The sequence below is a fragment of the Haloimpatiens massiliensis genome, from assembly GCF_900184255.1.
Taxonomy (GTDB): Bacteria; Bacillota; Clostridia; order Clostridiales; family Clostridiaceae; genus Haloimpatiens; species Haloimpatiens massiliensis.
Map to the genome: position 1 here is coordinate 57672 of NZ_LT854636.1, position 115343 is coordinate 173014.

93 protein-coding genes, 2 pseudogenes and 1 other annotated feature (2 of these 96 cut by a window edge) are annotated in these 115343 nt (G+C 29.7%); of the genes and pseudogenes, 16 read left to right on the plus strand and 79 right to left on the minus strand.

Features of this window, described 5'->3' with window-relative positions; genetic code table 11:
• A protein-coding gene (locus tag C1715_RS01410; RefSeq protein ID WP_102398900.1) for a peptide chain release factor 3 crosses the window boundary here: on the minus strand, positions 1 to 930 show its 5' portion. It extends 663 nt beyond the left edge of the window; 930 of the gene's 1593 nt are visible here — the first part of the coding sequence; the start codon lies at positions 928 to 930; its stop codon lies off the left edge, out of view.
• A gap of 285 nt (positions 931 to 1215) precedes the next feature.
• Between C1715_RS01410 and C1715_RS19220 the strand changes: the two genes are divergently transcribed.
• Positions 1216 to 1374 (plus strand): DUF5670 family protein, encoded by a 159-nt coding sequence (locus tag C1715_RS19220; protein ID WP_180963957.1) that lies wholly within the window; start codon positions 1216 to 1218, stop codon positions 1372 to 1374.
• 90 nt (positions 1375 to 1464) lie between these two features.
• Here the strand turns inward: C1715_RS19220 and yidA are convergent, their stop codons facing one another.
• The 34 genes from yidA to C1715_RS01580 all read right to left on the minus strand — a co-directional run bounded on the left by yidA (position 1465) and on the right by C1715_RS01580 (position 38519).
• On the minus strand, positions 1465 to 2295 hold the full coding sequence (gene yidA, locus C1715_RS01415; protein ID WP_102398901.1) for a sugar-phosphatase: 831 nt from the start codon (positions 2293 to 2295) through the stop codon (positions 1465 to 1467).
• Positions 2296 to 2906: 611 nt separating this feature from the next.
• Complete coding sequence (locus C1715_RS01420) at positions 2907 to 4223, minus strand: hemolysin family protein (protein ID WP_102398902.1); 1317 nt, start codon at positions 4221 to 4223, stop codon at positions 2907 to 2909.
• A 1362-nt stretch (positions 4224 to 5585) separates the two neighbouring features.
• Positions 5586 to 6572: a phospholipase D-like domain-containing protein gene (locus C1715_RS01425; RefSeq protein ID WP_102398903.1), complete on the minus strand. Its 987-nt coding sequence runs from the start codon at positions 6570 to 6572 to the stop codon at positions 5586 to 5588.
• Positions 6573 to 6670: 98 nt separating this feature from the next.
• Entirely contained in the window at positions 6671 to 7393 is a 723-nt protein-coding gene (locus C1715_RS01430) for a M48 family metalloprotease (RefSeq protein ID WP_102398904.1), read from the minus strand.
• A 101-nt stretch (positions 7394 to 7494) separates the two neighbouring features.
• Positions 7495 to 8406, minus strand: a complete 912-nt coding sequence (locus C1715_RS01435) for a hypothetical protein (RefSeq protein ID WP_102398905.1) — start codon at positions 8404 to 8406, stop codon at positions 7495 to 7497.
• Positions 8407 to 8536: 130 nt separating this feature from the next.
• On the minus strand, positions 8537 to 10423 hold the full coding sequence (locus C1715_RS01440) for a TnsD family Tn7-like transposition protein (protein WP_102398906.1): 1887 nt from the start codon (positions 10421 to 10423) through the stop codon (positions 8537 to 8539).
• On the minus strand, positions 10423 to 12081 hold the full coding sequence (locus C1715_RS01445) for an ATP-binding protein (RefSeq protein ID WP_102398907.1): 1659 nt from the start codon (positions 12079 to 12081) through the stop codon (positions 10423 to 10425). Before C1715_RS01445 ends, C1715_RS01440 begins: the two co-directional genes overlap by 1 nt.
• Complete coding sequence (locus C1715_RS01450) at positions 12074 to 14077, minus strand: Mu transposase C-terminal domain-containing protein (protein WP_242971864.1); 2004 nt, start codon at positions 14075 to 14077, stop codon at positions 12074 to 12076. Before C1715_RS01450 ends, C1715_RS01445 begins: the two co-directional genes overlap by 8 nt.
• A 360-nt stretch (positions 14078 to 14437) precedes the next feature.
• Positions 14438 to 15256 (minus strand): TnsA endonuclease C-terminal domain-containing protein, encoded by an 819-nt coding sequence (locus tag C1715_RS01455; RefSeq protein WP_102398909.1) that lies wholly within the window; start codon positions 15254 to 15256, stop codon positions 14438 to 14440.
• Positions 15257 to 15295: 39 nt separating this feature from the next.
• Positions 15296 to 15571 carry a hypothetical protein gene (locus tag C1715_RS01460; RefSeq protein WP_102398910.1) on the minus strand — a complete coding sequence of 92 codons (276 nt, stop codon included), beginning with the start codon at positions 15569 to 15571 and terminating at the stop codon, positions 15296 to 15298.
• Positions 15572 to 15804: 233 nt separating this feature from the next.
• Positions 15805 to 16257 carry a hypothetical protein gene (locus C1715_RS01465; protein ID WP_102398911.1) on the minus strand — a complete coding sequence of 151 codons (453 nt, stop codon included), beginning with the start codon at positions 16255 to 16257 and terminating at the stop codon, positions 15805 to 15807.
• 197 nt (positions 16258 to 16454) lie between these two features.
• On the minus strand, positions 16455 to 17753 hold the full coding sequence (locus tag C1715_RS01470) for a hypothetical protein (protein ID WP_102398912.1): 1299 nt from the start codon (positions 17751 to 17753) through the stop codon (positions 16455 to 16457).
• A gap of 193 nt (positions 17754 to 17946) precedes the next feature.
• Positions 17947 to 19281 carry a hypothetical protein gene (locus C1715_RS01475; RefSeq protein ID WP_102398913.1) on the minus strand — a complete coding sequence of 445 codons (1335 nt, stop codon included), beginning with the start codon at positions 19279 to 19281 and terminating at the stop codon, positions 17947 to 17949.
• Positions 19282 to 19401: 120 nt separating this feature from the next.
• On the minus strand, positions 19402 to 19566 hold the full coding sequence (locus tag C1715_RS19670; RefSeq protein ID WP_242971865.1) for a hypothetical protein: 165 nt from the start codon (positions 19564 to 19566) through the stop codon (positions 19402 to 19404).
• Positions 19567 to 19803: 237 nt separating this feature from the next.
• Complete coding sequence (locus C1715_RS01485) at positions 19804 to 21138, minus strand: DNA sulfur modification protein DndB (protein WP_102398914.1); 1335 nt, start codon at positions 21136 to 21138, stop codon at positions 19804 to 19806.
• Between the two features lie 200 nt (positions 21139 to 21338).
• Entirely contained in the window at positions 21339 to 21950 is a 612-nt protein-coding gene (locus C1715_RS01490) for a recombinase family protein (protein WP_102398915.1), read from the minus strand.
• Positions 21951 to 22463: 513 nt separating this feature from the next.
• Positions 22464 to 23045: an L-2-amino-thiazoline-4-carboxylic acid hydrolase gene (locus tag C1715_RS01495; RefSeq protein ID WP_102398916.1), complete on the minus strand. Its 582-nt coding sequence runs from the start codon at positions 23043 to 23045 to the stop codon at positions 22464 to 22466.
• A 209-nt stretch (positions 23046 to 23254) separates the two neighbouring features.
• The gene (locus C1715_RS01500) at positions 23255 to 23761 is read right to left on the minus strand and encodes a hypothetical protein (protein WP_102398917.1); all 507 of its coding nucleotides are present in this window, start codon (positions 23759 to 23761) and stop codon (positions 23255 to 23257) included.
• Positions 23762 to 23838: 77 nt separating this feature from the next.
• On the minus strand, positions 23839 to 24432 hold the full coding sequence (locus C1715_RS01505; RefSeq protein WP_102398918.1) for a methyltransferase family protein: 594 nt from the start codon (positions 24430 to 24432) through the stop codon (positions 23839 to 23841).
• The gene (locus C1715_RS01510) at positions 24429 to 24860 is read right to left on the minus strand and encodes an L-2-amino-thiazoline-4-carboxylic acid hydrolase (RefSeq protein WP_102398919.1); all 432 of its coding nucleotides are present in this window, start codon (positions 24858 to 24860) and stop codon (positions 24429 to 24431) included. Before C1715_RS01510 ends, C1715_RS01505 begins: the two co-directional genes overlap by 4 nt.
• A complete protein-coding gene (locus C1715_RS01515) occupies positions 24811 to 25035 on the minus strand; it encodes a hypothetical protein (protein WP_102398920.1) in 225 nt (74 codons plus the stop codon). Before C1715_RS01515 ends, C1715_RS01510 begins: the two co-directional genes overlap by 50 nt.
• Before the next feature lie 346 nt (positions 25036 to 25381).
• Positions 25382 to 26170 (minus strand): MerR family transcriptional regulator, encoded by a 789-nt coding sequence (locus C1715_RS01520; RefSeq protein ID WP_102398921.1) that lies wholly within the window; start codon positions 26168 to 26170, stop codon positions 25382 to 25384.
• 5 nt (positions 26171 to 26175) lie between these two features.
• Positions 26176 to 27009: a creatininase family protein gene (locus C1715_RS01525; RefSeq protein ID WP_102398922.1), complete on the minus strand. Its 834-nt coding sequence runs from the start codon at positions 27007 to 27009 to the stop codon at positions 26176 to 26178.
• 149 nt (positions 27010 to 27158) lie between these two features.
• Positions 27159 to 27734 carry a hypothetical protein gene (locus C1715_RS01530; RefSeq protein WP_102398923.1) on the minus strand — a complete coding sequence of 192 codons (576 nt, stop codon included), beginning with the start codon at positions 27732 to 27734 and terminating at the stop codon, positions 27159 to 27161.
• Between the two features lie 1093 nt (positions 27735 to 28827).
• The gene (locus C1715_RS01535; protein ID WP_102398924.1) at positions 28828 to 29214 is read right to left on the minus strand and encodes a hypothetical protein; all 387 of its coding nucleotides are present in this window, start codon (positions 29212 to 29214) and stop codon (positions 28828 to 28830) included.
• A 161-nt stretch (positions 29215 to 29375) separates the two neighbouring features.
• Complete coding sequence (locus C1715_RS01540; RefSeq protein WP_146005353.1) at positions 29376 to 29897, minus strand: hypothetical protein; 522 nt, start codon at positions 29895 to 29897, stop codon at positions 29376 to 29378.
• Positions 29898 to 29961: 64 nt separating this feature from the next.
• Positions 29962 to 30129, minus strand: coding sequence for a hypothetical protein (locus C1715_RS19225; RefSeq protein ID WP_180963959.1), 168 nt, complete (start codon positions 30127 to 30129; stop codon positions 29962 to 29964).
• A 491-nt stretch (positions 30130 to 30620) separates the two neighbouring features.
• The gene (locus tag C1715_RS01550) at positions 30621 to 33212 is read right to left on the minus strand and encodes a S8 family peptidase (protein WP_102398927.1); all 2592 of its coding nucleotides are present in this window, start codon (positions 33210 to 33212) and stop codon (positions 30621 to 30623) included.
• Between the two features lie 13 nt (positions 33213 to 33225).
• Positions 33226 to 34230, minus strand: a complete 1005-nt coding sequence (locus tag C1715_RS01555; protein ID WP_102398928.1) for an AAA family ATPase — start codon at positions 34228 to 34230, stop codon at positions 33226 to 33228.
• A 116-nt stretch (positions 34231 to 34346) separates the two neighbouring features.
• A complete protein-coding gene (locus C1715_RS01560) occupies positions 34347 to 34610 on the minus strand; it encodes a hypothetical protein (protein ID WP_102398929.1) in 264 nt (87 codons plus the stop codon).
• A gap of 538 nt (positions 34611 to 35148) precedes the next feature.
• Positions 35149 to 36081: a DUF5677 domain-containing protein gene (locus tag C1715_RS01565; RefSeq protein ID WP_102398930.1), complete on the minus strand. Its 933-nt coding sequence runs from the start codon at positions 36079 to 36081 to the stop codon at positions 35149 to 35151.
• Between the two features lie 49 nt (positions 36082 to 36130).
• On the minus strand, positions 36131 to 37834 hold the full coding sequence (locus tag C1715_RS01570; RefSeq protein WP_102398931.1) for a hypothetical protein: 1704 nt from the start codon (positions 37832 to 37834) through the stop codon (positions 36131 to 36133).
• 101 nt (positions 37835 to 37935) lie between these two features.
• Positions 37936 to 38127: a hypothetical protein gene (locus C1715_RS19605; protein ID WP_102398932.1), complete on the minus strand. Its 192-nt coding sequence runs from the start codon at positions 38125 to 38127 to the stop codon at positions 37936 to 37938.
• 200 nt (positions 38128 to 38327) lie between these two features.
• Entirely contained in the window at positions 38328 to 38519 is a 192-nt protein-coding gene (locus C1715_RS01580) for a hypothetical protein (RefSeq protein ID WP_102398933.1), read from the minus strand.
• A gap of 350 nt (positions 38520 to 38869) precedes the next feature.
• Between C1715_RS01580 and C1715_RS01585 the strand changes: the two genes are divergently transcribed.
• On the plus strand, positions 38870 to 40096 hold the full coding sequence (locus C1715_RS01585) for an IS701 family transposase (protein WP_102398934.1): 1227 nt from the start codon (positions 38870 to 38872) through the stop codon (positions 40094 to 40096).
• A 49-nt stretch (positions 40097 to 40145) separates the two neighbouring features.
• Here C1715_RS01585 and C1715_RS01590 read toward each other — a convergent pair.
• The 4 genes and pseudogenes from C1715_RS01590 to C1715_RS01600 form a co-directional block, all read right to left on the minus strand.
• Positions 40146 to 40388 (minus strand): annotated as a pseudogene (locus C1715_RS01590) (hypothetical protein); the annotation flags it as partial.
• 15 nt (positions 40389 to 40403) lie between these two features.
• Complete coding sequence (locus C1715_RS19945) at positions 40404 to 40526, minus strand: hypothetical protein (RefSeq protein ID WP_278320074.1); 123 nt, start codon at positions 40524 to 40526, stop codon at positions 40404 to 40406.
• 710 nt (positions 40527 to 41236) lie between these two features.
• The gene (trpS, locus tag C1715_RS01595) at positions 41237 to 42238 is read right to left on the minus strand and encodes a tryptophan--tRNA ligase (RefSeq protein WP_102398936.1); all 1002 of its coding nucleotides are present in this window, start codon (positions 42236 to 42238) and stop codon (positions 41237 to 41239) included.
• Between the two features lie 573 nt (positions 42239 to 42811).
• Positions 42812 to 43048, minus strand: a binding site (T-box leader).
• 81 nt (positions 43049 to 43129) lie between these two features.
• The gene (locus tag C1715_RS01600) at positions 43130 to 43513 is read right to left on the minus strand and encodes a desulfoferrodoxin (RefSeq protein WP_102398937.1); all 384 of its coding nucleotides are present in this window, start codon (positions 43511 to 43513) and stop codon (positions 43130 to 43132) included.
• Between the two features lie 291 nt (positions 43514 to 43804).
• Here C1715_RS01600 and C1715_RS01605 point away from each other — a divergent pair, with 291 nt between their 5' ends.
• Positions 43805 to 43999, plus strand: a complete 195-nt coding sequence (locus tag C1715_RS01605; protein ID WP_102398938.1) for a hypothetical protein — start codon at positions 43805 to 43807, stop codon at positions 43997 to 43999.
• Between the two features lie 145 nt (positions 44000 to 44144).
• On the opposite strand, the gene C1715_RS01610 is transcribed toward C1715_RS01605, so the two are convergent.
• Entirely contained in the window at positions 44145 to 52745 is an 8601-nt protein-coding gene (locus tag C1715_RS01610) for a glycoside hydrolase family 94 protein (protein ID WP_102398939.1), read from the minus strand.
• Positions 52746 to 53423: 678 nt separating this feature from the next.
• On the opposite strand from C1715_RS01610, the gene mtnN reads away from it, so the two are divergent.
• On the plus strand, positions 53424 to 54134 hold the full coding sequence (gene mtnN, locus C1715_RS01615; RefSeq protein WP_102398940.1) for a 5'-methylthioadenosine/S-adenosylhomocysteine nucleosidase: 711 nt from the start codon (positions 53424 to 53426) through the stop codon (positions 54132 to 54134).
• A 196-nt stretch (positions 54135 to 54330) separates the two neighbouring features.
• On the plus strand, positions 54331 to 55101 hold the full coding sequence (locus C1715_RS01620) for a nucleotidyltransferase domain-containing protein (RefSeq protein WP_102398941.1): 771 nt from the start codon (positions 54331 to 54333) through the stop codon (positions 55099 to 55101).
• A 552-nt stretch (positions 55102 to 55653) separates the two neighbouring features.
• Here C1715_RS01620 and C1715_RS01625 read toward each other — a convergent pair.
• The gene (locus tag C1715_RS01625) at positions 55654 to 56955 is read right to left on the minus strand and encodes a M18 family aminopeptidase (protein ID WP_102398942.1); all 1302 of its coding nucleotides are present in this window, start codon (positions 56953 to 56955) and stop codon (positions 55654 to 55656) included.
• A gap of 176 nt (positions 56956 to 57131) precedes the next feature.
• Between C1715_RS01625 and C1715_RS01630 the strand changes: the two genes are divergently transcribed.
• Entirely contained in the window at positions 57132 to 58268 is a 1137-nt protein-coding gene (locus C1715_RS01630; protein ID WP_102398943.1) for a PRK06851 family protein, read from the plus strand.
• Positions 58269 to 58506: 238 nt separating this feature from the next.
• Here the strand turns inward: C1715_RS01630 and C1715_RS01635 are convergent, their stop codons facing one another.
• From C1715_RS01635 to cbiM, 3 genes are all read right to left on the minus strand, one after another.
• Entirely contained in the window at positions 58507 to 59232 is a 726-nt protein-coding gene (locus C1715_RS01635; RefSeq protein WP_102398944.1) for an energy-coupling factor ABC transporter ATP-binding protein, read from the minus strand.
• 48 nt (positions 59233 to 59280) lie between these two features.
• Positions 59281 to 60081 (minus strand): energy-coupling factor transporter transmembrane component T family protein, encoded by an 801-nt coding sequence (locus C1715_RS01640; RefSeq protein ID WP_242971866.1) that lies wholly within the window; start codon positions 60079 to 60081, stop codon positions 59281 to 59283.
• 170 nt (positions 60082 to 60251) lie between these two features.
• Complete coding sequence (cbiM, locus tag C1715_RS01645; RefSeq protein WP_102398945.1) at positions 60252 to 61247, minus strand: cobalt transporter CbiM; 996 nt, start codon at positions 61245 to 61247, stop codon at positions 60252 to 60254.
• A gap of 277 nt (positions 61248 to 61524) precedes the next feature.
• Here cbiM and C1715_RS01650 point away from each other — a divergent pair, with 277 nt between their 5' ends.
• Positions 61525 to 62712: a cation diffusion facilitator family transporter gene (locus C1715_RS01650; RefSeq protein WP_102398946.1), complete on the plus strand. Its 1188-nt coding sequence runs from the start codon at positions 61525 to 61527 to the stop codon at positions 62710 to 62712.
• Positions 62713 to 62781: 69 nt separating this feature from the next.
• Here the strand turns inward: C1715_RS01650 and C1715_RS01655 are convergent, their stop codons facing one another.
• From C1715_RS01655 to C1715_RS01775, 25 genes are all read right to left on the minus strand, one after another.
• A complete protein-coding gene (locus tag C1715_RS01655; protein ID WP_102398947.1) occupies positions 62782 to 63186 on the minus strand; it encodes a DUF3842 family protein in 405 nt (134 codons plus the stop codon).
• A gap of 85 nt (positions 63187 to 63271) precedes the next feature.
• On the minus strand, positions 63272 to 64132 hold the full coding sequence (locus tag C1715_RS01660) for a formate/nitrite transporter family protein (protein WP_102398948.1): 861 nt from the start codon (positions 64130 to 64132) through the stop codon (positions 63272 to 63274).
• A 156-nt stretch (positions 64133 to 64288) separates the two neighbouring features.
• Positions 64289 to 64921: a DUF3786 domain-containing protein gene (locus tag C1715_RS01665; RefSeq protein WP_102398949.1), complete on the minus strand. Its 633-nt coding sequence runs from the start codon at positions 64919 to 64921 to the stop codon at positions 64289 to 64291.
• 29 nt (positions 64922 to 64950) lie between these two features.
• The gene (locus C1715_RS01670; protein WP_242971867.1) at positions 64951 to 65337 is read right to left on the minus strand and encodes a DUF8180 domain-containing protein; all 387 of its coding nucleotides are present in this window, start codon (positions 65335 to 65337) and stop codon (positions 64951 to 64953) included.
• A 181-nt stretch (positions 65338 to 65518) separates the two neighbouring features.
• The gene (locus tag C1715_RS01675) at positions 65519 to 65710 is read right to left on the minus strand and encodes a CooT family nickel-binding protein (protein WP_102398951.1); all 192 of its coding nucleotides are present in this window, start codon (positions 65708 to 65710) and stop codon (positions 65519 to 65521) included.
• A 23-nt stretch (positions 65711 to 65733) separates the two neighbouring features.
• Positions 65734 to 67662: a corrinoid activation/regeneration protein AcsV gene (gene acsV / locus C1715_RS01680; RefSeq protein WP_102398952.1), complete on the minus strand. Its 1929-nt coding sequence runs from the start codon at positions 67660 to 67662 to the stop codon at positions 65734 to 65736.
• A gap of 55 nt (positions 67663 to 67717) precedes the next feature.
• Complete coding sequence (gene gcvH, locus C1715_RS01685; protein ID WP_102398953.1) at positions 67718 to 68092, minus strand: glycine cleavage system protein GcvH; 375 nt, start codon at positions 68090 to 68092, stop codon at positions 67718 to 67720.
• Positions 68093 to 68437: 345 nt separating this feature from the next.
• Positions 68438 to 70564, minus strand: a complete 2127-nt coding sequence (gene acsB / locus C1715_RS01690; RefSeq protein WP_102398954.1) for an acetyl-CoA decarbonylase/synthase complex subunit alpha/beta — start codon at positions 70562 to 70564, stop codon at positions 68438 to 68440.
• A gap of 16 nt (positions 70565 to 70580) precedes the next feature.
• Positions 70581 to 71366, minus strand: coding sequence for a carbon monoxide dehydrogenase/acetyl-CoA synthase methytransferase subunit (gene acsE, locus C1715_RS01695; protein ID WP_102398955.1), 786 nt, complete (start codon positions 71364 to 71366; stop codon positions 70581 to 70583).
• A 79-nt stretch (positions 71367 to 71445) separates the two neighbouring features.
• Complete coding sequence (gene acsC, locus C1715_RS01700) at positions 71446 to 72792, minus strand: acetyl-CoA decarbonylase/synthase complex subunit gamma (protein ID WP_102398956.1); 1347 nt, start codon at positions 72790 to 72792, stop codon at positions 71446 to 71448.
• A gap of 123 nt (positions 72793 to 72915) precedes the next feature.
• The gene (gene acsD, locus C1715_RS01705) at positions 72916 to 73860 is read right to left on the minus strand and encodes an acetyl-CoA decarbonylase/synthase complex subunit delta (RefSeq protein ID WP_102398957.1); all 945 of its coding nucleotides are present in this window, start codon (positions 73858 to 73860) and stop codon (positions 72916 to 72918) included.
• A 20-nt stretch (positions 73861 to 73880) separates the two neighbouring features.
• On the minus strand, positions 73881 to 74654 hold the full coding sequence (locus tag C1715_RS01710; RefSeq protein ID WP_102398958.1) for an ATP-binding protein: 774 nt from the start codon (positions 74652 to 74654) through the stop codon (positions 73881 to 73883).
• A gap of 47 nt (positions 74655 to 74701) precedes the next feature.
• A complete protein-coding gene (lpdA, locus tag C1715_RS01715) occupies positions 74702 to 76075 on the minus strand; it encodes a dihydrolipoyl dehydrogenase (protein ID WP_102398959.1) in 1374 nt (457 codons plus the stop codon).
• A gap of 103 nt (positions 76076 to 76178) precedes the next feature.
• Positions 76179 to 77054 (minus strand): methylenetetrahydrofolate reductase, encoded by an 876-nt coding sequence (locus C1715_RS01720; protein ID WP_102398960.1) that lies wholly within the window; start codon positions 77052 to 77054, stop codon positions 76179 to 76181.
• 19 nt (positions 77055 to 77073) lie between these two features.
• Positions 77074 to 77724 carry a methylenetetrahydrofolate reductase C-terminal domain-containing protein gene (locus C1715_RS01725; protein ID WP_102398961.1) on the minus strand — a complete coding sequence of 217 codons (651 nt, stop codon included), beginning with the start codon at positions 77722 to 77724 and terminating at the stop codon, positions 77074 to 77076.
• A 42-nt stretch (positions 77725 to 77766) separates the two neighbouring features.
• The gene (locus C1715_RS01730) at positions 77767 to 78621 is read right to left on the minus strand and encodes a bifunctional 5,10-methylenetetrahydrofolate dehydrogenase/5,10-methenyltetrahydrofolate cyclohydrolase (RefSeq protein WP_102398962.1); all 855 of its coding nucleotides are present in this window, start codon (positions 78619 to 78621) and stop codon (positions 77767 to 77769) included.
• 159 nt (positions 78622 to 78780) lie between these two features.
• Entirely contained in the window at positions 78781 to 79413 is a 633-nt protein-coding gene (locus C1715_RS01735; RefSeq protein ID WP_102398963.1) for a cyclodeaminase/cyclohydrolase family protein, read from the minus strand.
• Between the two features lie 21 nt (positions 79414 to 79434).
• Positions 79435 to 81114, minus strand: a complete 1680-nt coding sequence (locus C1715_RS01740; RefSeq protein WP_102398964.1) for a formate--tetrahydrofolate ligase — start codon at positions 81112 to 81114, stop codon at positions 79435 to 79437.
• Between the two features lie 2 nt (positions 81115 to 81116).
• Positions 81117 to 81887 carry an ATP-binding protein gene (locus C1715_RS01745; RefSeq protein WP_180963973.1) on the minus strand — a complete coding sequence of 257 codons (771 nt, stop codon included), beginning with the start codon at positions 81885 to 81887 and terminating at the stop codon, positions 81117 to 81119.
• A 150-nt stretch (positions 81888 to 82037) separates the two neighbouring features.
• Positions 82038 to 83930 (minus strand): anaerobic carbon-monoxide dehydrogenase catalytic subunit, encoded by a 1893-nt coding sequence (gene cooS, locus C1715_RS01750; RefSeq protein WP_102398965.1) that lies wholly within the window; start codon positions 83928 to 83930, stop codon positions 82038 to 82040.
• Positions 83931 to 84399: 469 nt separating this feature from the next.
• On the minus strand, positions 84400 to 86502 hold the full coding sequence (locus tag C1715_RS01755) for a HelD family protein (protein ID WP_102399209.1): 2103 nt from the start codon (positions 86500 to 86502) through the stop codon (positions 84400 to 84402).
• A gap of 362 nt (positions 86503 to 86864) precedes the next feature.
• Positions 86865 to 88715 carry an ATP-dependent zinc metalloprotease FtsH gene (gene ftsH, locus C1715_RS01760; RefSeq protein WP_102398966.1) on the minus strand — a complete coding sequence of 617 codons (1851 nt, stop codon included), beginning with the start codon at positions 88713 to 88715 and terminating at the stop codon, positions 86865 to 86867.
• Between the two features lie 190 nt (positions 88716 to 88905).
• The gene (gene pepV / locus C1715_RS01765; RefSeq protein ID WP_102398967.1) at positions 88906 to 90297 is read right to left on the minus strand and encodes a dipeptidase PepV; all 1392 of its coding nucleotides are present in this window, start codon (positions 90295 to 90297) and stop codon (positions 88906 to 88908) included.
• A gap of 20 nt (positions 90298 to 90317) precedes the next feature.
• Positions 90318 to 90722, minus strand: coding sequence for a PqqD family peptide modification chaperone (locus C1715_RS01770; protein ID WP_242971868.1), 405 nt, complete (start codon positions 90720 to 90722; stop codon positions 90318 to 90320).
• 281 nt (positions 90723 to 91003) lie between these two features.
• Positions 91004 to 92959, minus strand: coding sequence for an OPT family oligopeptide transporter (locus tag C1715_RS01775; protein WP_102398968.1), 1956 nt, complete (start codon positions 92957 to 92959; stop codon positions 91004 to 91006).
• A 753-nt stretch (positions 92960 to 93712) separates the two neighbouring features.
• On the opposite strand from C1715_RS01775, the gene C1715_RS01780 reads away from it, so the two are divergent.
• Together C1715_RS01780 and C1715_RS01785 are read left to right on the plus strand one after the other, a co-directional pair.
• Entirely contained in the window at positions 93713 to 94981 is a 1269-nt protein-coding gene (locus C1715_RS01780; RefSeq protein ID WP_102398969.1) for a 2-hydroxyacyl-CoA dehydratase subunit D, read from the plus strand.
• Between the two features lie 14 nt (positions 94982 to 94995).
• Positions 94996 to 96813, plus strand: coding sequence for an acyl-CoA dehydratase activase (locus C1715_RS01785; RefSeq protein ID WP_102398970.1), 1818 nt, complete (start codon positions 94996 to 94998; stop codon positions 96811 to 96813).
• Positions 96814 to 97034: 221 nt separating this feature from the next.
• Here the strand turns inward: C1715_RS01785 and lepB are convergent, their stop codons facing one another.
• The 8 genes from lepB to C1715_RS01825 form a co-directional block, all read right to left on the minus strand.
• Entirely contained in the window at positions 97035 to 97544 is a 510-nt protein-coding gene (gene lepB, locus C1715_RS01790) for a signal peptidase I (RefSeq protein WP_102398971.1), read from the minus strand.
• A gap of 295 nt (positions 97545 to 97839) precedes the next feature.
• Complete coding sequence (locus C1715_RS01795) at positions 97840 to 98403, minus strand: TetR/AcrR family transcriptional regulator (RefSeq protein ID WP_102398972.1); 564 nt, start codon at positions 98401 to 98403, stop codon at positions 97840 to 97842.
• Positions 98404 to 98560: 157 nt separating this feature from the next.
• Positions 98561 to 99220, minus strand: coding sequence for a LysE family translocator (locus C1715_RS01800; protein WP_102398973.1), 660 nt, complete (start codon positions 99218 to 99220; stop codon positions 98561 to 98563).
• 263 nt (positions 99221 to 99483) lie between these two features.
• Positions 99484 to 100590 carry an anaerobic sulfatase maturase gene (locus C1715_RS01805; protein ID WP_102398974.1) on the minus strand — a complete coding sequence of 369 codons (1107 nt, stop codon included), beginning with the start codon at positions 100588 to 100590 and terminating at the stop codon, positions 99484 to 99486.
• A 12-nt stretch (positions 100591 to 100602) separates the two neighbouring features.
• Positions 100603 to 101394, minus strand: a complete 792-nt coding sequence (locus C1715_RS01810; protein ID WP_102398975.1) for a sulfite exporter TauE/SafE family protein — start codon at positions 101392 to 101394, stop codon at positions 100603 to 100605.
• Between the two features lie 75 nt (positions 101395 to 101469).
• Positions 101470 to 102831, minus strand: coding sequence for a sulfatase family protein (locus C1715_RS01815; RefSeq protein ID WP_102398976.1), 1362 nt, complete (start codon positions 102829 to 102831; stop codon positions 101470 to 101472).
• 11 nt (positions 102832 to 102842) lie between these two features.
• Positions 102843 to 103313, minus strand: a complete 471-nt coding sequence (locus tag C1715_RS01820; RefSeq protein ID WP_035292181.1) for a PTS sugar transporter subunit IIA — start codon at positions 103311 to 103313, stop codon at positions 102843 to 102845.
• A gap of 36 nt (positions 103314 to 103349) precedes the next feature.
• Positions 103350 to 104789 (minus strand): PTS transporter subunit EIIC, encoded by a 1440-nt coding sequence (locus tag C1715_RS01825; RefSeq protein ID WP_102398977.1) that lies wholly within the window; start codon positions 104787 to 104789, stop codon positions 103350 to 103352.
• A 173-nt stretch (positions 104790 to 104962) separates the two neighbouring features.
• On the opposite strand from C1715_RS01825, the gene C1715_RS01830 reads away from it, so the two are divergent.
• The gene (locus C1715_RS01830) at positions 104963 to 106402 is read left to right on the plus strand and encodes a DDE-type integrase/transposase/recombinase (RefSeq protein WP_102398978.1); all 1440 of its coding nucleotides are present in this window, start codon (positions 104963 to 104965) and stop codon (positions 106400 to 106402) included.
• 245 nt (positions 106403 to 106647) lie between these two features.
• On the opposite strand, the gene C1715_RS01835 is transcribed toward C1715_RS01830, so the two are convergent.
• Positions 106648 to 108192 carry a PHP domain-containing protein gene (locus C1715_RS01835; protein ID WP_035292183.1) on the minus strand — a complete coding sequence of 515 codons (1545 nt, stop codon included), beginning with the start codon at positions 108190 to 108192 and terminating at the stop codon, positions 106648 to 106650.
• A 396-nt stretch (positions 108193 to 108588) separates the two neighbouring features.
• On the opposite strand from C1715_RS01835, the gene C1715_RS01840 reads away from it, so the two are divergent.
• The 6 genes from C1715_RS01840 (at position 108589) to C1715_RS01865 (ending at position 114948) form a co-directional block, all read left to right on the plus strand.
• A complete protein-coding gene (locus C1715_RS01840; RefSeq protein ID WP_102398979.1) occupies positions 108589 to 109311 on the plus strand; it encodes a GntR family transcriptional regulator in 723 nt (240 codons plus the stop codon).
• Between the two features lie 297 nt (positions 109312 to 109608).
• The gene (gene murA, locus C1715_RS01845; protein ID WP_102398980.1) at positions 109609 to 110907 is read left to right on the plus strand and encodes a UDP-N-acetylglucosamine 1-carboxyvinyltransferase; all 1299 of its coding nucleotides are present in this window, start codon (positions 109609 to 109611) and stop codon (positions 110905 to 110907) included.
• Positions 110908 to 111441: 534 nt separating this feature from the next.
• Positions 111442 to 112419, plus strand: coding sequence for an ABC transporter ATP-binding protein (locus C1715_RS01850; protein WP_102398981.1), 978 nt, complete (start codon positions 111442 to 111444; stop codon positions 112417 to 112419).
• Positions 112416 to 113261, plus strand: coding sequence for an ABC transporter permease (locus C1715_RS01855; protein WP_242971869.1), 846 nt, complete (start codon positions 112416 to 112418; stop codon positions 113259 to 113261). Before C1715_RS01850 ends, C1715_RS01855 begins: the two co-directional genes overlap by 4 nt.
• A 3-nt stretch (positions 113262 to 113264) precedes the next feature.
• Positions 113265 to 114047 (plus strand): ABC transporter permease, encoded by a 783-nt coding sequence (locus C1715_RS01860; protein ID WP_102398982.1) that lies wholly within the window; start codon positions 113265 to 113267, stop codon positions 114045 to 114047.
• 115 nt (positions 114048 to 114162) lie between these two features.
• The gene (locus C1715_RS01865) at positions 114163 to 114948 is read left to right on the plus strand and encodes a DUF3298 and DUF4163 domain-containing protein (protein ID WP_102398983.1); all 786 of its coding nucleotides are present in this window, start codon (positions 114163 to 114165) and stop codon (positions 114946 to 114948) included.
• A gap of 85 nt (positions 114949 to 115033) precedes the next feature.
• On the opposite strand, the pseudogene C1715_RS20170 reads toward C1715_RS01865, so the two are convergent.
• Positions 115034 to 115343 (minus strand): annotated as a pseudogene (locus tag C1715_RS20170) (DMT family transporter) (its annotated part continues 545 nt past the right edge of the window); the annotation flags it as partial.

Sequence of the window (115343 nt, forward strand, 5' to 3'; positions counted from 1 at the left end):
CCTGTGAGCTTTATTCATATTAGCTTGTATTTTAAATACAAAAGCTGAGAATTCTTTATCAAATGCATCTATTTCACCCACATCTGACATTCTTGAAAGTGGTGGTGTAGTTATATTTAGGAAGTCCTCTAAAAAAGTCTGTACTCCAAAATTTGTAATAGCACTTCCGAAAAATACTGGAGTAAGAGAACCTTTTTTTACTTTCTCCATATCAAAATCTTCTCCGGCCATATCTAAAAGCTCTATATCTTCCATTAACTTATTATATAAATCCTCTCCTATAAATTCCTTTGTAGCCTCATCCTCTAAGTACATTTCACTTATCTCTGCTTTACTTTGACCGTGGTTTCCACCTTTAAATACCTTTATTACTCTTTTTTCTCTGTCATATATACCTTTAAAGTTTAAACCACATCCTATTGGCCAGTTCATTGGATAAGATTTTATTCCTAATTCATTTTCTAATTCATCCATTAATTCAAAAGGATCCTTAGTTTCTCTATCCATCTTATTTACAAAAGTAAATATAGGAATTTCTCTTATACTACATACATGAAATAACTTTCTTGTTTGTGCCTCTACACCTTTAGCTCCGTCTAAAACCATTACTGCATTATCTGCTGCCATTAATGTTCTATATGTATCCTCACTAAAATCTTGGTGGCCTGGAGTATCTAGTATGTTTATACAATTTCCTTCGTAATTAAATTGCATTACTGATGAAGTTACAGAAATACCTCTTTGTTTTTCTATTTCCATCCAATCAGAAACAGCATGTTTAGATGTTTTTCTAGCTTTTACTGAACCGGCCATTCTTATAGCTCCGCCGTATAACAATAATTTTTCTGTCAGTGTTGTTTTTCCTGCATCTGGGTGAGATATTATAGCAAAAGTTCTTCTTCTCTCTATTTCTTTTCTTAAATCTGGCAATATTCTCTCCTCTTTCTTTGTATATATTCTAATTAAAAAGGTCTGTAAATACAGACCTTAATGCTATTTACTATTATTTATTATTCTTTAAACTCTAAATGTGCTTTTTAAGTAACAACTTATATTATATCAAATAAGAAAGAAGTTTTTCAATAGCATAAATAGAGTTCTTTGGTTTTAAATGGTTCTTTAGCCCTATATTATTGAATAAATATATTATATTTGCAAATAATAATTCTGTGTAGTATTAGAACTTAAAACTTTATTTATATGGAGGAATGAAAGTTGAATTTTTTACGCTGGTTAGGCAGTATAATACTCTTATTTTGGATAATAGCTTTAATATTTAAGATTGGTGGGTACTTAATAAATTTACTCTTAGCTTTAGCTATAGTAATTTTTATATTAGATGCTCTATTGAATAGAAAAAAATCATATAAATAAACTGCTAGTGTCAATATATATACTAGCAGTTATTAGGACATATATATTTATTAGCTTCTTTACTAATTATTCATTAAAAAAATCACCTATTTATTTTAAAAATTCAGGGATTTCTACTTTATTTAATATAAATTTCTCTATAACGTGTGCTACTCCATTTTCTTCATTTGTTAAAGTTATGTAGTTAGCTCTTCTTTTTACCTCTATCATAGCATTTTCCATTGCCACTCCAAGTCCTGCAAATTCAATCATATGAATGTCATTGCCCGCATCTCCTATACATATAACCTCTTCTCTTTTTATCCCAAACCTTTCAGCTAACCTTTTAACCCCTTGTCCTTTATTAACTTCTTTATTTAAAAATTCTAAAAAGTAGGGCTCACTTCTTAAAACACTATATTTTTCGTATACTTCATCTGGAAGTTGCTCTACTGCTTTAGAAAGGATTTCTTCCTTATCTATCATCATTATCTTTACTATGTTAGTATCAGAATCTAAACTGTCAAAGTCAACTACCTTTAATGGAATCTTATTAATTTCTGCTTCAAGTAGTGAATATTCACTAATTTTTGGAGTTATACATTCATTTGGAGTTAACGCATGTATGTTTACCCCTAACTCCCTACTTAATTTATATAAATATTTAATATCTTCTATTTTCATATTTTGCTCATATATAAGTTTTCCGGTTTTATTAAGTTGAACTGCTGCTCCATTAAAAGCAACGGAACAATCATCTTCATCTAATAAATCTAATTTTTCTATGTATCTACCAATTCCTTTTATGGGTCTTCCTGTAGCCAAAACTACCTTCACACCCTTTTGTCTAGCACGTTGAATTGCTTCATATGTAACCTTTGATATGGTCTTATCATTTTTTAATAAAGTTCCATCTAAATCTATTGCCAATAATTTAAACATAGTAAATTGTTTCCTCCCAAAAATTTAATAAATAACCGTAAACATTATATCATATAAAATAATATTGGCGTAAATTAATTTCATATGTATACATTTTCATTTATATTTTTTTAAATATTTTAAAATCTCCATATTATGGACCTTAATATGGAGATTTATTGATATAACCTGATATTTAATTTACACTGCAATTTAAGGCACATTCAAATAAATAATAAGTCAGTATACTAGCCTATTTTACGTCATACTGCATCAACAAAATTCATTTATTCTAAAAATACTATAAACTGATTTATGTATTTATATGATTAACCCACAATAAGGTACAATGTGGTGGAATTATGAAATTTCTCCTCCATGACTTGCATAAAAGCTCGGAACAATAAATTTAATTTAAGAAATTCTAATCTTTTATCCATATAAAATTATCTAACGCTCACATTCAGCGTCCTGCCTCAGGTTCGCTAGCCTGGCGTCCTTGCCAGGCTTACGATAATTTTATCTGTCTAAAAGAAGAATTTCTTAAATTAAATTTAAACAGTTCCTTCGCTTCTTATGCAAGTCATTCCAGAGAAATTTCATAATTCAAGTAATATAATGTTTTTTGTGGGTTAATCATTTATATACATTTTTAGTATTTCTATTCTCTTTTCATCTACTTTTTCTACCTTAAATACTATATTTTCAAATTCTACTGTTCTTTCTTCATTATCCGTGGGAATGTACCCCAATAAATCTATTACAAAACCACCTATTGTATCTGAATTATTAGATTTTAAATTTAAATCTAAATATTCATTTACCTCATCTATAGAAAGTAATCCATCTACTAAATAAGTATTTGTATCTATTTTCTTTATTGCTGGCTCTCTATCATCATATTCATCCAATATATTACCCATAACTTCTTCTATTAAATCCTCCATGGTAACTATGCCTGAAAACCCCCCGTATTCATCAATTAAAATAGCCATATGGTTTTTTGTACTCTGCAGTTCTTTAAATAAAAGGTCTATATTTTTTGTTTCCGGTACAAAATAAGCAGGTCTCAATATACCTACTATATACTCCACAGTTATTTTTTCATTTTTATTTATATAAGCAAACAAATCTTTGGTGTAAAGAATCCCTATAATATTATCTGTATCTTCCTCATAAACTGGAACTCTAGAATATTTTTCTTCTACTATTTTCTGTATACTTTCCTGCATAGAAGCATTCAAATTTATAGAAAACACCTCTGTTCTAGGTGTCATTATTTCCTTAGCTAATTTATCATCAAATCCAAATATACCGTTTATCATCTCTTTTTCTGTACTATTTATTACCCCATGCTCTTCACCCACATCTATTAAAGATTTAATTTCTTCTATAGATACCTTTTCTTCTAAATTTTCTGTGCTAAACCCAAATAACCTCACTAAGGCATTAGTAGAGCTAGACAACAGCTTTACAAAAGGAGAAGTTATTTTAGATATAAATATAATAGGTTTTACCGCAAACATAGCGATAACCTGTGACTTTTGAAGAGCAATTCTTTTAGGAATCAATTCTCCAAATACTAAAGTAATATATGATAATATAATAGTAACTACTATAATACTAATTTGAGAACTATATGAGATATTAAATTGTCTTAAAAAATACGCCAATCTTAAAGATATGCCAGTAGCCGCAGAAGCACTAGCAAAAAATCCTGCTAAAGTAATTCCCACTTGAATTGTAGCTAGGAATTTACTAGGTTCTTCCGTAAGCCTCTTTAAAAGCACTGCTTTTTCGTCTCCTTCTTCTGCCAGCATATTAACTTTATTTTTATTTAAAGACACAATAGCCATTTCTGCCGCAGCAAAAAAAGCATTAATCAAAACTAATATTAATATAATAAATATCTTTAAAAATAAGTTATCTGCAGAAGAATTCACGGATATTTCCCCCTTAAAAATAAGTCTCTACAATTATTATTATCCCATTATTTTATTTTTTCATGCTAACCATAAGAAAATTATGACTTTGTCATAATTTTCAGTAGACCCAAATTAGTGTGCCAGAGGACTAGTGGGCTAGTGGGCTAGTTAAGTATAATTTTTCTTCATTGCATTACTAAAAATTTTACAATTTAAAAAAGATAACATAATTTCACGTTGTGGAATTATGTTATCTTTTTGGACTTAACTTAAATCTTTTTTGGCGGTAGCCAGCCTAAATATTAAAGCTAAAATTTATAGAAACTATTGCCTTACGGCAAGATATATTAAATTTTATACAATATTTTATTTTAATAATTGGTTATTCACCAGTCTAATCAAAGATAATAATTATATCTCATAATTAGTGAAAATATTATGAGCACTTTTTATTATATAAATCAATTATTTCCAATATCAAGAGCTCAGTACCTAAAAATTAAGATTTTCCGTAACGTAGTGGAGCAAAATCCTCCTTTAGTAGGCCGTCTCCCACCCACGAAGCAATTACTCTGTAACTGAAAAAACTGCCTTTAATGGAGTGATAAAATTGAAATTTAGGGCTATTGAACTAGCTTTAGAACTTCTTATGTTTTGAAATTTAAAGACCCGTTAAGAAGCTTTCATGTTTGAACGAGGAACGAGTGAGTTTGAAAGCTTTAGGGAATTTAAATTTCAAAACATTTAGAAGTTCTTAGCTTATTGTTCACAGTCCAAAATTTCAATTTTATCACGGAATTAAAGGCAGTTTTTTCCTACGGAACTTACTTGAAATTTATGCTTCTGGATGTTGATATATAAAAAAGTCTTTCCCTGTCACCTTCCTTAATCACTTGAAAACACTACACACTATTTTCTTCCAAATAAAAAAGTCTTTCCACAACCACTCCACAAAACCATTAAAATTATCCACATATTATCCATATGTTTTTCCATTTTAAATAATAAAGTCTTTCCGTATTAGGCTCAAGGATTAAGTGAAAAGGATTAAGAATTGGTCTATTTTTTCTTCTATTTAATCTTCTATTTTCTTTTTTCTATTCTCTTCTAAAGCCTTATTTTATAAAGGTTTGCGTGGGGGTGTCTAATTGAAAATCTGTTAAGAAATCTGATTAGAAATATAGATTTCTATTTATAGTTCTATATGAAAATCTAAAAAAAGCCGTAGGCTTTGGGGCAATTTTATGCTCCAGCCTACGGCTTTTGGAATGACTTTTTTATTCTTGGAATGTGTTTTTATTATTTAGACATATTTAGAATGTAGTTTATAAATACACAGGTAATAATGATTATTTAATTATTTCTAATTCTCTTATGATAAAGCAACTACCTTATAACTCTATTAATAAAATTCTTCAAATTCGTTAAGTTTTCATTCTTTTCCTTATCCTGTAGATACTCATATATACTTTGATCTCTTCTCCAAGTATTTTCATATTTCTTAAATAATTCTACTCTATATAAATTTAACTGCTTTAAATCTAATTTTATATCTTCTATTCTAGGATTAATCATATTAAGATCTCTCTTTGTTATAAAGATATTATCATTTTGTTTTTTCTTTTCATACTCTCTATCTAACTTCCAATATACCTCTTCTAATTTATTTTTAATAATATCAATCTTTTTTATTATTGGACATGTTTCTACTATTAATCCCCTAACTTCCGCTCCTATATGTTGATAACAATCATTTACTCTATAAAGTGATTTCTTTAAAGAATGCATATTATTTAATACATTATAAAATTCTTGTTTATTAACCATCCAATTATCTAACTCATATATTATTATATTATTTAAAATTTGCTGTTCTTCTTTTAGTTTTTCCAATGCTGCAAATCCAATAGTTTCGTTATTCACAAATTTTAATATTTCATCTTTCCAATATTGATAATAACCACTCCTATTGTACATAAAATGAGAGTTCTCTACATTATCTTCAATACCACCTGAAGTAAGATTATTTGAACCAACAAAACAATCTTTATCTGTAATCATATACTTTGCATGATTAACTGAATTAATAATAACTGTAGTCCCTGAACATATAATGTACTCAATTTTCTTTAACTCATTTATTATCCGTTTGTTAATCATCTTTTTTGCATCTCTATATTCATACTCATAAGGTATTATAACTAATTTAGGACATTGCAATTTATTAAACCTATTCCATAAACTCGGTGGAAGAAAAAAAGAAAAACTACTAGCAATGATAAATTTTGGATTATTATCTAATATTCTTTCAAAATATGCATTATAATTATCATTTCTATCTTTAACACTTATAATTTCATTTATAGATTTCATTCTATCACCCTCAGTAAATACTTTAGTAATACTTATGTAATTACATTTATTTATATTCCCAGGGTATGAAATGATTTTATAAAAGTCTTACTCTTAATTCAATAAATAAATTTTTCATCTTTATTATGTTTATGGTTTTTTATTAAATATTGTATCCTATCATCATTTGATGGATGACTATATTTATACTTTGTAGTTTTGTCATTTTTCAATAATCCTATAGCATCTATAGCAAAATCTAATCCAACAAGATTAGTAGCCACTAAATCTGCTGCATATTCCCTCTGCCAATTTGCCTTATTAAAATTTCTTCTATGCAATGTATACCATACATTAAAGATGATAACAATGATTACAAGTAATACTGCCTCAATAACTCCTTTAAACTTACTAATAATCTCATAATCAATTGAATATACAAATACTTTCGATGCAAGTATAGTTATCATAAATATACAAGTAATAAAAAGCATATTGTTAGTAACCTCTCTATGTTTTAATTTAATATGTGCTAATTCATGCCCAATAACAAACTTAATATTATTCTCACTCCATTGCCCATGAAGTACAATGAGAACATCATTTTTATAAACTGCAACATCAGCATTTGGATTTTTTGCTTTTCTATTTATTGAAACTAACACATTATTTGTAATACCTAACTTTTGTTTTACTTCTTCTACAAATTCATTAATCCATTCATCACATAGATCATACCTATTAAATCTTTTTAACATTGCAAAAGAAGTAACCTTGTCCCATGTTATTCCAAGCATCATAATAAATATTATAATGCCTATCAATAAAAAAATATCTCTCATTAATAACACTCCATCCTAACTCAATATTTATATCGCACAAATTCTTATTATCAATAAATTAAATATTTCCATTCGTAATCAATTGCAAAAATTTCATTTTACTACTTTAGTGCTTTCCTAAAAATTTTTCCATCTATAGTATAACCATTCTTGGTATAAAATCGCTTCCGTGCTTCACTATCTGTATCTGAACTCAAATCACCACTGCATCCATAAATATATTTAATATGATAGAGTTCAATATCTTCTTCTTCGCTTTTAGGTTCACTATTAAATTTATCAATTTGCCTATTTAATTTAGGAATTATCACTTCCTCAAGCCACTTTAATGTAAATGAACCTAAGCCTGTACATTTTTCCTTTGTTCTAATATCAATTGCCTTTATTTCTATGCTAGGGTGGCAACTAACTATACCAACTCCCAATTGCATAAATCCTTTTCCGTGATAATAATCTTTTTTTTGATGGAACTTACCATAGAATATATCAACTTCAAGATGTCTAATTTCAGTAATTTTTTGTTTACCAAAGTCACACAATAAACAAAAAAGGTCATTGTTTTTGTTTATTCCAAACTTTATTATACTATTAGTAGAAACAGGTTTTTCCTGTTCTTCCATGTAACATCTGATATCTTCAATAACATCATTATATTGAGATATTTTTTTACAATATTGAGAGATATAACTAACTATATTATTAAATTTATTGATATTTTCTTTGCATAATGTATCTACTTCGCCAATATCTCTAAAATTAGTTGAATAACCAATTGAATTTTCATCTATTTTTTCAGTAAGCCTCCATGGAATTGAACCAAAATCAGTATTAATATTTAATATTCCATTTAGTTTTGTGCAATTTAACAGTTCATTTTTCAAGCGATTGTTTAGTCGATATAACTCTGACTTATGCATATCGGCATCTTGTATTAAATTACTAATATTCTCTAAAAATTTATCTTTCTTTATTTTTGCTACTTTATTATTTATAATATCTCCTATCATTCCCATATTCTCTACCTCTCTTCTACTAGTTATAATACTAAAGTATATTCCAAACAAATAATAATAGAAGAATTATAGTAAAAAGGTTAGTTGCAGTATGAATACAACTAACCTTTTTACTAAATATTTATTTCTATTAATCTCTAATTTCCATCAATGATAATATTTCATCCTTATATTCCTTCAAAAATTCCTCATGCAAAGAAGCCTTTTTGTACACCTTCCAGAACTTTAACTCTTCACCCTCTTTTTCTAATTCTCTTATTGCCCATTTAGCCTTTCTAATCTGAAACTCTTTGCTGCTTTCTGTTACCAAATTAATGTATTCTTTAGTTTTTGGCATCTTATCTAAATGTGAAGATAATAGTGATTTTAAACCTAACCTCCTACCTATTAAACTAACCGTTATCTTAATAGGTTTTATTTCTTCATTTAATAATTCATCAGTAACATTTTTTACTTTACTTAATATTTCTTCATCTCTTGAATTCCAATTTACTCTTTTACTTGATACTTTATATTTTTTTCTCTTAGGTAAATTTTCTTGAAACCATTCATTATCTAACTTTCGTAACCATTCATAAAGATTAATATCCTTAAACCTTAATTCAGTTATACCCATCCTGGGATTTTCTCCAAGTAATTTTACCCATTCTTCTCTCTTTTCATTTATTTGATAAATATCTATTTCTTTTTCAACTTTCTCTTTTAAAGTAGGTATTACCTCGCATCTTTCTTTTATATAATCCTCAAAGCCTAATTTAATAGCATATTTTTTTAATGTTTCACTATATGAATTTGTTCTTTTTTCTATTTCTTTTAAACTGAACCCCTTAGATAATAACTCCTTTAAATTTCTTTCCCATACCTCACCAAACTCTTTTATAAATCCAACTTTAAATCTATCTTCATTGCTTTTATCTGGCCCTTTTCTTACATATGTAAAACCGCAAGAACATCTAAAAGTGCCTATTGGACTATTATATTTGCTATTATGCTTTATATCAATTTCTGTAACTACAGGCTTCATATAGTTCTTACATACATAGTTCAAACATGGCCAAGGAGCATGTCCAAAAGGTTTGTATTCAATCTTATCATTGAATAATTGATTTATATCAATATCCAAGAAATTACTTAATAAAATGTGTCTTATTGGCTGTTTTGCTATTCCTCTTGCTCTAACCATATCTTTTAACCAATTTGTTTTTTCTTCTATACTTAAATTAGCATCGAGTGCATCCAATATATTTTCCCCATAATAATTTTTAAATTCTTCTATAAAGGCTCTCATATTAACTACACCATTAATGGTTGCTAACCCTTTTTGCATTAATTTATTCTTATATTGTCCTATAAACCACTCTAAGTTTCTATTTATAAACCTGTTATTTAAAACTTCTTCAACTCTTTTTGATATTTTTAATAATAACGCTAGTTCCTTATCTGAAAAAGTTTTTTTCACTGCCCTTGGCAAACATACTTCACTATTTGGTACTACATATTCTTTTTTATGATAATAACTAATTGGAAATTTACTTTCTTGCAATAATTCATTATGCTTAGTACATATATAAACTCCTTTTATTTGATGAACCCTATGCCAATATGCTTCTCCATACTTAAACATATCTTCTTTTAGACACTGTGAACAAAACTTAAAATACTTCTGTTTTAATGTTCCTATATTAGCCCCTGTTTTTAAATAAATCCCCGTTCCTTCGCTTGATCTCATTAAGTTATAAATTAATTCTGCACGTTCTTTAGATAAAAAGGCTGAATAATAAGGATATAAAGTATTATTATAAGTAAAATCTTCTACTTTATATTTGCTATTTACAGGCATGTTTTCTATAAGTTTATCTAAATTAGTAGATAACTCAAATGAGGCTGTGGAATTGCTTGTACCAAATAGATCTTTAATTGTTTCTGTAAAACTTATATTACCACTTTTAATATGATATCTACTAAAAACACTATATAATAATTCATCCTCATAAGGATTTGGAAAAAATGTAATCATTATTCCACTCCATCTACAATAAAATCTAACTCTAGATTTTTAATATATCCGCTTTGATTTAATGCTTCATATGCTGAAATATTCTTATTTAAACCTTTCTCAACTATAACTCTCACATCATAATTATTTTCTTTATTAGTGGCTTTGATTTTTCTTTTATTTGAAGAGTTATCCTTAGAGATTTTTTGTAGTGTTTTAAATATTATTTCTTTAACTGCTAATTTTTCACCATGTTCTTTCATAATATTATCAACATGTATTTTAGCAGTTTTAGGCTCAATATCTAATTCTAAAAGTTTAATTATGGCCTCTTCCTTTTTAGATGTATTTACATTCTGTTGCTTTTCTTTTTTTAAACTCTGTAATTCCTTAATCCTATTATTTAAGTCTGAGTTTTGTTTTTCAGTAGTAAAAAACTCTTCAAAATCTACAGCACAAATATCTTCATATTTCGCTATTTTTCTAACATCTCCAGATTTCAGTGCATTTAACATTGGTTTCACCAATTTCAGATTTTCACTTGCAACCGACTTTATAAGGTCTACTGTAACTTCCTCCTTACCAGACATAATTGCCCGAATTTGTGACATAGCATATAACTTAACTGCTATATCTATAATTCCCTGACTCTCTTCATATAAAGCATTATTAATTTCCTCACTAAAAGCAGTCTCTTTTTTAGTCCATTGATAATCCCATAGTCCTTCCATCAATAAACTCCAATTATCATCCTTTTTCATTCTTTCCCAGATCATGTCCCCTTGTCCACTTCCTCTTCTGGCCTGACGAAATTCTGACTGTAACACTGAAATTGCTTTAGTTGTACCAATCAAAATAACTGGCACTCCTATAGTATTCACAAGCGTAACAAAGAAATTTAGCATTCTATGAGATCCTCCACTCTTGGCCTCACTTAAATGTTGAATTTCATCTATGACTAATACGCCAAGCCCAATACTTCTAGCAATTTGAGACATAGCAGCCAATAATGTATCTACTGTCCTCTTTGAAGAACCATATTTCATATAATAATTTGTACCTAACAAACTATCTACCTTACTGAAGAATTCTACACAAAGACCTTTTATTGAGCCATCAAAAGGACAATCCAATTTTAACCAAATAAGTTGATACATACTAAAATTAATCCCTTTATAATTGCAATGAATTATTATTTGTGGCATTATTGATAATACTCTGTTAATAGCAGTAGTTTTACCCATTCCAGATACTCCTATTATGGTAAAACCAGATGCTGTAGTCCTAAACAATTTATTACTAGATAAATCCTTATTAACATTTTGTATCATGTCATACCCTTCATTTAAACTACTAACAAACTCTGGCTTAAACGGGTTTCTTGCTAAATAACCTTGACGTATAACTCTAGAAATCCTACTCTCTAGATCTATATGTATACCTAGTGGCTGAAAACATTGAAATAATCGCTGCACTACGTGAACTCTATAATGAGGTTCTAGCAGTTTTTCTTTTGAACTATACGGTGGATAAAGTAATAATTTTTCTATAACCTCTTCTTTACTTAATATATGAGGTAGTGCTTCAATCAAAGGGTTTCCCCTATAGTCCATTATCATTTGTTCCTTATATTCTGCTTCAACCGCCTCTCCACCATATGGAATTAATATATCACTCATATCTTTTTTTCATCCCCTCTCTTAATTTTTTTCTCAATAAATCTATATCATTAATCTCTTCCTTTTCTTTCAATTCAATTTCCTTATTTCCTTCTATTGACACTACTCTATCTGTCTTATTAATTCCTAATTCAAAGGCTTCACTTTCTCTATTAATCATTTTTTCTATTTTTCTATTTTCCTTTATACCTTTTATTCTTTTTCTATCGCTATAAGTAGTATCTAATTCTTCATCCGAATTCCTCTCTGCTTCTTTAACTATATTTTCAATTTCACTTATAAAATCAATCTTGGACTGAAGTTCAACATGTGACGAACTCTCAGCATCTATTTTTTCTTTTTCTATTAAATATTCAATCTCCTCAAGGCTTTTATCCTTATGACTATTTTGATATTCAAGTAAATAACACTTTTCAAATTCTTCTCCATATAAATTTTTAATATATATATAATTTAAATTACGTGGATCATAACAAATATTAATCTTCCAAGTCCCTTTATTTCTTGCCTTCTCAAACCATCTCTCTTTTAATGATGATTTAGAACCATAATATAAATTTTTAAATTTAATACCTTTTGCAGTTACTAACGCACTATCTGAAGGCATCAAATGCAATTTAACTATATCCTCATGGATATATCTGAGTTTACCTGCTCTGTTACTTATGCCCCAGTTCCATAAATTAATTGGTATACACTTAATATCATCTGATATCATCATTTCATCTTTAATGTAATTTTTTAAGTAATGATGATTATTATGATAAAGTACACATTTTATAATTATTTGAGTGAACTGATAAATGTCTAACTTAGCATTTAACCTATAATCCTTATCCCCTCTCTCCATATGTTCAAAATTAACTGCACCTGGAGCAAATGGTTTAACTCTAAGATTTGTCACTCTAAAATGCTGTTCTACTATACCTTTCCAATCTGCTCGATACGGAGGTGTATTGGAAACTTTAACCTGTAATCCATTTATTAAGTTTTCAATTCCTTTTCCCTCAAGTTCTCCCCTATCAGCAAGAATAGTTTCTGGTAAATGATGTACTGGCCAATCACTTTCATTAATATGAATTCCGTATTCTTTACAAAACTCAACTTTTTTACATGCAGTATTAGCAAGTGCCGACATTGCCCCAAGCATTGATGGCCCTTCTAATCCAACATAAATTCCTACAACCATTCTAGAGAAAACATCTATAACTGCATATATAACTGGTCTACCTATTATCCAATTTCTATTAAACCTTGAAACTAAATATACATCGCCAACAGTTGCATCAATTTGATATATCGAACCTGGCCCAATTGCCTCCATTGTTGAGTTTCCAAGAATAGGTCTATGTTTTTGTTCATATTTTTTAGAACTCATTCTTTCTATAATTTCTTTTTTTATATCCCTTTCTTTTTCAAACCAATATTTAAATTGTGTAAAAGTTGGAATTTCACCAGCAGATTTTATTATTGGTATCTTAACTCCATTTTCAATTTTATAATTCTCACTAAAATATTCTTTTAGCATTAATTGATATGTAAGCATTAAAGAGTTTTGAGTGCTTGTATTATAAAATTTATTTATAGAAACTCTAAATATTTTCTTTATATCTTCATCAATATTTATACCTGCCCCAACATACTCTACATTTTTTCTTGGTCTCCCTCTCTTAGTAGCGTTCACCGCCTTTTCTTTCCCTCTACCTCCACACAAATAGAAATCTGGTAATAATGCATTTTTTGTTTTTCCTCTTTTCCAATACCTTTTTAAATAATTCAATACTGTTTTTTCACTTATCATATACTTTGATGCTACTTTTTCTATTAATACTTTTCTTTCCTTTGAGAAGAATATTTGTGGTTCTAAACCTACAATATCCCTTATAACCTCCCATGCAGCATCTCGTTTTTCTCTATCTATTTTAGAAAAATTTTCTTCTCCCTCTATCCTAATGTAAGCATCTTTATCCTCAAGTACCACCATCCCTTCAATCATTTGATTTTTTATATCTTCTATACTTCTTACATAAGGTATAGAGTTTGAACTAATATCAATAACATAAGCGTAATCTTCATATGCTCCTATCCAAAGAATTCTTTCAGTACACTTTATTACTTCATCCTGTCTCCATGATATTAAATTATTAACTCAACTTTCGCACATAAAATTTAAGGCGGAAGCCTTTAAAATAAACATATAAAGCAAAGAAACATTCCTTTTGGTATAATAGAATCATGACAAACATCACACCAAGGAAAGGAATGTTTCTTATGAATACTATTATATCAAATGATACTACTGATAAACAACTTAATTTTANTAACTACTAACAAATATCCTCACCTTCCTAGAAATTTAAAACTTTATTACTCTTACAATATCTAAGGTTTCATTAATATTTATTGGCTTATCCATATCTACTTCTATAATCTTTAACGCAATTAAATATTTAAAAATGAATAATCCTGTACCAGCCTCAAGATTATAGTTTTTATCAAATACCATTGCAAAATCTCTTATCGTAACCTTATTATCCTGTAATCCATCAATAAAATTGTTGCTCATATACAAAATATCGTCTTGTGTCAATCCCATATCTTTATAAGAATTTAAAGAAGGATATATCCATTCAATATTTTTAGCCTTAACAACTGATATTTCTTTATCAGTTACAATCCCCCAATCTATTCCCTTGCTCTCCCAATATCTTCGCTCTATCTCAAACCTCTCAAGTGTAACTTTTTTAGAAAGTTCACTTGATGTTTTAATACTTCTCGCATAGTAATTTCTTTTATTCCCCTCACCTTTTGTAGTTATTAGAAATGTTGTTGATAAAACATATTGAGTATCTGTTTTTTTATTTTTAAATATATCAAAATTTAAATCTGTTTTATTGTCTAAAACCTTATCTATATCTAAAAGTGGATATTGCTCTCTTATATCTATTACACTATCATTCCACTCTAATAAGTAAAAATATCGTATTTCTAAGTCGGTAAAAAAATGATGCATCCTCTGTGTTTTAACTCCAAATACTCTAGTGGCTCTGCCTAATGACGGAAAATCCTGAATTGTAAGCCACGGCTTATAATTCGCTCCTTCTCCTTTTCCTCTACCTTCTTTGATAAGCCGCTCTTTCTTTGCTTCATCAAACGTTAAATTATATTTTGCCATACTCCATCCTCCTTACAATTTCCCTTCAATTACAATTATTCATTTTTTATTTTTCATAATCTTAATAACTTCAATTATTATGCTACTACCATAGATAAAAGAAATAATTAGATTTAAATACGGAGTAAATAACAGTACAAATATAGTTATAATTAACATTGTTCCTTGAATTGGATCAGATGTATTAACAGAAATTTTTATTTTTCTTTTTTCATTATCATCTTTAAATATTTGTGGAAATTTATTTTCAATTATTACACATAACAATATAGTCGCTATTGCTGATGGGGTTGTTGCTAAATAAAATTCATTCATTTATTCTAGCCTCCTTTCATGCTTTGAAGTAAAAAAATAAGAGCCGTTTGTCCATAGGCAAACATCTAATTTTTTTTTAGATATTGCCTATAGCAATGGCTCTTTGTTTAACATTAATTATTAATATTTTATAACTTTATTATAATTTATATCTGTTTGACCTTCAATAAAATGAAATACCTTTTTAATAAAAAAGTCATGTCATATGAAATATTAATCCTTTTCCCTTAAACCTAATTTCTCTCTACCTTATCGAAACTTGCTAAAAACCTATAATATTCACTTATTTCTCCAATATCCAATGTATCATATACTTCTTTTAAAGCCTCTATAAAAACTTTATATTGTTCCATATCATCTTTCGCAATTTTAAAATTAAGTAGTAAACATTCTACAGTTTCTATACCATATTTGAATATTAAGAACTCTGCTACAGTAATATTTAAAGTAACTTCTCCTTCTTTGCCGTCATTTACTCTAATTAATTTATCTGATATTTGTTCCATCCTTTTAATATCATCTTTTAAATTGAAGTTGTTAGTCTCAGGCAATTCTTTATTTAAAAACTTTGTAAAAATTTCTACTCCAAGTAGCACAGTATCAATAATATCTTTCCTAATAATAATGTCTACTTTTTCCTCAATAAATTTATTATAAACCTTGTTCCTTTTTACAAAACTAAACATAATCAATACCTCCAATAATCTGATATAATATATTTCAGATAATATAAGGCAAAGTCTATGATTAATTCAAGTATATTTAACATTAGGAATGGTTATTTTTGAAAGACTTCATTGTTTACTCCGAAAAACTATAAAACCCTACAACAAATGGGCTTCTACTGATAAAGAGTAAACCAATCACTAGTGTTATCTTCTTTCTATTTATTGAACACTTTATCCTGTATAATTACCCCCAAAACAAACAAAACAACTAATGGAAAAGTAATATATTTTGTTACTATTATTATAACTCCAGAAAATAAACTTGATGTAACTGTTACAATAATAATTAATATTAGAATTATTTTGTTTATATACTCCATTTTAACTTTACTAGTTGCTACTTTAAAATTCTTAATTGTATCCTTAATTGTTAAGCATAAAATCACAAGAGATAATATTATAAAAAATACTACACTTGCCAATTTTTTGTTACCTTTAAAAAGATAAATCCATATATTCACTGCATTATTCATTAACATATTCATAAAATCACTGACTTGCTTTTCATTAAAAAGCATATAAATTAAAGGTATTTCAAGTATTGAAACATATAAAATAGTCTTTATTATCTTTATCTTATTTCCGCCATTCCACTGGTTCTTAATAATACCAAAGCCTTGTAATATCTCATTTTTTTCATTCTCGATAGCATGTACATATTTTTTATAACTATAATCTGTCTTCAACGTTTCCATTATTGCATCTATTTTATCTCCATGTATTTCATATGCTAATTCATATAAATATCTTGTCTTATCAGCGATTGTGGTCATAACAAAAGCAAAACTCAGTATTAAAATTAATAGATTTAATACCTGATCTCTATTAAGATTACTACTAAGATAAATACTGTACTGGTAAATATTTAAAACTAAAAAACCTAAGAATATAATAAACCATATACAGAATTGACTTAAATATCTATCTAATTTATCGGATTGTGACTCACTATAAAGTAAAATACTAATAAAAAACGTTATAATGAATATTAATCCTGCTACACTTATATATTTGTTAGTATCTAAGGATATTGAAGAAAGTATTAATACAGATGCTGCAAATAGAATAACTGGCATAATCAATGTATAAATAATAGATTGTTTCAATTTCTTCATTGGTTTTATCATAAAGGTAAGAAAATACAATTTCAAAAACCATCTAGAAAGCCTAAAATCCTCATTTTTATAGTTGGAAATTATTATCCAAAATAAAATAATAAATATGAAAATAGGCATAATCATTAAGTTTAGAAGAGTTACATATTTCATCCCAAAAATCGCACCTAAAGCCATTATTACTATAATTCCTAATAATACTCCAAAAATAATTGAAAATACTATTGCATATAGTATCTGAATAACACCTCTTTTAATATTGGAGTTTTTTTCATTTTCAGAAAAAATACTTTCAAAAAATGCTGTCAACATAATAAACAAATCACCAAAAATATACATTTGAATTCCTCCTGCTTCAATTTATATTCCTCTAAGTTTAAATGGTATAGTTCCGAATTTAATTCAACGTTATTATAAATCCTTTCTAACAATTTTGATGGAATACTGTTTTTCATTTTAATTCTTCCACGTTTTATACTAATAACCCACGTTTTATAATTCAAACCATTTGTGCTTATAATCTTTACAAATATTACTCAAATTCCTTTTCTACTAATTCTGTGTGTTTTAAAATATTATGAAAATCATTCTTTTTGCCTAAGAGTTCATCTTCCCTTGATACTAATGGATCAAACCAATCTGCCTTATCTCTAATCCATTTTATCCATGATACTATTTCTGTTTTCTCATTACTATCAATGGATCCAGTAATATTTTTTTCTAAACGGTCTGCGAATTCTCGCATTTTCCGTGCTTTATCCCAATCAGCAATCATATCTTCTAATCCAGCAATTTTTACTAATTCTGCTTTTTTCATTTCTTCTAAACATCTTTCTCTTTTCTCTTCTTCCCATCTTCTATTGAATTCTCTGTCCGCTAGTTCTTCCAGAATATCTAATTTATTAGATATAGCAAACAAATCAAAAATTATCTTTGATAATTGTGTCTCAAGAGGATCTATCTCTAAATCCCTGTACTCAAAACTTTTATTTAATTCTTGACCATATGAACTCTTAACTGAAAAAATAAAAATAATCGTTCCTGTTTCTTCACTATTCTCTTTTTCATCCTTTTTCTTCTTTTTGCTCTTTTTATTCTCTTCTTTTACTTTAAACTCATAAAAGTGTCTACCTACTCTAATATCAGCCACATCTTTTCCCAAATAACCTTGTACTAATATAGAAGCATCTAATTCCTCAAGTGCCTTGAATAATGTATTTAGGAAGCAATATACTCTTTTTATATTATTAGCAGAAACATGAATTGGAAGAGATGATTTAAAGTTCTTATATAACACTTCTTCACTAGAGTATCTATTTATAAAAAATCTACTTTCTCTTAACTCCTTTTCTTTTTGCTTTCTAACCATCATTTCTTCCTGATGATCTAATATAAGTTGGTGTGGGTTTCTTAATTGGTTTTTAACTACAATATTATCACATTTCTTTTTTATAAGTATTTTTGTTTCATCCGTTAAAAGACTTAATTCTTCGTCTTTCAATATTAATAACCTTTCATCATTCAATTCATTAGCATTATACTTATATTTAATAATACTCTTGCGAACAGTTTGAACATATTTACCAAAAATCTTTGATAATGCTGGCTTTTTAATTTCTTTTCCAGACTTTATTTTTTGCCAGTATCCTTTAGGCGGAAGTGGTATATCTAATTTATTGCATCGTTTTCTTAATGTTGCTTCAGATATTTCATATCGCTTAGCAATGTTTACTAATGGTTCTTCCCAAACTTCATTATATAATTTTTCCCTTTGTTCTACAGTAAAAGTTTCGTACCTCATTATTACCCTTTCTAAAATACTAATACTCTCATAATAATCTTCTTTGTATTTAGTATTTCTATACATTTATTTGATTTCCTTCATAAGTAAAACAAAAGCAGACGAAGTAAATTCTTCACCTGCTCTCAACTAAAAATTTAATATACAAATGTTTTATTTTTCAGAATAACCTCTTTATAATATATTTCAATTTTCTATCTTAATATATTCTGATACCCTACTTTTAAGCAATTCGATCAACTCTTCATCCATAAAGGCATAATCATCAGATATATCGAGACATATTATCTTTTTATTATAGAGCATATCTCCAAACCTATCCCTAATCCTTCTTAAATGTTTCTTTTCCATTACAAAAATTATATCAGCCCATCCGATATGTCCACTTACTACCTTAATACGAGCATTTACTTCTGTTCCTCCTGACTGACCTTACATCATATCCATTTACTCCATTGAATATTTTTTCTGCTGTAAGACTGCTCCATTTATTTCTACTACATATAAACAATAATTTTATATAAATCACCTTCCAAACAATATAGGAAATCTTTGTCCTCTTATTCCTCGAACGTTGAATCAAAAGTATTATTCCTTCTCTACTTTATTATTAGATACTGGAATATTTAAATATTTAATTAATTTTTCAGTTGTTGCATTAATTGAATTTCTATTATTAGATATTTGTCCATTTTCATTCAAAACTCCCCCAATAAATAGAGAATTCAATGTACCTTCATCCGTTTGTCTTTTCCAATCTAATTCCGATAAGGCTAAAGCCACTTTTCTCATATCAAGATTTTGCTCCCTAGCAATATATCCAATCTTAGCAATAACATATAAACCAGCACCAGTTAAAGAAATATATTCATTCCTTAATTTAGGTATTTTATTCAACTCGCCTTTAATCTCCTTAAATGGCCCAACATATTCAAAAATTGTTTTTAAATATGCCGATGTTTGTCTTAATAATCTAGAATATCCTGTTTTATTAATTGCAAACTTATCTGCAAATGGTTTATCTGCATCTCCAACCCCTAATGCAATGTATGATATCATGTTTTTTAACATATTAAAAGAAATCGTAGCCTTAGAATTTGGGCCTATGTTATCTAACGGTGAAAATCCAATATAATGTAAATCTTGATGATATAACTGACTAACCATATATGTTTTTTTAGTTAAACCTACTAAATCTTTCGTTGCTAAAGATAATGGATCTCTCCCTTTTAATAAAGTATATATAGATCTATCTATTGGCGTTTGATTATTTAAATCAACAAAAATATCTCTAATTTTATCTTTATTTTTTTCAACATAAAAATCAACCCCTATATAAAACCCTGGATTATCTTCACCTAATATTTTATATAATTCATGAATAGCATAAGTTCTATGATTTCCATCGCCAGTTTCAAACAATATTTTTTCATCTTCATGAACTGTTGTATTAAAAGGAATAATAATTTCTCCAAATAAAACTCCATTAAATAGTTCAATTACATCAAATATCTTATATCTTAAAGACTTAACATCAAATTCTTGTCCAAAAACTTTTTTTATCTCATTTATTGAGGGATATATTGGTATAAACTCAAATTCTTCTTTTGCCATTACAGTTAATGAAGGCAAAATAAAATCTTCTTCATTTTCCTGTATATATTTCATAATATCTTTTGCTTTTTTAGGCATAAGATATCTGTTAGTGATACTCTCAATATCTGCTAATAATAATTCATGATTATCAGGTTTAGGTTTTGTGTGCGTTAAATGACGTTTTACATCTCCAAAACTCATTACAGCACGATATACACATCTTTTGCCTTGTCTGTAAATTTGAACAGGCAATCTATATCCATTGACATCCTTTTTAATAGTAGTTCTCTCTTCTTTTGTGAAATCATATTTTTTTGTTTTATTCATTTGTATCCTCCATTACAATTATTTGTAATTATATAATACAGTACATACAATCCCTTTGCAATACATTTTTATGTGTACACAAAAAATATGTGTACTAATGTTTTGTGTGCCTATTCAATTCTGATTAAGTGAAAGGAAAGTAAAATATTACTTTCCTTTGAATTATTATTCGTTCTAATTAGCAAAATGTAATATAACAGTTATTCTATATATACCTCAAATTCATTAACCCTTCTATAAAAAGTATTTCTTTTCATCTCACACATCTCCATTGCTTGTGCTGCTGTTATGCTACCTTCCTTCCACAATTTATATGCCTTTTCAAATTTTGCAGTGATATTTTGCTTAGGCCTACCAAACTTAACGCCTTTTGATAAGGCTACATCAATACCTTCTCTCTGCCGCTTCTTAATATTTTTTCTTTCTTCTTCCGCTAACCATGAAAGTATTTGTAAAACAAGATTTGTTACTAACTCACCAACTCCACCTAAATCACTATATTTCCTAGTATCTAACAAAGGCATATCCAAAACTACAACATTTATTTTATTATCCATTAGCCATTGCCATTCACTTAAAATCATGGCTTTATTTCTTCCAAACCTATCTAACGACTTTATGAATAGTGTATCTCCTGATCTAATGCTTCTTTTTAATGCTTGATATTCTGGTCTATCAAAATCTTTTCCTGATTGCCTATCTATATAAATATCTCTTTCATCAATATTTAAATCCTTTATTGCCTCTAACTGACGATCTATATTTTGTTCTTTACTTGAAACTCTTATATATGCATAAGATCTTTGACTCATATCCTACAGTTCCCCCTTAGTTTTATTTCAAAAAGTATATACTTATAATGAAATATTTCAAAAATAAATCTTAAACTTATTGAAACATAAAAATTTATATCATTTTTAGTGTTTCTAAAAGTACACTATTTGAAATATCACCTACATCAATTCGCCTACTAAAATAACCAGTTTAATCTAATCACATCCCTTCATCATTCCCTCCACTCAATTTAACTTATTTATAAACGCTAATTTCAAGTAAATATTATTAGATCCATTATTTCAGCAATATTTTAATTTCCTATTATCTAACTTCATTTCTCTCCCCTTATACTTAAACAGTTACTGATTAATAAATTAACCCATACTTAAAGTAATAAGTATAGGTCTTATATATAAAAAACATACCCAGGCTAATATAAAGTATTACATTTATATGGGTATGTGTTTTCTAGTATATTTTTTATTTGGCTATGTTAGATTAAATTGTTGCTATTAACCTAAATAGAATGAATTAATATGTCTATTGGGTTACTTTTCGATTATTTTCCTCTTATTTAAAAAGCAAAAATCACAGCATTTATTCCCTGTGCCCAAAGTTCCTGTACGAATGAATTTTATTTTTTTCATTGAACTATAAATTATATGATCTGTATCGCAGAAAATTTTGCAAAGTTCAGGACAATCATTTTCCTTACATGCATCATACCAGAGACATTTTGTTATGTTATATTTCACTGATGTATTGTCATTTTTCACCACTTCAGTTATCCAATTATCACTCTTATTAATTGTGGAAATCATTATTTTTCTAAATATATAAAAAAATCCAGGAATAAACTCAAATGCTGAATATTGCTTATTAATTTTCTGACCTACAATAGTAAACATATACTTTTCAACCAAACTATATGCTTTTTTCTGTTCACCTAATTCCATTTCTAATACCTTATACAATGCAATCCTTGGAAGAATTGTTTTTTCAAGTGTTCTCAACTGACTATTACTTTTTCCTACGGTTAATCCAAGTATTGTTTGTAATTTTCTCTGTTGCATATTATAAATCTTATTACCTAAACTATCACCAAATTCATTTAATAAAAATTGCTTCATAACACTTCTCCATTTCTCAATTTATAATACAGATAGGACACTTTATAAGAATAATCCCCATCCTATTTTTCTTATTCAAAAAATGTCTCTTGTAAAACTCTAAAATAGCAATCATCTGTTAAAATTTTCTTCTTTCTTGAACACTAGAAAATTTGATATGTTCACACTACAAACAAGTTACAAAAAAAATTCATTTGTTTTTTTCTCTCTTACCAAATTAAATACTTCAAAACTGAAAAGCATATCCCTGCAATAACAATAGAACTAATTGCCGATATTACACTCCCCTTTAAGAAACCGATAAAATGGAATTTATAATCTTTGTATGCTTTATTTCCTTCACTACCTGGAAGTACAATAAACTTCGGTTGCCAAGTACAGAAAATAAGCCAGTCCATCACGATTAAATCAAATATGTTCCAACACATAGCCACAATTAGTATATGACAAAATATTACCCAATAACTTACTGGAATTGTTGTATATGCATGTATCGCACTCCAAAATATAAAAACTATGATTAAAAACATTGCTATTGTCTCAAATACATATGCATATTTTTTATTTGTAAATGGAGGAAGATTAATAACCTCCTGTAATTCTTTTGGGTAATCATGAAGAAATAAATGGGGCCACTTTATTTCAGTGAATGTAACCGTACTCCCCCACATAATTGCCCAAATTAATCCATGCACTAATGCTATTTCTAAATTCATTAATATCCCCCCCTTTAATTATGAATAGAGACATTATGAGAATTGTTGCAATCAAATAATCCTCATGATCTATCTATTTACTTTGTCCCAAAATATCTACATGTTTTTTCCCTGTAAGATAAATACTCATTTCCAAAAACAACTGGAAGAGACTTTTCTTCCTCCAATATTTGAAGATGAAGCATTAGTATTGAAACACAAGCAAATATTATATTAAATACATTTGAAAATATAAGTGCTTCTCCAATATAAAACAGATCAAATCCAACAAATGCAGGATTTCTGCTGTATTTATATATCTCTACGGTAATAATTTTTGTTTTTTGGGTATTATCAATTCCTGCTCTCCAACTATCATGCATTGTGGCCATTGCTGTAATAAACACTACAATACCTAATGAGGAAATAATAATTCCAATATCTCTAACTAGACTATTTTGTATGAGTAATGATAGTTTATCAATAAATAAAATACTTACGAATTGAATGATTGCCATTAAAAATGTTATTATTTTTAATATAAGTTCAATAGTAAAAGTTCTTATAGTCTTACTACCACGAGCCATTCGATCAGTCTTAATGCCACTTTTGCTTTGTATTAACATCTTTACAAAATAACTTCCATAAAAAGCAAACAAAATCATTACCCCTATGTTAGTATATATGTTCACCTACTTCCCCTCCTTTTCTTACGAAAAACATAATCACAAACCTTTCCTCCACGGCAAATTGTCTGTGTATATTCAAATGCAATCCCAGGAAGGTCTCCACATAAAATATCATCAACATGACAGAATACAGGCCCTAACTCTTCTACATGATATAATGAAAAAATCTGTGCATATATACATTTGTTCGTAGTGAAAGCAAATTCATCTTTCTGACATTTTGGATATGTGATATCCCACCCTACCCCATTAGTTTTTGCTACCTTCAGTGGGAATGACCATTTTATCAACTTTATAAATTCAGGCAACCTTGCAACTTTCTGAAACCTTTTCTTTTGAGGTTCAATAAATTCATACATCGCATTTTCAAGAACATCTAAACTATCTTCCTTTGATTTTCCGTTTTGCTGAAGTATACAATAAAATGCTATGGGAAAAAAATATTACATAGATGTCCGTATTTTTTTTATCTGTATAAGAGGACTCCTTTATAAGATTATCTATTTTTCCCAACATCTCTTTTTTTATTTTTTCATCACAGCAATCAAATAATTTTATAAATCTACTTTTTTTCACCATAGATAAAGACTCATATTTTTTTGTCATAAAAATGTCCTCCCTTTCTAATACAAAGTTTTACATTGATTTATCATATTACTTGCCTATGCTATAAATATTGTGAAGTTTCTGCTATTATAGCAACCCCAACATCTGCATAAACCGCTTCTAATTTTGTTATAATTCAAATTGTTACCAATGCTAAAAAACATCATATATGATTATATGTTCATATATATTTTATTGTTATTTTTATCCAAAATCAATGTTTTTTTGATACTTAACTATGGAATATAATATTTTTTTATTTGTAGAAAAAGGCTGTGCAGCAATGATTGCAAAACCCTTCATTGGCTGCTCAGCCTTAACTAAACCTTATTCTTAAATGAAAACTTTATTTAATAGGATAATATACATCTATTTTAAACTTTCCATTATCATATGTAATGTTATACTGTTCTAATGGTTCACCAACGACCTCATAGTTATTTAACTGTATCCAATCTATTACCATAGCATGTATATCACCTTTTTCACTTATTGAACTAGAAGATGCTATAGCATACCTACCAGCAGGTATATAATTAAATTTAATCTTGCTTTCTTTTCTCCTCTCAACTGGTATAGATACTTCTATATCTGCATTATCAGGATCATATTCTAAATCATAATATTTTATAATATGTCCTCCTGTTATTCTTAATCCATTCTTATTTATTTCTTCGTATAATATTCCAATTGTTTCTCCTACATTTCTAATGTTAATTCTTACCCTTTTACTAATTACACATAATTCATCCTTCATAACAATCTTAATACTGCTTTGATCCCATGAATGCTGTTTGTTTTCAGTTTTATCTTCTTTTAAAAGTATGCCTAAATTATCTTTCATAGTTATCAACTTTTGAATTTCTTCTTCAATTGACATTAACCTTTTTTCAATTGTTTCTTTAAAATTATTACTATCTTTATTAAATATAATATCCTTTATTTCATCAAGTGTTAATCCAGACTCTTTTAATTTTATAATATATTTAGCACTATTAATTTGCTCTTTTTCATAATATCTATAGTTATTTTCTTTACTAACGAAACTCGGATTTAAAAGTCCAATTTCATCATAGTGTCTAAGTGTCCTAGTTGAAACTTTTAATATAAGGGAAAACTGACCAATAGAATACATAATAATTACCTCCACTCAATATGGTTCATCGCTGCTTTTATTACAGATGATATTTCAGGAATTGCCTCACCTTTTAGAAATTTTAATATTAAAGTACCTGTTTGAGTAATCATATCCTGAAATTGTTTTTCTCCATACTCAAATGTAGCATTTCCTGGCGAACCAATATATCCCTCAATTATGCCATTCTCTCTAAAGCATTTTTCACCAGACATAATAAATTTTTTCATATCTAAATAAACTGGTTCCAAATCTTTATAACAATCCTTAACTAATTGAGGATGTTTGTATAACATAAAGGATGTTTCTCTTATATCAGCATGAATTTCCCTTTGATTGTCCTCTTCCTTTTGGATACTATCTTTATGATTTTCATCTGAATAAATCATTCTACTTGCAACTTCTAAAAGTTTAATATTAAACTTATCTAAAAGATGCTCTCTTGCATTCTCAATGGCTTTAATATGTCCTAAATCTAAATGATGATTTATAATTACCATTTTATTTATTCCACTTCTAGAAATAGATGCTCCAAAATCAATTAGTAAATTTTCAATTGTTATGGTTCTATAAAACATAGTACCTGGAAAATTAATTATACTTTCATTATAACCTATTGGAAATGGTGGATGTAAAATATAATTAAATTTACTATTCCTTTTCTCTAAATACTTAACTACTTCTGATAAGCAGTCATTTGCAGCAATAAAATCAGTACCTAAAGGCAGATGTGGGCCGTGTTCCTCAATAGGACTTAACCCTACTATTACTACTGTCTTATCTTTATCTAACCTCTCAAATTCTTTCCAAGTCATTTCTTCCATCTTTTTAATAGACATAAAATCACCCTTCCTATTTTAATTAATATCAAGTGATTTTTAGTATAATGTTTTACGCTACGTTAAAGTCAACATTAAAAAGATAAAGTTAATGCTCTTTTTTCTTGTTATTTTCTTTAATTTTTCTACAATAATAATACCGATTGAGGCTAATTATACTTATTATTATTATTGATCCCTTCAATTACTCTACTTAATAAATTAGGATGAAACTTCTTAATTTGCTCTAAGATTATATCCCCTCGCATTTTTGACCAAACAACTGCTCTTTCAACTAAATCTTCATCATCATTTGGAATTTCATCTATTTTATCTGGATACTTAACTATAAGTAACATTCCCTGCACTTCAAGTTCTTCTAAATATTTTTTTGCATCATTTATTTTAATTTCTTCAATTGGCTCAACCGCAACTGTTGATACTACCTCTTCACTCCAATGTGTTTTTCCCTTTATAAATGTATCTCCTGGTAAAACATATATTGATCCAAATTTAAGATTATATCTTAAATCAAATGCTCCTTGAAATCTCTCACAAATATAAGGCTTTCCTGTATCTTTGTCTCTTCCAACACAACATGTGAAATCTCCACCAAAACCGCTTAAAAACACTGCGGACATAACTAAATCTTTTGTACCATAAACATATTCTACTCCATGTGTGCTTTTAACAGGATTTAGTATCTTTAGATTTTGAATTATTGAACTATGATATACTCTTTTCATTTTTGCTTCCCCTTTAAAAAACTTATTTCTCCAATATTATATTAATTTCTCTTACTAAAAAACATTTATGTATCTATTTTAAATCACTATCCATATTATAACATATTCCACAAATTACTTGTATTATTGTAGCATCATTAGACAAATAAATTTGCTGCAATTATTCTCATTAGTGAATAAACTTTTGAAAATAATCTCTTATCTCACTTCATTTCCCTGTCCGTGTATTTAAACAGTTACTGCTTAATGAATTTTCCTATACCTAAAGTAATATATTTACTAGATACTAAAAAGACATACTCATTCTAATATAATATACTAACATGGGTATGACTTTTACCTAAATTATATTTTATATTAAATTTTTAGTAATAATCATTATTCTTATACCACTACACTTTAAATACTATACCAAAACTTTTGGTTACTTATCATACTACTTCTACCTGCTAAGCATAAGCAAGTACATGCTTAGTTTTTTTGAAAAAATAAAAATATTTTTTCTTCTCATATACTCAAGTAATATTAGATTAAGGCATTACATAGAAGACACTAATATTTTGTATTAGTAATTTAACTACACCATACAGTTACCTAATATAACTACTTTACTGATACGAATATAAGTTTTTGTTTATTATTAAACATATCAATATGCCTCTACACTATAAATTATTATAGTATAGAAAATTGCTTCATAATAATAAAATATAGGCTTTTATTTTCCTTCTTGTACTGAAGTAATTATAAATTAAGGTTTACCTTATAAGGATACCTATATTTAATATTAATAAATCTCTCTACTAATATATAAGTACAAATATATTAATTACCGCTATTGCATATACCTTTTTACTAGTAGTTTTATTACTGTCATCATTATATTGATTGCCTGTTGTCAATTATATCAATATTGTACTAGGTATAGGAATATAATTACATCCTTAACTTAATAGTGAGTATCAAGTATTCATAATACAATAACTTTTATCCTAGTACATATATATAAGTATCTTCATTTAGTTTATGCTACAGCCATTAAAGAGTAGTGCAATAAGAGAATATTAGTGTATTATCATACTTCTTAGTCGTATTATTTCTTATGCTTATATTCACTAACTACCTTGAATAATTCCTCTTTACTGGCCTGTGGTAATATTTCTAATAGATGCGAAAACCCACAAGTATATAGCAGCCCTATTAAAACTCTATCTCTTTCATCGGGATTTCCAAATGGCGAACCTTCATAATATTCCCATTTATGCTCACAACTAGTATGAGTGTCCCATTCTTGTAAATCCATTTCTTCTCCCTTTGCTTTAGGCTCAAGATAACTTATCGGTAAATTACACCTTTTCATAGCCTCAAAACAAAAAATATTTTTATCAAGTATTTCCCTAATAGTAGCACCCTGTTCTTTTAATTTTTCAATCTTCTCCATCTGTTCTTTCAAATATCCCTCATAATCCCAGCCACTCATAAATAACACCCTTTCATTTTGATTATCTCTATATATACTAAAATATGATTTAATTATATATGATTTATATTATACCGCCAATCTCCAAAAGCACCTTAAAACATAGCCATATAAACAAAATCAGCATTGATATTAACTACCAATACTGCTCTTTATTACTCTTAACTTACTATTATAGATTGACCTTTAGCCTCTATATTTGCTGCTGCCATAAATTGAATTACCTTCTCTTTATTTAATACCAATTTTGAAAAAGTTTTTTGGTTAGAAAATCCTATCTGCTCCCTAATCCACTTCTTTTGATATACTCCCTTATCTAGCGTAGATACAAATTCTATGAAATTATTGTAATAAGAGTTCTCTTCACGTTCTTTATCATAGGCTACCTTCTTTTCACTTATTTCATATTCTATATTAAGTGAATACTCTTCTACCTTAATTCCATTAAACTGCTCAATTAACTTCTCCAATATCTCTTGGTCATTATTAATTATATATACATCTGCTACTCTATCATTATTTCTATTAATTCTTTTAATAGCCTGGTACAATTCTGCTGCAATAACGGTCTGCCTTATTTGCTCAAATTCTTTATGGCGAAATCTATAAACTCCACCTATTTTACCTGCATCCCACTTATCTCCATTATTGAAATTAAGTCTTGAATAGAACATATACTTCAAAACGTAAATAGGAAATGGAATTTGAGGATTTAACGCTATGTAGCATTTATTAAAATCTCTCCAATCATTCTTCCCTACAATATTCTGGAACCAACCATACTCTTATTCCTTGTCTACTTTTTTCTGTATCTATGTCATTGTAAAATAAAGTTTGACGACTGTAAGCCACTCCCAATACCCTCTGTGCCCTTGTTCTATCTACCTTTTTTATTACACCTTTTACCTTTTGCAATAATATTTGACAAAGAATTCGTCCCAAAACCATCTATTTTGTTTTCAATTCATTTTTCTATTTTCTCTTTCCGTATAAAAAAGTTTGACTAAATCTGCTGAGGTAAGGGCCTCTATTCATAATGGAGTTCTATTTAGTTTTCTATTTAAAAATATATTGTATTTTCTATTTATCTTCTTAAGCCTTATTCTATAAGGGGTTCAAGATGTTTTCTAATTATAATTCTGTTAAGAAGATGGATTAGACGGGTAAGGTTTTCGCACATAAAAATGGGAGAGGTTGTGGATAGTGATCCAAACCTGCTCCCTTTTTTCCCCCTTTTATATAACAGCCCTCTTTTTTTATCTCTTTACACTGTCGCTATTTTATTCAATCTTTTTTATAAAGTAGTCAAACTTTTTCAGATTGGACATAGTAGAAATCAAGATCACTAAATGAAGGACTTTATTATAATAAGGTGTATCCTAAATTTATTTGCAAATAATTAATTCTTAAACTCTACTTCTTGCTTGTACTCTTTGTTCTAATCTATTTTTAACAGTGTTATACATTTCTAAACTTTCATCTTCACTCTCTAAAGCAACTACTACGGCATACTTTTGTGGTGTTTCATCCCACTCTTTCTTAGCATTAACAACTAAAAATAGGTCTTGTCCATTGAAATTACTATCTTTTGTAAATTCGAATACTGATTTTTGTAGCGTACCTTTACTTCTTATCGTTGTTCCAGGTTCTAAATTACATTCATACCTCGGCTGTATATTAATAGTTTCTGACTTACCTTTTTGAGACTCGTAAATCTCTATTACCGCTTCTCTTGATAATCCTTTAATTAACTTGTAATTCATTGAAACTCCCATGTAATCTAGCCTAGTATTCTTAACTTTAGGATTAAATGCCAGTGATACAACAACTCGCTTCTTTCCATTTGCCTTTCTAAATTCTTCTGGAAGAGGTATAGAAAATACATGCATAGTATCTATTTTTAATAGATCTTCTTCCTTATTTATATCTGCCATTAAAACAACCCTGTTCTCTAATGAGTCTGTACAATTCTCTAAACTTGGAAATCCATAACCTGCTGTATAATGTAACACTTTCGCATAATTATTATTCCCTCTATATTTAAATTCATCATTATAACAATGGCCACTTCCAATAACTTGTTCCACTGCACTTATTATTTGTGCAGGAAACCTTGATGAACTTGCTAATATTGCCCTCACTAAATTATTTGATGATTTAGGATATTTATTTAATATTTTACCTATTATATATGAAACATATGGTGCCGCAAAACTTGTTCCAACGTCCCAAGCATATAATCCACTATTATCGTTATTAAATAATAATTTAGATAATCCAATATTATTTATAGGTCTCTTTCTTCCTGAAAAATCAATCTCTATTCCTCGATCTCCTCCGTATGCTATGAAATCAGGTTTAATCGAGTTTCCTACTCCTGGGCCTACTCTAGTTATACTTGAAATCTGCCCTTGTTTACTTATTGGCACCTTATTTAATCTTTCTAACGAATTGTAAACATCTTCAGCAGTTGCAATTGCTCCTACTGTAATAGATGATACTGAATTTGCTGGTTCAATTATCTTACATGCATTAGAATTATAAAAGTATCTTGGATATTCATCTAATATACTTTCAAAATTATTTTTTTCTTCATAACAATAATTACCTGATGATACAACAAAATTTATATCATATTCATTTTGTAATTCATCTAATACACATGCCCACGCTTTAGGTTTGCCTCCATTGTATGCACTCTCGCCATCACCTTGAGATAAGTTGTAAATTCTACAATCATAATTATCATAGAAATACTCTACTATCTGACGCATCTGAGTTGGTATTAATTTTTCATACATACTAGCATACTTAGAATAAACCATTTTTAGATATGGTCGTTTACCTTCTTCAAAAGATTGGAGTAACGTATCAAAATCAATTGCTCCATCTTGATATTCCATAAATGCATCTATATTTTCAAAAGTAAAATTACCAATTTGTTTTTCCACTTCATTTTTCCATAAATTATCTACATCTTCGTATTGACCATTATGTATTTTTGCATTGTGTATATAAATCTGTGGTATAAACTTTTGATTGTATTTAAAGTCACCATATGCACATATTGAAGCAACCTTTGTTCCATGTCCTGATATATCATCTGAATTATCTTCTAATTCATCATTCAAATAAAAAGTCTTTGAGTCTCCAATTACCCCATTAAATAATGGATGTTGTTGAAAAACTCCACTATCAATTACACAAATTGATGTTGATTTATCTGGATTTAAGTAATTATTATCATATTCAATTTCATCAATGCTAATATTTTTAATATTACTAATATCACGATTTATTACACTTATTCTAGTTATATCTTCAACCTTATAAACTAAAGGATGCTCAAGTATTTTTTCTAATATATCTCCCCTTAATTGTACTCTAGCAACAACTACAGATTGTCCCACATAACTATCACACACTCTACCTGCATTATTTGATATATATCGTGAAAACTCAGTCATTTTTTGTTTAGATATATCTATAGTTTCAAATACCCATAGGTAAATATCTATGTAAGATCCGTCTTTTATTTTCTCTAAATCTAATGCTATCCTATCTTCCCTAGACCATTCACTAACGCTTTTGATTTTACAAAACAAATCCTCATTTTTAATCTTAGTTACCGCTATTTGTCCAGTTTTATATTTCTCTAATTCTTCTTTAAATATTGCTAAATCTATATCTTCTGAAAAAACAACTTGTATTTGGTTACTTTCTTTGTCTATTATCTTCAAACCAAATAACTCTAACTTTTCTTCTTCACCATCTTGAAAAGAAACACCATCTTCTAATTCAATCTTTAAAACCAAGTAAGGATTAAATCCAAGTTTCTTACTTTTTTCACTTATAGCATTAATATTATTATCTATAGATTTCTCGATATAACTTCCATGTGTTGTATAATTTTTTGAGGGTATATCCACCCCAAATCCCTTTCTCTTCCTTCGTTCTCTATCCTCAATCTTTACTCTATCAAAGTTTAAGTGATCCACTCTTCCCCAACCCCTATTCTGTTGTTCCTTTTATCAACATTCTCCTTGTAACCTCATTTTGTACCATCTTTTCAAACAATTCATCATCTATTGCTAACGATCTACTTAAAACACTTTGTTTTATTGCTTCTAAACATATTCTTTCTATATCAGCATATGAAAAACCTTCCAAACTATCCAGATGTTTATCCACTCTTAAATTCTTATGAGAATAATTTTTCAAATTTAATTTTACAACCTTTTCTATTTCATCTTTTTTAGGTGTATCAAAATAAACTATTTCATCAAACCTTCTCCATAATGCTTTGTCAATCATTGTTTCATAGTTTGTAGCGGCTATAACAATTGTGTCTCTTGGATAACTATCCATTAGTTGTAAAAAACTATTTACAACTCTTCTTAATTCACCATGTTCACTAGAGTCGTTTCTACTCTTACCTATTGCATCAAATTCATCAAAGAATAGTACCCATTCACCTTCCTTTGAAAAATCAAAAACCTTTCTTAGATTTGTTGATGTTTCTCCAAGAAATGAAGAAATCACACTATCAAATCTAGTATATAGTAATGGTATTTGAAGTTCATTTGCAATTGCTTCTGCTGTTATTGTTTTTCCGCATCCAGGCGGCCCACAAAACAGTATTTTTGTTTTTGGAAACAACTTATATCCTGCTAACAATTCTTTATTTTCAAATTCTATAATAATATTATTTATTTTTTCCTTATTTTGTTGGGTGAGAATGATATCATCTAATAAAATTTTGGAGAACTTCATTTCTACAAGTTGAAATCCAGACTCCTTATCTACTGGTAATTGTCTGCTACTTACATTTCGACTTTTACTCAAATTTACTGTGAAATTATCATCAAAAAGAATTCTATGCAGTTTATTAGCAAGTAGATTATGATTTTTCTTTTTCTCTTCCTCAATAATTTCATAAGCAACTTTAGTAAACTCAACTTGGTTATTTTCTTTAAATGACTTAAATAACCTAATTAAATTCTCTCCTGATGCCATTACATTTCACCCCCTATCTATCTTTTATACTAAACCTTCTAATTATATATTATGTACAATAACATTTCAATATATTTATATTTTACCAATAAAATGTTTAACTATCAAACTATTCTTTATACCTTACTTTTAAAACTCTCTAAGCACCATACTTCTTTACAATCAAATCTATCATATATTAACTTTCGACTGTTACCACCCCAAAAACCTGACTCATCATACTCCTTATACCATTTAACACATTCCCTCTCACTCATTAATTCCTGTACAACCCATTCTACCTTTTTAATTTGATAACTCTTATTAGTATCTACTGCATTTTCTATGAATTTCTTAGTCTTAGGAAATTTATCAATGTTACTATATAAAATTTGAGCCACTCCAATTTTCTTTCCTAATTAAAGTCTTAATTATCTTCTTAAGTTTGCCTGTAGCATTTTTAACTTCCCTTCACAATAAAATCGTGTCAAAAGTGGCTATATTTTTGCCATCATTCTTCCAATTAGGAGGACAATTTATCATATTAATGTGGTGTTAAAATAGGATTAATTTAAAAGAAAAAAGGAATACAGTTTCAATTTCTATTCTCCTTACGCCTTTTCTTTTTTGTAAAATCCTATGTCTATTCTGGATTTCTATTTTTCTTCTATTCTATTTTTCTATTCTCTTCTAAAGCGTAATTTTATGGAAATTGAGGCGGGGGCCGATTGGTTTTCTATTTAAAAATCGGATTAGAATTCTATTTATTTATGACCTGACTCTCAGGCGTACAGGAATGAAAATAAAAAGGTTGAGTAGCAGTGAAGGAATAAACCTTCACTGGCTGCTCAGCCTTTAACATAACTTTATTATCAGTAACACGACTTTATTATTCATAACATAACTTTATTGTTATTTGACATAATTAGAGTTATTGGCTTAATATAACTTTCCACTCTTAATACATTCATCTCTAAAACCACTCCAATTCTTTTGTAATAACTCTTTTTTCTTTACAATTTCTTTATCCCACTCGGTAAAGTTTTTCATATCCTCTACAGGCAAAAAATATTTTATAATTCCAACATATAGAACACTTGTTAACTGATAGACACATTCCAAGATTTCATATGCAAAAAAAGGAATTTTGGGATTTTTTATAAATATTTCTTTATTTTGATTAACATAAATTCCTTCCATTGCATTGCCTCCATGTATTATATTTGAAGCATAACTGTATACTGAATACACTGGTTCAAGTTTTACATACCTACACAAACTACTAAAACCTTTGCCTCCACCATGTACTGAATACCACTTAATTTGTATTTTTGCACCTTTTTTATTTATTCTACTATTTAATTTTTTCTCTTTCTTTTCCCATTCACAGTTTACTTCTTTATATATATTATACTTATCAAAAATTATCAAAAGATTATCTTTTGCACCTTTATATTTTTCTTCACCCGTTTTACTATAAAGCATTTCATAGTTTTTAATTTTATTATTAATATTGCTAATATCATATGCAATTGCTCTCTTTGTTGTCATTGAGTTATCTTTCAATATATAGACTATATACATTGTTAATTCTAATAAACTTCTTATTAAGTTCATAGACATATCTATACTTTGTCCTTTAAAAAGAGACAAAATCCCATCTAATACTTGTAAACATTCACCTAATAATAAAATTATTACACTATCATGAAAATTTTCTACTGCCTTACCATCTGACTTTTTATTTTTTTGTTCTTCATTTACTAACTCAATTATATATTGTCCATAATCCAATATTTCCTCAAGAAAACTAATGTTATCATCAATAAATTTATCCCACATACTTCCTTGTATTTTCTCTATGTATCCCATTTCTTAACACACTTCCATCTTATATATTTAATATTGTTATCTTTAAGATTTAAGAAATCTCTTCAAGCAAACATATGCTATCATCTAAATAACTTATTGTTTTTCTAAACTGCTCTTCTAATTCTTTTTGTAAATCTAATATATCTATTATTAATTCATCTTTTACTTCTGGTATCGCTGCTCCATAATCCGATATAGAATATTCTCCATAAGTTCTTAGTATCTTTCCTTCTTCAATAAATTCTTCATTTATTAATTTTATATCTAATTCATCTGTATGTCCCTCTTCAATACAAATATCACCATCAACGCATATTTTCAAACTATTATTCCAACATCCATATAATTCAGCAATAGTGCCAAATGAAAAGCAATCACTACAGTAACTATTATTAAATTTATAATTTAAATCATCTATTAAACTATTAATTCTATCATTAAACCAATCTTCATCTAATTTTATTTCCGATATTTCTATACCTAATATTTTATTTATGATACAATTTCTCAACTCTTGGTCTAGTGAATTATACTCAATACTTTCTAAATATCCAATTAAATGTTCAGTTTTACTTTTAAAACTACTAACATATTCATCAATCTCATTCAATAACTCCATAATGCTATCATTATCATTTATTTCTTCAAAAACTTCATCTTCATCATAAGGCAAAGACTCTAATCCCGCCTCTTCTCTGTAAATTTCATCATAATTCTGCATCTCTATATGTCTCTTATTGCTTGATAAATCAATTACTTCTTTGTTGGTTATATCAAAATTCTTTTTTATATAAATTTTTAACTCGTCAAATTTCTCATTTAGACCACTATATATTCCAACAAAATCTTTGTATAAACTTTTACATATAGGCTTATTATGAGCAACCATATTTCTCATTTTAGAAAATTGTAACCACAGCGTTCTAAAATCTTCACCCAAAATCTCCTTAATGTATAAATTCCAAACACTATATTTTTGCAATATTCCAGACATTTGCATCTTAAAAGTCTCACTTACTTTATCTACACCTTTTTGTACTAAATCATTAGAAATCGAAGCATTTATAAAATATTCTTTAATTTCATTTTCAACTTGCTCTACTTCGTATACAGACTCAAGAAATTTAATTAAATCATCAACTTGTAGATTAAATAAATCAATATATACATCTCTAAATTCTTCATAACGCTCTTTATACCATTGAGAATATTCCTGTATTTTTCTTTTCAATGTTTTACCTACTAACTTTGTATTCCATTCATATCCATATTTTTTCACCATAAACTCAATTATTAATTGTCTGAATTGATTTTCTAATATATAAACTTTTCCATATAAATCTTTACAAATTTCATTGTTATGATTATCTTGCTGCCAATAAATATCTACAAAAACTTCCTTTAATATATTCTTCACTTCTATTTTAAGATCATAAATAACATCATCAATTCCAATATACTCATAATTCTCTTCTACTGCAATATTTACATTTAGCATTAAATTATCATTTATAGTGTATCTTCTTAACTCAATCAAGAAAATTTTTTCTTGATATTTTATTTCTCCTAAAGCCATAACTGCATAATCCATAAAATTTTCCAAATCATCTTCTATATTAATATCAAAGTATACTTCCTTAGTTGATAATTTTTCTTCAAATAGCGTCACTACATTTCCTATAAATTCATTATTTTTTTTAAATGTATTTTTCATACTAGAACAAACAATTTCTATACTTGTTTCATAATTCATAAAATTCTCCTTTATTAACCTTATATTTACTCATTACTCTATATACAATTTAATTCTACGTTCAATCATCCTTAGTATTTACTAAGTTATGAATATATCATTTACTTTCCACATATAGGATTTAGTTCTTTTCTCAGATTTCTTTCTATTTTCGATATCACCCAATAATACTCCCCTTTTTTAAATTCTTTTATTTTCATTCTAAATTCACAATTTTTTAATAACCTGTTTTTTATTTTACACAAATTAAGTTTTGATGTACTTATAGCCCCCTTAACCCCTAAATGTTCCATTACTCGCTTTTCTAATTCATTAGACTTTCCTAAATAGAAAAAAGACCACTCTCCATTAATTAATGATTTATTTCTTGCTTCATTAAATCTTTCCTTTACTATAGGTGGAATAGCCCCTCTTTCATCCTCATTCCATGCCTTCTCTATAATTTCAAATATATTATTTGACTCTAATTGCTCTTCAGAGCCACTTTTAAGCCTTACTTAAAAAAATAAACCCCTGATTTATTTTTATATTTTTCAAAATTCAAATTATCAATTTTATTTATTGAAAAACTTATCCACCCTTTTTCTTTTATAATTTCTGACTTCATTTTTTTAACTATAGGTTCCAATTTAATGTTTAAATTTTTAATACTCTCAATTATACTATCTATATTATTTTTATTCATTACTATGTAAATACCTCTCTACAATATTTTTCTTCACAAATATACTTCATATATAAACTATATTATCATAAAATAACCAAACAAATTATCTCTTAATCATAAAAATTCTTACTCAATCCCGCTTTAATAATCACATTCTACTTCTTAACTTCCCTTTTTTTAGCCAACTCCTTTATAACCCTCTTAACCCGCCTTAATTGGAACTCTTTCAAACTCTCTATATTATTTACTTAACTTCTGCAAAATAAAAAGTTAAATTGGTAGTATTACCAAAAAATAAATATGGCACACTGACCTTATCCGTGATATATAAAAGTTACTACTCAATTAAAACACGGGAGGTTGTCAGTATGCCAAGTAAATTTACTAATCATATTGTATCCATTAATGATGAACTTTACAATTACTTAAATGATGTAAATTATGGAATGAGTAAACCTCAATTTCATCATATATCCACTATTATTAATGGATTAATAAATTTAGATGGCACTAAATCTTTATTAAAGATTTCAGAATATATACTAGCTGCTAAAAGCAGCAGTTCCATATATAGATTTTTGAGTAACTCTAAATGGGACGATAGTCTCATAGATAGAAATCGTATTAATTATTTAAAACTACATTTTAATAAACTCATAAAGCCTAAATCCGTAGGATTCTTAGTTATAGATGATACTGTTAATCCAAAAACTCAAGCAAAGAAGATGCAAGGATTAAGCTATAATCATTGCCATACAGAAGGTAAAAATCTTTGGTCCCACTGTGTAGTTACTTCTAATTTTGTAGCAGAGGATATGTCTATTCCGCTAAACTATAAGTCTTATTTTAACGAAGAAAACTGCAAAAATCATAATAAAAAATTTATGAGTAAACCAGATATAGCTTTAGGTTTTATTAATTCTTTTGAAAAACCTTCTAACTGCGATAAAATATATTGTCTTACTGATAGTTGGTACACTAGCGAAAAGTTAATTAATGGTTGTATTTTAAAAGGTTTTAACTTTATTGGGGCTTTAAAATCTAATAGAAAAATCTCTCCATTAGGAATTTCAATGCAAATTAAGGAATTTGCTAAATATATAAATCCATCTACCTTAGATGTAGTTACCGTCGAAGGTAAGGATTATAGAGTATATAAATACGAAGGCAAAGTTTCAAAGATTGAAAATGCATTAGCCTTAATTTGCTATGAAGTTGATGGGGACAGCTTTAAAGAACCAGTATATCTAATGTCTACAGACATAGAACTTAGTAATAAAGCTATAATAAAATACTATCTATATAGATGGAACATTGAAACTAATTACAAATATCTTAAAACACACTTAGGTTTTGACGAATATAAAGTTCAAGGTATACTCTCTATCGAGAGGTATTTTCTACTTACATTTTTAGCAATCAATTTTTTAGAGATTTATAGATTATATAATCCTAAAAAACTTGAAACCATTGGTGATACTATAAAGTCTATAAAAAGCCTATCGGCTAAAGAATTGGTGCGTTTTGTTTATGAGGAAGCTAAAAATGATATACCTTTAGACACAATACTTGCTGAATTAAAATTAGTTTCTTAAAAAATTTTGTAAGTTACTTATAGGGAAAGTATAGAATTAAATGCTGTAACTATATTCCTATTAAAGAACTTACATCTATATTTGGGTTTTTAGCTTTTAAAATTAAAGAAGTTAAGTTATTTATTAAAAACACCTCAGTCCTTTGCAATCTATTCAAATTTCTTTGCAACAAAATTATCTTATTAATCTTTTTTAGAACTAATGTTTCAGTAGTTCTTTCAGGCTTATCTTCTGTATTTCTTAATGCATCCACAGCAATTTTAACTAACTCTAAGACTTCTTTATCCCTCTTCTCCCAATCTACTAATTATTCTTGTAATATGCCTACTTTTTTCTTTGGAGAGTTCATCTTTAACCACTCATTATCGTGTCTATGAAGCCATGTGTATACTGCTCTATCCTTATCTCTTATAAAAAAACTTATTTTCACTTTATTCCACAATTCAAAATAGAAAAAGAATAAGGTAGCATTTAGCAATATTCTTTTTCTATTTTCTTTTCCACTATTTTTTTAACTTAAATAATAATCTCTATCATAAATTCAAGTTATTTAAATATTATAAACAAAATAAATAATTTTCAGAAAAACTTTTTTATTATTTAAGAACTACTTTATTATTTAAGGAAAGACATTTTTATCTGCAGCCTACTTTTCTTAATCCTTAAACCATAATTCTTTTTCCTAACTATGTTGATATATAAAAAAGTCTTTCCCTGTCACCTTCCTTAATCACTTGAAAACACTACACACTATTTTCTTCCAAATAAAAAAGTCTTTCCACAACCACTCCACAAAACCATTAAAATTATCCACATATTATCCATATGTTTTTCCATTTTAAATAATAAAGTCTTTCCGTATTAGGCTCAAGGATTAAGTGAAAAGGATTAAGAATTGGTCTATTTTTTCTTCTATTTAATCTTCTATTTTCTTTTTTCTATTCTCTTCTAAAGCCTTATTTTATAAAGGTTTGCGTGGGGGTGTCTAATTGAAAATCTGTTAAGAAATCTGATTAGAAATATAGATTTCTATTTATAGTTCTATATGAAAATCTAAAAAAAGCCGTAGGCTTTGGGGCAATTTTATGCTCCAGCCTACGGCTTTTGGAATGACTTTTTTATTCTTGGAATGTGTTTTTATTATTTAGACACTGGAATGAATCCTATTTTCTTTTTCATTTTTCTTAAGGTTTTATTAGCTACATATCTAGCTTTTTCTGCACCATCTTTGTATATACTTTGAAGATACTCTTTATTGTTCACTAGTTCTTTTACCTTTTCTTGTATTGGACTTAATTCACCTATTATAGCTTCTGCTACATCATTTTTAAATTCTGCATAACCTTTACTTTGGTAATAATTTTCTATCTCCATTGGAGTTATGCCTTTTATTACACTTAATATATTTATTAGATTTTTAACTCCTGGCTGATCATCTGTATACTTTACAATTCCTAAGCTATCTGTTACCGCTCTATTTATTTTCTTCTTTATTACTTCTGGTGGATCCATTATTAGTATAAATCCATTAGGATTATCTGCAGATTTAGACATTTTCTTTGAAGGATCTTGTAAATCCATTATTTTTGCTCCAGCTTCTGGTATATAAGGCTCTGGTATAGTGAATGTAGGACTATATATACCATTAAATCTTTCTGCAATATCCCTTGTAAGCTCTAAATGCTGCTTTTGATCCCTACCTACTGGAACCAAATCTGTTCCATATAAAAGTATATCTGCCGCCATAAGTACAGGATAATTTAAAAGTCCTGCTACTACACTTGACCCTGATCTAGCTGATTTATCTTTAAATTGAGTCATTCTTGATAGCTCTCCCATATAGGTGAAACAATTTAAAAGCCATGCTGCTTCTGAATGTTGTGGCACATGTGATTGTATAAACATAGTATTTTTTTCTGGAACTATTCCTGATGCAATGTATATAGATAACAATTCTAAAGTTCTTCTTCTTAAATCTTTTGGCTCTTGTTTTACAGTTATTGCATGTAAATCAACAACACAAAAATAACAATCATATTCATCCTGTAATTTAACCCAATTCTTTATAGCTCCTAAATAGTTGCCTAAGGTTAGATCTCCTGAAGGTTGAATTCCACTAAATATTACTTTCTTATCTCCCATTTTTGAACCTCCTAAATATATATTTTATTATTATCCCACAAAAAGCATTACATTACTTGAATTATGAAATTTCTCTGGAATGCCTTTCATAAGAAGCGAAGGAACTGTTTGAATTTAATTTTAGAAATTCTTCTTTTAGACAGATAAAATTATCGTAAGCCTGGCATGGACGCCAGGCTAGCGAACCTGAGGCAGGACGCTGAATGTGAGCGTTAGATAATTTTATATGGCTAAAAGATTAGAATTTCTTAAATTAAATTTATTGTTCCGAGCTCTTATGAAAGGCATGGAGGAGAAATTTCATAATTCCATGGCATTGTACCTTTTTTGTGGGTTAATCATTCTATAATCTTTACTAAATAAACAACTTTTTTAACCTTGAATGGAGTTTTTAATCCATCTGAAGCTTATAACCTGTCATCCATGTCGTAGCCTACCATGCACTCCAATTTTCCTAGAAGATGTTCATATTACAGTAGGTAGTCATTAGATAAACTAAATTTATTTTAATTTTTAAAGAGAATATTAGATATAAATAAGTTTTGAGTAAAAAATAAAGTCCTATGGATAAATCCATAGGACGTATATACGTGGTGCCACCTAACTTCGAGAAACTATAACATAGTTCTCCTTTAAAAGATACATAATAATATCCTGCCTCTGTAACGTAAGGCTTACGTCAAGAACTACTAAAATTCATTCCGAATCTCCGAGACCCATTCAGCTTAATCATAGCTACTGTAATCACACCATCTACAGTTCTCTGAAAACCTGTTTTTAAACCTACTTGCTTCTCTTCAAAGATTATAGTATATATTGTTAATTATATATTATAATATTCCTAGTTTATGATTTTGTCAACATTTAAATTTCTATCTTTATTCCATAAAATTATTTATTTTCGCCTTGCCAAAGACCATGTAAGTTACAATATTCCCTAGCATATTTTATTTCTTCATTTATTTTAAACAATGCTTCTGGTTTATCCTCTGGAGTTAAGAATTTTCTATACACTCTATCATCTGTATGAAGTTCTATCCATTGAATATAGTGTTCTGGTGTCATTGGGTGAGCAACTTCTCCAACCTTCACCAATATACCATTTTCTACCTTTTCTATAACTGGTACATGCTTTTCTGTTGCTGCATCAGTAATATTTTCTTTTTTCAATGTCATTGGCTTTCCACAGCAGACTAATGTTCCGCCGCCTTTATTAACTACCTCTACTATATTGCCACATACTTCACATTTATAAATTTGCTTTAATTCCGTCATGATCATCCCTCCTAATTAAGATATATTATTTTTATTAATAACAAGTATTAATTAATATTTATTAATCAATACTTACTATTTAATTTCTATTTAAAAACTGAAAATCCTTCTACATTTATTGAATTTTACTAGTTTTGTTGAAATTTCTTTCCATACTATATTTAATAGCTTACAAAAGCTTTTCTCATGAATGTCTACTAAAATACTCCATCTGAAACTTAAGATTTTGTTTATTTAACTTTATAATTTCACATACTATATATAACTATATAGAAAGGAAATGATTAATTAATGAAAAATAAAAAAAATAAAAAATCATATGCTCCTAGTAAAAGAGATTATCTAGAGGAAAAACCTAAAAAGGTATTATCACATTCTAAAAAAGACTCTGTGGAATTACCAGATAATATTACAGACCCTATTATAGTTAACAATATATCTAATGCTGAATTTGATTATACCTATAATGATGGAGATGATATTTAAAACTCATTATAAGCTTCCTAGGAATTTTGATACCTAAGAAGCTTATAATTTTTATAGACAACTAAAACTCATTATTCAGTAATGTGGCATTTCTTCTCTTTATCTTATGATAAATCTTCCACAAGTTTCCATAAAGTTTTATATGCTACAATATTAAAACCTCTACACTGTATTCTCCCTTATCTAGGTAAGGTATTATTAAATCTTCTAAAACTTTCCCATCTAATTTTACTTCTTTTTTGTTTCCCCTTAAAACCTTTATATTGTATAGTGCATCATCCCTTTTATAAGTAATTGAGTACTCCTTCCAAGACTTAGGTACACATGGTTCTATAGTAAAGCCCTTTTCTTCTTTTAATTTAATGCCAAGTATATCCTCTATTCCAACTCTGTACATCCAAGAAGAAGTTCCCGTGTACCAGCTCCAACCACCTCTTCCTTCATGAGGTTCTTTGCCATAAACATCAGCAGTCATTACATAGGGCTCTGTCTTAAAAGTTTCACATTCTAGATAAGATCTAGTGTGATTTATTGGATTTATCATATTGTAGATTCTTAAAGCCTTATCTCCCTTGCCCATTTTTGCATAAGCTCTTATTACCCAAGTAACTGAATGGGTGTATTGCCCGCCATTTTCCCTTACTCCCGGTACATATCCCTTAATGTATCCAGGTTCTAAGTTAGACTTATAAAAAGGAGGCGTTAATAAAAGTACCATGCCCTTATTCTCTTTTATTAAATATTTATCTAAGGACTTCATGGCTTCTTTTGCTCTATCTTTGTCTCCTGCTCCTGAAATTACAGCCCAGGATTGAGCTAAGGAATCTATTTGGCACTCTTCATTTTCCCTAGAACCCAGTGGAGTTTCATCATCAAAATAAGCTCTCCTATACCATTTTCCATCCCAAGCATTTTTCTCTAAGTTCTCCCTTATAAACTCTTTATATTCCTCATACTTATCCTTTCTCTCTTTATCATCCATAACTGTACATAAGTTAGCGAATTTATCCAATATACTGTATAAAAACCATCCAAGCCATACGCTTTCACCTTTGCCTTCATTACCTACAGTACTCATACCGTCATTCCAATCGCCACTGCCCATTAAAGGTATGTTGTGAACTCCAAATTTTAAAGATTTATCAATGGCTCTTATACAATGTTCATATATACTTCCCTTTTCTTTAGATACTCTAGATATATTATATCTTTCATCTTCCCCTTCTTTTAAAGGCTCATCCTCTAAATATGCCACCTTTTCTTCTAAAATACTGTAGTCTCCAGTGTTTTTAATATAATCTGCCGTTACATAAGGTAGCCATAATAAATCATCAGAAAATCTAGTTCTTATGCCACTGTCTACAATAGGATGCCACCAATGCTGCACATCTCCCTCTAAATATTGTCTAGATGCAGCATATAGAATTTGTTCTTTTGTAAAACTACTATCCAAATAAGCTAATGGCATAACATCCTGCAATTGATCCCTAAAACCAAAGGCACCTCCTGATTGATAAAATGCAGTTCTTGCCCATATTCTACAAGCTATGGTTTGATAAACAAGCCAACCATTTAGCATAATATCAAAGGTAGGTTCTGGTGTTTTAACCCTTATGATACCTAAAATATTTCTCCAGTAATCTTTAGCTTCTTCTAGTTTATTAAAGGAATAAATTACGTCTTCATAACAAGAAACTACACTGTTTATTTCACCTATATCCTCTTCCTGTCCTAATAAAATTACCAATGTTTTTTCCTCATTAGGTTCTAAATGAACTTTAGAATTATAAGCTAAACAAGGATCCATGCCTGCGCCTACTGTATTAGACAGTTTCTTATTTTTTAATGCTTTTGGCGCTTTATAATCCCCACCTCTTCCTATAAATTCTTTTCTGTCTCCTGTATAACTCTCTTCTTCTCCTCCTATAACTTTTAGGTAAGCCTTTAGATGTCCAAAGCTCTCATTATAAGGGTTACTGCCATATATATATCCTTCTTCTTCATTAAAATAAGAGGATATATATGCTCCCGTCTGCTGTGGTGATACTCCTAAAACCAATCTAGAATAATAAGTAGCAGATATTTCTCTTGCTTCTGAAGATAAATTTTTAAGAGTAAGGTTACATACCTTTACCTTTTGGTCTACAGGTACAAACATAGTTAGTTTTCCTAGTATACCATTATATGCATGAGTAAAATTAGAATATCCAAAGCCATGTTCTATAACGTACTCATCCTTATGTCTTATAGGTGCAGGGGTCACATTCCATAGCTCTCCAGTAAATTCATCTCTTAAATAAATAACTTCATCACTAGGATCTATAACTGGATCATTGGACCAGGTGGTTACTTTATTTTCTCTACTATTTAAACACCAAGTATAACAGCTTCCTCTTTCTGATACGTGGAATCCAAACCATTTATTACTTATTACATTTATCCATGGAGCTGGTGTATCCTTGCTATCCTTTAAAATAATAGTATACTTATGTCCCTGTGGTGAAAATCCTCCATAACCATTAAAATACTGCAATTCTCCCACTTCATATTTATATTCTTGTATATTATAATCTTTATGAACCAACTGCAAGCTTTCCCCTTCCCTATACTCCTCTTCCCTGTCTTTCATACAATTTATAAAGGAATTCTTTTCTCCATCTATAACCATTCTAGCTATGGCCTTTATAAAATTAATATCTTCCTCCTCCATAGAAGCTCTATTTAATAAGAATACTCCTCCATTTCTATTTTGCTTATCCCTTAAAGAACTCCCTAAAATAAGTTCTCTTATAAGGTTTTGGATTGGCTCCATATAAGAAACCTCTTCCTCATTCAATATTACTAAATCCACTGTAAGCCCTTTAGAATTCCAATACTCATGAGCTTTTATAATTTGCCTCACAGAATCTATATGTTTCTTTTCTCTGCAGGTAATAAGTATTATAGGTAAATCTCCAGATATGCCATATTTCCACAAATCCTTTTGAGATCTTTTAATGTTTTTAATCCACTGCTGTCTTTCTTTATGAGATGAATTAGTAAACAATATATTAGCAGCTCCTGATTGATATAAATTAGCCTGGGAAGATTTTATTCCTAAATACTTCATATTTAATTGTGCTTCAGTCCAAGCTAATGTGAAGTTTCTTTCTATATTCCCATATTCACTATACTTCTTAGCTAATTCTATTAATTCTTCCTTAGAATCTCCTAAAGCAGTAGTGTAAATTACCTCACAGTTACTGCCTGGCTGTATCTTTATCTTTCTTCTTATAGCTATTATTGGATCTAAAACTGTACCTACTGTGTTTTTAAGTGGAACATCATTATCCATACATATAGGATTTTTTAAATCTCTCCCTCTGCCAATAAAATTAGCTCTACTAGTTTCATATTGCACAGCCGCCACTGACTGACCTTTAACGACAGATACCTGCATAAGCCATGGTTTCTTTTCTTCTTTTTTTCTTCCACGTCTTGTGGCAATTATACATTCTCTTTCCTCATTGTATTCTGTCTGTATAAATAAATTTTGAAATGCTGGATGTACTAGGTCACTGCTGTAATTATTTAAAGTTACTTCACAATAGCTAGTTACCTCCAACACTTTCTCCTTAGTGCTATTATTTGTTATGGTTATTTTTCTTATTTCTCCATTATCCTCACCAGAAACTATTATTTCTGTAAAAGTAGTTAAATCTGCATCTTTTCTTTTAAAACCCACTCTATCCAGAGAAAATAAAACTTGATAATCTTCTCCCTCGTTTTTACAAGGTTCATAAGTAGCACTATAATATTGGTTATCTTTAAGGTCCTTAATGTAGAAAAACATACCCTTGTCATCTAAGGTTACATCTTCCCTCCATCTATAAACATGCATATCTCCTTTTTTAGAATATCCACTCCCACTGTTAGAAATCATTAAACTATACTCTCCATTAGACAACAAATGTATTCTAGGAATAGCTGTTTTAGCAGAATGGTACTGTCTAACTATGATGTTTCTCTTTTCGGTTTCATTTTTTTCCTTTTTAGAATAATTTTCTTCTCTATCATATACTATTGTCTTTGGTATTCTTTCCTGCAATAACAATTCTGCAGCTTTTACTCTAGGTATATTGTGAAATCTTTTTTGAAGTATATTATCTTTTAATACATTATCTAATGCCATAAAACTCATACCTTCATGGTGTACCATAAAACATTTTACTACCCTATTATCTTTGCATTTCAATCTATTTTTTGTATAATCTATAGATTCATAAAATCCATATCTACCTAGAGCACCAATCTTTTCTAATGCATGTAAATTAGCTATAGCTGCTTTTTTATGCATCTGCATAACTAGTATTGTAGAATAAGGTGATACCACTAGTTCATCTGATAATCCACGCTTTACACCTATGCCTGGTACTCCAAAAGCCTTATACTGATAATTCATATCCTTATCAAAATAATAAAACGCTGACTCAGATATTCCCCAAGGTACTCCTTTAGAGGATGCATAGTTTATTTGTCCTTGAAATACAGCATTGTAAGTTTCATGAAGTAAGGTATCTTTATAATCTCTCATTATTAAAAGAGGCATAAAATATTCAAACATAGTTCCACTCCAAGAAACTAATGCTCTATTACCTTTTATTTTAGTAAGAGCTCTCCCCAGTTTAAACCAAACCACTTCACTAATATCTCCCTTTGCTATAGCTACAAACGTTGCCTGCCTAGCTTCAGAAGCCAATAAATCATAATAACTATTTCCTATGCTGTTCTTTTCCACATCATATCCTATGGAGAATAGCTCTCTTTCTTTATGAAATACTATGGTGAAATCTGTATTTTCCGCTATGTGACTAATTTGTTTTATCAATTCTTTTATGTCTGCTTTCACCAATTCCTGAGTAGTTTGTTTTCTTTCTATATACTTTTGGACTAATTGTTTATTTTCTATATTCTTATTAACAATTTCATCCTCTACCATCTGATTCTTAGAAATTTCTTGTCTTTCTAACTGATTTGTTTTATCTTGGTCATATTCTAAAAATATCTCGCTTACTTCTATATTAAACATATCTATAGAAGCCTTTAATTTATTGTTCCAATATAAACCCCCCTGTGAATTTGCCTTTTCACATTTAATCTTTAAATTCTCCAATAATACTATAAACTTATTTGCATTTATTTTCTCATTTTTATATACCTGAAATATATCACTATAATAATTTTTTTCTCCTGTTTTTTCTGCTATTTCTTCTTCAGCTAATAAAGCAGTATCCTCTAATCCTATAATATATCTATCTAAATTATCTGAATTCTTAAAATTATCCACATATTCTTTAAGAGATTCTTCTATTACCCACAGATAACCCACAAGATTACCACTATCTACTGTGGATATGTATTTAGGATTCAAAGGTTCCCCTGTTTTAGTGTTATACCAATTATAAAAATGTCCTCTTAACTTTTTTAGTTTATTCATGTTTTCTATTGAATTTTTCATCCTATAAACTAACTGCAAAATACCTATATATCCTAAATCATAGGCAACAATATTAGATATTAATCCCATGCCTAAATTAGTAGGAGATGTTCTTGGGGCCACATCCCTATGAGGATATTCCTGATAATTATCTGGAGCAAGCCAATTATTTTTTTCATTTACAAAATCCTCAAAATAAGCCCAAGTCCTTCTTGCTATACTTCTTGTATACCTTAATTCATTTTCTTGTAATTTTTCCTCTTCAATTTTAATATCTTTGCTTATGTAATATGCTATGGCAGGACTTAAAAACCATACTATAGTAAAAGGAAGCATAGATATGCCCGCAGTGGTAGATTTAAGAAATGCCAAAACACATATAACTAAAGACAGAAAACTTCCCTTCCACATAAATCTTATATAACTTATTAGTGTTTTACCTGATTTTCTCTCTGCATCTTCTGCCGTTTGCCATTCTAAAAGATTCTTTTTACTTATAGTTAGCCTATATAAAGTTTTAATTATGGCATCTAGCATCAAGCATCCTTGGTATGGAATAAAACCTATTATTAAAAACACTTGATAAAAAACCGTCTTAATACTAGATATTCTTCCAGACAAACTTATACCTTTTATAGGTGATGTTACAAATTCTGTAACATCAAATAAAATAGGACTTATACTAGCCAATATAGCTGCTACTATCCACTTATCGGTTCCATCAGGTAGCACATTAAACGATAAAGCCACCAATAACATTATAGATGGTGCTAATAAACTTCTTCTCAAATTATCAATAAGTTTCCATCTAGATAAAGCATTTAATCCATTGCCTTTAAAAATCCATGGAAGCAACTGCCAATCTCCCCTTGCCCACCTGTGAAGTCTTTTACTACTAGAGTTATAATAAGCAGGATAGCCGTCTATAAGCTCTATGTCAGTAACTAGGCCTGCTTTAACATAAGAACCCTCCAAAAGATCGTGACTTAAAACTGTATTTTCTGGCACTTTGTCTTTTAACATATAATTAAAAACATCTACGTTATATATACCTTTTCCTGTAAAAATCCCTTCTCCAAATAAATCTTGGTATACATCAGATATAGCTTTTGTATACACATCAATGCCCACTTCTCCAGAAAATATCTTTGAATAAAGAGTTTTATTAGCACTTATAACATCAACACTTATTCTTGGCTGCAAAAGCCCATAACCCCTTATTACTTTTTTATTCTTCTCATCAATAACGGGCTGATTAAGCACATGTGACATAGCTCCTATTAATTTTCTTGCAGCATTCCTAGGCAGCTTAGTATCTGCATCTAACGTTATTACATATTTGCATTCTTTTAGTTTTTCTATATTTCCACTTATGAAATTAAAGCTGGTATTTTTATCTCCTCTTAAAAGATTATTAAACTCCATTATTTTGCCTCTTTTTCTTTCCCAAGCCAGCCATTTTGCTTCTTTTTCATTGTACTTTCTAGGTCTACAGAAATAATAAAATATATCATCCTTACCACTAGAATATTTCTTATTAAGTTTCTTTACTTGTTCTAATGTGAATTTTATTATTTCATCATCATCATCTTCTTTTTCCTTTTGGCTATCCTTTAAATCTCCTAATAAAGCAAAATAGAGATTATCTAATTTATTAGCTAAATAATATATCTCCATATGCTCTACCAATTCTTCTGCTCTTTTTTTATTGTTTATTATGGTAGGTATTATAACCACAGTACTATTATCTTCATCAATTCCATCTTTAAGTTCCATCTTAGGCACAAATCTAGGCGTCGACAAATAGTTAATACTCCAATTTAAAATGGAAATCACTATCTCACTACAAGGCACTATTAACACAATAAATGCTAAAATATATTTCCAGAGAAATATATTTCTGTCATTTATAAGACTTAAAGAGATAAATATAGACATAACTAAAATAGTTCCTAATATTATACTTCCTATATATACTGCAACTTTTTTATTTTTAATATTATAAAATACTCCATCTATACTCTTTTCCTTCAAGTTAAGTTTATTCCTCAAACACTTGATTCCATCATCTATTAAATAATATCCCACGTGCCTTTTGTATTCTTCATGGTTTTCACAACACTTTTGTTCATCGCACTCCTCGGCACACTCTAAGGCCTTTTTAACTATAAATGATTCAGGTAAATTAAATTTTTTAGATAATTTTTCAATGTTATATCTGTAATAATCTTGAGAATCAAAATCCATATTAGGATACACTTCCACAGGATCTTTCATAAGTAGACTTTCAACATAACTTAACTTTTTAAAGTATTCTCTCCAGTTAATACCTTCCAAAGTTCTTATACTATTTATAGAATTCCCCATAGATAATTGCATAGCTGCTTCTTTTTTATGTTCTTCTATAATTAATTTTTGATAATTAAGTTCTTTTATTTCTAAATTGTCATTTATCCAGTCATAAACCTTGTTATTTTCTATACCATTATCTTTTAATATTTTAAACAGCCTTTCGCCAAAAAAATAAGTAAATTCTACTTGTTCCTTAAAAATATCCTCTAATTCCTGCTCACCGTTAGAGCTATGACAAGCATCTATTATCCTTTCAGCTATCAAATCACCTTTAATTTTTTCTTCTTGAGCAAATAGTACATTTTTAGCTACATTACTTATATTTTGAATTAAAGCTATTCTAATCATAATTGGAAGCATCCATAATTCTTTACTGCTAAGTATAGTATTTTTCTCATATGCTTTTACAAATCTCTCTATAATCTCTTCAGCTACGCGTCCATCTGTATGAGATACAATTTCCACAGCTATATGATAAACTCTAGGATAATCTTTCATTATCCCCTTAGTTAAAATAGGCAGATTTCTATAATTATTTTTAGGTACATTATTTTTCACGTATTTATATTCCTTTTGAATCAAAAACATGTTGTCCAAAATCCATTCCGCTGCATAAAGTCTGTCACTGCTACTCTTTTGATGCATTTCTATCTTTTCATGAGCTTCTACTATATTATTAAAACTTCTATCTAAACTTTCTATTAAAGTTTTATTATATCCCTTTTTATCTACAGAAGAATATCCTCTAGATATTTCCTCCGCATGCTTTTCCAAATCCTCTATATTAACAATTATTTTAGGCACTACATCTATTGGGGATTCTTCTTCTTTAGCTCTTCTTTTAGTTAACATGTAACTAAAAAAAGCTATAAGAGCTATAGAAATTATTGTAACTATCACTGTATAAAAGTACTCCATGTATCTATTCACCTCTCAGTTAATTTACTATGGAAATAAGGTTTTGCTTTTAAGCGACCTTAATGTATTATTTCCAAAATTAACTGAATTAATTCAAAACATAAGAAAATTATGACGTAAGTGCATAGGAAAAATCTGCTTTTAATTCCGTGATAAATGTGAAATTTTGGACTGTGAACAATACGCCAAGAACTTCTAATATTTGTCCATTAAAAGCAGATTTTTCAGGTTATTCGTATATCGTCACGGGGAAAAAACAACCTACTAAAGGAGGATTTTCCTCCGCTTTGCTATGGAAAATCTTTAATTTATAAAAAAGGGCTCATAATATTTTTTTAGGCGGAGCCGTTCTTTTAGTCCCTAGTCTCCAAATGGGTTAGTAGTAATTCTTGATTTTTAGGCAGTAATTTTAGTTTCTAGATTCTAGCAAGGAAAGTGCTCTTAATATGTTTTTTAGGCATAGTCTTTCGTAGACCCTAATTCCTGGTTACTAATAATATTTTCATTAATTGAAATAAGGTATGAAACTTTAATCATAGAATAAACAATAAAACTACAAGTATTTTCATTGTAATTATAATTATTTGTAAAAGTATGATATAATTTTAAAATAAGTTAATTTATAATAGTATTAAAAGACGAAATGAAAGTTATTTATATTTTGTGGGAGGAATTATTATGACATGGAAGATAGGTATAATATGTGCAGGTGATAGAGAGATAGAGCCATTTTTAACCCATATTCAAAATTGTAAGATTTCAGAAAAAGCCATGCTAAGAATTTATGAGGGAACAATAGATGGAGTATCTGTTGTCACACTATTTAGCGGAGTTTGCAAAGTAAATGCTGCAATAGCCACCCAAATACTAATCGATACTTATCATGTGAATGCTATTATAAATGCAGGAACAGCAGGTGGGATGGACAACAAGGTTAATATTTTCGATACGATAATCTCTACTCAAGTGGCACATCATGATGTCCATGATAATATATTGACAGAATTTCATCCATGGATGTCATCAATTTACTTTGATTCTGATAATCTATTACTTGATTTATCAAAAAAATCAATTCAATACAAAAAATCTGATTATACTGTATATTTTGGAAAGATGGTTACAGGCGAAAAATTTATTGAGGACAATATGAGAGAATGTATTAATGCTAAATATGCCCCATTATCTGTTGATATGGAAACAGCAAGTATTGCTCATGTATGCTATGTAAACCATATACCATTTATCGCTATTCGAACGATTACTGACACAATAACTCATAGTGGAATAGACAATTTTGAAAAAAATTGTAAAAAGGCATCAGAAATATCCAAAAATTTTGTATTAGGATTATTAAAAGAAATAAAAGCTTATTTTACACCGGTCTAATAAGTATAATTCGAAGTTGTATAAGTACACATTCTTTTTATATGGTGATGTAAAGAGTACAAGCGGTTCAATAAATAGTAATTTGTAGAGTAGTTAATAATTTATATTTAAGAACTATTGTATTATTATACTATGTGAAGTTTTTTGATATGACTTCACTAGTAGTAATAATTTGTATAAGAGGTGATAAGACAATATGAGAACTTACAATGCAATTGAACAAATAAGTAAAAAAATAATAAAAGAGAATATTTGTGATGCAATATTTTTAAAAGGTTCTATTGGAAGGGGCGACGATGATGAATATTCTGATGTAGATATGTATGTTATTGTAAGTGAAGAAAAAATGGAACAGTTTTTAGACAATAGACTCGAGTATTTATTGGCATATAAATCAATAATTTATTATAGTTATGCTAATTTTGTAGGTCCACAAATAATAGTAATATTTGAAGATGGATTACATTTTGATTTATATGCTGTTACGAAAGAGTCATTACCTACAACTGATGAAGCAAAAATTGTTTATGACCCAAAAGGATTGATGAATGACTATGTTCCTAAAATTAAGTATATGGAAAAATCTGCTTGTGTAGAAATGTTCAATGATATTTTGTATAACTTTATTGAGGCTGATGGAGCATATAAGAGAGGAAATTATCCGTGGACTTCTAGAATTTTAAACCACTCAATTGCAGAATGTTCAATATTACTAAGATATATTTATGATAATGAACATGCTTACTTGGGTTTAAAGAAAATTAATGAGGTACTTCCAATAGAACAGTATCTATGGCTAGAAGAAGCATCAGAACATCTGAATAAAAAAGGATACAAAATAGCTAATGAAAAAATCATTACTATTTTAGAACATGTAGTAGAAAGTATAGATGAGGATATTAGACATAAATTAAATATCAACTTTCTAGAGTGGATAAAGGAAAATTTAAACAAAATAATATTTTAGCTTAATTAATAACATTACTTTGATGAATAATTAAAAAAGAACTAGATAAATTCCAATTTATCTATCAGTTAAAGTTATGTATTCTTATATATATCCTGATCATATCTACGTACTTAATCTGGATATCGCCAATAAAAGATTTTTAAAGCCCTAAAAGAAAAGCTATAACTATTCCATTTAATGAAATAATTATAGCTTATTTTGCCATCACATTTATTTAATTAAAGATTTTCCGTAACATAGTGGAGGAAAATCATCCTTCAGTAGGCTTTTTCCTCCCAACCCACATACATATTAAATAAACTAAAAATCTGATTTTAATGTAGTAGTAAATGTGGAATTGGGGACTATTGAACTAGCCTTAGAACTTCTTATGTCTCACAGTTAAGGACCCGTTAAGAAGCTTTCATGTTTGAACGAGGAACGAGTGAGTTTGAAAGCTTTAGGGGCTTTAACTGTGAGACATTTAGAAGTTATTGGCGTATTGTGAACAGTCCCAAATTACACATTTATTACGGAATTAAAATCAGATTTTTCTTCAATGTATATATTCTAAATGTTATAAAATTCTTCAAATGACTTCAATACATAAGTGTGGTCTTGAACTCCACCAAATTCACGTACTGAGTGCATTGCAAGCACTGGTGTTCCCATGTCCACGGATCTTATATCCAAATGAGTTGAGGATATAGGTCCTATAGTAGAGCCTCCTCTTGAATCTGAACGATTAACAAATTTTTGATAAGGTACTCCTGCATTTTTGCACACCATTTCATAAACAGCAGATGAATCACTGTCTGTAGTGTAGCTTTGATTTGCATTTACTTTTATTACTGGTCCTTTGTTTATTACTGGTCTACTAGTTGGGTCATGTTTTTCTCCCACATTTGGATGAACTGCATGAGCCAAGTCTCCAGAAATTATAAATGATTTAGATAAAGCTCTAAAGAAATCTTCTCTACCTTTTCCCATAGATAATGCTATTCTTTCTAACACATTAGCAAGCATTTGAGAGTTTGCACCTTGTTTTGTGGCACTTCCCACTTCTTCGTTATCAAAACAAACCATTACATTTGTTCCTTTTGTAACTTTACTATTAATTAAAGCCTTTATTCCTGCATGTACCATAGCTAGGTCATCTAATCTTCCACAGGATATAAATTCATCGTTAAGCCCTATTATGCTTCCTTTTTCAAATTCATATAAAAATAAATCAAAGTCTATTATATCTTCACTTTTAACATCTAACTCTTTAGCTACTGTACTTAAAAGGTAATTTCCCTTTTCTAAATTTTCATTTACTAATGCTAGTAATGGCAACGTATCTTTTTGTTTATTTAATTCTATACCCTTGTTTACTTCACGATTCATGTGTATCGCAAGATTAGGTATTATAAGTATAGGTTTTTTTATATTTACCAATCTTATTTCTGGGCATAATGGATTTTTGCTCTTTAATGCTACTCTACCAGCCACTGAAAGAGGTCTATCTAGCCATGTGTTAAGTATAGGTCCTCCGTATACTTCAGTATTTAACTTTACATATGTGTCTTCTGAAACCATTTCTGCAGATGGCTTAATTCTAAATGTTGGGGAATCTGTATGAGCTCCTATTAATTTAAATCCATCTTCTTCAATTTCTCCATTTCCCACTACAAAGGCTGTTAAAGCTGAATCATTTTTAGTTACATAATACTTTCCGCCTTTTTCCAAATTCCATTTTTCACTTTCCTTTATTTCCGTGAATCCATTAGCATTTAACTCCTTTTTTACAGTTTCTACCGCATGAAAAGCTGTTGGACTCTCATAAATAAAGTCAATAAGATTTTGGGCTAATTCTAATTCCTTTGTCATCGTTACTCCCCCCGAAATTTTATGATAATTTTGATTTATTTCCATATTTGATTATATCATATATAATACGCCAACTCCAAATATAGATTTAGAATATAAAAAGTGTATTAAAATCCTACATTATGAGTATTATATTATTAAGTAAAATTTTAGTAATTTAATGGAGCGTGATTTATATGAAAGGAATCATAAGGCACTTATTCCCTGGAGGAAATACATCACAGGGCTTTTATTCTTACTACAATTATATTTTATCTCAGGAAGAAGCCAATAAAATTATTTGCATTAAGGGAGGGCCTGGTACTGGCAAATCTTCAATGATGAAAAAAATTGGAGAATACTTTAACTGTCATGGATATGACATAGAATTTCACCACTGCTCATCAGATAATAATTCCCTAGATGCAGTATTAATACCATCTTTAAAAGTTACTATATTAGATGGTACTGCCCCTCATGTAGTAGACCCTAAAAATCCAGGTGCTGTGGATGAAGTTTTAAATTTAAGTGATTGCTGGAATGAAAAAAAACTTCAAAATAATAAAAATGAAATAATCTCTATTAATAAAGCTATCGGAAACACCTTTAAAAGGGCTTATAAGTACATTGAAGCAGCTAAAATTATACATGACGGTTGGAGCAACTTAAACTTAGAAGCTATGGATTTCTCAGAATTAAATATATTAAAGGAAAAATTAAAAGAAGAGCTTTTTAAAGATAAAGTAAGCATATTGGGAAAGGAAAGACATTTATTTGCCACTGCTTTTACTCCTAATGGAATAGTTACCTATATAGAGAATTTACAGGAAAATTATAAAAATATATATGTATTAAATGGTGAACCAGGCACCTGTAAATCTGATATATTAAACTTTTTAAGTAAGGAAGCTACTAAAAGGGGACATTATGTAGAGATATTTCATAAACCTCTTATTCCTGAGGAAATTGAGCATGTTTTAATTCCTGATTTAAGTGTAGCATTATTAACTTCTAATGAAATAAATAAAAGAGAGTTTTCAGGAACTCAAATATATACCAACGAACTACAAAATAAACATGTACTAAATAAAAATCTATCTAAAATACATGAGGAAAAAGAAACTTTTTATCTTCTTTTAAATAAAGGTTTAAAAATAATCTCTGGAGCAAAAGAATTACATGATCAACTAGAATCTTATTATATACCTTCCATGAATTTTGACAAAGTAAATGAAAAATATAAAAAAGTTCTAAATGAATTTTTAGAATACCAAAGTAAAGGCCTTGAAAATAATGCATTCAAACAAATAAAAAATGATATATTTTTTGTGTAAAAACTGAAAATTCCACAAATTATGATCCAAAAATACAGTTTTTCCATAAACTTTAATGTATTTAAACTAATACACCAACTTATTACTACTTCCTATTACTAAGTCCCCATTCCCCTAAATCTAAGTATAAATATAATAGCTGTAATTTTTAAACTAGGGATTGGGGACTAAAAATTTAATTTTAGAACCAAGACTTAAAACTGTTCACTGTGTTTATCACTGGTAACTTCATACTTAGTTACAAAATATTATTATTCTGCAAAAATTTCTTATTATTTATTATCTCCTGATAATCCCCATCTTTAATAATTCTATGTTCCTCAGAAAAAACTATCGCTCTTTTAAAAACACCTTCTACATAACCAAATTCATGTGTAGAACATATTATGGTTTTTCCACACTCTCTTAATTTTATCAAAAAATCTCTCAAAAATTTCTTTCCCTTTGGATCTATTCCATTCATAGGTTCATCTAGCACAAGCACCTCCGGATTTAATGCAAGCACACTAGCTATGGCAACTTTCTTTTTTTCTCCACCACTTAAATTATAGGGTTCTCTATGTTTTAACTCCATAATATTGAGCATATCCATGCAATCATACACTCTTGAATTTACCATATCTTCACTAAGCCCCATTTGCCTTGGTCCAAAAGCAATCTCCTCATAAACTGTAGAACAAAAAAGCTGAGCATCTGAATTTTGAAATACAAATCCTACTCTTTTATGAAAACTTTTAGAAAAACTACTGTTCTCTAATTTTTTGTCTGTAATTTCTTCTTCATTAAATATGTATTTTCCTTTCACAGGATGTACAATACCATTTATAATTTTTAACATTGTAGACTTTCCACTTCCATTGGGCCCAATTAAAGCTACAGATTCCCCTTCTTTTATATTAATATTTATATCTCTAAGAGCCACATTGTCCTTATAAGCAAAATAAACATTCTTAAGCTGTATCATATTATCAGCTCCTCATAATATATTTTTTAAATTTCAAATAGAATTTTTTTATTTAGATAAAACGAAATACAAGACTATGATAAATATATTTAAAACAGTATACCCTAAATCTAACAATGTAAATTTAAATTTAGAGTAACTCACGTACTCTCCAGTGAAGCCTCTGCATTCCATAGCCGAATACATTTCTTCTCCCATGGTTTTTGATTTTAAAAATAAATTTCCCATAATCCTAGATACTGAAGTATATTTTTTATTATTCTTACCTACAGATTTAAGCTTTAAGGCATACAACATTTCTAAGGAAAATTCTCCTAATATGTATATATATTTTATTGTAATGTCAAAAACTAATATAAATACATCTGGAATAAAAAGCATTTTTAAAGCTTTAGTTATGTGATGCCATTTAGTAGTATAGGATAATAAATTAACAACTATGACAGTTATAAGTACCTTTAAAATCAATATCAAGCTATTATGCAGATTTCCCATAATTATTGATGGTATAAGTATGATGAGTGTAAAAATAGGCACTATACAACTTACACCTAATATTTTTTTTAATGCATTCCCATCCAAAGTGCTTAAGCAAAGTAAAAAATATGTACCTATAGTATATAAGTAAAACAAATTTTTAGACATGGATAAAAAAATTATAAATAACAGAGTAAATATTAATTTTATTAGTGGATTTATCTTATATAGCACTCCATTTGGATAAATTTTATCCCTTTTAATTCTAGATAATATTTTAATAATTGCTAATATAGTTTTATTTATAAATCCATCTTTGTCTTTTGGCGGTGTATAATCATCTTTATTTAAAAGCCAATCCTTAATCTCCAATAATTCACCTTCTCACTTTTCCTGTTTTAGTAATACCAAATCAAACATAAATTCAACAACCATCCATTACATTCCTTCTAAAGTTAGAAAGAAAATATGGATGGTTGTAAAATTCAATATTTAATTGTTATTTATTTTATATGATCTATTTATATTTATTGTTTATAAAACTAGCTCTCAATAGTTTTATCCTTCATATCAATATTACTATCTTTTTTCAAGACTCCTATAATTTTAAAAATTATAACTATAAGTGCTACTCCTGCTATAGCCGATAATATATATCCTGCTATTTCTGGAAGCCCACTTATACTATAATCTGGTGCCATAGAACTAAATTCAAATCCTTTTTCCATGCCTTTTGGAACAAAACCAGCTAATTCTTTTATTTCATCAGTTCCCCATTCTCCCCATGCAGTACCTGAGGCTAACAATCCTACTGGACTTAAAACAATCATTGCAATTATAAGTCCAGTTAAAGATTTACTATTTTCCTTTTTCCCTTCATATATAGTTCCTGGAGATAGTTTCTTAATATAAGCATAAACTCCTGCAGTAACTACACCTTCTAATAATCCTATAATCAAATGTGGCAAAATCATTGCTGGAATGGCTACATTTAAAGCATATGGACAATACAATGCTGCCCCTGCTGCATCCTTAAAAATCATAGGTTGAATACCAAATTCTATAGCTGCACATAAAGCCGCTATAACTAAGGATATGTATCCTGCTATAAATACCGCTACATATTCACCTTTTTCACCTTTTACTTTGCTCTTTATAGAATTAAATACATAATAAGCTACAAATGGCATAATAAAAGCCATATTAAAAGTATTTGCTCCAAATGCTAATATTCCTCCATCTCCAAAAAATAAAGCTTGTATAAGTAGTGCAATAGTTACTGCTATACATGCAGCATAAGGTCCTAAAATAATTGCGATTAAAGCAGCTCCTACAGCATGTGCTGTAGTTCCACCTGGTGCTGGTACATTGAACATCATTATTAAGAATGAAAAGGCTGCACAAACTCCAAGCAGTGGCATTTTCTTTTTACTCAGTTCTTTCTTTACTTTTGTAACTGTTCTTTTCCAAACTGGAACCATTGCCACTCCCATTACAGCACAGGTCGATGGACTTAAATAATTGTCTGGTATATGCATTATTATCCCCCCAACTTAATTTTATAAAAATAAAAACCACAAAAGTTCCATTAATTATGGATAACCTTCGTGGTTATATATCGATTTATTCATATGCCCCAAAATTCGTTTTTAAGACACAAATATTTTATTTAACAAAGTAATTTTACACCTATGTAAAAAAATAGTCAAGATTTATTTTTATGTAAATTAATACCCCTTGGATTTTATTATAAAATGGTATAATATACTTATTAATGACCTATTTATTTTTTTATTTTAAGGACGGTGTTTTAGTTTGTTAACTAATTTTTTAATTTCCCATTTTATAAAAGATCACAATAATACAGAGGATGAGAATGTTAGACAAAAATATGGATATCTTGCAGGAGTAGTAGGAATAATTGCAAACATAGTGCTATCATCCATAAAACTTACGGTAGGTTTTATCTCTCATAGTATAGCTATAACTGCTGATGCCTTTAACAACTTATCCGATGCCGCATCATCATTAATAACAGTAATATCCTTTAAATTAGCAAATAAACCTGCAGATAAAGAACATCCCTTTGGACATGGTCGTGTAGAATATCTAGCTGCTCTTGTAGTTTCTTTTTTTGTTATGATGGTAGGTTTCCAATTTGTTAAAACCTCATTTGATAGAATAGTAAATCCTACAAAAATAAATTTTCAAATAATCCCCTTTGTACTGTTACTTTTCTCAATATTAGTAAAGGTATGGCTTGGATTTTTTAATAAAAGACTTGGTAAAAGAATAAATTCTACTACTTTAAGTGCTACTTCTATGGATGCTTTTAGCGATGTAATAACCACTAGTGTTGTTGCTTTGTCTTTTATCATATCAAACTTTACATCTTTACCTATAGATGGATATATAGGTATTTTAGTTGCACTTTTCATAATTTACTCTGGATTTAGCCTTGTAAAAGAAACTATAAATCCTCTTTTAGGTGAAGCTCCTGATGCTGAATTAGTAGAAAATATCGGAAAAGATTTACTTAGCTATGAGTATATAACTGGTGTACACGACATAATAGTTCATAACTACGGTCCTTCTAAATTTATGGTATCTTTACATGCAGAAGTTCCTTGTGATATTTCTGTATTAAAAATACATGAAATAATAGATAAGGCTGAAAAAGAAATTTCAAAAAAACATAATATTCTTTTAGTTATACACATGGATCCTATTAATACAAACGATGAAGCAGTTAAAAAATGTAAAGAAGATGTGTTATCTGTATTACCTACTATACGGGAAATAGAATCTATGCATGATTTTAGAATGGTAGGTGAAAATAACTATATTAATTTGATATTTGACGTGGTAATTGACCATGACATCCATATAGATCAACAAAAAGAAAAAGAAATTATACTCCAATTTAATAAAAAATTAAAAGCTATAAACCCTGCTTATAATTGCGTAATAACTATTGATAAGAATTATACTTTTATAAGATAATTGTAAATTAAAAAAGCCAGAAAAAGTATTATGTTATATAATGCTTTTTCTGGCTTTATATTTTTTATGCTAACAAATACTCAACTCTTCAATAACTAAATTCACCATTTGATTCATAGATAACTGTCTAGTACCTACAGTAATTACATTGCATCTATTTAATGGTAAAATTATTTTTTTTGCTTTACTACTAGCAATAGCTTCAGACATAACTGGAGTTATTTCCCCCATCATTGAATTCGCTACTAGCATAGCTATAGGTCCTACAATTACATCCACTTCTGATGACATAACCTTTATAGAATTTTCTCCTGTAGCTGCTGCATGAGCTCCACCTTTTATCATATTAGAGGTGGCTAAAGAATTTGTGCCTAATGCAATAATTTCAAAACCTTCTTTAAATTGTTGTCTAATCTTTTCAATTATTACTTTTCCCAATCCGCCGCCTAATCCATCAATTACTGCTACTCTCATTAAATACCACCTTCTCTATATTAGCGTTAATATGAGGGCTTTTAATATTCCCTTCAGTTACTTAAATTAAGGTACTATAGGAAATCTAGTTATTAGCAGTTGTGGAATGTGCATTATTTAAACTTTTATTATTACTTTTGTAAGCTAGGAAATAAGCTCCAGCAATTAGAACTGCTCCTCCAACTAAGTTTCCTAAAGTTACTGGCAATAAGTTATTAAAAATTCCTTTTCCTCCAACAAGTGCTAACTTTTCTGAAGTTAATCCTGAAGCTTGTACATACGCTGCATTAGATTTTGCAAAAATACCTAATGTGAAATAATACATATTTGCTACACAGTGTTCAAATCCACAAGTAACAAATGCCATAATTGGAAACCATGACATAACTACTTTTCCAATAACATCTTTTGATGCTGTGGCACCCCAAACTGCAAGGCATACTAATATGTTACATAAAATACCACTAGCAAAGGCTACACCAAAACTTAAGCCGCCTTTAGTTGCTGCTACTTTAATAGCAGTACCTCCAAGCTTTCCCCCACTTACGTTTAACATGCCCGATTGAAAAACTAAAAAAGATACAATAGTAGCTCCTACAAAATTAGAAATATACACTATTACCCAATTTCTCAATACTTTTTTAAAACTAAATCTTCCTTCTAGCACTCCTAAGAGCATCAAATTATTTCCTGTAAACAATTCAGCTCCACATACAATTACTAATATTAATCCTATTGGGAAAAGCGCTCCTCCTACAAATTTTCCTAGGCCCACATTGGTAACACTATGAGATCCTACTGAGGCTACAGCTCCCCCTATGGCTATAAATGCACCTGCCAGTATTCCTAAAATGATTCCCTGCATAAGTCCTATCTTTGCCTTTGTTTCTCCAGCTTTAATAGTAGCTTCCCTTATCTCTGTTGGTTTTAAAATTTTACTTTCCATATGACCCATATCCTCTTTTTATTATTAAATATTATATTTAACAAATTGTCCTATTAAGACAGCTTATTAACAAATATATACCCCACAAATTTATCTTGAGTCATAAGTCCATATTTTTTAGTACATTAAAATGTATATTTGACTTTTATAAGCGTTCTAGCTATATGCCTTTTGAGTTAGAATTCCTATAGAAACATCTCCCACTACAGCTAAATCTTCTGCTGTAAAATAAAAAGATGCATTTTTATCGAAAAGTATTTGAGCTGAAGGAGGAAATTCTTCGTCTCCTTCCCATAGAGCAAAGGTCACATAAACATTATTTATAAACTCGAATTTATAAGCTATGTCGCCCATGTTCACTTCTTTCTTAGGGATTTTTTCAAATGCCTTACGGAACTTGTCCAAATCCTTTCCAAAAGTTCTAATTAATCTTAAAATACATCTTCCATAAAAATTATTATAATACACCTCTCCACCTGGCACATCTCTATATGTTATGTCATCATTAATCGGGGCTACTCCCTTTGCATTTATTAGGTATCTAAGTATTAAAGTCTTAGTTGGATACTTTTCTATTTTGGAGTAGTCCCCATTCAACACTTCTCCTAATGGATATTTAACTATATAGTCTTGTCCCATAATCTTTACAGTAAACTCTTTTTTATCCTCATCATACCTGCAACCAGTATTTTCAACTATTTTCTGTGGATTGTAATTCTTTAATGTGTCTTTATAGTAATCATATGGTATTTTATCTTTTCTCTTTTCTTCTACAGCTTTTTTATCCATTAGCCCTATTTCATCCTTTCATATTAAGGTTAGATATTATCTCCAGCTTCCTTTAACATTTCATTTGCTTTTTCCATATATTTTATAGCTTCTTCTATATATTTTGCTGTTTCAGCTTTACCCATTTTCTTGGATTTTTCCACCCATTCCCTAAATCCTTCTTCATGAGATTTATTATGGTCTATCCAATGAGATAATAAAATTTTTAAAGTTTTTTCTTCTTTATCTAATGTTGAATTTCCATCACAACAACATTCACCATGGTCATGTGTATGTTCATGGCAGTGATCATCCCCGTGAGAATGTTCATGAGTATGCTCATGGCAATGTTCATGAGTGTGTTCTCCATCAAAATGTTCATGGGCATGTTCATGACAATGCTCATGTGTATGTTCATGTTTTAAATCTTTACACATATTTATTACCTCCATATATTTGTATTTTTTCGTAAAATCCTAATTATTTGATTTTTAATCCCCAGTTCAAATCTCTAGTAATAAATCATTTATCTTTAGTAAATGAATTTAAACCAGAGATATAAAATTTAAACATTAAATTAATGCATAATACCTAAATAAGCCTAAACTTAAATAAGTACTATTTTCCTTCAATTATGATTTTATGGTCTAATAATTTTATTTCTTTTAATACTCCATCTACTATCTTTTCATCTCCTAGAAGGTCTGCTAAAAATATTTTTCCATCTTCCTTAGGCAGTACTTCTACCACATATTCCATTATTTTTTCTTCTCCCTGAGAAGTTATTAAATAAGCTGTTGATTCACACATAGCAAATTCCTCCTTTTAATAATTTATTCTCCCAACAATTCCTTTACCGTTGGGAATCTATCTATATCAGTATGCGGTAAAAAACATGCTGATACAAATTCATCCATGTATCCAGGCTCTACACTCAATTCCAAATAAGTTATGCCGCTGGATATTTCCTCTAATTTTTTCTTAGCTTCTTTACTCATTATAGTCAAGTAGCATCCTATTAGTGAACTATTACCTATATATTTCACTTTTTCTCTAGGTATATCTGGGAGCATACCTATCATTATAGAGCTCTCTACATCTAAATTGTTTCCAATACCACCTGCTATGTACAGTCTGTCTATACAATCAAAGTTCATTCCTACACTGGAGATCATTGATGATATTCCAGAATAAACTGCTCCCTTAGCTCTTATAAAATTATCTATGTCAACCTCATTTATGGTTATATCCTTATCTATATTGTACTCTTCTTTAAAGGCTAATACATACTCGCCCATACCATGTTCATCAAATCTAACTCTAGTTGTATTTAACCCTTTAATGATTTTTCCTCTTCTATCTATTATTTTAGTGGCCATTAATTGATATATTAAGTCTATTATACCAGAACCACATATGCCCACAGGCTTTTCTTCACCTATGATTTGTATCTTTGGCTCATAGGTCTTTTTATCTATTTCAACTTTTTCAATGGCTCCGCTAGAAGCTCTCATGCCGCAGCTTATTTCTCCACCTTCAAAAGCTGGTCCTGCCGAACATGCGCAGCTCATTAAAAATTCCTTATTTCCAAAAACTATTTCTCCATTAGTTCCTAAATCTATAAATAAAACATTTTCCTCTGAATTCCAAATGCCCGATGCTAAAGCTCCAGCTGTAATATCTCCTCCCACATAGCTTGCCACAGAAGGTGCTAAATATACAGTAGTCTCTGGGTTTATATCTATTCCTAATTCAAAAGCTTTTATGTAAGGAGACCTTAAAAATGCTGGTATGTATGGTTCCATTCTTATGTAATCTGGTTGAATTCCCAAAAATAAATGACTCATAGTAGTATTTCCTGCCACTACAAAAGAATTAATTTCATGAGATTCTATACCACTTTCTACATACATCTTTTGTAATAATGGATTTATAGTGTATTTTATAATGGCTTCATTTAATTTTTTAAGCCCATCTTTTTTTGCCGAATATATTATTCTATTTATTACATCTGCTCCATATTGTATTTGAGCATTTCCTGAAGAGGCTTTAGCTATTATCTCTCCAGAATTTAAATTTATTATACATGCTGCAACTGAAGTAGTACCAATATCTATAGCTACTCCATATAGTTTATTTGAAGTATCATTTCCTTCTATGTTTATTATATTTATATTATTTTCCTCTTCAATATAAGTTATAGTAATTTTAAAATCGTGTTCTCTTAAAATATGAGGTATTTTTTTTATTACTGAAAGTCCACACTGAACGTTGCCACATCCCAATGTGTTTCTAACTTGCCTAATTAACCTATCTACATCTGATATGTTGTCATCTAAGGTTGGCCCTGGAATTTCTAAAAAACTTTTTTTAATGTCTATTCCCAATTCTATACCGTTATTTTTTAATATTTCTCTTGCTTCATTAAATACTTTCTTTTCCTTTTCTCCACCTAAATCTTCTATTTTCATATTGTGCATAGCATCATCAGCGGTGGATGGAATTTCTACTTCCACATCTCCTGTTATAGTAGAACAACAAGCTAATACATAGCCTTGTGCTAGTTCCTCTTCAGTTATATGATTGCTCTTATTTGAATTTACTTGCCCTTGAAGTATTTTAACCTTGCATTTTCCACAAGAACCATTGCCATTACAAGGTGCATCTATAAATATTCCAGCTCCTCTTATTACTGTAAGCAAGCTTTCTCCATCTTTTGCTTCTACCTGTACTCCGTGAGAAGTAAAATTAACTTTAGCCATACATCAATACCCCCTGTGAGAAAAGCTTTCTCGGCCTAAGCCGAGAAAGACTATATTATTTTATACTTGATTCGTAATTAGCAGAGTTTAATAAGTTATCTAACTCGCCTTTGTCACTTAATTGAACTTTTATAATCCAAGCATCATATGCATCTTCATTTATATATTCTGGCTCATCATCTAACTTTTCATTTATTTCTAATACAGTTCCTGAAATTGGTGCAAATAAATCTGAAGCTTTTTTAGAAGATTCAACCACTCCAAAAGTTTCGTCTTGAGTTATTTCATCATCTACTTCTGGCATTTCAACAAACAATATTTCTCCCAATTGACTTTGAGCAAAATCAGTTATTCCAACATATGCTGTATCTCCTTCAACTCTTGCCCAAGTATGTTCTTTGCTGTAATATAAATTTTCTGGATGATTCATATATATGCCCTCCCTAAAATATTTTAAACGTAAATGACCATATTTGTAGTTATAGCGGATTTAAATACTATTTAAACCCACTATATCTAAACTTAAACAATAACTATAGTTATTAACTCAACTTTCGCATATAAATTTTAAGCTTTATGCTATACAAGGTAAGAAGTAATAGGTAAAAAGTAAGAATTATTACTTATAAATTAATTATAAAAAACTCCTAGAGTTTTATCCTTAACTCTTACTTCTTACTTCTTAGCTAATACCTATTACTTATCTGCAAATTTTATAGCTACGAAAGTTGAATTCTTAATTCTTAATTAATAATTATTAATTATTAATTATTAATTACATAATAGGATCCATAGTTAATGCTGGATGTCCTTTTTCTTCTAAGAATGCTAATACGCCATCTGACTCTGTAGATATAGTTTCATCACAAATCATATCTACAAAATTATCTATATCATATAGCTCTTTAGCTGTTTTATTTAATTTTTCTCTAACGAATTCTTTTAATTCTTTTGGCATCCAAACTATTCTTCCAACTCCGCCTTCAGCCTTTAAGAATTTCTTCGAAGATATAAATGGTCTTCCATGTCCCATAAATCCTGGTGTTTGAACTCCACCACCTGTCATTGATGCAAGTTCTCCAAATGTCATTCCTAGAGGAGAAATTGAAGAATATTCTCTGTTTACTATTACAACACCATTAGCTTCTGGCATTATACCACAGATACATTCAAAACATCCACAAGATGTCATTGGGTCTTGAATTAAGCTGTATAGTGTAACTTGACTTACTGCACCTTGAGATATTTTATCAACAGTTTCATTTACTGTTTCCCAAATACCTAAGTTTTCGTCTATGACTCCCTCTTTTGGTATTGCTTGACATGGTCCAGTTGGATTTAATTCTAGTGTAGCTTTAGCATCTAACCAGCTAACTGCTCCACAAAGTCCAAGTCTTTCAGGTGTTACAACACATACGTGAGCTGGAGCGAAAGATTGACATAAATTACAAGTATAGAATGTATCTACATTTTCATCTATTAGAGATTCTAATCTTTCGTCTCTTTCCATGTATCTTGGCATAGCATATTTTTCTCTTAGTTCTCCACATTTATCTGGGTCAGTTACTATAGTAACTTGACATTTATCCACAACAGATCCAAATTCATCTAATATCTTAGCATAGATAACTTCTCCTATGTGGTTTAATCTAAAGCCTTTTTCATAAGCTTCCTTGCCTATTCTAACCCAAGTTAAATTTCTTTGACCAACGTGCATTACGCCTTCTATATAGTTTAAGAAATAGTGAAGTCTTCTTTCAAGAACTGGTTCAAAGTCTTTTTGCATGTTAGGTCCAGCAACTTCTATGAATACTCCTAATGGAAGTCTTCCTGGTGCTTCTGTTATAGTATCAACATCTGGTCCTATTAATGTTATCTTATGGTCTTCAACTTCTGAAAGCTCTCTTTGCATTACTAGTTCCCAAGCATCAGTTTTTCCTCCACCAAATTCAGCAAACATATCATTTTTTCTTATTCTTTCACCTTCAAATGCTGCTGCAAAAGCTACTGGTATAGGAATTTCAGTTATTTTTATCTTTATATGTCTAGCTTCTAATGAAGTTTTAGGTACTTTATCGTAATCCTTTTGAGTTAATAATAATGTTGGAACTTCTTGAACATCTTGATCAGTAATTACTGGGAATCCAAGTGCTATAGCACCTGCTCCTGCAGAAACTACTAGTTCACTAAGTGGTCCAAAGGCATTTACAAAAGCAAGAATTCTCTTGTCTGTGTACTCTAAGAAATCACCGAATTTACCGCCTTCAAGTCCACCGAATATAAGTCCTGCTCTTATAGCTACTGATACAACATGAATTACTGCTGTTACATCATAGCCTACTGGTATAACTCTTAGATCAAGACCCATTTTTACGTTAGCTTCTATAGCTTGGTCTATTACTTTTCCTATTAAAAAAGTAAGTAATCCTTTTGATTGATAATCTTTTATAACTTTTGCTGCAGTTTCACTATCTGGGCATTCTCCTAAAACAACTGCTATTCCAGGAATATCTCCAGTAACTAGTGGAACTCCTAATGAACGAATAACTGGGTCTGGTACAAATCCTATACAAGGTTCTGTATAAGGTGTTTCACTTAATACATATTTAGCAGCTTCAATTATTTCTGCTGCCACTGCAGTAGCAAGACCTGCATTTAGAGCCTTTTCTAATCTTTCTTCTTGAACTATTAAACTTTCTACTACGGCTAAAGCGCCTTCTAATTCTTCAAGAGTAGTTATTTTCTTTCCTGTAGCTGCAAAAATTATTGGAAGTCCATAAGCAGTGTCAGGAAAAGCAACTTTACACTCTTTACCTTTTTCATTTATAGCTTGAGCAACTATCCCTTTTGCTGCTTCTAAAGCTTGATTTGAGCCTGTAAATATGGTTTGAAATAAATTCATCTTCCCTTGCCCCCTTTTATAGATCTAAATAAGAATCTGCGTATAAAACTGCTCCATTAATGATATCACAAGTTTTTATAGTTTCCATTAATCTTTGATCACATGGATTCATTATTGCTGATGTTAAGCCTGCTTGCATTGCCATAGCGCAGAAGTTAGCATCCATTATTGGTCTTAAATGTTTTGGTGCTCCATTAGATATATTACTTAATCCACAAACAGTTTTAAGTTCCATTTCACTTATTAATCTAACTGCTTCTAGAACTTCTTTTTGCTTTTCTTGCATTCCCTTTATAACTAAGAATAAAGGGTCAAATAACATATCTGTTGGTTCTAATCCTAAAGACATACCTCTTTCAAGCATTTCTGTACAATATGCCATTCTTTCATCATTATCTCTTGTTATACCTTCTTTAGCACATAGTGCTATTACCATTGCATCGTTAGCAGCTGCTAAATCTATCATTTCTATTCTTTCTCCAGCATCTGCTGAGTTTATTATTGGTTTTCCTTTTTCTCTGTTATAAACTTTTATTCCAGCTTCTATTGCTTTTTTATTAGTAGTATCTAAAGCAAGAGGAACATTATTAAATTCTTTTTGTAGTAATTGAACAGCCCATGGCATTACTTCTTCGCCATCTTTTTCAGCAGGTCCTATATTTAAATCTAGGTAATGGGCCCCTGCATCTAATTGTTCTTTTGCTCTTTTAAATATTGGTTCAGGATTTCTTTCTGCTAACGCTTTTCTTATAGTTGGTGATATACAGTGAATTCTCTCCCCTATAATCATGAATTTTTCCATGGATTTTCTCCCCTTTTCAATTTTTTATTTTAAACTCTTACATAAAGGGGGGCTCCCCTTTATGTAAAAAGTATATTTCCTATTTAAATTCCTTTAAGAATTTTGGAATGTGTAAAGCTTCATTAGTTCCAACAACTATTTCCCAGCCTGGTAGATTTTCTTCTAAGTCACCCTTAAGTACAGCAACTTTACCTGGAATTATAAGTTTTCTTGATTTAGTCTTTTCCTCTACTCCACTTTCCTTTACGAATTTAGCTATGCTTGATGCTGTAAATTTACCTGCTGCCCAAGATGTAAGAACTGAATATCCACCTGCATCAGGAATTAGCATCCATACTGGAACTTTTGATCTTTCTACTTCTCCAGATACTATGAAGTAAGTTAAAGCAAAGTCAACTGTTACCATTACTGGTGAGTTGTCGTCTGGGTTATTTATTGGATAAACATTTGGTTCAACTCTCATTGGTCTTTGTGGATCTGTAAATATGTTTTGTCTTAGAGCAAATAGTGGAAGTGCTCTTGCATAATCCATATCATCAAGTACAATGATTGAACCATATTTCATTGTAAATAATGTACTTAATGCTACTTCCATAAACTTGTCATTATTAGCAAGTTTATTAGCAAATATCACTGATGGATAACCAAATACTCTATCTTGTCCATCCAAATTTATTCTTCTTATTTGAACTGTATTTTGGAAAGCTTCTTTAATTGAAGAAGAACCTGGGTCAAGTATCAATTCTTTATAACCTTCTTTGTGTATTTCTTCTACTAATTTATATAATTCTTCTAATGATGGAGCTTTAACTCCTAAAACTAACTTATCAGCTTTAACTAATTGAACCATTTCTTTGTAGTTATCTTTGTTAGCACCATAAACTATAGGATTTTCATCTTTTACTAGTGCTAACGCTTCTTTCATAACAGATACATCTTCACAAGTTAACATGTAAGCTACTTTTAATCCGCTATTTTTAATTTTATTTATTATTTCTATATATCTATCTTTATTGCCACTGTAGTTTATTGCAGCAATTTCAGCTTTCATTTCTTCACCGATTCTTACATAATTAACCTTTTTCATATTTTCTATTTTTCTATCTATTTCTTCATCAGACATGCAATCGCAGAACATGATAGCAAATCTATTTCTATTTACAAAAGTTTTGCTGTGACGGAAAAGAACAGTTTCTCCTCCTAATTTATATTCATTTTCACCTTTTCCAACTGTTATTGTTTTCATAAGTGGTGCAGTAGCTTCTGATAATTTTTCTAATGCTGATGAATCCATATGAGGACACTTACTTATTTCTACCGCCCCTGCAGCTACTTTCATTGAAAATGCTAAGCATGTTGGGAAACCACAATCTTTACAATTCTTCTTTGGTGTTAATTTAAATATATCTAATCCTTTTAAAGCCATTTTTTATCCTCCTCTAACAATTCGAATTTACCTATATAAAAATATTTTCCGAATTTTTTATCTTACAATTTTAAAATACCAAAATTTATAAATAATTTAGACTAAATCAAGTATTTTGACAAATTATGCTAGCAATCCCTCTACTAAGCTTCTTAAAGTCTCTATTGATTTTGGATGTCTTAATACTAAAGCATCTGTTCCTGCTGACAAAACACCTGTTGCAGTAGCTACTTCCATAGATATTCCTCTTTCTTCTTGAGAACCCCATTGTGGAGAATCTTTTTCTGATTCTACAGCTTCTTTAACTTTCCATGTTTCAAAAGAAACTGGTGTTATTATTGGAGTTTGAAGAGTTTTATCATCTTGTCCTAATGCTGCAAGTCTGATTCTATCCATAGTTGATATAACATATTCATAACCATAACCAGCTGCTGAACATCCTACGTTTGATACTATATTTTCTGTTTTAACACCTAATTGGTTTATTAATATATTTAATTGTTTTGCAAGGTTAATATCAACTGATGATTCTGCTCCAACTTTGTGACTGTAAGCTAATGCACCTGCTGCAGCTACAGTTTTATAGTTTTCTTCTACTGCTGATAATAACAATACATTATGTCCATCTAATTCTTTTGCTAAGCTTTCAAACAATTTTGCATCTTTATCGTGATTTCCTGTACCTGCTATAGCTAGAGGAACTTCAATAGCTTCTGCTACAGCTTTAGCAACTTTTGTACATTCTTCAACAGATTTGTTTGCTCCACTTGGATCTGCTCCCTCTAATCTCAAACATATAAAATCTGGATTATATTTTTCTTCTACAAATTTTGCCCATTGAACTGGGTCGTTACATACATCCTTGTATATTTCTTTTAATGCATCTATCCAATTTTCTGGATATACATCTATTATTTCCATTCCCATTTTAGGAGTATTTCCTGTATCTCCGTCAAAAGTGTAAAAAGGAAGTGCATTTTGTCCTCCTATTTTTATTGCCTTTTCTCCTGTTCCCATTTGAACTTCATTGATTTTACCTGAGTATTTTTGTACTGTTTTTTTGAACATAACTGGTAGCCTCCTTGTTTTTACTTATTTAATCCAACCTTGGATAATATATCTCCTAAAGCTTTCTTTGACATACTATCCTCTGGTAATTTAACTAATGGTTTTCCTGCACAATCGTATTCGTATACCATAGGATCCATTGGAACAACACCTACTAAGTTTAATTCTTGCTTCTCTATTTCTTCTAATATTCCATCCTTTAGTTTTTCTTCAGGCGCCCTATTCACTATAAGGTAGGTCTCAGAAACTTTCAATTTTAATTCCTTTACTAATTTATTTATTCTTCCTACAGCTTGTATTCCTCTTCTTGAACAATCACTTACTAAAAACAATAAATTAATATCATCTACAACTTTTCTACTTAAATGTTCCATTCCAGCTTCATTATCTATAACTATGTAATCGTAATTATTAGCTAATGTATCTATTTGATTTTTTAAAACACCATTTACGTAGCAATAACAACCTTCACCCTGTGATCTTCCCATTACCAATAAGTCAAAGCCATTACCTTCCGTTAATCCTGTGTTTAATCTATATTTTAGATAATCAGCTTTTAGCATTCCTCCTGGAAATCCGTCACCTTTAAGGGACATTTGACTAACTTCTTCCCTTATTGTTCCTAAAGTTTCCTCTACTTCTACACCTAGAACTTCGTTTAAGTTAGCATTAGCATCTGCATCTACTGCTAATATAGGGCCTTTCCCTTGTTTCACTAAATAATCCATCAATAATCCTGTCAATGTAGTTTTTCCAGTGCCACCTTTACCTGCTACAGCTATTTTATATCCCATATTATAACCTCCTTTATTTAGTGCATAGGGCTATAAAACCCTATGCTTTAAACTGCGTGAACACTTTCTTTATTTACATCATGAACGGCTTCCATTAGTGCTTCTGATAGTGTTGGATGTGGATGTATTGCATCGCCCACTTGTTCAGCAGTTAATCCTAAATGTACTGCTAATGTAAGTTCTGTAAGTAAATCTGTTGCATTAGGACCTATGACTGCAGCTCCTAATATTTTGTCGTTCATGTCAGTTATTACTTTTACAAAACCTTGGAATTTACCCATAGCTTGTGCTTTTCCAAGTCCTCTAAAGTCGAATTTTCCTACTTTATATTCTACTCCTTGATCTTTAAGAGATTTTTCTGTTGCTCCTACTCCTGCTACTTCTACACTAGTAAATACACATCTTGGAACAGCTCTGTAGTCCATTTTTTTATCTCCGCCTAATGCATTTTCTACTGCAACTATTCCCTCTTTAGATGCTACATGAGCCAATGCTGGAGTACTTACTGTATCACCTATAGCATATATGCCTTCAACACTTGTTTCCATTTTTTCATTTACTACTATTCTTCCTCTTTCCATATTAACTCCAAGTTCTTCTAGTCCTAAACCTTGAGTATATGGTCTTCTACCTACTGAAACTAGCATCATTTCAGCTTCTAGCTCTTTACCACTTCCTAATGTAGCTACAACCTTGTCTTCTTTTACATCTACTTTAGATATACCATCTTTAACAAAGAATTTTATTTTACTTTGCTTAAATGATCTTTGAAGTATTTTAGCTACATCTTCATCTTCAAATGGAATCAAATGATCTACCATTTCAACTATTTGAACCTTTGTTCCTAGTTCATTGTAGAATTGTCCAATTTCACAACCAATTGGGCCACCTCCTACAATTATCATGGATTTTGGAACTTTTTCTAATTCTAGTACTTCATCACTTATTATAACTCTTTTTCCGTCGTATGGAAACATTGGTGGAACTACTGGAACAGAACCTGTAGCTATAATTATTTTATCTGCTTTAATTATCTCCTTTGTTCCATCATTTTTTTCTACTTCCACATTATTTTTATCTGCTATTTTACCAGTACCTCTAACTAGTTTTACTCCTTTTTCATTAAAAAGGAATTCTATACCTTTTACTAGTTGGTCTGTAACTTTTCTTTTTCTTGCTACAATTGCATCAAAATCTGGTTTTACTTCACCTTCTATTTTTATTCCATATTTATCTGCATTTTTTATAGTTTCTAGTGCCTCTGAACAAGCTATTAATGCCTTAGTCGGGATACAGCCTACATTTAAGCAAGTTCCTCCTACATGTGCCTTTTCAACTACAGTAACTTCTGCCCCTTTCATAGCTGCTTTTAATGCTGCTACATATCCTCCTGGGCCTCCACCTATAACTACTATTTTCATCCCAATCGCCTCTCTCATTAATTTTATAGTTTTACTGTAAATTAAAGTTCATTACTTAAATAATACTAGTCTTTCTCTTGACATTTTATGATTTTATTATGAATTAAAGTCCTGCTCTATCTAGTATTACTGGAACATTTTCTTCTGCTCCTATAGCCATTATGTGAACACCTTCGCACAATCCCTCTTCTCTAGCTTGTTTTATGAATTCTGCAGCTATGTTTATTCCTTCTTGTGCTTTATTTTCTGCACCCTTCATTCTTTCAATAATTTCATCTGGAACGTATACCCCAGCTACATTAGCATTCATATATTTTGCCATACCAGCTGATTTTAGTGGTATAATTCCCACCATCACATTTGTATTTAAATCTTTTGTCATTTCTCTAAATTTTCTTAAAGTATCTATATCATAAACGGCTTGTGTTTGAAAAAATTTTGCGCCTGCTTCAATTTTCTTTTTCATTTTCAATATTTGTAATTCTAATGGGTCATATTTTGGAGATACACAAGCTCCTAAATAGAAATTTGGTGTTCCTTTTAATTCATTTCCCATCATATCTACACCAGAACTTATGGTAGATGCTACCTTAAGTATATCTACACTATCTAAGTCATACACTGGTTTTGCTCCTGGGTGGTCACCAAGCACTGTATAATCTCCTGTTAAAGCTAATACGTTTTCAATTCCAAATATACCTGCTGATAGAAGTTCTCCCTCTATAGCAATTCTATTTCTATCTCTTCCTGTTATTTGTAGAACTGGCTCTAATCCTGCATCTTTAAGCATTTTACAAGTTGCTAAAGATGTAGCTTTCACTGTGGCAGCTTGGAAATCAGTAACATTGACTCCATGGGCTCTCCCTTTTATAGCCTTAGCACACTCTATTAAGTGAGAAAGGTCTGTTCCCTTTGGAGGAGCCATCTCCGCTGTTATTGCAAACTCTTTTTTTTCAAAGGCCTGCTGTAATAAACTCATAATAATCCCCCTCTAGCTTTTATCTATTTCTTATATCCATTTTTAATGGATGCATATCTAATTGATAATCTCTTGGTTCTCTTATTTCTGCTAAATTATCAAGTTTATTTAAATCTTTAAGTTTTTCATATATAAGTATCCAAGCACAATCATTATTTGGATCTACTTCACATTTTCCATCCCTTGCGCCTCCGCATGGTCCATTTAAAAGGCCTTTAGCACATTTAGTTACTGGACAAATTCCTCCAGTCCATCCTAGTTGGCACTGTCCACACGCTCTACAAGCTTCATCAAATTTACCTATTCTTTCAACTTCTCCTATAAATCTTGTGTTATTTGCAGGATATACTGGAACTTTAACAAGTTTAGCTACAGTTTGTACACCATCACCACATGCTAATGAAAGAACCGCATCTGCTTCCTTTAAAGCTTCTTTTAATTCTTTTAAATCTTTTTTTGCTTTTAGGAAATTGCAGGATGGATCTAAAACTTTAAATCCTAATACTTCTTTTCCGTTTTCTTCTAACTTAGCTTTCATCTCTACTAATTGTTCTTCTCCACCTACTTGACAAGAGCTAGCACATAAAGAACATCCTGTAAGTACTATTTTTTTACTACCTTCAAGGTATTTAAGAATTTCTTCTAAAGGCTTCTTTTCTGAAATAACCATATTTCTTCCCCCATTTAATTATTAGTAAATATAAAGTTTTTATTATAAATTATTTTGAGCTTTGCATGCTTTAATTACATGTTTTCCTAGTATAGAAGTAGTAACTGATCCTACTCCAGCTGGTACTGGTGTTATTAATGAAGCTCTCTCTAAACAATCTTCTGTGTCTACATCGCCACATAACTTTCCTTCTTCATCTACATTTATGCCCACATCAACTACTACAGCATCTTTACCTACATAGTCCTTTGTGATCATTTTTGCTTTTCCTATTCCAACTACTAATATATCAGCTTTGGAAGCTATTTCTGGCATATTTTTTGTTTTAGAGTGACATATAGTCACTGTAGCATTTTCATCTAATAAAAGCATTGACACTGGTTTTCCAACTACCATAGATCTGCCTATTACTACAGCATTCTTACCTTTCATTTCTACATTATAGTGCTTTAATATTTCTATAACTGCAGTTGGGGTACATGGTGGAAATCCTGTCTTATCGCCACTCATTAACTTTGCTGCATTTATTGGACTGAAGCAATCCATATCTTTTTCTGGAGATATAACATGCTTAATTACATCTTCATTCATTTGCTTTGGTAAAGGTCTAAAAATTAAAATACCATGAGTTTTCTTATCTTCATTTACTTTTTTGATTTCTTCTATGAATTGTTCTTGTGATATGTCTTCTGGATAAGCCTTAACTTCTGTGTCTATTCCAACCTTTCCGTATCTTTTTAAAGCTCCTCTTTCATAAGAAAGGTCACTTGGATTTTCTCCCACTCTCATTATAGTTAACTTAGGAGTTATTCCCATGTCTTTAAGTTTGTTAACATCCTCTGCTAACTGCTCTGTAATCGCATCAGCCACGGGTTTACCTTTAATAATTTGTCCCATTTCAAAGCCTCCCTATTTAATAAATTCTATTATAGAAATACTATTTTATATTTCTTAGCCTATTATAAATATATTACATACTAAAGACTAAGTAATACACCGTTTTACTATACATTCCTATAGCCCCCATTAAATAATGAGGGCATAAGAACATATATATTATTTACAAAGAGATTTTAACACTTCTTCATAAACCTCATCTGCTATTTCTATTCCTTCTTTTACTAGTTTTTCAGTTTCCTCTTTAACTTTAGATACATAATTCTGATCTTTAATAGAATTTATGTTAATTATAACGTTTAGCTGAGCACTTATAATAGCTGCTCTCAAGCATTGCACTCCAACACCAACATCACTTATAGCTAATTTTGAACATTTATTAACTAGGTTTTCATGCAATTTTATAGCTTCATAAGCCTTTTTTACTATAGAAACTGGAACTTCACAGGCTTGTTTAAGTGCTTTTTCTAAAGTTTCTTCTTTTAATTTTCTTTCCTCCTCAGTATCTTTCTTCATGCCATAAGCTTTTGAAAGTGGAAGAAAGTTTTCCGCATCATCATCTATCATTTTTAGGAGTTCTCTTTGAATTTCTCCAGCTTCACTTAATATACCCTTAATTTCTTCCTCATACTGAGCATATTTTTTCTTTCCAATGGTTAAGTTACAAACCATGCTACCTAATGCTGTGCCTATAGCACCAACTAATGCTGCTGCTCCACCACCACCTGGTACTGGTTCTTTAGAAGCTAGCACTTCTGCAAAATCTACACAAGTCTTATCAGCTAATTTCATCTCTCCTACCTCCTAAAAATTTTAGAACAATCCACTTATTACTCCATTTTCATTTACATCTATTCTTTCCGCTGCTGGAAGTTTTGGAAGTCCTGGCATTTTCATTATCTGTCCTGTAACAGCTACTGCAAATCCAGCTCCTGCTGAAATAGTAACTTCTCTTACAGTTATCTTGAATCCTGTTGGTCTTCCAAGTTTAGTTTGATCATCTGTTAATGAATATTGAGTCTTAGCTATACATACTGGAACATCTCCAAATCCGTTCTTTTCTAATTCAGCTATTTGTTTTGATGCACCAGCTGTAAATTCTACGTCGTCAGCGCCATATATTTTTTGTGCAACAGCTCTTATTTTCTCTTTTATTGGTAGGTTAGTTTCATAAGAGAATGTAAAGTTGTTTTCAGCTTTATCTATTAATCTTATAGCTTCTTTAGCAACTTCTATTCCACCTTCTCCGCCTTTTGCCCAAACTTCTGATAAAGTAACATTTACACCTAATTCTTTACATTTATCAGAAACTAATTTAAGTTCTGCTTCTGTATCAGTTGGGAATCTATTTAAAGCAACTACTGCAGGTAACTTATATACTTTAGTTATATTTTCAACATGCTTTAATAAGTTTGGTAAACCCTTTTCTAGAGCTTCTAAGTTTTCTTCGTTAAGTTCTTTCTTTGGAACTCCGCCATTATATTTTAATGCTCTAACTGTGGCAACTATTATAACTGCATCTGGTTTTAAATCAGCCATTCTACATTTTATATCTAAGAATTTTTCTGCGCCAAGGTCAGCACCGAAACCTGCTTCAGTAACTACGTAGTCTCCGAAATGCATAGCCATTTTAGTAGCTATTACTGAGTTACATCCATGAGCTATATTAGCAAATGGTCCTCCATGTACAAATGCTGGTGTTCCTTCTAATGTTTGTACAAGATTTGGTTTTAATGCATCTTTTAATAGTGCTGCCATAGCTCCATGAGCATTTAATTGTCCAGCTGTAACTGGCTCTCCAGTGTAAGTGTAGCCAATAACTATTTTGGAAAGTCTTTCTCTCAAATCCATAATATTGTTTGCTAAACAGAATATAGCCATTATTTCTGATGCAACAGTTATATCAAATCCATCTTCCCTTGGACAACCATTAGTCTTTCCACCAAGTCCATCTACAACAAATCTTAACTGTCTGTCATTCATGTCTAAACATCTTCTCCAAGTAATTCTTCTTGGATCTATGTTTAACTTGTTCCCCTGATAAATATGATTGTCTATCATTGCTGCTAATAAGTTATTTGCAGCTGTCATAGCATGTAAATCTCCTGTAAAGTGAAGATTTATATCTTCCATAGGAACTACTTGTGCATATCCTCCACCAGCTGCTCCACCTTTTATACCAAATACTGGTCCTAATGATGGTTCTCTTAATGCTACTACTGTATTTTTACCTAGTTTTGATAAAGCATCTGCAACACCTATAGCTGTAGTTGTTTTTCCTTCTCCAGCTGGAGTTGGATTAATAGCTGTTGTTAATATAAGCTTTCCTGGCTTAGTTCCATTGTCTTTCTTTAATAAATTGTAATCTACTTTAGCCTTGTACTTTCCATAGTATTCTATGTCATCTTCTGTTAATCCTAACTTTGCAGCTATTTCTTTAATATGTTCTAGCTTAGCCTCCTGTGCAATTTCTATATCAGATTTAAAACCCATTTTTATGCCCCCTTCTCCAATTTCTCTTTTATTTTTTTAACCTCCCCAACGGTTTCTTCAGAATCGTAAGGAGAATGATTAACTCTGTCAGAATCGCCAACATTTTCTCTGTAATGTATAAATCCTAAACAATTTTCTTCTCCCACATGCTCTAATACATAATTTTCATCATCCATATTTCTAACTTTATTAGCTACAACTAAAACCCTATTTATTCCTAATTGCTCTGCTAACTTCTTAACATGCTCATAAGTCTTAATACTTCTTATTCCTGGTTCAATAACCACAATAAATAAATCTACTCCCTGAGCTGTACCTCTTCCTAAATGTTCTATACCAGCTTCCATATCCATTATAACTATATCTTTATTTTGAAGGATTAAATGAGATGTTAATTTCTTTAAAAGTACATTTTCTGGACAAAAGCACCCCATGCCAGCTTTGTCCACAGTGCCCATAGTTAACAATTTAACACCATTATGCTTTTTACAGAATTTTTCTGGTATATCATCTACTTTAGGATTTATTTTAAACATTTTCCCAAAAGTTTCAGGAGTAGAAGACGTTCTTTCTGATATCATAGTCTTCATTTCTGATATGGGAATTATTTCATTTATCATTTCCTCTGGGAAACCAAGCGCCAATGCTAAGTTTGGATCTGGATCTGCATCTACTGCTAAAACATTGTATCCTTCCTCTGCATATATTCTGCTTAATATTGCAGAAAAAGTTGTTTTTCCTACTCCACCTTTTCCTGTTATAGCTATCTTCATTTTCATTATTGATTCCCCCTTTTCTTTCGGTAAAGGTAGGTGCCAGGCACCTACCGAATTTTACCGAAGTTTAGTGAACTTTATCAAGCTTTGTCGTGTTTCTAATTAAATGTTTAACCACTAATATTTCCTTTTTTTTTAATTTTAATTTTATATTCCTATTTTTTTACGTTTTGATTCTATTCTTTCTACCATTTGTTCAGAAGCTTTCTTAGGATCTGTTTCTATAAAGAACTTAGCTCCTACCATGTCTTCCATCTTATTAGTTAGTATGTCCACAACTTCTGGTCCACCTGTTACTGGAGGAACTACTCCTAGCCAAGTATCTATACCTGATGATACTACATAAGTTCCTATAGAAACTGCTTTTTCAGACATCCACTCTGGTGCAACACCAACTACTGGCAAGTCTGATATATCTACTCCTAAATGATTTGCAACGGTTCCTACAAGTTCTAGTATACGGCTTATATCAACGCATGAACCCATGTGTAATACTGGTGGTATATCTACAAGTTCACATACCTTTTTAAGTCCAGCGCCAGCATAATTTCTAGCTTCCTTTTGTAATAATCCAGCCTTAGCTGCTGCTTGAGCTGCACAACCAGTAGCAACTACTATTACATCGTTAGCAATTAAGTTTTTAATAATTTCTACATGACCATTATCATGTGGTGTCTTAGGGTTATTACATCCAACAACTCCTGCAGCTCCTCTTAGAACCCCTGAAACTATACAATCTGCCAATGGTTTAACTGTGCCTGTTACTCCTATATTTGAATTAGTTACTTTATCTAAAGCTGATACTATACTTTCTGTACTGTATCCAACTACTGCTGAACTCTTTTCATTTGGAATATGAACTTTAGAGTTATCTCTATTTTTAAAGTTCAATATAGCTTGTTTTAATATCTCTTTAGCTGATTCATATGCATGTTCTTCATCAAATTCAATATGAGTTGAACCTGTAATCTCTGCTTTTGGAGATGTTGTTATAAATTTAGTATGATAATTTTTAGACAGTTGTGCAAGTGCTGGCATTATACATTGTACGTCAACTATTACTGCTTCTACAGCACCTGTAACTACTGCTAATTCTTGTTGTAAGAAGTTTCCTGCTAATTTAACTCCATGTCTCATAGTAGCTTCATTAGCTGTACAACACATACCAACAAGATTAATTCCATCTGCTCCTTGTGCTTTTGCTAATTCAATAAGTTCTGGATCTTCTGAGGCTAAAATTACCATTTCTGAAAGAGTTGGTTCGTGTCCATGAAGAACTACGTTAACTGAATTTCCTTCTAGTACTCCTAGGTTTGCTTCTGTAGCTATTTCCTTTGGAGTTTCAAACATAATGTCACTGAATTCTGTAGCCATATAAGATCCACCCCAGCCATCAGCAAGAGCTGCTCTCATTGACATTTTTATTAAACTTTCAGCATCTGCTGCACATCCTATATGAGTTGAGTGCATTATAGATACAATGTCTCTATCTATGTTTCTTGGCATTACTTTTAGCTTGTTCCAAATTTCTACTCTTTTTTCTGGAACTGTTGGTGGTAATGTTAATGTGCCAATTTGTTTACTAAATTGTTCTAGTCCTGCTTTTGCTAAATCATGAGCTATATCATAAATGTCTCTTTCTTCTGTCTCTACACCAAATCTTTTTGCAACCTTCATTAATTTCTTTTCGTCTTTTACTTTAAAGTCGCCATCTTTACTTGCGTTAAGAAGAGTTAAAACTATACTTCTGCCGTGATCTGAATGAGCAGCAGCTCCACCAGCTACCATTCTAGCAAAGTTTCTTGCTACTATAACATCAGCTGTGGCACCACATATTCCTCTGTCAGCGCCTTTTCCTGGTACTGGACTAACTCTACAAGGTCCCATAGCACAAATTCTACAACATACTCCGGCTAAACCGAATCCGCATTGTGCCTTTAAATCAACCTTTCTGTCCCAAGCTGTCTTCACTCCATCATTCTTAGCCTTTTCTAACAATTCATTTTGTGCAGTTTGAATATTTAATATTTTCTCCTCCACAGTTTTACCCCCACTCTCTTAAATATTTTCTACAATATTTTCAAATAAAACAAAACTGAAAATTAGTTTTATTCTTTCATTTTAATTATAGTATTTTTAGCCAAAAAAAGAAACACCAAAAAGATATTTTTTTAACAAATTCACCAGAATATTTTTATTTCATTTTTCAGAATATTCAGAGTTTATTTTGTACGTTTTTACGCATTTTTCCCTAAAATTCTCTTCATTTTTGCAGTTTTTTGACGATTAAACCATTCATATGGGGTAATATGTATATGCTTCTTTTCTACATCTGTAATTGTTTTTTGAAACTTTTTACTTCTTTTAGACGCTAAAATTGATTATTATTTAACATTTGTATAAATAGCTCTTTATCTATTTGCATTTTTTCCATTGTGTTTCACAAAAAAAAAGAAACTGTACTATTTTTTATACTCTATTAATACAGTTCTTTTTTTGAAGTAAATACTTACTTTTCCTTTAAAACTACTAATTCATGTAAAGCCCTAGTTGACATTACATATTTAATTTTATTCATTTGTTTATGGTTTAAACCCTCATCAACTAAAATTATTCCATCAAATTCCAAGCCTTTAGCATAATAAGATGGTATTATCACCAATCCTCCTTTATATATACTGTCTTCTTTATCTATTAATTTTACATAAATTTTATCTTTTAATAAGTTATATACTTTTAAAGCTGCCGGTAAATTTTTGCATATAATTGCTATACTTTCACACTCTCGACCTTTAATTTCTTCTATATTAGATATAAGTAACTCTGTCATTTCTTCGCTATTAATATATTCTTCTTCTACCACCATTCTTCCTTCTCTAACCATAGGTACGATGCTAGTGTCTCCTAAATATTTATTTGCATATTGCATAATTCTAGCTGTAGATCTATAACTCTTTTTCAATTTAAAATATTCCACTTCTAATCCTTCTATAAATTCTCCCATATTACCCATAGGTATTTCTCCTTCTACAGGTATTAATCTTTGGTTAGCATCACCAACTATAGTCATAGAACTTGGATTTAGTAGTTCCTTTATAACTACAAATTGTAAATAACTATAATCTTGAGCCTCGTCTATAACTACATGTCTAACTTCTTTCTCATATTTAAAACCTTCTAATTTTATCTTTAAATAAAGTATTGGAGCTAAATCATCTATAGTAAGCTTCTTGTTCTCATTTATTTCATTATATATATCCATGCATTCTTTAGCATTTAACCAATTTAATGCCTTTTTAGTTATAATTACTTCCTTAATTATTTCTCTTATTTTTATTTTTCTTTTAAGTTCTAAAAAACTGCCTTCTAATTCTAATTGCTCTTTATTTAGCTTTTCAACAGCACGTTTGTATTCCAAATTTATTTCTCTTACTATTTCATCTCTTAAATCTCTTATTTTAGAAAAAATTATTCTTCTTATCTTTCTACTTCTTCTAAATAACGGCATATCTTTATAGTATTTACAAAACAGTTCTTTTATTTCCTCTTCTTTTAATACTATTTGTCCAGCTAATTTAACATCTCTTATTTTAAATAGTTCTCTGTTCATTTCTTCAACTAATGAATCTAACCTTGTTTTATATTCCAGCGATGTTTTATATTTAACTTCTTTTATAAATTCTTTATCACCACTAATTATTTTTTCCATATAAGTTCCTAAATCCATCAATTCATCTATGTCCAATAGTATACAAGCAAAATCCGTAAAAGTACTTTGCTTAACCCCCGTCTCTCCAAGACTAGGTAAAACCATAGATATATATTCCATAAAAACATTATTAGGTCCAAATATTATAACTTTATCTTGAAGATATTTTCTATAATTATAAAGTAAATAAGCAACTCTATGAAGAGCTATTGTAGTTTTTCCACTACCTGCTACACCATCTACCACTACAGTTTTTTCTTTAGACTGCCTTATAATTTCATCTTGTTCTTTTTGTATGGTCATTATTATGTCTTTTAATTTTTCTTCTGCATTTTTACTTAAAACCATTTGCAATATTTCATCTTTTATATCTATGGTGGAGTCAAACATCCCTACTAATTTTTCATGCTTTATAACATATTGTCTTTTATTAATTATATCCACAGGAACCTTTCCAGAAGGAGCAACGTACTGTGTTTCTCCTAATTTACCAGCATAAAATAACGAGGCTATAGGAGCTCTCCAATCCACCACCACTGGCTCATAATCTTCTTCTCTAGTGAATCCAAATCTACCAACATATATTTTGTCATCTTCGTTATATTCCTTATCTAAAAAATCCACTCTTCCGAAATATGGCGAAATTTGTAGTATGGACATTTCCTTTAATTTTTTATCTATATTTTTATAAGTCTCTTCTTGAACAAATCTTTCATGATCAAAATATTCTATCATTTTATCTTCATCATCTTTATATTCTTCTACAACCTTTTTTCTATAATTTAATAAGTTCTCTGTTATCTTATTTCTTTTATTTATATAATTTAATATTTCTTCTTTTATAGATTTAATAACATCTGCCAAATGTTGCTTTTCAATTTGCAAATCCATTTCATTTCTCATTGCTTTTTCGTCTTTTTCCACATTATCCTCTCCTTATACCTTTAATTCTAATACTTTTAGTGTAAAAATCTTATCTTATATCTAACTACCGTAATGTAATAATCCTATCTTTCATCAAATCAGTAGATAGCTGTGGCTACCACACCACTGGATAAATTATTCTAATACTCAAGTGGCGGCAATCACTTCTAATAAGTAAAAACTCCATTTGAGTATTAGAATTACTTAATACTATGTATAAGAACTGTACATAACTGGATAAATTTTAAAGTTTAATAATATATGTGCTAAAAAACATTTATAGAATAAAAATGCGACAAAGTCGCATTTTTATATGTTTATAACATTTTTCGTATATATTTTTATTCACTTATATTTTCCTGTTCATCTTTTTTTATTCCCTTATATTCATTAATTATTCCCATAAACTCTTCTCCCATTAAAGTTTCCTTTTCTAAAAGTACTGCTGCTATTTTTTCTAAAAGCTCTTTATTTTCAAGAAGAAGTTTCTTAGCCCTTTCATGGCTTTCTTTTATTATTTTTAAAGTTTCCTCATCTATAAGGGTTGCTGTTTCCTGGCTACAATTTTGAACTGGTTTTCCATCAAGATATCTATTGCTTGGCGATTCTAATCCCACCATGTCAAATTTTTCGCTCATACCATATACAGTTATCATATTTCTAGCAGTTTGAGTGGCTTTTTCTATATCATTAGACGCCCCTGTAGATACCATATTAAATTTTATTTCTTCAGCTGATCTACCTGCTAAAAGCACTGTTATTTCATCATACATTTCTTCTTTTGAAACTAAATATTTTTCTTCCTCTGGAAGCTGCATAGTATACCCTAAAGCTCCCATAGTTCTTGGAACTATAGTTATCTTATGCACTGGATCTGTATTTTTTAAGAGAGCTGCTACTAATGCATGACCAACTTCATGGAATGCTACAGCTTTCTTTTCTTTGTCTGATAAAATTCTGTCTTTCTTTTCTTTTCCTGCTATTATTATTTCAACAGCTTCTTGTAAATCTTCTTGAACTACTTCTTCTCTTCCATTTTTAACTGCTAAAAGAGCTGCTTCATTAACCATATTAGCTAGATCCGCTCCTACAGCTCCCGGAGTAGATTTAGCTACTTCATTTAAATCCACCTCTGAAGACATTTTAACATCTTTAGTATGCACTTTTAGAATAGCTTCTCTCCCCTTCAAATCTGGTCTATCTACAATAACCCTTCTATCAAATCTTCCTGGTCTTAAAAGAGCCTTATCTAATATCTCTGGCCTATTGGTAGCCGCTAATATTACTACTCCTTTTGATGAATCAAAGCCATCCATCTCAGTTAAAAGCTGATTTAGTGTTTGTTCTCTCTCATCATTAGTAGATATAGCATTATCTCTACTCTTTCCTATAGCATCAATTTCATCTATAAATATTATACAAGGAGCTTTTTCTTCTGCTTGCTTAAATAAATCTCTAACTCTAGCAGCTCCCATACCTACAAACATCTCAACAAATTCAGAACCTGACATAGAAAAGAAAGGAACTTTAGCTTCCCCAGCCACTGCCTTAGCAAGTAAAGTCTTTCCCGTTCCTGGAGGCCCTACTAATAGCGCTCCTTTAGGAAGTCTTGCACCTATTTTAGTATATTTTTCAGTATTATGAAGAAAATCTACTATTTCTATAAGAGACTCCTTAGCTTCGTCTTCTCCTGCTACATCTGAAAAATTAACTCCTGTTTCATCTTCTCCATATATCTTTGCATTATTCTTACCAAAAGACATAACTCCATTGCCCATCTTCTTGTCTAATCTTCCAAAAAGCATTTTTCCCATAAAGAAAATTAAAAACAACGGTCCTATCCACCACAATAAAAAATCTATTATAAAACTATTATTTTGAATTGGCGATGAAAATTTAACGTCTTTATTTTTATTAATAGTTTCCAAAAAGGTGTTTTCTAATGAGGAATTTGGTATTCTACCAGTATAAAGAACTTCTTTATTTATTCCACTATTTTTTTTAGGAACAACCATTATCCTGTCTGACTTTATTCTTACACTCTCTATTTTATTTTCATTAGCGAGCTTTAATAGCTTATCATACCCTATTTCTTGAACCCTTAAAGAATCTAAGATATAATTGCCAATAGTTATAAGTAATATTGCCCCTATTATATATCCAATTATATATTTCTTTTTCTTATCTATCATTTTCTCCTCCTCACACTATACCTTAAAAAAACGGCCTAAAACTATTCTACCTTTTACTCACTTTATTTTCAACTAATATTATGTACTATATATTTAGTTTTTTTAAATATTTTTTAAACAAGCTTTATAATAGAAAAAATGTAAAAATAAGAGCCTATTCCAATGGAATAGACTCTTATTTTTATTTGTATTATTTTGCTAATTCATATATAGAATGGGCATATATTTTAGCATTTAAAATTAAATCTTCTATTTCTATATATTCATTTGGTTGGTGATCAAGATCTGGTTTTCCTGGGAATATAGGTCCATATGCAACTATATTAGGCATTTCTTTTGCATAAGTACCTCCACCTATAGATATAAGCTTAGCTTCCTCACCAGTCTGTTCAGCGTAAACCTTTTGTAGTGATTTTATTAAAGAATGATTTGGATCAAAGTATAATGGTTCTTGATGACCAAAGTTTTCTACTCTAATTCCAGTGCCTTCTATTTTAGCATTAAATGGATTCATCATATCTTCTAGTTTACTAGTAACTGGATATCTTAAATTTAAAGTCATCATTGCTTTTTCTTCATTTATGTCTACTACTCCCACGTTAAATGAAAGTTTTCCTGATGCCTCATCTTCAAGACATACTCCAAAGGACTCTCCATGAGTCTCCATACCAACATTTTCATTCATAAATCTTACAAAATCTATTGCATCACATTTGTCAAATTCCAATGTTGAAAGAAATGCAAATAATTGCATTATAGCATTTTTCCCTAAGTGTGGTAAACTTCCATGAGCTGACATACCTATAGATTTAATTATTACGTTATTTCCATTAACTTCTACAGTCATTTCATATCCTGTTTTTTTAGAAAATTCTTCTACAGATTTAATTATAGCTTCAGTATCTTTAGTTACAAGTTCGGCACTACATTTATCTGGAACCATATTAGCAGCATTTCCACCTTTTATGCTCTTTATAACTATATCTCCTGTAGATTTATTTTTTAAATCTTTAACTATGTTGAATATAGTTATTCCCTTTTCTCCATTGATTATTGGATATTGAGCATCAGGGGTAAATCCAGCCGCTGGTGCTTTTTCTTTCTCTAAATAATGTTCAATTTCCTTGCTTCCTGTTTCTTCATTTGTTCCATAAATTATTCTTACTCTTTTATTTAATTTTAATCCTGCATCCTTTATAGCTTTTAATCCATAAAGCGCTGCCATTATAGGTCCTTTATCATCTAAAGTTCCTCTTGCATACATTTTTCCATCATGTATTTCAGCTGCATATGGAGGATACATCCAGCCATCTCCTTCTGGAACTACATCTAAATGTCCTAATACAGCTACATAATCTTCACCTTCACCATACTCAGCATATCCTACATAGTTATCTAAGTTAACTGTTTTAAATCCTAATTTATCACTTATTTTAAGTGCACAATCCAAAGCCTTTGCTGGTCCTTCTCCAAAAGGCATTCCTTCCTTAGCCTCTCCCTCAACACTTTTAATCTTAAGTAATTCTTGTGTTGATGCTATAAGTTCATCTTTCATTTGGTCAATTCTTTTATTGATTTCCACTTTATTACCCCCTATATATTTTAGTTTTTAAAATAAATCCATCCTTTTTTATTCAAATATCTTATATACATTATAAGCCTTTCATAAATAGGATGACAAGTTTCCTTGTAATCCTCTTCGCTTAAATTTTTATATTCTTTTTTAATTTCCGGGATATCTAGTAATATCTTACCTATATCATATATAGTATTATTTCCATCCATGGATTCCCACACTGCTGTTCCAAGTCTATCTAATTTAATGTCACTAACCGCAGGCTTTTTAACAAGCCATCTTAAGAACCGTTCGATAGTCTTGTCATGATAAAATATTAAATACACATTTCCATTTCTTTTTTCCCAATGTTTATGTTTTTTTATTGGTATATATAGTAAAAAGTTATCATTTAATTTTTTATCTTCATTAATACTATTATTGTTCTTCAATATTTATACCCTCTCTTATTATAACTTTAATTGATAATTTAAATTACTATCATTTAAAATGTAAAAGTAAAAATATAAAATTTTAAATAAAAACCCTTATTAATCTAATGTAGAGCTTGAACTTTATGTGCAAAAGTTGAGTTAGTAATCATTTACATTTTTCAGTTATGTAATAACATCAAATACGTAATTTTATTTTACATGTTCTAATATTATAAAGAGCATATTGACCACAAATATTATTATTTATAGTCAATAGCTCTTTTATTTACATTATTATATTATTTAGCAACCTCTTCTACTTTAGATGAGAATTTATATATCCATAATCCCAAAATTAAGAATGCAACTAGAGCTGTCCATGAACTTTCTGCAACAGCAGGCATAATCTTTGGTCCCACCATAATCTTTGATGCTATAGTAGTTCCTCCAATTTTTATAGCTGTTAACACTGCTATAACTATGCCTGTAAGAGCATCTCCTGCCACAAGTCCTGAAGAAAGAAGAATTCCTCTTTCTGTTTGGATTTTTCCTTGAGCTTCGTTATTTTCGAATTTTTTATCTACAAGAGTTCTTATTATTCCTCCAAACAATACTGCTGCACTTAAATGTATTGGAAGATATAATCCTAATGCCACTGGAAGTATTGGAAGACCTGCTAGTGCACAGAATATTCCTATTATAGCTCCAACAAATACTAGAGCCCATGGAAGCTGTGCTGTCATAACTCCCTTAACAACCATAGACATAAGCATAGCTTGTGGTGCTGGTATTGCTTTTGTTCCCATGCCATAAGTGGCATTTAACATTAACAATACTCCACCGGCTGCTGCAGATGCTATAACAACCCCTGCATACATACCCCATTCAACTCTTTTTGGAGTTCCACCTATTATATAAGTTGTTTTTAAACTTTGAGCAGCTCCACCAGCCACTGCTATTCCTATACAAACTATAGCACCTGCTGTAATAGCTACAAGCATTCCTGCATTTCCAGTATATCCAGTAGCCTTTAACACGGCTGTTACAAATAGCAATGTAGCAATAGTCATACCTGATACTGGATTATTTGAAACTCCTATTATACCAGCCATTCTAGCTGATACAACCGCAAAGAAGAATGAAAATAATACTACAAGTATAGATCCTATAATTCCTAATCTTAGCATTGGTAATAACCAACATAATAAGAATACTAGTACCGCACCACCTAATACCCAAGACATTGGTGTATCTATATCTGTTCTCTTAACATTTTTATTTTCATCTTGTGCTCCGCCTACTCCTGCCATAGCTGTTTTAAAGGATTTTATTATAGTAGGAAGTGATCTACCCAAACTTATAAATCCACCTGCTGCAACAGCACCAGCTCCTATATATCTAATATATTTACTCCATATTGCCCAAGCATCCATATTAGCTATTAATTCTGTTGATGGGAATAGCGGTGCTGCAAGCCCAGCTCCTACGTATTTTATTAGAGGTATAAGTCCAAACCAAGCCACTAGTGCTCCACCAAACATATATAAAGCTACTTCTATGCCAACTATATATCCAACACCAGCTATTGATGCCATAGCATTAAAACCAAATATTGTATTTTGCATTGGTGCTATAGTCCATTCTGGTGCTTCCTTCCATAAGGCTAAACCGCTAGATAAGAATTTAAATACTCCTCCACCTAGCAAACCAGTCATAACTGTCTTAAAGCCTGATCCACCTTCCATTCCTGTAACAAGAACTTCTGATGCCGCCATTCCTTCTGGGAACACTAATTCCCCATGTTGTTCTACAATCAAGTACTTTCTAAAAGGAACAACAAATAATATACCTAAAAGTCCTCCTATAGATGTACATACAACTATAGTTGTAAGACTTAATTTCATTCCCCACATTATAATTGCTGGAAGTGTAAATATAATACCACCAGCTATAGACTCTCCCATAGATGCTATAGACTGAATCATATTTGCTTCTAAAATATTATTTCTTTTGAAAACTATTTTTAGCATACCTGCACCCAAAATTGATGCTGGAATTCCCGCTGCTATTGTAAGTCCAACCTGCAATCCTAAATAAACATTGGCTGCAGCGAAAACGATTGCAAATATACAGCCTATTGCTATAGAAACTAAAGTTGTCTCTGGCATTGCTTCACTAGTAGGTACAAAAGGAACATAATCTTCGCCCTTTATTCCACCATAAGCAGTGTGAGAAAGTTTTCTCTTTTGTTCCATTTTTTTCTCCTCCCTTGTTAGGTAATTGTTTTCATCACTTTTAGAACTAATCATCAGTTTAAAATATTCTTAAAATTCCTAGTTCTTAAGCTATTTTATAATATCATAAACTCAATAAAATATTAACCTCGAAATAAGTCGATTATTCCAATTTTCACTTATTATTTTTAGTTTTTTCGTCATTTTTTTATTATTTTCTTTCATTTTAAAACATTTTTGTTTTTTTGTCTTTTTTATATTAATTATTTTTATTAATTATTTACTAAAATTAAAATTTTTCAAAAATAAAAAATCCTTTTAATTATACTTTTTTAAGCTTCATATTTTAGGTACATGAAAATAAATAACAAGTCAAAGATGCTGGTATATTTTGTGTCAGACAAGGAAGCAGGTTCCGCCGCTAGTAGAACTATCGGTGGGTTCTGCTGACGCAGTATGACGCAAAATAGACTAGCATACTGACTTGTTATTTATTTGAATGTGCCTTAATCACATTTATATTTATTTTGCATAAAGAAATAAAATTTATAGCAAGCACATTATTGGAAATAATACATAAATTGCATTTGGATCAATTATTTGAATATACAAATTATTCATTTAATTTTTTGACATTTCAAAAAATTAATAGTAAAATAAAATGGAAGTTATTCATATTTTGTAAGAGTTTTGTATAATTCTCTTTCAATTTTTAAATAAGGGGCTCCCCCCCTTTTTTTATATTATGGGGACTAATCTAAAGGAGCGATTTGATTGGATATAATAAATTTTTATGGAAATATAATTAAAAAAAATATAAAAAGTAACCCTAATTTATCTCTAAATTTAATTAAATTTGGATTAACTTTAGAAGAAAAAAGAACTCGCTTATCTCCTGATAAAAATTTACCTACTTCACTTCAGTACTTAAACACTATCTGTGTAAAATATATATTAGAACCACTAAAAAATCCAAATAGGTCTGCTTTTGTAAATTTATTTGCACCTACAGAAATTTTGCAAGCTATGAACATATATCCTTTGTTTGTAGAAGCTTTTTCTTCCTTTCTTTCTGGACTTCAATGTGAAGATGCTTTTATAAATATAGAAGAGACTAGTGGTCTAGGAGAAACTTTATGTAGCTATCATAAAGCGTTTTTAGGTGCAATTGAATCTGAAGTTTTACCTAAACCTCTATTTTCCACTGCTTCTTCCATAATATGCGATGCTAATATAAATACTTTTAGATATGCAGCTTCTAAATATAATATTCCATTTTACAGTATAGATATTCCTTATGAGTACTCTAAAGATGCTGAAGTATATGTAGTAGATCAGCTTCAGGAATTAATTCTATTTATGGAAGATTTATTAGGAAAACATTTCAATTATGAGTCACTTAAAGAAGTTATAGATAGAGAAAATAAAAGTAAACAACTTTTAAAAAAATATTATAATGAATTAAAATACAAATATTTCCCAAATACATTAACGATTGAGATGTACAAGCTTTTTGCATCCCATGTGTCTATAGGCAGAAGGGAAACTTTAAAATTTTATGAAATGCTTTTAAAAGACATAAAGAGCTTACCTAACTGTAATAAAAACACTAAAAGAATTTTGTGGATACACTTACTACCTTTTTATCACAAAACTTTAAGAGAATATTTTAATTTTAGTAATGATTATCAAATATTAACTTGTGATTTAAATTTTGATTATATGGAAGAAATGGATATATCAAACCCTTTAGCTTCTTTAAGTAAAAAAATGATTTATAATCAATACAATGGAATGTTTCAAAGAAAAATTGATAATATTTTAGAAATGTATAAGTGCTTAAATGCCGATGGAGTTATAAACTTTTGTCAATGGGGGTGCAAGCAATCCAGTGGAGGAGTTCAACTTATAAAAAGCGCTCTTACAAAAGAAAATATTCCTTTCATTTCTATAGATGGTGATGGAATAGATAGACGAAATAGCTCTTCAGGGCAAATAAAAACTAGACTAGAAGCCTTTTTAGAAATGTGGCAAAACTTTTAAAGGGGGTAATTTTTATGATAGGATATTTATGTAAATATACACCTATTCACATAATAGAAAGCTTTGGTGAAGACACATATAAAATAAATCCACATATACACACCTTTAATAAATCCAATTATTTAACCCATAACAATATGTGTTCTTATGCGAAAGCTGTAATAGAAGATTGTTATGAAAAAAATATAGATAAAATTGTTTTAGTTAATTGCTGCGACAGTATAAGAAGATTGTACGATATAATGAAAAACCATTCTTTATTTAAATTTGTATACTTAATTGATATGCCAAGAAAACTTAATAATAATTCTTATAAACTTTTAAATAACGAAATCATAAAATTCATATCTTCTCTAGAAAACTACTTTCATAAAAATTTTTCTATTGAATACTTTTTAAAAATTTTAGAAACTGAAGAAAATATAAATACTCAATGTGCTGAAAAACTTTCAAAGAATATCCTACTTTTAGCTGGAGCTAGATTGGAGAATTATCTGCTAGAGATTATTAAAAGTAACGGTTATTCAATTTATGATATAACCTGTACAAATAATCATCTAACTTTAAATAAAACATTAGCCTTAAAAGATATGTTAACTTCTTCGAAAGACTCAATAACCCTCTCACAAGAAACATTAATAATGAATTACTGTAAGGATATATTAAATCAATTTCCTTGTATGAGAATGTGCGATATAAATAAAAGATATAATTTAATAGAGAAAAATAAAGAAAATATTAAAGGAATAATATATCATACCATAAAATTTTGTGATTATTATTCCTTTGATTACACTTATTTAAAAAACAATATAGATATACCTATTTTAAAAATAGATACGGATTTTTTGATACAGAGTGAAGGTCAAATTAAAACAAGGTTAGAAGCTTTTGCCGAATCTCTTAAACTTAAAAGTATAAACCATGAATTAGGGAAAGTAGTAAATACTAAAAAACATACATTAAACATCAAAGAAAACATAGTAACCACTGCAAATCTCATAGCAAGTACTAAAGATTATAATACTTTTTTTGCAGGCATAGACAGTGGTTCTACTTCTACTAATGCAGTAATATTAGATTGCCAAGGAAATATAATTTCATATTCTGTAGTTAAGACTGGCCCTAAGAGTATGAATGGAGCAGAAAAAGCTTTAGAAGAAGCTTTACGTAAATGTAGCCTAGATAAGGAAACTTTAAAATACATTGTTTCTACAGGATACGGCAGAGACAACATTCCTTTTTCACAAGAAGCGATAACTGAAATAACTTGCCACGCTAAAGGTGTACATCATTTAAAAAAAGACGTTAGAACTGTTATAGATATAGGTGGTCAAGACAGTAAAGCAATAAAATTGGATTCAAATGGAAATGTAAAAGACTTTGCCATGAATGATAAATGTGCTGCAGGCACTGGAAGATTTTTGGAAAATATGTGTAAAGTACTAGACATACCTATAGAAGATATAGGCGACTATTACTTGAAATGGAATAAAGATATAACTATAACCAGCATGTGCACTGTATTTGCTGAATCTGAGGTAGTTTCGCTTATAGCAGAAAATCAGGAAACTGCAAATATAGTTCATGGACTATGTAAATCCGTATCCACTAGAGTTCTTTCCCTTGTAAACAGAGTCCAAAAATCTGGTGAAATAATGATGACTGGCGGTGTTGCTAAAAATATCGGAGTGGTAAAATCCTTAGAAGAACTAACTAACCAGAACATATTTGTTCCAGAGGAACCTCAAATAGTAGGAGCTCTAGGGGCTGCTCTTTTAGCTAAAGAAAAATTTTTATCAATGTCCAATCCAAGTATTGATACCCATTAAAAATCATTCTACACAGGATAAATATAGAAAAGTGGCAAAATAACTCATGCAAACAAGCATAGTTCCTTGCCACTATTCTATAGATATTTTATAGTAATTTCTTTAATTTATATTTTATTAAACTCTACAAAACTCCTAAAGGAGTTTTCTCCTTAATTTCCAATTTCAAATTGTAATTTTATAACTGCGAAAATTAAATTACTTATTTACATTTTACTATATTATTTTAATTTTCCTATTCTACTAAATGGAAATATAATAAAATGAGCCTTTCCCTTAATATCAGCTTTATCTATATACTTATTATTCCAATAACGAGCATCTAACGAATTTGCCCTATTATCTCCCATAAATAAATATTTGTCCTTAGGCACTTGAAAAGAAACGTTTGCCTTTCCACCTGGATTCTTTACATAAGCTTCTGCTTTTTTCTCACCATTTAAATATATAGTTCCATCTTCTCCTACGTCTATTTTATCTCCTGGTAGTCCTATAAGTCTCTTGATCAACATAACTTTAAGTTCCTTTGAGTAAAAAACTACTACGTCACCTCGTTGTAATTTTTCTCTATTATACACCTTAGTAACACCTATTTTATCTCCAGGTTTTATTGTAGGATACATAGATTCTGTAGGTACAGATATAAAGAAAAATACAAATTTATTTATAACAAAAGCCAGTATAAGTGCAGCTAAAACCGGTACAATCCACTCTTTAAAAAGTTTTTGCATAAAACAACCCCCTAATAAGCCAGTAATTTCCAGCATACAAATAAAATTCATATTATATGATAATACAAATCTAATTTAACTATATTTTATAAAATTAATTATAACATCATACAAAATATTATGCACTATAATTTCTAATATATTCCTAAAAGCAAACAAAACCTTATTTCACATAAAAAAAGTCTAAAAGCATATTATTTGCTTAAAGACCTTTAGTTTTTAATAAACATTATTGACTTTAATTCATATAAAAATTATCTGTTATTTGCATATTCAAATATGATTCTATTACCAATTATTTTAATAATCTTTTTAACATGCTTTCGAAAAATTCATATTCAAATTGTGGCATTTGCACCATGGTAATAAAATTCATAACAATAAAACTAGCCATTTTCTTCGTATCTAATAGTTCATTATTATAAATTTTGTTATCATTTAATTGTTCCTTAAGCATCTCTTGTATAACTAATATTAATTTATCTATATAAATATTCTCTCTTTTTAAACCGCTTTCAATATAATCTGGAGTTGAATAAATATCACTTTTTAACCACACATCTTTAAATCTCTTTATAAATTTAGAAAGTGAATTGAATATGCTTTTAAGTTTTTGGTAGAACCCTTCCTGTGATTGCAATATAGTTTCAATATCAAAAAAATACTCTTTCCAAAAGTTTGTCATCATCTCTACCACAAGATCTTTTTTGGTAGGAAAATAATTGTATATAGTTCCAACAGCAATATCACATTCCTTAGCAACCCTTCTAATGCTCAAATTAGAATACCCTTCATTATATAGTATGTCGCTAGCTGTATCTAAAATCACTTCTCTTAGATTTTTAATTATTCTAGCCAAATTTGCTCACCTCGAACTTTCAAATGAACCATCCTCTTTTCAACTTTATCACAAACAATCTTTATTACTAATATTTTTTAGTTTAACAAAACTTCATCTAACTAATTAGTTATTTATTAGATATTATTTGTTTCTACAAGATTTTACTTCACAGAATCTAAAGTTTTAATATACCTTTTAATATACTTATAGCACCAAATGAAATAATTACCATACCTATTATCTTCTCTATAAATAAAACATTTTTAGGTTTAACGTTTTTCTTTGAAGATTTTATAAAAGTAGTAGTAATTAACCATAAAATACATGAACCTATAAAAATATTGATAATAAATAGCATATTTTTTACTATTCCATTTGCTCTAAAGTCTATACCCATCTTTGCAAATATAACTATAAATACTAAAAATGTCATAGGGTTAGAAAGTCCCATAACAAAATGAGTAAAAGCTGGATGAATCACCTCTTCATCTGATAATACTCTATTTTTATTTTTCTGTTTTCTATTTTTTTCTCCATTTTTATTTTTTTCTCGTTTTTTAAGTTTCATTACAATGCATGTACCAACTATTAAAAACAGCACTCCAGTTATACAATTAATTAAACATTTATGCCTTTGTAAAAAAAGTTCAATACATCCCATTCCTAACACCGCACTGGTTGAGTAAATCATATCTGATGCTGCTGCACCCACACCTGATAAAAATCCCATTTTCCTACCTTTACTCATTGTTCTTTGTACGGCTAAAAGTCCCAAAGGGCCTACTGGTATTGCAACAAACATACCAATTGCTAATGCTTTCAATATAAGTATCATGAAATTTCAACCCCATTCCATCCTTAGCACTTTAATTCTTCATTACATTTAAAAATTATATCATACTTTTAGGTTTTTCAAAATAGAATTAGACCTTTCTACTAAGTCAAACGCATCTTTATATTACATTAATTTCAATATAAAGATGCGTTTTTATAACTATATTCCAAGGTAATGTAGAGAATATGCGTAAAACAAAAGGGCTCATATTTGGATAATATATCCTTTATATTAGAGTATTAAAGTAATGAAAATTTTATGCTCTAAGTTTGAAGTACAGCAAGTTCCCTAAATTTACAAAGGGAATAGTCATAAAACTTATAATATGACTCGCATAAATAATTAAAATTTTTTCTATCCTCTCTACGTCTTCTACAGCCACCTCTACAAACTACATTGTACTTACAACTATGACACTTATCAATGCTATTTATTGACCCTTTTATAAAGTCCATTGTCTTTTGTTTCTCTAGAATATCCTTAAAATTCTCTTTCAATATGTTACCTACTGAATATTTTTCATAAGTATAAAAATCACAAGGAAAAACACTTCCATCACTTTCAATTATATTTTGACAGGAACATATTCCTCTCATTTCACAGGCTTCATACTCATATCCCAGAAACAAGGATAAAATATTGTCAAAAAATCTAATACTTATATAATTATTGTTTTTAACATCCCTATACCACATATTAAAAAGTTCAATAAGAAATTCTCCGTACTTCTTGGGGGTTAATGGATTTCTGTTTGCAACCATCTCATTTTCCTCCAAAACATTTAAATATGGTATAAATTGAATATATCTAAAACCACTACTTTTATAAAACTCATAACATTCCTGAATTCTATTGCTTAACTCTTCTGTTACCACAGTTAGAATATTAAATTCTACATGATATTTTTTTAAAAATTCTATACCTCTCATAATCCTATGAAAAGTACCATTTCCCTTATAATTAACTCTATTTAAATCATTAACTTCTTCAATTCCATCTAGAGAAACACCCACCAGAAAATTATAATCTTTAAAAAAACTAGCCCACTCTTTATTTATTAATGTTCCATTTGTTTGAATGGTCAAATTAAATTTCGTTCCATTATTATTTTTTTCTATTTCGTCAACTAGATGCCTATAAAAATCTATTCCCACTAAAAGGGGCTCCCCACCTTGAAATCCGATAGTACAAATTCCTCCATTACAAAATTCCTTTGCTTTTTTAACTATTTCTCCAATAATTTCTTTACACATAAATCCATAATCTTTAACATTTCTATTATGCGAAATTGAATTATAAAAGCAATATTTACAATTTAAATTACATTTACTAGAGGATGGCTTTATCATCATACTTAAATTTCTTCTCACACTTCTCACCTCTTATGTATTAATAATATTAATCATTGATACCATATTATAAATGTTTAATAGTATCAATAAAATAACTACTACATTAAATACTACTAAAATTACATTACCACTAAATACTTTATTAAATCTGGAACCAATAATCCCACCTGAAATTCCACCAATAATCATAAAAGGAAGCATAGATAAATCTAAATTGCTAAAACCCGTAGTGAAAAAAATAGTTGTAATTTTAGAGCACTGCGAAAACAATATAGTAATAATAGAATTAACAGCAGCTTCCTTGGTATTCATTGAAAAGAAAATAGTAAAAATACAAACATTAATAGGTCCTCCCCCTATACTTAAAAAAGAAGCTATGATACCTAATAATAATCCTATTAAAACACAACCTATTAAATTTTCCAAATGATAACTTTTAAATTTATTTCTTTTATTCATATAAATATAAATATTTATAAGTAAAAATGCAAGAATCCCATTTTGTATAATTATCACAAAATTTTTATCCACAACACCTAATACAATTCTTAATATTTTTTCCCCTATTAATCCACCTAAAACAGACCCTATTCCAATAAGTACAGTTTTTTTATATTGAATTGCAACTTTATATTTAATTTGTTTTATTATAGAAACAACTGCCATTGAGAAAACCGTAATGGAGGACAATACACTTATTACACTTAAACTATAATTCCCCAATAAATCCAATACCGGTTTTATTATCACTCCACCTCCAAGTCCTGCCATAGCTCCAACTGTAGTTGATAATAATGAAATCAAAAAATAAATTCCTATCATCCTTTCCTCCTCTATCCTCATTAAAAAATGCTATAATTTAAGTGGAGCACTAAATTTTAGCACTCCACTTATACACTACCTTCCTAAACTTACATAATCATTCTCATCCTTTGAGCTTGCCAAATTACATTCTTTCTTATTTACTTTCCATTTTTTATTAATTGGGATTTCTCCCTTTAATATTATATCTTCCGTGTCTTTTAGATGCTTTTCTAATTTTTTTCTAAGTTTCTCTTTAATACCCTCATATTTAGGATTGTTAATAAGATTATTTCTTTCGCCAACATCATAATATAAATCAAATAGAGCTTCTTCAAATTTTATTTGTCCATCTAAATCATTATTTAAAAAATAATCCTTAGATAAAGATTCATCTATATTAGATTTATTAATTTTTAAATATTTTGTATCGTAATATCTTATGTACTTATATCTTTCTGTTCTTATGCAACGAATAGGTTCATAAGATGTGTGAAAAGTAACTTCTGCAAAAATTTCATTCCTTGTTTTTGCCTTTGTATCTTCAAATGATTTTGCAAAAGAAATACCTTCTAAATAATTTGGTTTATCAAGAGCTAATAAATCGCAAAGTGTTGGAAATACGTCTATATGTGATACTAAATTATCCACAACTTCACCCTTAGCTTTTGAATTTGGAACTCTAATAATTAAACTTACTGCTATACCACTATCAAAAAGAGTACATTTACTAAACGGATTAGCTAATCCGTGGTCTGTTGTAAATATTATTATTGTATCTTCATATAAACCATTTCTTTTTAAGCTTTCTATAATTTTTCCAAAACATTTATCAGTATTATTGGCGCTTGTCATGTAGCGAGCATGGTCTTTTCGAGTTTTAGCATTATTTGGCAATGGATATGGAGGTTGTACCATATTCTCATTAATTTCTTCATCTATAACATCTGGATATCTTCTATGAGTTGAATACATTCCATAGGATATAAAAAATGGTTTCTTTTTATCATAATTATTTATCCATTGATCCAAGTTATCTGCATTTTTTCCATCCCAAATTGTCAAGTCTTCTTGCCTATATTTACTATTATCACAAGTTAAATTTTCCTTGTATCCAATTATACTTGCCCCTTTTTCATGTTCTAAATACCATCCAGCTTCATGTTGAATTCCACATAAAACCGTATGAAAACCCTCACTATTTAAAAAATTTACTAAATGCTTACTATAATCTATAGAAAATCCACGCTGTGCCAATCCTAACATTCCATTTTGATGTGGATAGGTACTTGTAAGTAATGCTGCTCTTGAAGGCGAGCAAGTTGGTGATGCACAATAACTTTGTGTAAATACTGTTGCATCACTTGCAAACATTTTTATATTAGGTGTAGGAACATCATAGCCATAAGGAGATAATATTCTACCTGAATCATGTGTATGTATATATAAAATATTCATATCTTCCTCCTCTATTGAACCTGTACTATCTCATTTTCTCCACATTCTACTACTTGGTTTTCCTTTAGCAATTTAAAACTCGAATTATCCTGAGCTAGTATTATAACATCACAAGATGTTACTCTATCTCTTATGCCATCAAAATCTACTTCCATAAGCAATTCACCTTTTTTTACTTTTTTTCCTACTTTACAGAAAGACTTAAAACCTTCTCCTTTTAAATTCACTGTATCTAACCCTATATGAATGAGAATATTTAACCCCTCATCATTTTCTATTGCAATTGCATGAAGAGTTTTAAATATTAATGTTATTGTCCCATCTATAGGTGAAACCACCTTATTATCCATAGGTACAATAGCAAAACCATCACCTAAATCTCTATTAGCAATTCCTTCATCATCTACTTTATCTAAATTAATTAATTTTCCCTTAACTGGAGAAACAAATTTCATTTTATTCTTTTTAAATATGGAAAACATATTGCCTCCTATTCTAATGGCATATTGACATTTTATCTAACTATTTAGTGACTCTAAATACTCATCTACTTCTACCCGAACTATATTTACTGATGGTCCATAAATAACTTGAAGATTTTTTCCTCTTACTAATGTATTATGTGCTCCTGTTTTCTTTAACCCTTCAATATCTACCTCAGCTATTTTCTTAACAGTTACCCTAAGTCTTGTTGCACAATTGTCTATTTCCTCTATATTCTTTACTCCTCCTAATGCTTCAATAATGTCCTTAGCTTTTCCACTTACATACCCAGACCTTAATGAAGTTTCTTCATCTTCATTTTCTTCTTCACGTCCTGGAGTTTTAGCATCTAACTTAGTTATCAAGAATCTATAAATGAAATATGTAGCTATTGCAAACAAAACTGCTTCAACTATAAATAGTATTGGACTTGCAAATAATAATGCAAATGATATCGGTTCAGTAACTCCTGTAATAAAACAAGTTAATGCTATTGATAATATGAAACCCAAAACTCTCTTACGTTTTTTCTTATCTGGTATGGAATGATACATAGCAAGACATACTGCTGGTAATGTGAATAACATATGTATGTAACGTCCTGAATTATATAACGCAATATTTTTAAAGAAGTGCACTGTATTAGGATCTCCTAATTGTGCTAAGAATATATTTTGCCAACCTGCTATACTTTTTCCCGCAACTTCAGCTACTCCGCCTGCTGCAGTTGTCCAAAATGGTAAATAAAATACATGATGTAATCCACAAATATATAAAGTTCTTAGCATTAATCCATAAATAAATGCTCCAAATACTCCTAATTTAGAAGCCAATTCTCCAAAAGCTCCTATTAAATTACCTATCATCGGCCACACAAAGAACATAAGAACTCCAAATAAAGCACTAACCACCGCTGTAATAATTGGAACACTTCTAGATCCTCCAAAGAAGGCCAATATTTCTGGTAATTTTAGCTTATAGAATCTATTATGAACCCATGAAGTGTATAATCCTGCAAGAACACCACCAAAAACACTCATTTGAAGTGTCATTACACCAAACTGTAAGCCTTGTCCTAGAGACTTAGGATCAACTCCTTGTGCTGGTAATTGATTGGTAATTTTCAAAAGAACATTAATGGTTGTAATCAGTACAAAATATCCAACTACTGCTGCTAACCCTGCAGTACCTTTGTCATTTTTTGCAAGCCCTACCGCAATACCTACTGCAAATATCAATGGCAATGCGTCAAATACACTTTTTCCTATTGCATTTAGAATTTGTAAAAAAATCTGTAATCCTGGCGATGCAAGTATTGGATAAGCTTTAAGAACTGCTCCATTTGTTAATGCTGCGGAAATCCCTAAAAATAAACCTGCGACTGGTAAAATTGCAATGGGTAATAAAATAGACTTACCTAGTTTTTGTGCTACTCCAAATGACTTGTTAACTAGCGCATTTTCCTTAATACTCATATTAGTCCTCCTACCTCATAATGTTAGTGTAAAGTTTTTTTACACTATTTTTATAAAATTTCTTTATATATCAAGGGTTACAGAGTTTTTTAAATAAAAAAACAATGACCCCCTTTTTTATGCTATAATTGAATCGCCAAAACACAAAAATAACATGAAAGGATGTCATTGCTATGGATTCAATTATAACTTATTTAATTTCCTATAATCAATATCTTTTAAAAATAATTTATCAATTACTTATGTTTATTTGTAAATACATTCCTCTTAAGCAGTGGGCTTTTGAGGATTCACATAGTCCCGAATATCAAAAATTCAAAGTGGATAAACTACCTAAAATTGTTCGTTTTGAAAAGGTAGACTATCAACTTCTTTTAGCTTACTATAAACATAAATATAATAAACTAACCAAACCTGTTCAGAGACGTAATGGGAAGTCCGTCCCTGAAAATATCCTATGTCCTAAATGCGGTGCCCCTCACCAGTATATCTACGATAATAATGGCTCTAGAGGTCAATACCAGTGCAAGGTTTGTGGTCAAAATTTTAATGAAAGTAACCACACTACTAAACCTATAGTATTTAGTTGTCCTTATTGCGGACAAACTCTTTCTTCAAAGAAAGATCGTAAGCATTTTAGAATACATAAATGTGTTAATCCTAAGTGTTCCTACTACCGCAAGAACTTAGACAAACTGCCTAAAGACTTAAGTGACGCTGATAAACACAAGTACAAGCTCCACTACATCTATCGTGAGTTCACCATAGATTTCTTCAAAATGGACTTACATGAACTTCCTTCTAGAGCAATTAACTTTAAGTATAAGAAGTTCAATGCCCACATTATGGGGCTTTGCCTTACTTATCACGTTAATCTTAAGCTATCTACTAGGCAGACAGCACATGCCTTGGAGGAAGTACATGGTATAAAGATTTCACATACAATGATTGCTAATTATGCTATGACTGCTGCCGCAGTTATAAAGCCATTTGTAGATACTTTTGACTATAATCCTTCTAACATCCTTTCTGCTGATGAAACATACATTAAGGTAAAAGGCATAAAGCATTATGTTTGGATTATCATGGATGCTTGTAAAAAGTCTATTCTTGGCTACCAAGTATCCGATACTCGTGCTGTAGGTCCATGTATCCTCGCTATGCGTATGGCTTTTGAGAAGTTTAAAAACTTCCCTAATAAAGCCTTAAAATTCATTGCAGATGGCTATAGTGCCTACCCTCTTGCAAGTCAGCAGTGTAAACTCGTTAATGGCTGGGACTTTGATGTTACTCAAGTTATCGGACTCACCAATAATGATGCTGTATCCACCGAATTTCGTTGGGTAAAGCAAGTAGTAGAACGGCTTAACCGCACCTTCAAGTCTTCTTATCGCGTTACCTGCGGTTATGGAAGCGAGAATGGTGCACTTTATGGCGTTTCCCTTTGGGTTGCCTATTATAACTTTCTACGTCCTCATCCTTATAACTACTGGAAGCCACTAAATGAGATAGATATTTTAACTAATGCGGGCAATATGCCTGCTAAGTGGCAATTACTTATTTACCTTGGTCAACAAACAATATTAAAGATGCAAACTGAAAATTCTGCTTAATTTAGTTGTAAAGTAAATATGGGATATTTATTAACCACTACGTGAATAACTCAATGTAGAGATTACTAATATCAAAAATTTTCCTTCACTCAAAAGGATTTTTTGTCATGCCTAAAATTCGTTATTTCATCTTCAAATCACAAAGTATTTTATTATTCTGCGCCCTTCGGGCAAAACATTTTTAAACTTAGCTTTTTCATATTTCACTTTACACTATCTCATAATTTATTTTAATTAATATTTAATTAATTACTTTTTTTTACCCATATAGGTGATGACCATGCCACGGAACCATCTGTTCCATAGACCTTAACTAAATAAAAAGCATCCTCATGAAAATCTAATTTTATTCTTTTATCTATTTTATAAGCTATTTGAGGCTTACCCTTCATAATTCTAACCTTATAGGCATTATGATAAAATGGATCGTTTCTATAATATTCTTCAAAATTAAATCTTTCTTTAGCTAAAGCCTTCGCTTCCTTTAAAAAAACTATAAGATCTGTGTTTTTTAATAATTCACTTATCTTTTTAATAAATACTTGTCCATCTATTTCAAATGTTATTTCTGAGTTTAAATTTGCCTCTATTTCAAATACAAAACCCTCTGTTGTTACAGGAGATGGTCCCATCCACTTTCCTGATTGCGTTGTTTTTCTTGTAGTAAGCCCAAACTCACAAGAGGAATCGTCAATTTTATTTATCCATTGCCCTCTTGAAGACCAACATTTTTCTATAGATTTGATTTTACCTTCTGTTTTTAATTTTCCACTCCATTTTTTTTCTTTCATATCTGGATAAATCTTAAGGTCTGGCCCCCAGCCAAATTCTATTTTAAATTTAAAGGTTATTTTTTCCTGAAGCTTTTTTTCTATCCAATTTTCACTGTGGCTATATGTATAATATGGATTTCCATTTTTATAAATCACTATTCGGTCTATTGCCTCTTGAGTTTCTACTGCAATATGGTGCTCTAAAAACTTGTCACTAGTTTGAATTTCACTACCCATAACGTTTTCATTAATTTCATAAAGTAATTTTACTCTTCCACTTGTCATTCCATACACTCTTTTATTTAATAGTGCTTCCCATATTTTTTCTGGATTATTCTCTTCTGCTAAAACTCCAGCAAAACCATGTCCATATTGTGCAGCGACAACATGATTATCTCCTGAAGCAATTATTCCAATTTTATGTCCTTTTTTTAATCCATCAAATACTGATGTTCCACCTGTTCGTGGCCCCATATGTATATGTCTTGACATATGAATATCTGTATCTCCACTTTCTGAACTTCCATGGGAAGAAAAAATTTCAGCAAATGGTGAAAATTCTTCTATATTTGTTTCCCAGTTTTTTCCACGATTATATAAACAATATGCCAAATGATGAGGTATTGCTATGGCATCATAGCACTTTAACTTATTGTATAATTGCTCATACCTCATTGGATTTACCAATGGACCAGTTGTTTTAAAAAATACATTATGGTCTCCATCTAATCCAGCACCCTGCCATTCATATCCATTAAAAATAGGGAATTGTTTATTTTCTTCATTTTTATTTTTTACAAAAGTATTTATTTTTTCCCAATCCTCTTGAACTATTTCCATTGGATGTATATCTTCTAATGGAATTCCACATTTATCCTTTCTAACATAGTATGGATAATATGCAATTGGCCAAAAATCTAGCATTTCTTTTGCCTGCTCGTACCACTCGTCCAATTGATCCATTTGATCATGGTGTATATTAGAGTGAAAATCCGTAAATAAATATTTATATTTCATACTAACCTCCTTTTTTATTTATTGTTTTAATTATAAACACCTTATTTTTAAATGTAAATACATTTATTAATTCAATTATAAATACCTTATTTTTAAATGTCAATACATTTATTTTATTATATCTATGTCTACTACATTTTTAACACTCTTCCGTGGTTACCACTATTATTAATAATACTCTATTTAATTTCAAAGTAATACCGCCACCTACGTCCTTATTACAATGTTAATATCATATAGACTTATTGGTAACTATATAGCATTTTCTAAAATATTCATATAATCACAAATTCACTAAATGTATTTACATTTAGTGAATTTGTGATTATATTTGCAATGAGTTTTAAATATATTATATAATACTTATATAAGTACATACTTAGCGAGGTGAATTTAATGAATGCTAGAGCACCAAAGATTGCACAATACAAACAAATACAAAATGATATTTTAGATAAAATTTCTACAGGTTATTATAAACAAAATGATACCATTCCAACTGAATTAGAACTTGCTAAAACCTATAATGTTTCAAGAGTAACTGTACGAAGAGCCACTGATAATTTAGTCGCTCAAGGGATATTACTTAGAACCCCCGGAGTTGGCACCTTTGTAAATCACAATCCAACTACACAAAAAATTGCAACATTAAAAGGTTTTACTCAAGAAATGCTCGAGTTAGGAATTAAACCATCCACAAAAGTGCATAATTTTTCTTTAAAAAAAGCTGATGATAAGATAGCTCGTAAACTTAACATTAACACTGATGATATGATTTATTATATTGAAAGAATCAGATATGGCAATGATGAACCCTTTGTTTTTGAAAAAACCTATATGTCTGTAAAATCTAATCCCGATATCTCAATAAAAATATTGGAAGGATCTAAATATGATTATATGGAAAAAGTTAAAAACATGAAAATTGACTATAGCTATCACAATACTTGTCCTATCCTTCCACCTAAAGAAATTGCAGAATTATTCAATATTGATAATCAAACGCCTATTATCAAAATAGCAAATACTACTTTTTTCGAAGATGGCTCAATATTAGATTATACAGAACTGTTTTTTAATTCTCCTAAATATCAATTAAATTATATTAGATCTAGATAAAAGTTAAAGATAAGTCATTCTATTATCAAGACCTAAATTATAAAGATTTTTGGTTACTACTAAACCTCTATAAAAATCCTTTTGTAACCAAAAAAGATTTTTAGATTTTCCGTAGAATATAAATAATAAATATAGTAATTAAACAGAGATTTAGGTATTAAATCTCTGTTTAATTATATAAATCATTAACAAAAAGTAATAAGTATGATACTATATTCTATATATGTTTAATTAAATAAAATTTCAAAATGCACCAACATTTATGTTAAAAATTTATTAAAAAGGCAGGATTTTACAATGCGTTGGATTGAAGTAAAAAAGAGTAAGAATATAAATGGCAACGTGTCAATACCAGGATCAAAGAATAGTTCACTACCAATATTAACTGCATGTTGTTTAGCAAATGAACCTGTTATCTTGAAAAATATACCCAATATATCAGATGTTAAAGTTGTATACCATATATTAAAAGGCATGGGAGCTAAAATATCTGAACAAAATAATACTTGCACAATAGATACAACTAAAATTTACAGTGCAATCATAGATCCACAAAAATCTTCATCTTATAGAGCATCATACTATTTTATTGGAGCCATGTTAGCAAAACATAAAAAAGTTTCACTAGGATATCCAGGTGGAGATAATTTTGGAACTAGACCCATTGATCAGCATATAAAGGGCCTAGAGGCATTAGGTGCTAAATTTACATTTTATGATGATTACTATGTAGTAGAGGCAAGCCAACTTACTGGTGCTGATATTTATTTCGATGTTATAACAAGTGGAGCTACTATAAATGTGTTAATGGCAGCTGTTTTAGCTGAAGGCAGAACAATATTAAGAAACTCTGCCAAAGACCCTGAAGTAGTGGACTTAGCCATGTTTTTAAATGAAATGGGTGCATGCATTAAAGGTGCTGGAACTGATACAATTGTTATAGACGGAGTAAAAAAACTATACGGCACACAACATACTATTATTCCAGATAGGTTAATTGCAGGAAGCCTACTTATGAGTGTTGGTATTACTGGTGGCAGCATCAGTGTAAATAATGTTATTCCAACTCACTTACTTCCATGCATTGCAAAGCTAGAGGAAGCTGGTATTTCTATAGATGTTAAAGAAAACTCTATTACAGCAAATTCAAAGGGTAATATTACCGGAGTTCATATAAAAACAGCTATGTATCCAGGATTTGCAACAGATTTACAACAGCCAATTACAGCTTTATTAATTGGCGCTGATAGCCATAGTATAGTTGTGGATAACATATATCCTAATAGATTTAAGCACTGTATAGAACTAAACAAAATGGGCGCAGATATAATTATGAAAGATGGAAGTGTAGTAATACCAGGTAGAAAAAGCTTAAAAGGTACCTCCGTTTATGCATCAGATGTAAGAGCTGGTATATGCCTTATATTGGCAGCTTTAGGTGCTGAAGGTACTACTCAAATTTTAGGAATAGAACATATTGAAAGAGGATATGAAAACATCGTAGAGGTTTTTAAAAGTTTAGGAGCTAATATTGAAATCCGTGAAGAAATCATCGAAAATGATGAAGATATAGTTTCAATAGTTAATGTATTTTAAACTTTAAGTCCATTCTATGTTTTTTGTTGATAATTTTCAATAATTAATAGAGTAATAAGTAAGTTAAAATATTCTAATGATAAGACTAAGTAGACCTCTCCAATCACAAAAATATGAGGTTTTATGGACTAATTTATAAAAACAGCTATTATTAAATGTAAACACTTTTACATTTAATAATAGCTGTTTTTTATATTATATACAGCATGTTATTATCTTTTTATCTATATTTCTTATCTGCAAACTGTTCCTCAGTAAATTTTTCTTTGGTATATTCCTTTATTTGGCATATATTTTGCAATAATTTCATTTTAGTAATCAAAGATTAATATGAATTTATAAAATATTTTATATTTGTAATTTTTGTATTGACATACATCTTAAGTAGTTATATAATGTGATTTCGTGGTTAAATTTTATGTACATTTATTTACTTTATTTCATTTATTTTATTCACTCATCCACTTTATTTTACTTCACTTTACTTTATTTAGCTCTAAATATATTATACATTTCTTTTAAAGGAGGAATACTATGATAGAAGTTGAAGCATTAAGTAAAAGTTTTAAGGTTGTAAAGAGAGAAGCTGGCATTGGTGCCGCAGTGAAATCCTTATTCAAACCTAAATATTCCACAGTTCAAGCCTTAAAAGATGTTTCATTTAAAATTAATGAAGGTGAAATTGTGGGCTACATTGGCCCTAACGGAGCTGGTAAATCTACTACTATTAAAATTATCAGCGGTATTTTAGTCCCTGACAGTGGAAAATGTGATATTCTTGGATACACTCCATGGAAAAACAGAGTAAACCATGTTAAAAACATAGGTGTGGTATTTGGTCAACGTTCTCAACTTTGGTGGGACGTACCCGTAATTGATTCATATAATTTATTAAAAGATATTTACAAAGTTCCTAATAAAGAATTTAAAGATAATCTAGAATTACTAACATCTACTTTAAACTTATCCACATTACTTTCAACTCCTGTACGTCAATTAAGTCTTGGGCAAAGAATGAGATGCGAAATTGGCGCTTCCTTGCTTCATAGTCCAAAAATATTATTTTTAGATGAACCAACCATAGGCCTTGATGCCGTTTCCAAAGTAGCCGTTAGAAATTTCGTAAAAACTATAAATAAAGAAAAAAAAGTAACTGTTATATTAACAACTCATGACATGAACGATATTGAAGCTTTAGCAGAGAGAATCATACTAATCGGTAAAGGAAAACTCTTGTTAGATGGCACACTTACTGAATTAAAAAATAAATTTGCCACTCATAAAATATTAAAGGTTGATTTTACTGAGAATCATGAGAATATACATATTGACGGTACAAATATTATTTCTATCTCTAAAGAAAGTATTACTCTATCCGTAGACTTAGAAAAAATAAAGGTATCAGAAGTCATAGGGCTACTATCAAATAAATTAGATATCATTGATGTTTCTGTAGAAAATCGCCCAATTGATGAAATAATAGTAGACTTATATAAGGAGTATCAGATATGAATACTTACTATTCAAATAAAAGAGCTCATGATTCAAATATAAAAGCCTATTACTCACTATTTAAGATGCGATTACTTAAAGGCCTACAGTATAGAGTAGCAGCTTTGGCTGGAGTTTCAACCCAATTTTTTTGGGGATTTATGTATATCATGATTTTTGAAGCTTTTTATAAAAGTACCTCATCCACTCAGCCTATATCATTTAGGGAATTAATACAAGTTATTTGGCTTCAACAAAGTTTCCTCGTATTTATAATGCTCTGGTATAGGGATAATGAACTTTTAGACCTTATAACTAGCGGCAATATAGCTTATGAACTTTGTAGGCCCATTGATTTATATAAATTTTGGTACTCAAAACTTATTGCCCAAAGATTATCAGGTGCCCTACTACGCTGCTTTCCCATAATGATTATAGCAGTTTTTTTACCTTATCCTTATAATTTTTCTCTACCACCAAGTTTTACATCTTTTATATTATTTTTAATTACTTTGAGCCTAGGCTTAATTTTAATTGTTGCAATTTCTATGCTAATTTATATTTCAATTTTTTATACCATGTCTTCTACAGGATCCTTATTAATTTTTGGTGTATTGGGAGAATTCTTATCTGGACTAGTGATTCCAGTACCTCTAATGCCAAAAGCGCTACAAAAGATAGTATATTTGCTACCTTTTAGATATACTTCTGACTTACCCTTTAGAATATATGCTGGAAACATCGGCATAAAAGAAGCCTTAATTAGCATTGGTGTACAAGTTATTTGGATAGCTATCATAATTATATTAGGTAAATTATGGATAAGAAAAGCTTTGAAAAGAATAATCGTCCAAGGAGGGTAAAATATGAAATTATATTTTAAATACATGAGTATACTTTTAAAAAGTCAAATGGAGTATAGAACTTCCTTCATTCTACTCTCCATTGGACAGTTTTTTGTACCTTTTGTTGTTTTTATATCTATGGTTTTGCTTTTTCAAAGATTCCCAAACATAGGAGGGTGGTCCCTTTATGAAGTTGCTTTATGCTACTCTGTAATTCACCTGGCATTTTCATTAAGTGAATGTTTTGCTAGGGGATTTGATTCATTTTCCTCTCTAATTATTAATGGTGATTTCGATAGAATTTTAGTTAGACCTCGCAGTGCAATGCTTCAAGTACTTGGTTCAAAATTTGAATTCACAAGGATAGGTAGGTTAGCTCAAAGCCTTATAGTATTGATTTTTTCATTGGCACACCTTAATATATACTGGAGTCCTTATAAAATAATCACTCTAATATTAATGGTTCTAAGTGGAATATTCATATTTACAGGCATATTCATGCTTGGTGCTACCTTGTGTTTTTGGACTGTTGAAGGCTTGGAAGTAATAAACATTTTTACAGACGGTGGCAGAGAAATGGCACAATATCCTTTAAGCATTTATAAGGATTGGGTTCGCAAATTCTTTACCTTTGTCATTCCCTTTGGTACAGTAAACTATCTACCTCTAATGTTCATTTTGGATAAAGTTCAAGGAAATAACGTTTTGTACATGCTAACCCCTTTGTTTGGCATAATGTTTATAATTCCCTGCATACTAATATGGAGTTTTGGTGTTAAGCATTATAAATCCACAGGTTCATAAATAGCACTTAGGAACTATTAATAATAAGCAACTACATCCATATTAGATACACCACGACCTAATAATAAGCATATAGTAATTATGGTAAACAATAAAATAAGAGGTAATATAAATTATGCTAAATGTTCCTTACTGCTATAATTGTCCTTGCTCTTTCATGTTTCCTTATTATTTCATGTGTCCTTATTATTCCATGTGCCATGAACGTTATAACAAAAAAATAACTTTACAATATGATTTTTCTACACACAATATTAATAAACAAAATACTTTATTAAAAAATGCTTCAAAAGATTACTTTACAAAAGTTAATTTGCAAAATCAAACTATTAATCCAGAAACATTTAAAATATCCTATCCATTTCTAAAAAATTATGAACCTGATGAAATAAAAGATATAATTAATGATGAAATAACTAATAAGGTTTTAGATTTATTTAAAAATCAGGTTCTTATACCAGAAAAAATAGATTTTGCAGAAATTATAAGTTTTTATGAAGTGCCTTTAAATGATAAAGGACTTCTGAGTATTTTATTTGGAATATATACCTATGTAGAAAAAGCTGCTCATGGATTTACTAAATATGCATCCATAACCATAGATATTAAAACGGGAAAAATATATGATTTTGGTGAATTATTCAATCCTAAATTTTTCTATAAACCACTTTTAGATGAGTTAGCTAAAGAATATATAATTAAAAACAATGTACCACTACTTACTGAATATAATGGAGTACAACCAAACCAAGAGTTTTACTTAACTCCAACCTCTCTAGTAATGTACTATCAAGTTTATGAATATACACCTTATGCATACGGATTGTTTAAAATAGAAATTCCTTATGAAAAAATTAAAACTATACTATCTCCTGCAAGCCCTATACAAAGACTTTTATAAAATTTAGTAATACAAATAGCAAGAGGTCTATAAAATCACAAAACCTCTTGCTACATTAAATCAAAACTATTTAATTTTAAACTACTCATTTACTTCTATTATAAATATATACTATTACAGCCATTATAGTTATTATACTTCCTCCTACTATACTTAAAAAATCTGGAATTTCACTCCAAATAAAAAATCCAATTATGGAAGAGAACACTATATTCGTATAATTATATATGGCAACTTCTGATGCTGGTGCATATTTGTAAGCATAAGTTAATGAGAATTGTGCTATAGCTGCAAATACTCCTGTTAATATTAAGTATAAAAATTGAACCTTGCTTACAGGTACAAAATTCATTATTACAAATGGTATAGTTCCTAATACGGAAACTAAAGAAAAA

Coding starts and splice junctions, on each gene's coding strand:
- yidA (WP_102398901.1), bottom strand. CDS start 2,295: ATGTTTAAATTATTGGCAATAGATTTAGATGGAACTTTATTAAAAAAT.
- C1715_RS01425 (WP_102398903.1), bottom strand. CDS start 6,572: ATGAAATCTATAAATGAAATTATAAGTGTTAAAGATAGAAATGATAAT.
- C1715_RS01430 (WP_102398904.1), bottom strand. CDS start 7,393: ATGAGAGATATTTTTTTATTGATAGGCATTATAATATTTATTATGATG.
- C1715_RS01435 (WP_102398905.1), bottom strand. CDS start 8,406: ATGGGAATGATAGGAGATATTATAAATAATAAAGTAGCAAAAATAAAG.
- C1715_RS01440 (WP_102398906.1), bottom strand. CDS start 10,423: ATGATTACATTTTTTCCAAATCCTTATGAGGATGAATTATTATATAGT.
- C1715_RS01445 (WP_102398907.1), bottom strand. CDS start 12,081: ATGAGTGATATATTAATTCCATATGGTGGAGAGGCGGTTGAAGCAGAA.
- C1715_RS01450 (WP_242971864.1), bottom strand. CDS start 14,077: ATGATTGAAGGGATGGTGGTACTTGAGGATAAAGATGCTTACATTAGG.
- C1715_RS01455 (WP_102398909.1), bottom strand. CDS start 15,256: ATGGCAAAATATAATTTAACGTTTGATGAAGCAAAGAAAGAGCGGCTT.
- C1715_RS01460 (WP_102398910.1), bottom strand. CDS start 15,571: ATGAATGAATTTTATTTAGCAACAACCCCATCAGCAATAGCGACTATA.
- C1715_RS01465 (WP_102398911.1), bottom strand. CDS start 16,257: ATGTTTAGTTTTGTAAAAAGGAACAAGGTTTATAATAAATTTATTGAG.
- C1715_RS01470 (WP_102398912.1), bottom strand. CDS start 17,753: ATGTATATTTTTGGTGATTTGTTTATTATGTTGACAGCATTTTTTGAA.
- C1715_RS01475 (WP_102398913.1), bottom strand. CDS start 19,281: ATGTATAGAAATACTAAATACAAAGAAGATTATTATGAGAGTATTAGT.
- C1715_RS19670 (WP_242971865.1), bottom strand. CDS start 19,566: ATGGAAAAGAAACATTTAAGAAGGATTAGGGATAGGTTTGGAGATATG.
- C1715_RS01485 (WP_102398914.1), bottom strand. CDS start 21,138: ATGAATAAAACAAAAAAATATGATTTCACAAAAGAAGAGAGAACTACT.
- C1715_RS01490 (WP_102398915.1), bottom strand. CDS start 21,950: ATGAGTCAAAGATCTTATGCATATATAAGAGTTTCAAGTAAAGAACAA.
- C1715_RS01495 (WP_102398916.1), bottom strand. CDS start 23,045: ATGAAGCAATTTTTATTAAATGAATTTGGTGATAGTTTAGGTAATAAG.
- C1715_RS01500 (WP_102398917.1), bottom strand. CDS start 23,761: ATGAATTTAGAAATAGCATTAGTGCATGGATTAATTTGGGCAATTATG.
- C1715_RS01515 (WP_102398920.1), bottom strand. CDS start 25,035: ATGACAAAAAAATATGAGTCTTTATCTATGGTGAAAAAAAGTAGATTT.
- C1715_RS01520 (WP_102398921.1), bottom strand. CDS start 26,170: ATGTATTCTATTGGTCAGTTTTCCCTTATATTAAAAGTTTCAACTAGG.
- C1715_RS01525 (WP_102398922.1), bottom strand. CDS start 27,009: ATGTCTATTAAAAAGATGGAAGAAATGACTTGGAAAGAATTTGAGAGG.
- C1715_RS01530 (WP_102398923.1), bottom strand. CDS start 27,734: ATGAAAAGAGTATATCATAGTTCAATAATTCAAAATCTAAAGATACTA.
- C1715_RS01535 (WP_102398924.1), bottom strand. CDS start 29,214: ATGAGTGGCTGGGATTATGAGGGATATTTGAAAGAACAGATGGAGAAG.
- C1715_RS01555 (WP_102398928.1), bottom strand. CDS start 34,230: ATGGCATCAGGAGAGAATTTAATTAGGTTATTTAAGTCATTTAAAGAA.
- C1715_RS01565 (WP_102398930.1), bottom strand. CDS start 36,081: ATGGGATACATAGAGAAAATACAAGGAAGTATGTGGGATAAATTTATT.
- C1715_RS01570 (WP_102398931.1), bottom strand. CDS start 37,834: ATGAATTATGAAACAAGTATAGAAATTGTTTGTTCTAGTATGAAAAAT.
- C1715_RS19605 (WP_102398932.1), bottom strand. CDS start 38,127: ATGGAACATTTAGGGGTTAAGGGGGCTATAAGTACATCAAAACTTAAT.
- C1715_RS01580 (WP_102398933.1), bottom strand. CDS start 38,519: ATGAATAAAAATAATATAGATAGTATAATTGAGAGTATTAAAAATTTA.
- C1715_RS01585 (WP_102398934.1), top strand. CDS start 38,870: ATGCCAAGTAAATTTACTAATCATATTGTATCCATTAATGATGAACTT.
- trpS (WP_102398936.1), bottom strand. CDS start 42,238: ATGGGAGATAAGAAAGTAATATTTAGTGGAATTCAACCTTCAGGAGAT.
- C1715_RS01600 (WP_102398937.1), bottom strand. CDS start 43,513: ATGACGGAATTAAAGCAAATTTATAAATGTGAAGTATGTGGCAATATA.
- C1715_RS01605 (WP_102398938.1), top strand. CDS start 43,805: ATGAAAAATAAAAAAAATAAAAAATCATATGCTCCTAGTAAAAGAGAT.
- C1715_RS01610 (WP_102398939.1), bottom strand. CDS start 52,745: ATGGAGTACTTTTATACAGTGATAGTTACAATAATTTCTATAGCTCTT.
- mtnN (WP_102398940.1), top strand. CDS start 53,424: ATGACATGGAAGATAGGTATAATATGTGCAGGTGATAGAGAGATAGAG.
- C1715_RS01620 (WP_102398941.1), top strand. CDS start 54,331: ATGAGAACTTACAATGCAATTGAACAAATAAGTAAAAAAATAATAAAA.
- C1715_RS01625 (WP_102398942.1), bottom strand. CDS start 56,955: ATGACAAAGGAATTAGAATTAGCCCAAAATCTTATTGACTTTATTTAT.
- C1715_RS01630 (WP_102398943.1), top strand. CDS start 57,132: ATGAAAGGAATCATAAGGCACTTATTCCCTGGAGGAAATACATCACAG.
- C1715_RS01635 (WP_102398944.1), bottom strand. CDS start 59,232: ATGATACAGCTTAAGAATGTTTATTTTGCTTATAAGGACAATGTGGCT.
- cbiM (WP_102398945.1), bottom strand. CDS start 61,247: ATGCATATACCAGACAATTATTTAAGTCCATCGACCTGTGCTGTAATG.
- C1715_RS01655 (WP_102398947.1), bottom strand. CDS start 63,186: ATGAGAGTAGCAGTAATTGATGGATTAGGCGGCGGATTGGGAAAAGTA.
- C1715_RS01660 (WP_102398948.1), bottom strand. CDS start 64,132: ATGGAAAGTAAAATTTTAAAACCAACAGAGATAAGGGAAGCTACTATT.
- C1715_RS01665 (WP_102398949.1), bottom strand. CDS start 64,921: ATGGATAAAAAAGCTGTAGAAGAAAAGAGAAAAGATAAAATACCATAT.
- C1715_RS01670 (WP_242971867.1), bottom strand. CDS start 65,337: ATGTGTAAAGATTTAAAACATGAACATACACATGAGCATTGTCATGAA.
- C1715_RS01675 (WP_102398951.1), bottom strand. CDS start 65,710: ATGTGTGAATCAACAGCTTATTTAATAACTTCTCAGGGAGAAGAAAAA.
- acsV (WP_102398952.1), bottom strand. CDS start 67,662: ATGGCTAAAGTTAATTTTACTTCTCACGGAGTACAGGTAGAAGCAAAA.
- gcvH (WP_102398953.1), bottom strand. CDS start 68,092: ATGAATCATCCAGAAAATTTATATTACAGCAAAGAACATACTTGGGCA.
- acsB (WP_102398954.1), bottom strand. CDS start 70,564: ATGAATTTATTTCAAACCATATTTACAGGCTCAAATCAAGCTTTAGAA.
- acsE (WP_102398955.1), bottom strand. CDS start 71,366: ATGGAAAAATTCATGATTATAGGGGAGAGAATTCACTGTATATCACCA.
- acsC (WP_102398956.1), bottom strand. CDS start 72,792: ATGGCTTTAAAAGGATTAGATATATTTAAATTAACACCAAAGAAGAAT.
- acsD (WP_102398957.1), bottom strand. CDS start 73,860: ATGTTCAAAAAAACAGTACAAAAATACTCAGGTAAAATCAATGAAGTT.
- C1715_RS01710 (WP_102398958.1), bottom strand. CDS start 74,654: ATGGGATATAAAATAGCTGTAGCAGGTAAAGGTGGCACTGGAAAAACT.
- lpdA (WP_102398959.1), bottom strand. CDS start 76,075: ATGAAAATAGTAGTTATAGGTGGAGGCCCAGGAGGATATGTAGCAGCA.
- C1715_RS01720 (WP_102398960.1), bottom strand. CDS start 77,054: ATGAGTTTATTACAGCAGGCCTTTGAAAAAAAAGAGTTTGCAATAACA.
- C1715_RS01725 (WP_102398961.1), bottom strand. CDS start 77,724: ATGGTTATTTCAGAAAAGAAGCCTTTAGAAGAAATTCTTAAATACCTT.
- C1715_RS01730 (WP_102398962.1), bottom strand. CDS start 78,621: ATGGGACAAATTATTAAAGGTAAACCCGTGGCTGATGCGATTACAGAG.
- C1715_RS01735 (WP_102398963.1), bottom strand. CDS start 79,413: ATGAAATTAGCTGATAAGACTTGTGTAGATTTTGCAGAAGTGCTAGCT.
- C1715_RS01740 (WP_102398964.1), bottom strand. CDS start 81,114: ATGGGTTTTAAATCTGATATAGAAATTGCACAGGAGGCTAAGCTAGAA.
- C1715_RS01745 (WP_180963973.1), bottom strand. CDS start 81,887: ATGAAGATAGCTATAACAGGAAAAGGTGGAGTAGGAAAAACAACTTTT.
- C1715_RS01755 (WP_102399209.1), bottom strand. CDS start 86,502: ATGAGAAATGAAATGGATTTGCAAATTGAAAAGCAACATTTGGCAGAT.
- ftsH (WP_102398966.1), bottom strand. CDS start 88,715: ATGATAGATAAGAAAAAGAAATATATAATTGGATATATAATAGGGGCA.
- C1715_RS01775 (WP_102398968.1), bottom strand. CDS start 92,959: ATGGAACAAAAGAGAAAACTTTCTCACACTGCTTATGGTGGAATAAAG.
- C1715_RS01785 (WP_102398970.1), top strand. CDS start 94,996: ATGATAGGATATTTATGTAAATATACACCTATTCACATAATAGAAAGC.
- lepB (WP_102398971.1), bottom strand. CDS start 97,544: ATGCAAAAACTTTTTAAAGAGTGGATTGTACCGGTTTTAGCTGCACTT.
- C1715_RS01800 (WP_102398973.1), bottom strand. CDS start 99,220: ATGATACTTATATTGAAAGCATTAGCAATTGGTATGTTTGTTGCAATA.
- C1715_RS01810 (WP_102398975.1), bottom strand. CDS start 101,394: ATGATAGGAATTTATTTTTTGATTTCATTATTATCAACTACAGTTGGA.
- C1715_RS01815 (WP_102398976.1), bottom strand. CDS start 102,831: ATGAATATTTTATATATACATACACATGATTCAGGTAGAATATTATCT.
- C1715_RS01820 (WP_035292181.1), bottom strand. CDS start 103,313: ATGTTTTCCATATTTAAAAAGAATAAAATGAAATTTGTTTCTCCAGTT.
- C1715_RS01825 (WP_102398977.1), bottom strand. CDS start 104,789: ATGAGTATTAAGGAAAATGCGCTAGTTAACAAGTCATTTGGAGTAGCA.
- C1715_RS01830 (WP_102398978.1), top strand. CDS start 104,963: ATGGATTCAATTATAACTTATTTAATTTCCTATAATCAATATCTTTTA.
- C1715_RS01835 (WP_035292183.1), bottom strand. CDS start 108,192: ATGAAATATAAATATTTATTTACGGATTTTCACTCTAATATACACCAT.
- C1715_RS01840 (WP_102398979.1), top strand. CDS start 108,589: ATGAATGCTAGAGCACCAAAGATTGCACAATACAAACAAATACAAAAT.
- murA (WP_102398980.1), top strand. CDS start 109,609: ATGCGTTGGATTGAAGTAAAAAAGAGTAAGAATATAAATGGCAACGTG.
- C1715_RS01850 (WP_102398981.1), top strand. CDS start 111,442: ATGATAGAAGTTGAAGCATTAAGTAAAAGTTTTAAGGTTGTAAAGAGA.
- C1715_RS01855 (WP_242971869.1), top strand. CDS start 112,416: ATGAATACTTACTATTCAAATAAAAGAGCTCATGATTCAAATATAAAA.
- C1715_RS01860 (WP_102398982.1), top strand. CDS start 113,265: ATGAAATTATATTTTAAATACATGAGTATACTTTTAAAAAGTCAAATG.
- C1715_RS01865 (WP_102398983.1), top strand. CDS start 114,163: ATGCTAAATGTTCCTTACTGCTATAATTGTCCTTGCTCTTTCATGTTT.